This window comes from Mycobacterium timonense (assembly GCF_025821985.1).
Lineage (GTDB): Bacteria > Actinomycetota > Actinomycetes > Mycobacteriales > Mycobacteriaceae > Mycobacterium > Mycobacterium avium.
Genome location: NZ_JACKSY010000026.1, coordinates 56,695 through 170,414, shown reverse-complemented (window position 1 = coordinate 170,414; position 113,720 = coordinate 56,695). Strand labels below are relative to the sequence as shown.

105 protein-coding genes, 1 tRNA gene and 1 pseudogene (2 of these 107 only partly in view) are annotated in these 113,720 nt (G+C 70.1%); 45 read left to right on the top strand and 62 right to left on the bottom strand.

All coding sequences use genetic code 11. From position 1 onward, the window contains the following. Together H7I87_RS09030 and H7I87_RS09025 are read right to left on the bottom strand one after the other, a co-directional pair. Positions 1 to 2,773 carry the 5' portion of a thioester reductase domain-containing protein gene (locus H7I87_RS09030; RefSeq protein WP_019733353.1) on the bottom strand. The gene continues 479 nt to the left of window position 1, outside the view, so the window shows 2,773 of its 3,252 coding nt (coding positions 1–2,773); it begins with the start codon at positions 2,771 to 2,773; the stop codon falls past the left edge of the window. A 472-nt stretch (positions 2,774 to 3,245) separates the two neighbouring features. Next, the gene (locus H7I87_RS09025; RefSeq protein WP_033727230.1) at positions 3,246 to 4,277 is read right to left on the bottom strand and encodes a diacylglycerol kinase family protein; all 1,032 of its coding nucleotides are present in this window, start codon (positions 4,275 to 4,277) and stop codon (positions 3,246 to 3,248) included. Between the two features lie 186 nt (positions 4,278 to 4,463). Between H7I87_RS09025 and H7I87_RS09020 the strand changes: the two genes are divergently transcribed. Continuing rightward, positions 4,464 to 5,345 (top strand): oxidoreductase, encoded by an 882-nt coding sequence (locus H7I87_RS09020; RefSeq protein WP_003874647.1) that lies wholly within the window; start codon positions 4,464 to 4,466, stop codon positions 5,343 to 5,345. 112 nt (positions 5,346 to 5,457) lie between these two features. Further along, positions 5,458 to 6,375, top strand: coding sequence for a DMT family transporter (locus H7I87_RS09015; protein WP_003874645.1), 918 nt, complete (start codon positions 5,458 to 5,460; stop codon positions 6,373 to 6,375). Between the two features lie 4 nt (positions 6,376 to 6,379). Here H7I87_RS09015 and H7I87_RS09010 read toward each other — a convergent pair whose 3' ends face one another. Both H7I87_RS09010 and H7I87_RS09005 read right to left on the bottom strand, forming a co-directional pair. Further along, positions 6,380 to 7,684: an MCE family protein gene (locus H7I87_RS09010; protein ID WP_062891257.1), complete on the bottom strand. Its 1,305-nt coding sequence runs from the start codon at positions 7,682 to 7,684 to the stop codon at positions 6,380 to 6,382. 243 nt (positions 7,685 to 7,927) lie between these two features. Continuing rightward, on the bottom strand, positions 7,928 to 9,220 hold the full coding sequence (locus tag H7I87_RS09005) for an MCE family protein (RefSeq protein WP_063971768.1): 1,293 nt from the start codon (positions 9,218 to 9,220) through the stop codon (positions 7,928 to 7,930). A 267-nt stretch (positions 9,221 to 9,487) separates the two neighbouring features. On the opposite strand from H7I87_RS09005, the gene H7I87_RS09000 reads away from it, so the two are divergent. The 3 genes from H7I87_RS09000 to H7I87_RS08990 are packed head-to-tail and all read left to right on the top strand — an operon-like array spanning position 9,488 to position 11,535. Then, positions 9,488 to 10,435 (top strand): GGDEF domain-containing protein, encoded by a 948-nt coding sequence (locus H7I87_RS09000; protein ID WP_019732581.1) that lies wholly within the window; start codon positions 9,488 to 9,490, stop codon positions 10,433 to 10,435. Positions 10,436 to 10,486: 51 nt separating this feature from the next. Then, on the top strand, positions 10,487 to 11,023 hold the full coding sequence (locus tag H7I87_RS08995; protein WP_033727234.1) for a hypothetical protein: 537 nt from the start codon (positions 10,487 to 10,489) through the stop codon (positions 11,021 to 11,023). A gap of 23 nt (positions 11,024 to 11,046) precedes the next feature. Next, entirely contained in the window at positions 11,047 to 11,535 is a 489-nt protein-coding gene (locus H7I87_RS08990) for a glutathione peroxidase (protein WP_023881418.1), read from the top strand. 24 nt (positions 11,536 to 11,559) lie between these two features. Here H7I87_RS08990 and H7I87_RS08985 read toward each other — a convergent pair whose 3' ends face one another. From H7I87_RS08985 to H7I87_RS08970, 4 genes are all read right to left on the bottom strand, one after another. Next, positions 11,560 to 12,336, bottom strand: coding sequence for an RsiV family protein (locus tag H7I87_RS08985; protein WP_023881419.1), 777 nt, complete (start codon positions 12,334 to 12,336; stop codon positions 11,560 to 11,562). Between the two features lie 188 nt (positions 12,337 to 12,524). Beyond that, a tRNA-Met gene (locus tag H7I87_RS08980) sits at positions 12,525 to 12,601 on the bottom strand. An 84-nt stretch (positions 12,602 to 12,685) separates the two neighbouring features. Further along, complete coding sequence (locus H7I87_RS08975; protein ID WP_063967176.1) at positions 12,686 to 15,667, bottom strand: UPF0182 family protein; 2,982 nt, start codon at positions 15,665 to 15,667, stop codon at positions 12,686 to 12,688. A 68-nt stretch (positions 15,668 to 15,735) separates the two neighbouring features. Then, complete coding sequence (locus tag H7I87_RS08970; protein ID WP_011725904.1) at positions 15,736 to 16,758, bottom strand: YlbL family protein; 1,023 nt, start codon at positions 16,756 to 16,758, stop codon at positions 15,736 to 15,738. Positions 16,759 to 16,879: 121 nt separating this feature from the next. On the opposite strand from H7I87_RS08970, the gene H7I87_RS08965 reads away from it, so the two are divergent. The 3 genes from H7I87_RS08965 (at position 16,880) to H7I87_RS08955 (ending at position 20,709) form a co-directional block, all read left to right on the top strand. Beyond that, positions 16,880 to 18,244 carry a zinc-dependent metalloprotease gene (locus H7I87_RS08965; protein ID WP_009978644.1) on the top strand — a complete coding sequence of 455 codons (1,365 nt, stop codon included), beginning with the start codon at positions 16,880 to 16,882 and terminating at the stop codon, positions 18,242 to 18,244. A gap of 155 nt (positions 18,245 to 18,399) precedes the next feature. Continuing rightward, on the top strand, positions 18,400 to 19,269 hold the full coding sequence (locus H7I87_RS08960) for a cyclodehydratase (protein ID WP_011725905.1): 870 nt from the start codon (positions 18,400 to 18,402) through the stop codon (positions 19,267 to 19,269). Positions 19,270 to 19,365: 96 nt separating this feature from the next. After that, complete coding sequence (locus H7I87_RS08955) at positions 19,366 to 20,709, top strand: macrolide-binding ATPase MABP-1 (RefSeq protein ID WP_023860976.1); 1,344 nt, start codon at positions 19,366 to 19,368, stop codon at positions 20,707 to 20,709. A 12-nt stretch (positions 20,710 to 20,721) separates the two neighbouring features. Here H7I87_RS08955 and H7I87_RS08950 read toward each other — a convergent pair whose 3' ends face one another. Both H7I87_RS08950 and H7I87_RS08945 read right to left on the bottom strand, forming a co-directional pair. Continuing rightward, on the bottom strand, positions 20,722 to 20,994 hold the full coding sequence (locus H7I87_RS08950; RefSeq protein ID WP_011725907.1) for a WhiB family transcriptional regulator: 273 nt from the start codon (positions 20,992 to 20,994) through the stop codon (positions 20,722 to 20,724). 435 nt (positions 20,995 to 21,429) lie between these two features. Further along, entirely contained in the window at positions 21,430 to 23,541 is a 2,112-nt protein-coding gene (locus H7I87_RS08945) for an ATP-dependent DNA helicase UvrD2 (RefSeq protein WP_031347678.1), read from the bottom strand. Positions 23,542 to 23,728: 187 nt separating this feature from the next. Between H7I87_RS08945 and mrx1 the strand changes: the two genes are divergently transcribed. After that, positions 23,729 to 23,983, top strand: coding sequence for a mycoredoxin Mrx1 (gene mrx1 / locus H7I87_RS08940; protein ID WP_011725909.1), 255 nt, complete (start codon positions 23,729 to 23,731; stop codon positions 23,981 to 23,983). Between the two features lie 8 nt (positions 23,984 to 23,991). Here mrx1 and nudC read toward each other — a convergent pair whose 3' ends face one another. The 4 genes from nudC to H7I87_RS08920 all read right to left on the bottom strand — a co-directional run bounded on the left by nudC (position 23,992) and on the right by H7I87_RS08920 (position 32,500). Continuing rightward, positions 23,992 to 24,924 carry an NAD(+) diphosphatase gene (nudC, locus tag H7I87_RS08935; protein WP_011725910.1) on the bottom strand — a complete coding sequence of 311 codons (933 nt, stop codon included), beginning with the start codon at positions 24,922 to 24,924 and terminating at the stop codon, positions 23,992 to 23,994. Beyond that, positions 24,924 to 25,994: a potassium channel family protein gene (locus H7I87_RS08930; protein ID WP_009978654.1), complete on the bottom strand. Its 1,071-nt coding sequence runs from the start codon at positions 25,992 to 25,994 to the stop codon at positions 24,924 to 24,926. The genes nudC and H7I87_RS08930 overlap by 1 nt, the downstream gene beginning before the upstream one ends. A gap of 90 nt (positions 25,995 to 26,084) precedes the next feature. Next, complete coding sequence (locus H7I87_RS08925) at positions 26,085 to 29,375, bottom strand: ATP-dependent helicase (RefSeq protein ID WP_033727236.1); 3,291 nt, start codon at positions 29,373 to 29,375, stop codon at positions 26,085 to 26,087. Then, entirely contained in the window at positions 29,372 to 32,500 is a 3,129-nt protein-coding gene (locus tag H7I87_RS08920) for an ATP-dependent helicase (protein WP_033725887.1), read from the bottom strand. Before H7I87_RS08920 ends, H7I87_RS08925 begins: the two co-directional genes overlap by 4 nt. A 124-nt stretch (positions 32,501 to 32,624) precedes the next feature. Between H7I87_RS08920 and H7I87_RS08915 the strand changes: the two genes are divergently transcribed. Genes H7I87_RS08915 through H7I87_RS08905 form a run of 3 tightly spaced genes read left to right on the top strand, consistent with a single transcriptional unit; the run spans position 32,625 to position 33,975 of the window. Further along, a complete protein-coding gene (locus H7I87_RS08915; protein WP_003874625.1) occupies positions 32,625 to 32,825 on the top strand; it encodes an Rv3202a family protein in 201 nt (66 codons plus the stop codon). Positions 32,826 to 32,885: 60 nt separating this feature from the next. Beyond that, positions 32,886 to 33,671: an alpha/beta fold hydrolase gene (locus tag H7I87_RS08910; protein WP_011725913.1), complete on the top strand. Its 786-nt coding sequence runs from the start codon at positions 32,886 to 32,888 to the stop codon at positions 33,669 to 33,671. A gap of 1 nt (position 33,672) precedes the next feature. Beyond that, complete coding sequence (locus H7I87_RS08905) at positions 33,673 to 33,975, top strand: MGMT family protein (RefSeq protein ID WP_011725914.1); 303 nt, start codon at positions 33,673 to 33,675, stop codon at positions 33,973 to 33,975. On the opposite strand, the gene H7I87_RS08900 is transcribed toward H7I87_RS08905, so the two are convergent. The 3 genes from H7I87_RS08900 to H7I87_RS08890 all read right to left on the bottom strand — a co-directional run bounded on the left by H7I87_RS08900 (position 33,972) and on the right by H7I87_RS08890 (position 37,288). Continuing rightward, entirely contained in the window at positions 33,972 to 34,826 is an 855-nt protein-coding gene (locus H7I87_RS08900; protein ID WP_011725915.1) for a TIGR02569 family protein, read from the bottom strand. The genes H7I87_RS08905 and H7I87_RS08900 overlap by 4 nt on opposite strands. 35 nt (positions 34,827 to 34,861) lie before the next feature. Beyond that, positions 34,862 to 36,058, bottom strand: a complete 1,197-nt coding sequence (gene moeZ / locus H7I87_RS08895; RefSeq protein ID WP_011725916.1) for an adenylyltransferase/sulfurtransferase MoeZ — start codon at positions 36,056 to 36,058, stop codon at positions 34,862 to 34,864. A gap of 90 nt (positions 36,059 to 36,148) precedes the next feature. Then, entirely contained in the window at positions 36,149 to 37,288 is a 1,140-nt protein-coding gene (locus H7I87_RS08890; protein WP_011725917.1) for a DUF3152 domain-containing protein, read from the bottom strand. Between the two features lie 104 nt (positions 37,289 to 37,392). Here H7I87_RS08890 and fasR point away from each other — a divergent pair, with 104 nt between their 5' ends. Continuing rightward, positions 37,393 to 38,079 carry an HTH-type transcriptional activator FasR gene (gene fasR / locus H7I87_RS08885; protein ID WP_003874619.1) on the top strand — a complete coding sequence of 229 codons (687 nt, stop codon included), beginning with the start codon at positions 37,393 to 37,395 and terminating at the stop codon, positions 38,077 to 38,079. Between the two features lie 8 nt (positions 38,080 to 38,087). On the opposite strand, the gene H7I87_RS08880 is transcribed toward fasR, so the two are convergent. Then, positions 38,088 to 38,357, bottom strand: a complete 270-nt coding sequence (locus tag H7I87_RS08880) for a DUF3107 domain-containing protein (protein WP_003878902.1) — start codon at positions 38,355 to 38,357, stop codon at positions 38,088 to 38,090. Positions 38,358 to 38,569: 212 nt separating this feature from the next. Between H7I87_RS08880 and H7I87_RS08875 the strand changes: the two genes are divergently transcribed. Beyond that, positions 38,570 to 39,307 carry an MmpS family transport accessory protein gene (locus H7I87_RS08875; protein WP_003878903.1) on the top strand — a complete coding sequence of 246 codons (738 nt, stop codon included), beginning with the start codon at positions 38,570 to 38,572 and terminating at the stop codon, positions 39,305 to 39,307. A 21-nt stretch (positions 39,308 to 39,328) separates the two neighbouring features. Here H7I87_RS08875 and H7I87_RS08870 read toward each other — a convergent pair whose 3' ends face one another. Next, entirely contained in the window at positions 39,329 to 40,048 is a 720-nt protein-coding gene (locus H7I87_RS08870) for a ferritin-like fold-containing protein (protein ID WP_023860974.1), read from the bottom strand. A 269-nt stretch (positions 40,049 to 40,317) separates the two neighbouring features. Between H7I87_RS08870 and H7I87_RS08865 the strand changes: the two genes are divergently transcribed. Together H7I87_RS08865 and H7I87_RS08860 are read left to right on the top strand one after the other, a co-directional pair. Next, positions 40,318 to 41,835 (top strand): DEAD/DEAH box helicase, encoded by a 1,518-nt coding sequence (locus tag H7I87_RS08865; RefSeq protein WP_063967177.1) that lies wholly within the window; start codon positions 40,318 to 40,320, stop codon positions 41,833 to 41,835. A 17-nt stretch (positions 41,836 to 41,852) separates the two neighbouring features. Beyond that, entirely contained in the window at positions 41,853 to 43,079 is a 1,227-nt protein-coding gene (locus tag H7I87_RS08860; RefSeq protein ID WP_033718493.1) for an Rv3212 family protein, read from the top strand. A gap of 176 nt (positions 43,080 to 43,255) precedes the next feature. On the opposite strand, the gene H7I87_RS08855 is transcribed toward H7I87_RS08860, so the two are convergent. Next, positions 43,256 to 44,056: a ParA family protein gene (locus H7I87_RS08855; RefSeq protein ID WP_003874613.1), complete on the bottom strand. Its 801-nt coding sequence runs from the start codon at positions 44,054 to 44,056 to the stop codon at positions 43,256 to 43,258. A gap of 112 nt (positions 44,057 to 44,168) precedes the next feature. Between H7I87_RS08855 and H7I87_RS08850 the strand changes: the two genes are divergently transcribed. Genes H7I87_RS08850 through H7I87_RS08840 form a run of 3 tightly spaced genes read left to right on the top strand, consistent with a single transcriptional unit; the run spans position 44,169 to position 46,323 of the window. Continuing rightward, the gene (locus H7I87_RS08850; RefSeq protein WP_031348494.1) at positions 44,169 to 44,753 is read left to right on the top strand and encodes an acid phosphatase; all 585 of its coding nucleotides are present in this window, start codon (positions 44,169 to 44,171) and stop codon (positions 44,751 to 44,753) included. Then, positions 44,750 to 45,844: an isochorismate synthase gene (locus H7I87_RS08845; RefSeq protein WP_011725919.1), complete on the top strand. Its 1,095-nt coding sequence runs from the start codon at positions 44,750 to 44,752 to the stop codon at positions 45,842 to 45,844. The genes H7I87_RS08850 and H7I87_RS08845 overlap by 4 nt, the downstream gene beginning before the upstream one ends. Then, positions 45,841 to 46,323: a GNAT family N-acetyltransferase gene (locus H7I87_RS08840; RefSeq protein WP_019732606.1), complete on the top strand. Its 483-nt coding sequence runs from the start codon at positions 45,841 to 45,843 to the stop codon at positions 46,321 to 46,323. The genes H7I87_RS08845 and H7I87_RS08840 overlap by 4 nt, the downstream gene beginning before the upstream one ends. Here the strand turns inward: H7I87_RS08840 and H7I87_RS08835 are convergent. Continuing rightward, the gene (locus H7I87_RS08835) at positions 46,275 to 46,706 is read right to left on the bottom strand and encodes a hypothetical protein (protein ID WP_003878911.1); all 432 of its coding nucleotides are present in this window, start codon (positions 46,704 to 46,706) and stop codon (positions 46,275 to 46,277) included. The two genes, H7I87_RS08840 and H7I87_RS08835, sit on opposite strands and share 49 nt — an antisense overlap. Positions 46,707 to 46,908: 202 nt before the next feature. On the opposite strand from H7I87_RS08835, the gene H7I87_RS08830 reads away from it, so the two are divergent. Together H7I87_RS08830 and whiB1 are read left to right on the top strand one after the other, a co-directional pair. Further along, on the top strand, positions 46,909 to 47,874 hold the full coding sequence (locus H7I87_RS08830; RefSeq protein WP_003874608.1) for a diacylglycerol/lipid kinase family protein: 966 nt from the start codon (positions 46,909 to 46,911) through the stop codon (positions 47,872 to 47,874). Between the two features lie 281 nt (positions 47,875 to 48,155). Further along, positions 48,156 to 48,410, top strand: coding sequence for a transcriptional regulator WhiB1 (gene whiB1 / locus H7I87_RS08825; protein WP_003874607.1), 255 nt, complete (start codon positions 48,156 to 48,158; stop codon positions 48,408 to 48,410). A gap of 69 nt (positions 48,411 to 48,479) precedes the next feature. Here whiB1 and H7I87_RS08820 read toward each other — a convergent pair whose 3' ends face one another. Together H7I87_RS08820 and H7I87_RS08815 are read right to left on the bottom strand one after the other, a co-directional pair. Further along, positions 48,480 to 49,979: a sensor histidine kinase gene (locus H7I87_RS08820; protein ID WP_011725921.1), complete on the bottom strand. Its 1,500-nt coding sequence runs from the start codon at positions 49,977 to 49,979 to the stop codon at positions 48,480 to 48,482. A 28-nt stretch (positions 49,980 to 50,007) separates the two neighbouring features. Further along, positions 50,008 to 50,223: a biotin/lipoyl-binding carrier protein gene (locus H7I87_RS08815; RefSeq protein WP_003874604.1), complete on the bottom strand. Its 216-nt coding sequence runs from the start codon at positions 50,221 to 50,223 to the stop codon at positions 50,008 to 50,010. 276 nt (positions 50,224 to 50,499) lie between these two features. Here H7I87_RS08815 and H7I87_RS29150 point away from each other — a divergent pair, with 276 nt between their 5' ends. Then, positions 50,500 to 50,574 carry a 50S ribosomal protein bL37 gene (locus H7I87_RS29150; protein ID WP_085976515.1) on the top strand — a complete coding sequence of 25 codons (75 nt, stop codon included), beginning with the start codon at positions 50,500 to 50,502 and terminating at the stop codon, positions 50,572 to 50,574. 6 nt (positions 50,575 to 50,580) lie between these two features. Here the strand turns inward: H7I87_RS29150 and rsrA are convergent, their stop codons facing one another. Further along, positions 50,581 to 50,895, bottom strand: coding sequence for a mycothiol system anti-sigma-R factor (gene rsrA, locus H7I87_RS08810; protein WP_010949924.1), 315 nt, complete (start codon positions 50,893 to 50,895; stop codon positions 50,581 to 50,583). Beyond that, a complete protein-coding gene (locus tag H7I87_RS08805) occupies positions 50,892 to 51,698 on the bottom strand; it encodes a sigma-70 family RNA polymerase sigma factor (protein ID WP_011725922.1) in 807 nt (268 codons plus the stop codon). The genes rsrA and H7I87_RS08805 overlap by 4 nt, the downstream gene beginning before the upstream one ends. A 218-nt stretch (positions 51,699 to 51,916) precedes the next feature. On the opposite strand from H7I87_RS08805, the gene H7I87_RS08800 reads away from it, so the two are divergent. Beyond that, positions 51,917 to 52,765 (top strand): SDR family oxidoreductase, encoded by an 849-nt coding sequence (locus tag H7I87_RS08800; RefSeq protein ID WP_011725923.1) that lies wholly within the window; start codon positions 51,917 to 51,919, stop codon positions 52,763 to 52,765. Between the two features lie 21 nt (positions 52,766 to 52,786). Here H7I87_RS08800 and H7I87_RS08795 read toward each other — a convergent pair whose 3' ends face one another. From H7I87_RS08795 to H7I87_RS08780, 4 genes are read right to left on the bottom strand one after another with little or no spacing between them, the layout of a single operon-like run. Further along, the gene (locus H7I87_RS08795; protein WP_033727242.1) at positions 52,787 to 53,797 is read right to left on the bottom strand and encodes a zinc-dependent alcohol dehydrogenase; all 1,011 of its coding nucleotides are present in this window, start codon (positions 53,795 to 53,797) and stop codon (positions 52,787 to 52,789) included. Beyond that, a complete protein-coding gene (locus H7I87_RS08790; RefSeq protein WP_033727243.1) occupies positions 53,794 to 54,978 on the bottom strand; it encodes a sulfotransferase family protein in 1,185 nt (394 codons plus the stop codon). Before H7I87_RS08790 ends, H7I87_RS08795 begins: the two co-directional genes overlap by 4 nt. A gap of 4 nt (positions 54,979 to 54,982) precedes the next feature. Then, the gene (locus H7I87_RS08785) at positions 54,983 to 55,732 is read right to left on the bottom strand and encodes an SDR family NAD(P)-dependent oxidoreductase (protein ID WP_033727244.1); all 750 of its coding nucleotides are present in this window, start codon (positions 55,730 to 55,732) and stop codon (positions 54,983 to 54,985) included. Then, positions 55,729 to 57,012 (bottom strand): alkyl sulfatase dimerization domain-containing protein, encoded by a 1,284-nt coding sequence (locus H7I87_RS08780; protein WP_033727245.1) that lies wholly within the window; start codon positions 57,010 to 57,012, stop codon positions 55,729 to 55,731. Before H7I87_RS08780 ends, H7I87_RS08785 begins: the two co-directional genes overlap by 4 nt. 84 nt (positions 57,013 to 57,096) lie before the next feature. Here H7I87_RS08780 and H7I87_RS08775 point away from each other — a divergent pair, with 84 nt between their 5' ends. The 4 genes from H7I87_RS08775 to H7I87_RS08760 all read left to right on the top strand — a co-directional run bounded on the left by H7I87_RS08775 (position 57,097) and on the right by H7I87_RS08760 (position 60,379). Next, positions 57,097 to 57,867 carry an SDR family NAD(P)-dependent oxidoreductase gene (locus tag H7I87_RS08775; RefSeq protein WP_033727247.1) on the top strand — a complete coding sequence of 257 codons (771 nt, stop codon included), beginning with the start codon at positions 57,097 to 57,099 and terminating at the stop codon, positions 57,865 to 57,867. A 3-nt stretch (positions 57,868 to 57,870) separates the two neighbouring features. Further along, positions 57,871 to 58,494, top strand: coding sequence for a TetR/AcrR family transcriptional regulator (locus H7I87_RS08770; RefSeq protein ID WP_019733250.1), 624 nt, complete (start codon positions 57,871 to 57,873; stop codon positions 58,492 to 58,494). Positions 58,495 to 58,573: 79 nt separating this feature from the next. Beyond that, complete coding sequence (locus H7I87_RS08765; RefSeq protein WP_019733251.1) at positions 58,574 to 58,822, top strand: hypothetical protein; 249 nt, start codon at positions 58,574 to 58,576, stop codon at positions 58,820 to 58,822. Between the two features lie 168 nt (positions 58,823 to 58,990). Beyond that, entirely contained in the window at positions 58,991 to 60,379 is a 1,389-nt protein-coding gene (locus tag H7I87_RS08760) for an HNH endonuclease signature motif containing protein (protein ID WP_033710910.1), read from the top strand. Positions 60,380 to 60,391: 12 nt separating this feature from the next. Here the strand turns inward: H7I87_RS08760 and H7I87_RS08755 are convergent, their stop codons facing one another. Then, positions 60,392 to 61,156: an SOS response-associated peptidase gene (locus tag H7I87_RS08755; protein ID WP_033727251.1), complete on the bottom strand. Its 765-nt coding sequence runs from the start codon at positions 61,154 to 61,156 to the stop codon at positions 60,392 to 60,394. Positions 61,157 to 61,276: 120 nt separating this feature from the next. On the opposite strand from H7I87_RS08755, the gene aroA reads away from it, so the two are divergent. Beyond that, positions 61,277 to 62,584, top strand: coding sequence for a 3-phosphoshikimate 1-carboxyvinyltransferase (gene aroA, locus H7I87_RS08750; RefSeq protein ID WP_033727252.1), 1,308 nt, complete (start codon positions 61,277 to 61,279; stop codon positions 62,582 to 62,584). Beyond that, on the top strand, positions 62,581 to 63,576 hold the full coding sequence (gene rsgA / locus H7I87_RS08745; RefSeq protein WP_009978701.1) for a ribosome small subunit-dependent GTPase A: 996 nt from the start codon (positions 62,581 to 62,583) through the stop codon (positions 63,574 to 63,576). Before aroA ends, rsgA begins: the two co-directional genes overlap by 4 nt. Here the strand turns inward: rsgA and H7I87_RS08740 are convergent. Further along, entirely contained in the window at positions 63,560 to 64,036 is a 477-nt protein-coding gene (locus tag H7I87_RS08740) for a winged helix-turn-helix transcriptional regulator (RefSeq protein WP_033718543.1), read from the bottom strand. The two genes, rsgA and H7I87_RS08740, sit on opposite strands and share 17 nt — an antisense overlap. 94 nt (positions 64,037 to 64,130) lie before the next feature. On the opposite strand from H7I87_RS08740, the gene H7I87_RS08735 reads away from it, so the two are divergent. After that, positions 64,131 to 65,306: a thiolase family protein gene (locus H7I87_RS08735; protein ID WP_033718481.1), complete on the top strand. Its 1,176-nt coding sequence runs from the start codon at positions 64,131 to 64,133 to the stop codon at positions 65,304 to 65,306. 4 nt (positions 65,307 to 65,310) lie between these two features. Continuing rightward, positions 65,311 to 65,835 (top strand): DUF302 domain-containing protein, encoded by a 525-nt coding sequence (locus tag H7I87_RS08730; RefSeq protein WP_033718480.1) that lies wholly within the window; start codon positions 65,311 to 65,313, stop codon positions 65,833 to 65,835. Here the strand turns inward: H7I87_RS08730 and H7I87_RS08725 are convergent. Together H7I87_RS08725 and H7I87_RS08720 are read right to left on the bottom strand one after the other, a co-directional pair. Continuing rightward, the gene (locus H7I87_RS08725) at positions 65,821 to 66,714 is read right to left on the bottom strand and encodes a metal-dependent hydrolase (RefSeq protein WP_033718479.1); all 894 of its coding nucleotides are present in this window, start codon (positions 66,712 to 66,714) and stop codon (positions 65,821 to 65,823) included. The two genes, H7I87_RS08730 and H7I87_RS08725, sit on opposite strands and share 15 nt — an antisense overlap. Continuing rightward, positions 66,711 to 67,853 carry a hypothetical protein gene (locus H7I87_RS08720; protein ID WP_023860917.1) on the bottom strand — a complete coding sequence of 381 codons (1,143 nt, stop codon included), beginning with the start codon at positions 67,851 to 67,853 and terminating at the stop codon, positions 66,711 to 66,713. The genes H7I87_RS08725 and H7I87_RS08720 overlap by 4 nt, the downstream gene beginning before the upstream one ends. A 118-nt stretch (positions 67,854 to 67,971) precedes the next feature. On the opposite strand from H7I87_RS08720, the gene H7I87_RS08715 reads away from it, so the two are divergent. Genes H7I87_RS08715 through H7I87_RS08705 form a run of 3 tightly spaced genes read left to right on the top strand, consistent with a single transcriptional unit; the run spans position 67,972 to position 70,074 of the window. Further along, positions 67,972 to 68,598 carry a TetR/AcrR family transcriptional regulator gene (locus H7I87_RS08715; protein WP_011725938.1) on the top strand — a complete coding sequence of 209 codons (627 nt, stop codon included), beginning with the start codon at positions 67,972 to 67,974 and terminating at the stop codon, positions 68,596 to 68,598. Between the two features lie 37 nt (positions 68,599 to 68,635). After that, complete coding sequence (locus H7I87_RS08710; protein ID WP_009978709.1) at positions 68,636 to 69,253, top strand: TetR/AcrR family transcriptional regulator; 618 nt, start codon at positions 68,636 to 68,638, stop codon at positions 69,251 to 69,253. Next, positions 69,250 to 70,074, top strand: a complete 825-nt coding sequence (locus tag H7I87_RS08705; protein WP_009978711.1) for a hypothetical protein — start codon at positions 69,250 to 69,252, stop codon at positions 70,072 to 70,074. The genes H7I87_RS08710 and H7I87_RS08705 overlap by 4 nt, the downstream gene beginning before the upstream one ends. A 141-nt stretch (positions 70,075 to 70,215) precedes the next feature. On the opposite strand, the gene H7I87_RS08700 is transcribed toward H7I87_RS08705, so the two are convergent. From H7I87_RS08700 to H7I87_RS08680, 5 genes are all read right to left on the bottom strand, one after another. Then, the gene (locus H7I87_RS08700) at positions 70,216 to 71,499 is read right to left on the bottom strand and encodes a fatty acid desaturase family protein (protein WP_003874582.1); all 1,284 of its coding nucleotides are present in this window, start codon (positions 71,497 to 71,499) and stop codon (positions 70,216 to 70,218) included. 99 nt (positions 71,500 to 71,598) lie between these two features. Then, positions 71,599 to 72,741, bottom strand: coding sequence for a ferredoxin reductase (locus tag H7I87_RS08695; protein ID WP_031343632.1), 1,143 nt, complete (start codon positions 72,739 to 72,741; stop codon positions 71,599 to 71,601). Positions 72,742 to 72,862: 121 nt separating this feature from the next. After that, complete coding sequence (locus tag H7I87_RS08690; RefSeq protein ID WP_003874580.1) at positions 72,863 to 73,375, bottom strand: DUF6912 family protein; 513 nt, start codon at positions 73,373 to 73,375, stop codon at positions 72,863 to 72,865. 2 nt (positions 73,376 to 73,377) lie between these two features. Continuing rightward, a complete protein-coding gene (gene ppk2 / locus H7I87_RS08685; RefSeq protein WP_011725940.1) occupies positions 73,378 to 74,235 on the bottom strand; it encodes a polyphosphate kinase 2 in 858 nt (285 codons plus the stop codon). A gap of 51 nt (positions 74,236 to 74,286) precedes the next feature. After that, positions 74,287 to 75,708, bottom strand: coding sequence for a WS/DGAT/MGAT family O-acyltransferase (locus H7I87_RS08680; protein WP_023868156.1), 1,422 nt, complete (start codon positions 75,706 to 75,708; stop codon positions 74,287 to 74,289). Positions 75,709 to 75,919: 211 nt separating this feature from the next. Here H7I87_RS08680 and H7I87_RS08675 point away from each other — a divergent pair, with 211 nt between their 5' ends. Beyond that, positions 75,920 to 76,480, top strand: coding sequence for an Rv3235 family protein (locus tag H7I87_RS08675; RefSeq protein ID WP_033727253.1), 561 nt, complete (start codon positions 75,920 to 75,922; stop codon positions 76,478 to 76,480). A gap of 13 nt (positions 76,481 to 76,493) precedes the next feature. Here the strand turns inward: H7I87_RS08675 and H7I87_RS08670 are convergent, their stop codons facing one another. The 16 genes and pseudogenes from H7I87_RS08670 to H7I87_RS08595 all read right to left on the bottom strand — a co-directional run bounded on the left by H7I87_RS08670 (position 76,494) and on the right by H7I87_RS08595 (position 94,324). Beyond that, complete coding sequence (locus H7I87_RS08670; RefSeq protein ID WP_009978726.1) at positions 76,494 to 77,642, bottom strand: cation:proton antiporter; 1,149 nt, start codon at positions 77,640 to 77,642, stop codon at positions 76,494 to 76,496. Positions 77,643 to 77,646: 4 nt separating this feature from the next. Continuing rightward, positions 77,647 to 78,129, bottom strand: coding sequence for a cation:proton antiporter regulatory subunit (locus tag H7I87_RS08665; RefSeq protein ID WP_003874575.1), 483 nt, complete (start codon positions 78,127 to 78,129; stop codon positions 77,647 to 77,649). Between the two features lie 41 nt (positions 78,130 to 78,170). Continuing rightward, positions 78,171 to 78,933, bottom strand: a pseudogene (gene mddA / locus H7I87_RS08660) (methanethiol S-methyltransferase). A 109-nt stretch (positions 78,934 to 79,042) separates the two neighbouring features. Then, a complete protein-coding gene (gene secA, locus H7I87_RS08655) occupies positions 79,043 to 81,865 on the bottom strand; it encodes a preprotein translocase subunit SecA (protein ID WP_033727254.1) in 2,823 nt (940 codons plus the stop codon). Between the two features lie 198 nt (positions 81,866 to 82,063). Further along, positions 82,064 to 82,744 carry a ribosome hibernation-promoting factor, HPF/YfiA family gene (gene hpf, locus H7I87_RS08650; protein ID WP_009978732.1) on the bottom strand — a complete coding sequence of 227 codons (681 nt, stop codon included), beginning with the start codon at positions 82,742 to 82,744 and terminating at the stop codon, positions 82,064 to 82,066. 294 nt (positions 82,745 to 83,038) lie between these two features. After that, entirely contained in the window at positions 83,039 to 83,680 is a 642-nt protein-coding gene (locus H7I87_RS08645; RefSeq protein WP_023860905.1) for a ComF family protein, read from the bottom strand. Between the two features lie 124 nt (positions 83,681 to 83,804). Beyond that, positions 83,805 to 85,562, bottom strand: a complete 1,758-nt coding sequence (gene lpqB / locus H7I87_RS08640; protein WP_033724753.1) for an MtrAB system accessory lipoprotein LpqB — start codon at positions 85,560 to 85,562, stop codon at positions 83,805 to 83,807. Beyond that, the gene (gene mtrB / locus H7I87_RS08635) at positions 85,562 to 87,259 is read right to left on the bottom strand and encodes an MtrAB system histidine kinase MtrB (protein WP_003878943.1); all 1,698 of its coding nucleotides are present in this window, start codon (positions 87,257 to 87,259) and stop codon (positions 85,562 to 85,564) included. The genes lpqB and mtrB overlap by 1 nt, the downstream gene beginning before the upstream one ends. Positions 87,260 to 87,317: 58 nt before the next feature. Further along, the gene (mtrA, locus tag H7I87_RS08630) at positions 87,318 to 88,004 is read right to left on the bottom strand and encodes a two-component system response regulator MtrA (protein ID WP_007168097.1); all 687 of its coding nucleotides are present in this window, start codon (positions 88,002 to 88,004) and stop codon (positions 87,318 to 87,320) included. An 80-nt stretch (positions 88,005 to 88,084) separates the two neighbouring features. Continuing rightward, entirely contained in the window at positions 88,085 to 88,717 is a 633-nt protein-coding gene (locus H7I87_RS08625; protein WP_033727255.1) for a dTMP kinase, read from the bottom strand. Between the two features lie 116 nt (positions 88,718 to 88,833). Next, on the bottom strand, positions 88,834 to 90,324 hold the full coding sequence (gene ahcY / locus H7I87_RS08620) for an adenosylhomocysteinase (protein WP_003874564.1): 1,491 nt from the start codon (positions 90,322 to 90,324) through the stop codon (positions 88,834 to 88,836). A 108-nt stretch (positions 90,325 to 90,432) separates the two neighbouring features. Continuing rightward, complete coding sequence (gene alkX / locus H7I87_RS08615; RefSeq protein ID WP_003874563.1) at positions 90,433 to 91,065, bottom strand: TetR family transcriptional regulator AlkX; 633 nt, start codon at positions 91,063 to 91,065, stop codon at positions 90,433 to 90,435. A 15-nt stretch (positions 91,066 to 91,080) separates the two neighbouring features. Continuing rightward, complete coding sequence (locus H7I87_RS08610) at positions 91,081 to 91,263, bottom strand: rubredoxin (protein WP_009978741.1); 183 nt, start codon at positions 91,261 to 91,263, stop codon at positions 91,081 to 91,083. A gap of 4 nt (positions 91,264 to 91,267) precedes the next feature. Continuing rightward, positions 91,268 to 91,441, bottom strand: a complete 174-nt coding sequence (locus H7I87_RS08605) for a rubredoxin (protein WP_011725947.1) — start codon at positions 91,439 to 91,441, stop codon at positions 91,268 to 91,270. After that, positions 91,438 to 92,685 (bottom strand): alkane 1-monooxygenase, encoded by a 1,248-nt coding sequence (locus H7I87_RS08600; protein WP_011725948.1) that lies wholly within the window; start codon positions 92,683 to 92,685, stop codon positions 91,438 to 91,440. The genes H7I87_RS08605 and H7I87_RS08600 overlap by 4 nt, the downstream gene beginning before the upstream one ends. 121 nt (positions 92,686 to 92,806) lie before the next feature. Continuing rightward, positions 92,807 to 94,324, bottom strand: a complete 1,518-nt coding sequence (locus H7I87_RS08595) for an amino acid permease (protein ID WP_003874559.1) — start codon at positions 94,322 to 94,324, stop codon at positions 92,807 to 92,809. Positions 94,325 to 94,387: 63 nt separating this feature from the next. On the opposite strand from H7I87_RS08595, the gene H7I87_RS08590 reads away from it, so the two are divergent. Then, positions 94,388 to 95,797, top strand: a complete 1,410-nt coding sequence (locus tag H7I87_RS08590; RefSeq protein WP_011725949.1) for an FAD-dependent oxidoreductase — start codon at positions 94,388 to 94,390, stop codon at positions 95,795 to 95,797. On the opposite strand, the gene manA is transcribed toward H7I87_RS08590, so the two are convergent. From manA to H7I87_RS08570, 4 genes are all read right to left on the bottom strand, one after another. Then, positions 95,775 to 97,001, bottom strand: a complete 1,227-nt coding sequence (gene manA, locus H7I87_RS08585; RefSeq protein ID WP_003874557.1) for a mannose-6-phosphate isomerase, class I — start codon at positions 96,999 to 97,001, stop codon at positions 95,775 to 95,777. The two genes, H7I87_RS08590 and manA, sit on opposite strands and share 23 nt — an antisense overlap. A gap of 8 nt (positions 97,002 to 97,009) precedes the next feature. Further along, a complete protein-coding gene (locus tag H7I87_RS08580) occupies positions 97,010 to 98,110 on the bottom strand; it encodes a hypothetical protein (protein WP_033724752.1) in 1,101 nt (366 codons plus the stop codon). Further along, entirely contained in the window at positions 98,107 to 99,522 is a 1,416-nt protein-coding gene (locus tag H7I87_RS08575) for a phosphomannomutase/phosphoglucomutase (protein WP_019733651.1), read from the bottom strand. The genes H7I87_RS08580 and H7I87_RS08575 overlap by 4 nt, the downstream gene beginning before the upstream one ends. Positions 99,523 to 99,633: 111 nt before the next feature. Continuing rightward, positions 99,634 to 100,080, bottom strand: a complete 447-nt coding sequence (locus H7I87_RS08570) for a DUF3499 domain-containing protein (RefSeq protein WP_180896997.1) — start codon at positions 100,078 to 100,080, stop codon at positions 99,634 to 99,636. Positions 100,081 to 100,266: 186 nt separating this feature from the next. Here H7I87_RS08570 and H7I87_RS08565 point away from each other — a divergent pair, with 186 nt between their 5' ends. Further along, positions 100,267 to 100,689: a metallopeptidase family protein gene (locus H7I87_RS08565; protein ID WP_003874553.1), complete on the top strand. Its 423-nt coding sequence runs from the start codon at positions 100,267 to 100,269 to the stop codon at positions 100,687 to 100,689. Positions 100,690 to 100,712: 23 nt separating this feature from the next. Here H7I87_RS08565 and H7I87_RS08560 read toward each other — a convergent pair whose 3' ends face one another. Further along, entirely contained in the window at positions 100,713 to 101,051 is a 339-nt protein-coding gene (locus H7I87_RS08560; RefSeq protein ID WP_011725952.1) for a WhiB family transcriptional regulator, read from the bottom strand. Positions 101,052 to 101,448: 397 nt separating this feature from the next. On the opposite strand from H7I87_RS08560, the gene cofD reads away from it, so the two are divergent. The 4 genes from cofD to H7I87_RS08540 are packed head-to-tail and all read left to right on the top strand — an operon-like array spanning position 101,449 to position 105,938. Then, positions 101,449 to 102,462 (top strand): 2-phospho-L-lactate transferase, encoded by a 1,014-nt coding sequence (gene cofD, locus H7I87_RS08555; RefSeq protein ID WP_003878952.1) that lies wholly within the window; start codon positions 101,449 to 101,451, stop codon positions 102,460 to 102,462. After that, positions 102,459 to 103,808 carry a coenzyme F420-0:L-glutamate ligase gene (locus tag H7I87_RS08550; protein WP_011725953.1) on the top strand — a complete coding sequence of 450 codons (1,350 nt, stop codon included), beginning with the start codon at positions 102,459 to 102,461 and terminating at the stop codon, positions 103,806 to 103,808. The genes cofD and H7I87_RS08550 overlap by 4 nt, the downstream gene beginning before the upstream one ends. A 10-nt stretch (positions 103,809 to 103,818) precedes the next feature. Beyond that, entirely contained in the window at positions 103,819 to 105,399 is a 1,581-nt protein-coding gene (locus H7I87_RS08545) for an Eco57I restriction-modification methylase domain-containing protein (protein WP_011725954.1), read from the top strand. Then, complete coding sequence (locus H7I87_RS08540) at positions 105,396 to 105,938, top strand: NUDIX hydrolase (protein WP_019733955.1); 543 nt, start codon at positions 105,396 to 105,398, stop codon at positions 105,936 to 105,938. Before H7I87_RS08545 ends, H7I87_RS08540 begins: the two co-directional genes overlap by 4 nt. A 77-nt stretch (positions 105,939 to 106,015) precedes the next feature. Here the strand turns inward: H7I87_RS08540 and manB are convergent, their stop codons facing one another. The 3 genes from manB to rfbD are packed head-to-tail and all read right to left on the bottom strand — an operon-like array spanning position 106,016 to position 108,894. After that, entirely contained in the window at positions 106,016 to 107,092 is a 1,077-nt protein-coding gene (gene manB, locus H7I87_RS08535; protein ID WP_011725957.1) for a mannose-1-phosphate guanylyltransferase, read from the bottom strand. A gap of 1 nt (position 107,093) precedes the next feature. Further along, on the bottom strand, positions 107,094 to 107,960 hold the full coding sequence (locus H7I87_RS08530) for a glycosyltransferase family 2 protein (protein WP_003878954.1): 867 nt from the start codon (positions 107,958 to 107,960) through the stop codon (positions 107,094 to 107,096). A 10-nt stretch (positions 107,961 to 107,970) separates the two neighbouring features. Next, positions 107,971 to 108,894: a dTDP-4-dehydrorhamnose reductase gene (gene rfbD / locus H7I87_RS08525; RefSeq protein ID WP_023860901.1), complete on the bottom strand. Its 924-nt coding sequence runs from the start codon at positions 108,892 to 108,894 to the stop codon at positions 107,971 to 107,973. A gap of 98 nt (positions 108,895 to 108,992) precedes the next feature. Between rfbD and H7I87_RS08520 the strand changes: the two genes are divergently transcribed. The 4 genes from H7I87_RS08520 to ctpC all read left to right on the top strand — a co-directional run. Beyond that, positions 108,993 to 110,465: an LCP family protein gene (locus H7I87_RS08520; RefSeq protein ID WP_003874544.1), complete on the top strand. Its 1,473-nt coding sequence runs from the start codon at positions 108,993 to 108,995 to the stop codon at positions 110,463 to 110,465. Positions 110,466 to 110,470: 5 nt separating this feature from the next. After that, a complete protein-coding gene (locus tag H7I87_RS08515; RefSeq protein WP_196243711.1) occupies positions 110,471 to 111,184 on the top strand; it encodes a TIGR03089 family protein in 714 nt (237 codons plus the stop codon). A gap of 103 nt (positions 111,185 to 111,287) precedes the next feature. Beyond that, a complete protein-coding gene (locus H7I87_RS08510) occupies positions 111,288 to 111,569 on the top strand; it encodes a DUF1490 family protein (RefSeq protein ID WP_009978763.1) in 282 nt (93 codons plus the stop codon). Positions 111,570 to 111,578: 9 nt separating this feature from the next. Next, positions 111,579 to 113,720, top strand: the 5' portion of a protein-coding gene (gene ctpC / locus H7I87_RS08505; protein ID WP_033727258.1) for a manganese-exporting P-type ATPase CtpC. The gene runs 39 nt beyond the window's last position; 2,142 of the gene's 2,181 nt are visible here — the first part of the coding sequence; its start codon is at positions 111,579 to 111,581; its stop codon lies beyond the right edge, outside the window.

Here is a 113,720-nt window from a genome sequence, read left to right as displayed (position 1 = left end):
AGGCGGTCAGCCGCACCAGGATGTCGTCCTGGCTGCCGAAGCCGCTGCGGGTCGGCGAGATCAGCGACGGCCGGTAGATGCGGACGTCGAGTCCCTTCCGCTGCGCGGCCAGCGCCAACTGCTCGGCCACCCACTTGGTCTGCGAGTAGCCGAAGTCCAGGCCCGCCATCTTCTCGTTGGCGTCCCACTCTCCCACCACCGGCTGGGTGCTCCAGCCGTAGATGAAGGTGCTGGAGACCAGGTGGAAGGTCTTGGCGTGGTCGGTCATGGCCAGCCGCAACAACTCTCGGGTGCCCTCCACGTTGGTGGGCCGCAGCGCATCGTAGGTGCGCACGTAGTTGACCAGCGCGCCGTTGTGCACGACGGCGTCGACGTCGCGCGCCAGCCGCGCGAAGGCCGGCTCCCCGATGCCCAGCGCGGGCTCGGCGAGATCACCGCAGATCACCCGCACCCGGGCGCGCACCTCGGCTTCCAGCGCCGGTGTCCACAGCTGGGCCTTGCGCAGCGAGGCGACGATGCGGTCCAGCCCGTGCCCGGGGTCGGTGGCCCGGACCAGCGCGTGCACCGTGTAGGGCGTCCGCGCCAACAGGCTGCTCAGCAGGAACGGGCCCAGGAAACCGGTCGCCCCGGTCAGCAGGATGTCGGTGGGCGTGCCCGCGCGGGCGGGCGCCGGGTCGGGCAGCGGCAGCGCCGCGTCGGCGCGCATCTGGGCGGCCTCGTGCGCCTCGTACTCGGCGGAGATCTGATCCAGCGCCCGGCGCAACGCGTCCAGCGGCTGCCCGGAACCCTCGCCGAATTGCCTTATCAGAGAGAAGAATTCGGCCACCGTCAGGCGCTGCAGCAGGCGCGTGTTGACGTCGTCGGCCAACTCCGCCGCGCCGTGCTCGGCCAGCAGGGCCTGCATGTCGTTGCGCAGTTCGGCCAGCGCCAACGAGTCGATGCCCAGGTCGGCGAACGAGCAGTCCTCGTCGCCGGTCAGGTCGTAGCTCTCGATGAGGTTGGCGAAGCGTTCCAGCGGGCCCGCCCCGGCGGCCGTCCCGTCGTGGCCGCGGGTGGCCGCCGGGTTCACCCAGCTGGAGAACGTCGGCAGGGCGCCGTCCAGCCACAGCTGACGGGTGCTGGCCCGGCGGATCTTGCCCGACGTGGTCTTGGGGATGCTGCGCGGCGGCGCGAACACGATGGTGTGCGGATCGATGTGGCAGTGCCGGCGGATCGCGCGGGCCAACGCCCGGGCGTCCGGCAGGTTGTGCTCGTCGCGCACCTCGGCGACCACCACCAGCGCCTCCTGGTCGTCCTGCTCGACGGACAGCGCGGCGACGCAGCCGCCACGGACCTGCTTGGCCGAGCGCTCGACGACGGCCTCGATGTCGGAGGGGTAGCAGTTGACGCCGCGGACGATGATCAGGTCCTTGCTGCGGCCGCAGACGAACAGCTCGCCCTCGTAGAGGAAGCCCAGGTCGCCGGTGCGCAGATAGCTGTGCTCGTCGTCGCCGGCCAGGCGGGCTTCGAACATCTCGGCGGTGAGCTGCGGACGGTTCCAGTAGCCGCGGCCCTTGGACGGTCCGGCCAGCCACACCTCGCCGACTCGGCCCTCACCCAGCGCCTGGCGCGTCTGCGGGTCGACCACCCGGACCACGGTTTCCTCGAGGGGCTTGCCGCAGCTGACCAGCGGCACCTGGTTGCTGTTCTCCGGCAGCGCCTTTTCCACCCGCGCGACGTTCTTTTCCAGGCCGCGCTTGTTCACCGTCAGCGTCTGGCGCCCGCGGATGGACACGATCAGGGTGGATTCGGCCATGCCGTAGGCGCCCGTCAGCGCCTCGGGCCGCAGGCCGTACGGGGCGAACCGCTCACGGAACTGGTGGAAGGTGTTGGCGCGCAACGGTTCCGCACCGACGACGATGCATTCCAGACTGCTCAGGTCGATGCCGGCCAGCTCGGCCGCGGGCACCTTGTCCTCACGCAGGCAGTATTCGAGCGCGAAGTTCGGCACCGGCGTGTGGGTGGCGCGCACGTCGCTGATCAGCCGCAGCCAGGCCGACGGCCGGGCCAAAAAGTCCAGCGGCGACATGGCGTGCGTGGTCCCGCCCTGCAGCAGGATGAACATGTAGGCCGAGATCAGGCCCATGTCGTGGTGCTGCGGCAGCCAGGAGACCAGCACCTCGCTGCCGCCGGTGAAGGCGGAGACGTTGGCGATGACGTTTTCGTGGCTGACGATGACGCCCTTGGGATCGCTGGTGGAGCCCGAGGTGTACTGCAGGAACAGCACGTCGCCGGGGGTGTCGGGCACCGGGGCGCCGCCGAATTCCTGGGCGCCGTCGGTGGCGAACCAGGGCAGCTCCGGCAGGCCGGCGTCGGACCAGGGTTGCCCGCCGTGGCGCTGACCGAGCAGCATCCGGAAGTCGTACTCGAACTGCTTGGTCGACAGCACCGCCCGGGCCTGGCAGTCGCGCGCGATGAAGCCGAGCTTGGCCAGCCCGGACTCGAACGACATCGGCAGCGGCGGGCTGACCGGAACGGCGATCACGCCGATGCGGGCGCAGGCGTACAGGGCCGCCACCATCTCCAGGCCCGGCGGGTAGACCAGCAGCGCACGGTCACCGGCCCGCAGCCCGGCCTCGGTGGACAGGTAGGCGGCCAGCTCGCGGGTGCGCTCGGCGAAGCTGCGGTAGGTGTAGTGCTCGAGTTCGCGGCCGTCGACGTCGACGAACCGGAAGAGGGTTTGCTCGGGCCTGCGCTCTTCCCACAGGTGCAGGTAATCGATCAGCGTCTCCATAGTCGAGCTATCCCCTTTCCAGGCTGGGCTCAGCCGAGTACGACTTGCAATCATGAATATGAAACCAATGTAGTCCCGCCGGCCGGTGCGGAGCAAAGCAGTTGAGGGCCTTAATGGCCATTACACATTGCATTCACAGCTTGAATTGAAGCGCCCGAATCGAATACGCCGATCCTGAGCTACGCCGATACGTACTTCAGTACATACGTGGTGATTAACCAGGAGGAACGGCGCGCCCTGATCCGAGAATACTGATCTGCTGATCTACGAATTCCCGCATTTCATATTCCGGTTCCGGCGCGAATCGATTGCCATGGAGGCGGCGCTTAATAACGAAATCGCAAAGCGGGGAATTGTAAATTCCGACGTGGATTCGGCGGGTCGCCGGCGCGTCCGGGTCCCGCGGCGGGGCGACGGGTGAGCCACCCGGCGCGCCCCTGATCTACTGACCCGGGCGGGGCCGTGAACCTCGTCACGTCGGCGCCACGGCCCGTGCCCGGCCGACGGTGGCCGACCCGACCGGGGCGATGCGGATGCGCGGTCCGGCGCGGGCCACCAGTTGCACGATGCCCACGAAGCGTTCCCCGTCGATGATCGGCGACAGCGGCTCGTCGAGGGCCTCGATGATCATCTCGTGGCCGGTGACGTCGCGCAGCTCGGCACCGCGCAGCATGCCGTTGGTCAGCGCCAGCGGCAGCTGCACCACGATCTTCGACGGCCGCAGGTCTCCGGCCTGAAAGTGCAGCGCACCGGGTTGGGCCGCCTTGGGGAACAGCCGCAGTGGACCGCCGATGCGCAGGTCGATCGCCCCGGCGTGCAGCAGCCGGTGGGTGCGCGACGGCACCTCGTCGCCGTCGATGACCACCCGGGCGAGCGTCGGGGTGAACAGGATCGAGGCGTAGTTCGGGGTCCTCACCCGGCTCGGGGCGACCTTGGAGGTGATGTAGTCGCCGAAGCTGCGGGCGATCACCCGGGCGACGGCCAGGCGGCCGTGATCGGGGGCGTCGTAGTAGCGGTCGTAGAAGCGGTTGCCGACGCCCCCGGCGGCCAGCCCGAAGCAGAGCCGGTGGAACGCGGCGCCGTCGGCGGTGGCGCCGTCGAGCCGCAGGGTGTCCAGCCGAACCTCGGCCGGCGGCCGATCGGATTCGGCCGCGGCCACCAACTCGCGGATGATCGCCTCGGGGCGTCCGCGTACCCCAGCCTTGCGCGCGACGGCGTTGACGCTGCCGCCGTTGGTCGGCACGAACGCCGGCCAGCTGTCCGGGTCGGCGACGCCGCGCTCGATCTCGTTGATCAGCCAGTGCAGCGCGCCGTCGCCGCCGTCGCCGACCAGGTGGGTGACCCGGGGGCCGATCCGGCCGAGGGTGTCCCGGAGTTCCTCGACGGAGGCGGTCTCGTGCACCTCGCCCCACGGGCCGACGATGCGTCGCAACTCGGCGATGCGCGCCGGCGACGCGCCGCGATTCCTCCGCGCTTTCGGATTGACGATGACGCCTAGATACATCCGGCGATCCCCCGCGCGTACCTGACAAAACACCGCCGTTTCGGCGACCGCTCCGGTGGGATGTCGCTGGTCATCCCAGGCACGATACCCGCGCGTACCGCTGGGCGGGCAATGCGTCCGGTGCGCCGCGGGGGCGGCCATCGGCCCGTCGGCGCCCTGCGCAGGTGCGAAGTTAGGGTGTCTGTCATGCCCGATTGGACCGCAGCGCAACTGCCCTCCTTCGCCGGCCGGACCGTCATCGTCACCGGTGCCAACGCCGGGTTGGGTGAGGTCACCGCGCGCGAGTTGGCGCGGGTCGGCGGCCACGTCATCCTGGCCGTCCGCAACACCGACAAGGGCCGCGCCGCCGCCGACCGGATGGCCGGCGTGGCGACCGGCCGGGTCGAGGTGCGTGAGCTCGACCTGCAGGACCTGGCGTCGGTGCGCCGCTTCGCCGACGGCATCGACACGGTCGACGTCCTGGTCAACAACGCGGGCATCATGGCCACCAAGCACGCGGTGACCGTCGACGGTTTCGAGGGCCAGATCGGCACCAACCACCTCGGCCACTTCGCGCTGACCAACCTGCTGTTGCCCAAGCTGACCGACCGGGTGGTGACGGTGTCCTCGCTGATGCACCACTTCGGCTACATCAGCCTCAAGGACCTGAACTTCCGGTCGCGGCCGTACTCGGCATGGCTGGCCTACAGCCAGTCGAAGCTGGCCAACCTGCTGTTCACCAGCGAGTTACAGCGGCGTCTGGACGCCGTGCCGTCGTCGCTGCGCGCCCTGGCCGCTCACCCGGGCTGGTCGCACACCAACCTGCAGGGGAACTCGGGCCGCAAACTGGGCGATGCGGCCGTCCTCGCGGTCGACCGCATCGTGTCCACCGACGCCGACTTCGGTGCCCGCCAGACGTTGTACGCCGTCTCGCAGGATTTGCCGGGCGACACCTTCGTCGGCCCGCGGTTCGGGCTGTACGGGCGGACCCAGCCGACGTGGCGGAATTGGCCGGCCAAGCGGGCCGGGACCGCCGCCGCGCTGTGGGAGCTGTCCGAGGAACTGACCGGGACCAAGTTTCCGCTCTGACCCGGATTTGCGGCGTGGGCGCGCGGCCGGGCCGCCGTCGCCGCGCCGGCCGCCCGGGGCGGTGACTAAATTGGTACTGAGCGCAACCCCGCGGGGGGTAGGAGGTTATGCCATGTCGGACGCGAATCTGGCCGCCGTCCTTGCCCTGTGCGCGGCACTGGCGTCCGCGGTCGGCAACGTGGTCCGGCAGCGGTCGGCGCAGGAGGTCACCGACAAACCGGTGGGCCATCTGGCGTTGTTCGGCATGTTGCTGCGCGACACCCGTTGGTGGCTGGGCGGTTTGGGCGACATCGGCAGTTATGTGTTGCTTGCCGCGGCCCTGGACCGGGGTTCGGTGCTGCTGGTGATGTCGCTGCAGGTGACGGCGCTGCTGTTCGCGCTGCCGATCTATGCGCGGATGACGCATCACCCGATCACCGGGCGGGAGTGGGCGTGGGCGCTGTTGCTGGCCGTGGCGCTGGCGGTGCTGATCGCCGTCGGCGACCCGACCGGCGGTCAGCAGCGGGCGCCGCTGCAGACCTGGCTCGTGGTGGCGGCGGTGATCGGGCCGCTGTTGGTGCTGGGTTTGCTGGGCGCCCGCGTCTGGGCGGACCGGCCGGTGGCGGCGCTGCTGCTGGCGGCGGTGGCCGGGTCGTTGCTGGCGATGTTCGCGGTGCTGATGAAGGGTGTCGTCGACATCCTGGAGCACAATCCCGGCCAGTTGTGGCGCAGCTTCGAGTTGTATGCGCTGGTGTTCTGCGGGGTGGCCGGGATGATCTATCACCAGTCGGCCTATCGGGCCGGCGCGCTCACCGCGTCGCTGCCGACGATCATCGTGGCCAAGCCGGTGGTGGGCGGCATCCTCGGGATCATCGTGCTGCGCGAGACCCTGGTGGCCGGCGGCTGGGAGTGGGTGGTCCTGGCGGTGACGGCGGTGGTGGTGATCGTGGCGACGGTGGGCCTGGCCCGCGGTGAGGCCGCGTCCATGTCGGCCGGCGCCGGGCGGGACGTGCGGCCGACCGACCGGCCCAAGGCGGCCTCTCAGGCCTGACGGCCTACGGGTTGATGGTGTTGTCGCCGACCTGGCGGCCCCACACGTACTCGAGCGCATAGGGCGATCCGGTGTCCAGGTGGTTGTACGGCGCAAGGCTGTTGCCGGTGTCCATCACCAGCTCGGGTGCCGGCCACAGGTCGTGGGTGATCTTCTGCCAGCAGCCCGGCGCGCCGCCCGGCCCGCCGCGGGCGTTCACCCGGGGCAGGTTCTCGGGATAGATGTAGGGGTTGGGCGCGCCGCCGACCACGCCGACGATCCCGCCCACCATTGAGGCGATGACGGGCACCGCGGACACCGGGTTCGCGATGAGGCCCAGCCCGGAGAGCGCCTCGGTGTTCATGTTGAGTGAGTAGCCGTTGAAACCACCCTCGGCCGCGCCGGTGGCGGGCAGCGCGTCGTGTTCGTTGCGCATCAGGCAGTAGATCTCGGGGCTGTAGGTGTCCAGCAGTTGAGCGGTGGGGATCAGGTCTTGGGCGCCGCGCGCCAGATACGGCCCGCCCTTGGTGAACAGCTCGGCGCCGGTGTTGCCGAATCCGGCCGCCGACAACAGCGCCTGGTCCAGATCCTTCTGCTGGGCGTTGATCGTGCGAGAGGTGATCACCGCATTGTTCAGAAAATCAAACAGGTCCGGCGAGGCGTCCGCATAGGTGTCGCCCAACGCCGCCAACCCCTGAATGTCCTTGCGCGCCTGCGGCATTCGTGGGTTCACGTCATCGAGCAACGCATTCGCGTTGACCACCGACTGGCCGAACTTCTCGCCCAGACCCGACAACGACTGTGCCGCCGCGCTCAACGTCAGATTCAGCTTGACCGGATCCACCTTCTCCGCGATCGAGGTGATCGTCTGAAACAAGGTGTTGATCTCGGTGGTGACCGAACGCGCGTCAATCACCGTGTGCGAAGAGATCTTCTGCGGCGACGGGTGCGCCGGCGTCGTCAGCGACACGTACTTGCCGCCGAACACCGTCGTCGCCTTGATATCCGCGTTCACGTTCGACGGGATCAGCTTGAGATACCGCGGATACACCTCGAGGGTGAATTTCGCCGCCGGCTTTCCGTCGCGCACCGTCTCCGAGATCGTGCCCACCCGGCCGATCTCGACCCCGTTGTAGGTCACCTTCGACCCCGGGTCCATCACCAACCCCGCCCGCGACGCCAACATCGTCAACTCGGTCTTGGGGGTGAAGCCTCCGCGGAATTGGATGTACACCAGGGTGAAGATCACCGCGAGCACCACGACCGTGATGAAGGTGAGCAGCTTGTAGGGCGGGACGCGTGGGTCGTTGATCTGGACAGGTGAACCCACCGTCGCCACCACCGCCCCTCACGTCGGTGCCGCGGCCTTGCGGCGCTGCGGCAGCTCAGTCCCCCGACTCAACGCCTCTCACCAGGGGCTCTGTACACACATGCAATAACGAAGACCAGTGCAATGTACCGCGCTGGCATGGCACAGACAAAGCAACCGCGCACCGAGCCGGCGGGTCCGCGCGGATCGCCCGGAACGTGAGCGAATGCGTATCTGCGGCAAGCCTTTTCGCGCACACGTTTGTCAGGGGTTGATGGTGTTGTCGCCGACCTGGCGGCCCCACACGTACTCGTTGGCGTACGGCGATCCGGTTTCCAGGTGGTTGTACGGCGCGAGGCTGTTGCCGGTGTCCATCACCAGCTCGGGTGCCGGCCACAGGTCGTGGGTGATCGGCTGCCAGCATCCGGGCGCGCCTCCCGGCCCGCCGCGGGCGTTCACCCGGGGCAGGTTCTCGGGATAGATGTAGGGGTTGGGCGCCCCGCCGACCAGACCGGCGATCCCGCCCACCAGCGAGGCCAACACGGGAATGGTCGCGACGGGGTTGAGGAGCAGCCCCAGCCCGGAGGTGACCTCGGTGTTCATGTTCAGTGAGTAGCCGTTGAACCCGCCCTCGGAGGCACCGGTGATCGGCACGATGTCGTGGTAGTTGTGCAGGGTGCAGTAGAGCTCGGGGCTGTAGGTGTCGAGAAGTTGGGCGGTGGGCACCAGGTCGTGGGCGCCGCGGGCCAGGTACGGCCCGCCCTTGGTGAACAGGTCGGCGCCGGTGTTGCCGAATCCGGCCGCCGACAACAGCGCCTGGTCCAGATCCTTCTGCTGGGCGTTGATCGTGCGCGACGTGATCACCGCATTGTTCAGAAAATCGAACAGGTCCGGCGAGGCGTCCGCATAGGTGTCCCCCAGCGCCGCCAACCCCTGAATGTCCTTGCGCGCCTGCGGCATCCGTGGGTTCACGTCATCGAGCAACGCATTCGCGTTGACCACCGACTGGCCGAACTTCTCACCCAGACCCGACAACGACTGCGCCGCCGCGCTCAACGTCAGATTCAGCTTGACCGGATCCACCTTCTCCGCGATCGAGGTGATCGTCTGGAACAGGGTGTTGATCTCGGTGGTGACCGAGCGGGCGTCGATGATGGTGTGCGGGGTGATCTTCTGCGGTGACGGGTGCGCCGGCGTCGTCAACGACACGTACTTGCCGCCGAACACCGTCGTCGCCTTGATATCGGCGTTCACGTTCGACGGGATCAGCTTGAGATACCGCGGATACACCTCCAAGGTGAATTTCGCCGCCGGCTTTCCGTCGCGCACCGTCTCCGAGATCGTGCCCACCCGGCCGATCTCGACGCCGTTGTAGGTCACCTTCGACCCGGGATCCATCACCAACCCGGCCCGCGACGCCAACATCGTCAGGCTGGTCTTGGGGGTGAAGGCGCCGCGGAACTGGCCGTAGATCAGCGCCAGAATCAGCGCCAGCACCAGCAGCACGGCGACGGCGAGCAACTTGTACGGCGGGATGCGCTGGGAATTGATCTGCACAAGTGAATCGCTATTCGAGTCTCTCGACCTCACCGCCGCCGCCCCTTGTGCTCGCTTTGCGCGCCCATTTCCCGTGTTGTAGGCAACCTCACCTCTGGTTCAGACCTCTGAAATGTACCGCGACGGCCGCACACATGCGAACTCAGATTCGCACTGCCGGCGGGCCGTGTCGGCCGGCGGGAGGCGATGCCGACGCCGCGGCCTGTCGGGCACGGATTCTCGTCATCGCCACCACCATCGGGCACCCACTCACCTTATTCTTGGCGAATGTCCGGCCGTCTCGCGTCCCAGCCCTCGGCGGGGCGCTGGCATGCGATCGGCCTGATCGCATTCCTGTGGCTGGTCGGCATCTACTCGGTCAAGGCGCGCTTGGGCGGTGCGGGCGACCCGCGGCTGTACGGGCTGCTGGGCGGCGCGGCGCTGGCGGCGGTGGCCGCCGCATTGGTCGGCCGGCTGCGCGGCCGGCAGGAGAGCCGGGTGTTGCTGGCCGGATGGCCGGTGGCCTCGCTGCTGCTCACCACCGTGGTCGGTGCCGTCGACCCGGCGGTCACCCGCGACTTTCCCGGCACCATCACGATCACGTTTGCCTACATCGGCCTCACCTGCCCGCGCTGGCGTTCGCTGGCCTTCGTCCCCCTCGGCGTGGCGGCCTTCGTGGTGGGCGGCGCCAAGGCGCTGCCGGACGGGTCGACCAGCGTGCTGCTGGCGGCGGCAATGTGGGTCATCGTCGCCGAGGTGCCGGCCTGGCTGATCGCCCGGCTCGAAGAGCAGAGCGCGCTGCTGCGCAAGGTGGCCCACACCGACGCGCTGACTCAACTGTTGGACCGCAGCACGCTCGGGCCCCGTCTCTCGGCGCACGCCAGCGAGTCGGCCGTCGTCGTCATCGATCTCGATAACTTCAAGCGCTACAACGACACTCACGGCCACAGCGCCGGCGACGAACTTTTGGTGGCGTTCGCCGACGCGCTGCGCTGGTCGGTCGGCGCCGACGACGCCGTGTTCCGGATCGGCGGCGACGAGTTCCTCATCATGCTCGTCGACGCCGATCGCGAGCAGGCGGAGCGGGTGCTCGACCGCCTCCGCGGCCGCTGGGCTGAGCTCGGCGAGCCGGTCGGCTTCAGCGCCGGGATCGCCGCCGGCGCGCAGGATCTGATGCGCCTGGCCGACGAGCACATGTACGCCAACAAGCGTTCCCGCGATCTGTCGGCCGACTGAGCCGCGGCTAGGCTCGGTACAGGCCTCGATAAGGACCCGGAAAGGTACGCGATGCTGGCAGCGTTCGGATTCGAATCCCTGGGTGTGGTGGTCGGCGACATGTATTTCATCGACCCCGATCCGCTGGAAGGTCAGGAGACTCCGGAACGGGGCGTCAGGCTGGAACTGCGGCTGGTGGACCGCGACGAGCCGCAGGGTTCGATCTACGCCGGCGTCCCGATCAATTTCGGCCGCCCGGTGTGGCGGGTCGACCTGTTCGGCTCCACCGAGAGCCCGCCCGGGACGCTGGACCGGGCCCATCACCATCCGCGTTTCAACGGCTGGGAACCCAGCCGCCGCCACTTCGTTCCCGAGCTCTCGGCCGACCCGCTGTCGTGGCTGGCGGGGCAGCTCGCCGACCCGGCCGCGGTGCTGGCCCGGGCCGGCGTCGACCCCGACGAGGTCAGCCGGGCCGACCGGGCGGGGCTGGCGGCCGCGGCCCCCGAGATCGTCGCCGCGGTGAAACGGTTGCTGGACGGCGTGCGGGACGGGACGTTGGCGCCGGCACCGGAAAAACCGGTTGCCGCCGCCCGCACCGGCTGGCTGTAGCGCGTTGCGTTAGCGTCGTCGGCGTGACTGTGAAAAACATCCCGCTGACCACACTCGACGGCCGGCCCACCACGCTGGCCGAATTGTCCGACGGCGCAACGCTGGTCGTCAACGTCGCCTCCAAATGCGGGCTGACTCCGCAATACACGGCCCTGGAGAAACTGGCCGAGGACTACGCCGCGCGCGGCCTGACCGTCGTGGGGGTGCCGTGCAACCAGTTCATGGGTCAGGAGCCCGGCACGCCCGAGGAGATCCGGGAGTTCTGCTCGACCAACTACGGTGTGGCGTTCCCGCTGCTGGCCAAGACCGACGTCAACGGCGACGACCGGCACCCGCTGTACGCCGAGCTGACCAAGGCCGCCGACGCCGACGGCCAGGCCGGGGACATCCAGTGGAACTTCGAGAAGTTCCTCATCTCCCCCGACGGTGAGGTGGTGCGCCGCTTCCGGCCCCGCACCGAACCCGACGCGCCCGAGGTGATCAGCGCCATCGAGGCCGTGCTGCCCCGCTAGCGCGGCGTTCGGCCGGTGCGTTCGCTAGGCGAGCATCGGGTCGATCGCGGAACGCGGCACCAGGACCTGAGGAGCGCCCGCCGAGTCGGGCAGCAGACGACCCTGGTCGAAGAAGAAGATCACGCCGTCGTTGGTGATGGCGAAGCTCTGATAGTTCGCCGGGTCGTAGGCGGCGGCCGACGCGACGGTCACCGGCGGTGCCGTGGGCGTGGGGCTCGCCGGCTGGTTGGCCGGCGGTGCCGGCTGGTTCGGGTTCGCCGGGGGTGCGGTCTGCTTCTGCAGCTCGCTCTGGACGATCGGCGCGACGGTCGCCAGCGGGTCGTCGACGCGCCACAGCGGCGTGTTCTTCTTGTCGTCCGCCGCCGCGGTCCACACGATCTCCTTGCGATACGCCTGGTCCCAGTTGAACGACTTGTAGGTCGTGTGCGGGCCGGCGCCGGTGTTCTGGACGACCTTGAGCACCACCGCCTCGGTGCCGCGCGGCGGTATCGCCGACCCGTACTTCGCCGATGTGATGGTCAGCTGGTAGGGCTGATCGCGGGGTGCGGAGGATTTGGCGGCGTTGAGGAAATCGTCGCGCTGCTTGCTGATGAAGTCGGCCACCGGCTGCTCGTCGGGGTAGTTGGCCGGGAAGCTGATGTCGACGTTGTAGCCGGGGTCGGCCATCTGGATCTGGCACGTCTGGCCGGTGTTGGCGCCCTTGAGGTCGGCGCAGTAGTCCTTCGGCGCGGCGGCCGCGGCACCGGCAGGGCCGGCGAGAACGAGGGCCGCGGCGAACGCTGGCACGCTGAAACTGCGCATGTTGGATCCCTCCCCGAGAACTCACGCTACCGATGCGACGGAATTGAGCTAAAGATAAGCCATCGCGCCGCCGGCCCTGCTTGCCGGACTTCCCGCACGGGCCCGTTGGCCAACGGGCCGCAGGGCAGCACGGGTTGACAACCGGCATGGAAACGGCCCCCGAAGCTTCCTCCGGGGGCCGTTTCACCTGGTAGCGGGGACAGGATTCGAACCTGCGACCTCTGGGTTATGAGCCCAGCGAGCTACCGAGCTGCTCCACCCCGCGTTGGTGAATGCCAGGTTACCCAACCGGTGTCACGCCGACCAAATCGCGCGCTCAGCGCCGGTGCCGCCCCGGCCGTGCCCGCCGCTATTTGGTGTTGTTGTACTTGGTGATCGCGTCGTCCAACCGCTGCAGCGCCGCGCCGTAGCCGGCGAAATCGCCCTTCTTCTGGGCGTCCTTGGCCGCGCCGATCGCCGCCTGAATCTCTTGCAGCACAGCGGCTTTGGCGGGAGACAGCGTCACCGAACCGTCGGGAACCGGCGGCGCGGCCACCGGCGGTGCCGATCCCGGCGTCACGGCCGGCGCCGGCGCGTTGGCCGGCGGACTCGCCGCGGGCGCCCCGCCTTCGGTGGGCTGAATGTTGGTCGCCGCCGCACCCGCACCCGGGCCGAACAGCCCGGTCAGCGCGTCGCGCACGGTGGGGCCGTAGCCGATCTTGTCGTTGTACATCATCGCCACCCGGATCAGCCGCGGATACGACGACGCCGCGTCGCTGGCCCCCGGCGAGGCGTACACGGGTTCGACGTAGAGCAGCCCGCCCTGACCGACCGGCAGGGTGAGCAGGTTGCCCCACCGGATCCGGTTCTGGTTGTCGCGCCCGATCACGCCGAGGTCCTGCGACACCGCCGGGTCGGTGGTGATCGCGTTGTTGGCCAGCTTCGGCCCGTTGACTTGGCCCGGGATGGTCAGCACGGTGATCCGCCCGTACGTCGCCGGGTCGGAGCTGGCGCTGATGTAGGCCGCCAGGTAGTCGCGCTTGAACCGGTTCATCGCGCTGGTCAGCTGATACGACGACGAATTGTCGTTCTTCGCAATGTTTTTCGCGACGATGTAGTAGGGCGGCTGATAACTGCTGGCCGTCGGGTTGGGATCCAGCGGCACGTCCCAGAAATCCGAGGTGGAGAAGAACGTCACCGGGTCGTTGACGTGATACTTCGCCAGTAGCATCCGCTGCACCTTGAACAGGTCCTCGGGATAGCGCAGGTGCTCGGCCAGCTCCGGGCTGATGTCGCTCTTGGGTTTGACGGTGCCCGGGAAGACCTGCATCCACGCCTTGAGCACCGGGTCCTGCTCGTCTTGCTGGTACAGCGTGACGGTGCCGTCGTAGGCGTCCACCGTCGCCTTGACCGAGTTGCGGATGTAGGAGACCCGCTTGTCGGGCGCCAGCTTGTTGAACGCCACCTCGTTGGAGTCCGCGGTGGCCGACTCCAGCGAGGTCAGTTCGGAATACGGGTAGTTGTCCAGGGTGGTGTAGCCGTCGATGATCCACACCAGCCGCTTGTTGACGATGGCCGGGTACACCGAGCTGTCGGTGGTCAGCCACGGTGCCACCGCCTCCACCCGCCGCGCCGGGTCACGGTTGAACAGGATCTTGCTGTTCGAGCCGATCACGTTGGAGAACAAGAAGTTTCGCTCGGCGAACTTGGCGGCGAACACGCTCCGCGACAACCAGTCGCCGATCGGCACCCCACCCAGCCCGGTGTAGGTGTAGTTCTTGGTTTCGGTGCTGGTCTCGTAGTCGTATTCGCGATCGGCGCCGTTGCGCCCGACGATCGCGTAGTCGGCGGAGGTGTTGGAGATGACCGGGCCGAAGTAGACGCGGGGCTGGTCGAGTGGCGCGGGACCGTCGGACACCACGTTGCCGTTGGCCCCGACGACGTTCACCAGGAATTCGGGATAGCCGCCGTTTTGGTTGGGGTCGTTGGCGATTCCGCGCACCGTGTTGGCCGGCGAGGCGATGAATCCGTTGCCGTGGGTGTAGACGGTGTGCCGGTTGATCCAGTCCCGCTGGTTGTCGATCAGCCGGTCGGGGTTGAGCTCGCGGGCCGCCACCACGTAGTCACGCAACGCCCCGTTGCGGTCCAGGTAGCGGTCGATGGACAGCTGGTCGGGAAAGTAGTAGAAGTTCTTGCCCTGCTGGAACTGGGTGAAGGCCGGGCTGACGAGCGTCGGATCGAGCAGCCGGATGTTGGAGGTGGTCGCCCGGTCGTCGGCGACCTGTTGGGCGGTGGCCTGCGCGTCACCGGTGTAGTTGCGATAGGTGACCACGTCGCTGGTCAGGCCGTAGGCCTGCCGGGTGGCGGTGATGCTGCGGCTGATGTATTCGCTTTCCTTTTGCGCGGCATTGGGTTTGACGCTGATCTGCTCGACGATCAACGGCCACCCGGCGCCCACGATCAACGACGACAGCAGCAGCAGCACCAGGCCGATCGCGGGAATCCTCAAGTCCCGCATGGTGATCGCCGAGAACACCGCGGCCGCGCAGATCAGCGCGATCGCCATCAGGATCAGCTTGGCCGGCAGCACCGCGTTGATGTCGGTGTACCCGGCGCCGGTGAACGGCTTGCCGCCGCGGGTGTGCGACAACAGCTCGTAGCGGTCCAGCCAGTAGGCAACCGCCTTGAGCAGCACCAGCAAGCCGACCAGGGTGACCAGCTGGATGCGCGCCGACCGGCTCAGCGCGCCGGTGCGCCCGGACAGCCGGATGCCACCGAAGATGTAGTGGGCCAACAGGTTGGCCACGAAGGCCAGGAACACCGCGACGAACAGGTAGGACAGCAGCAGCCGGTAGAACGGCAGCTCGAACGCGTAGAAGCCGAGGTCCTTGCCGAACTGCGGATCCTTGATGCCGAAATCGCCGCCGTGCAAGAACAATTGGATGCGCACCCAATAGCTCTGCGCGATGATGCCGGCCAGCAGGCCGATCGCCACCGGGACGCCGATGCTGACCAGCCGCAGCCGGGAAAGGACCAGGGCGCGGTAGCGCGCCACCGGATCGTTGTCGTTGCTGGGCACGAACACCGGGCGGGTGCGGTAGGCCACCGCCAGGCCGGCGAACACGATGCCGCCCACCAGCAGACCGGCGATCAAAAAGACCACGAAGCGGGTGACCAGCACGGTGGAGAACACCGAGCGGTAGCCGAGCTCGCCGAACCACAGCCAGTCCACGTAGGCGTCGATCAGCCGGGGACCCGCGAGCAGCAATGCGATCACACCCAGTGCGATCAGGATCAGAATCCGGCTACGCCGGGTCAGCTTCGGCATCCTTGCGGTGGGCCGCATCCCCACTGGCTACGCTCCCTGATCGATTGCTAGACGGTGACAACTCTACGCACTGGGAAAACCGGTGATCCCGGCTAGCAGCTCGGCGGTTGCCCGCCCGCGGTGATCGCGTGCAGCGCATCCACCGCCTGGGCGAGCGTCTCCACCTTCACCAGGCGCAGCCCGGACGGATTGTCCGAGCTGGCCTCGTAACAGTTCTTCGCCGGCACCAGGAAGACGGTGGCCCCGGCCGCGTGCGCGGCGACCATCTTGTGGGTGATGCCGCCGATCTGGCCAACCTTGCCGTCGGCGGAGATCGTTCCCGTCCCGGCGACGAAATTGGAGCCGGCCAAGTCGCCGGTGGTGAGCTTGTCGACCACCGCCAGGCTGAACATCAGCCCGGCGGACGGCCCGCCCACGTTCGCGAGGTTGAAGTTCACCACGAACGGCGCCCAGGGCGCGTCGAGCACGGCGACACCCAGGAAGCCGTAATCGCGGTCCTTGTTGGCGCCCAGCGTGATCTGCGCCACACCGGCGGGCTCGTTCTTGCGCCGGTAGTCGATCGTCACGGTCTGGCCGGGCTTGGTGTTCTTCAACAGCCCGGTGAACTCCTCGACCGTGGCAACCGGGGTGCCGTTGACTGCGTCGATGGCGTCGCCGACCTTCAGCTTGCCGGCCGACGGGCCGGGCTCGGGGACCTTGGCCACCGTCACCGCCGACGGGTACTTCAGGTAGCCCAGGGCGGCGTAGGCGGCGCTGTCCTCGGATTGCTTGAAGTCGGCGTTGTTGGCCTTGTCGACATCCTCGCGCGACTTGCCGGGCGGGTAGATGAGGTCGCGCGGCACCAGCTGCTCGGTGTCCGAAAGCCACAGCGTCAGCGCCTCGCCCAGGGTCAGATCGTCGCGCTGGGACACCGTCGTCATGTTGAGGTGGCCGGTGGTCGGGTGCGTCATGGTGCCCTCGATCGCCACCACCTGCTTGCCGTCGACCTCACCGAGCGTGTCGAAGGTGGGGCCGGGCCCCAGCGACACGAACGGGACCGTCACCACCGCCAGCAACACGCCGAACGCCACGATCGGCACCAGCGCGACCATCAAGGTCAGGATGCGCCTGTTCACGCCGATTACACTAGACGGAGCCCGCCGTCTCGCTGTCAGCCACAAGGGCCCGCTACACCGTTCAGCTACAAGCTGACCCGAGGCCGCGCGTTGCGATGCCACGGTGAGTACCGTTGAGGTTATGGCTGACCTGCCTTTCGGTTTCTCCTCCGGGGAGGACCCCGACAAGCCCGGGAAGAAAGACCCGGATTCGGGCTCGAACCCGTCCGACCCGTTCGCCGCGTTCGGCATCAGCGGCGAGTTCGGCATGGGCGATCTGGGGCAGATCTTCACCCAACTGGGTCAGATGTTTTCCAGCGCCGGCAGCGCTTCGGCCGGCGGAAGCGATTCGGGGCCGGTCAATTACGAGTTGGCGCGCCGGGTGGCGTCGAACTCGATCGGCTTCGTGGCGCCGATCCCGGCCACCACCAACTCGGCGATCGCCGATGCCGTGCACCTCGCCGAGACCTGGCTGGACGGCGCGACGGCGCTGCCGGCGGGCACCGCCAAGGCGGTGGGTTGGACGCCGGCCGATTGGGTGGACAACACGCTGGGAACCTGGAAGCGGCTGTGCGATCCGATGGCCCAACAGATTTCGACGGTGTGGGCCGCCTCGCTGCCCGAAGAGGCCAAGAGCATGGCCGGGCCGCTGCTGCAGATGATGTCGCAGATGGGTGGGATGGCGTTCGGCTCGCAGCTCGGGCAGGCGCTGGGCCGCTTGTCCCGCGAGGTGCTGACCTCAACGGACATCGGTTTACCGTTGGGGCCCAAGGGAATTGCCGCGATACTGCCCGACGCCGTGGAGTCGTTCGCCTCCGGCCTGGAGCGCCCGCGCAGCGAGATCCTGACGTTCCTGGCCGCGCGGGAGGCCGCGCATCACCGGCTGTTCAGTCACGTCCCCTGGCTGGCCAGCCAGCTGCTGGGCGCCGTCGAGGCCTATGCGATGGGCATGCAGATCGACATGTCCGGCATCGAGGAGCTGGCCCGCGACTTCAACCCCGCGTCGCTGTCGGATCCCGCGGCGATCGAAAACCTGCTCGGCCAAGGCGTTTTCGAGCCCAAGGCGACACCGGCTCAGACGCAGGCGCTGGAGCGTCTGGAAACGCTGCTGGCCCTGATCGAGGGCTGGGTGCAGGTGGTGGTGGCCGCCGCGCTGGGCGACCGGATCCCGGGCGCGGCCGCGCTGGCCGAGACGCTGCGCCGGCGCCGGGCCAGCGGCGGCCCGGCCGAGCAGACGTTCGCCACGCTGGTCGGGCTGGAGCTGCGGCCCCGCAAGATGCGCGAAGCCGCCGCGTTGTGGGAGCGCCTCACCGAGGCCGCCGGGGTGGACGCCCGCGACGGCATCTGGCAACACCCCGACCTGCTGCCCGACGCCGACGACCTCGACGACCCCGCGGCGTTCATCGACCGGGTGATCGGCGGCGACACCAGCGGCATCGACGAGGCGATCGCCCGGCTCGAGCAGGAGGGCCCGGACAGCCCCGGTTCCGGCGGCGGCGATACCTGAGCACCGCGGAACGGATATCCCGGAACTGACGACACGGACCCGCCTGATTATCAGTTGGCTCGCGCCTGGCGGGCACCGGATGTTCTCAGCGTCTCGTCGGTTCGGCTGTGGATAGCTGAGCGGCGCGGTCGCGGCCGGCGTGCCACAGTGCAGCGGTGCCCGCAGCCACCGTTTCCACCCCCGCAACCACCTACGCGCTGGATCCCGCGATGCCGGTGCTGTTGCGGCCCGATGGCGCCGTGCAGGTCGGCTGGGATCCCCGCCGCGCGGTGCTGGTGCGTCCACCGCGGGGCCTGGCCGCCGCCGAATTGGCCAGGCTGCTGCGGTCCATGTGCTCGCCCACCCCGCTGTCGGAGCTGCAGCGCCGTGCGCTCGAGCACGGCCTGACCGACGCCGACGGCCTGAGGAATCTCGTCACCCAACTGGTCGGCGCCGGGGTGGCGAGCGAATGCGGGCGGTCGGGCGGGCGGGCGCCGTCGGTGCGCATCCACGGCCGCGGCCCGCTGTCGGAGCTGCTGGTGGAGTCGTTGCGCTGCTCGGGCGCCCGGATCGCGCACAGCAGCCAGCCGCACGCCGCGGTGTCGGGCGACGACGTCGACCTGGTGGTGCTCTCGGACTACCTGGTGGCCGACCCGCGCCTGGTGCGCGACCTGCACGAGCAGGGCGTCGCGCATCTGCCGGTGCGGGTGCGCGACGGCGTCGGGCTGGTGGGCCCGTTGGTGATCCCGGGCGTGACCAGCTGCCTGTCGTGCGCGGATCTGCACCGCCGGGACCGCGACGCGGCCTGGCCGGTGATCTGCGCGCAGCTGCGCGACACCGTCGGAGTCGCCGACCGGGCCACCGTGCTGGCGACCGGCGCGCTGGCGCTCAGCCAGGTGAACCGGGTGATCGCGGCGGTGCGCGGGCAGCCGGCGGCGTCCGATCCGGCCCCGCCCCAGACGCTGAACGCGACTCTGGAATTCGACCTGCAAGCCGGCGCCATCGTCGCCCGCCGGTGGGACCGGCATCCCTTGTGTTCCTGCTGATGCGGGCGCACTCGGGCCGGCCCTATCGCGCTGACGTGCGCCACCGGGGTGTGACAACCGCCGTTGTCGCCGTCTCTCCCCATCGCGCTGGCCATCATGGATGATGGTTACGTGTCGGATATCAAACGGGGACGTGCCGCGCGCAACGCGAAGCTGGCCAGCATTCCGGTCGGATTCGCCGGCCGGGCGGCGATCGGATTCGGTAAACGCCTGACCGGTAAGTCCAGGGACGAGGTCCAGGCCGAGCTCCTGGAAAAGGCCGCCAACCAGTTGTTCACCGTGCTGGGTGAGCTCAAGGGCGGCGCGATGAAGGTGGGTCAGGCGCTGTCGGTGCTCGAGGCCGCGGTTCCCGAGGAATTCGGCGAGCCCTACCGCGAGGCGCTGACCAAGCTGCAGAAGGACGCCCCGCCGCTGCCCGCGGCGAAGGTGCACCGGGTGCTCGACGCGCAGCTGGGCACCAAGTGGCGGGAGCGGTTCAGTTCGTTCGACGACACCCCGGTGGCCTCGGCCAGCATCGGCCAGGTGCACAAGGGGGTGTGGTCCGACGGCCGCGAGGTCGCCGTCAAGATCCAGTACCCGGGCGCCGACGAGGCGCTGCGGGCCGACCTCAAGACCATGCAGCGCCTGGTCGGGGTGTTCAAGCAGCTCGCGCCCGGCGCCGACGTCCAGGGCGTGGTCGACGAGCTGATCGAGCGCACCGAGATGGAGCTGGACTACCGGCTGGAGGCCGAGAACCAGCGCGCCTTCGCCAAGGCGTACCAGGACCACCCGCACTTCGCGGTGCCGCGGATCGTGGCCAGCGCGCCCAAGGTGGTGATCCAGGAGTGGATGCAGGGCATCCCGATGGCCGAGATCATCCGGCACGGCACCACCGAGCAGCGCGACCTGATGGGCACCCGGCTGCTGGAGCTCACTTTCGACGCGCCGCGGCGGCTGGGCATGCTGCACGGCGACGCGCACCCGGGCAACTTCATGCTGCTGCCCGACGGCCGGATGGGCGTGATCGACTTCGGCGCCGTCGCGCCACTGCCCGACGGCTTGCCCGTCGAACTCGGCATGACGATCCGGTTGGCCCGCGACAAGAACTACGACCTGCTGTTGCCGACGATGGAGAAGGCCGGGTTCATCCAGAAGGGCCAGCAGGTGTCCGTGCGCGACATCGACGACATGCTGCGTCAGTACGTCGAGCCGGTCGAGGTCGAGGTGTTCCACTACACCCGCAAGTGGCTGCAGAAGATGTCCGCCATCGAGATCGACCGGTCGGTGTCGCAGATCCGCACCGCCCGGCAGATGGACCTGCCGCCCAAGCTGGTGATTCCGATGCGGGTGATCATGTCGGTGGCCGCCATCCTGTGCCAGCTGGACGCCCACGTGCCGATCAAGGCGCTGTCCGAAGAGCTGGTGCCCGGCTTCGCCGAACCCGACAACGCCGTCGTCTAGAAACGCTGGCTGCTAGGCCGCGGCCCCGGCGCGCCGGCCGTCCTTGCGGGGACGCCCGCGGGGTCGTTTGAAGCCCAGCACCGCGCCGCGGTCGAGGATTTCGCCGCCCCACACGCCCCAGGGTTCGGCGCGCTCCAGCGCGGCCGCCAGGCACTGGCGGCGCACCGGGCAGCCGGCGCACAGCTGCTTGGCCCGCTCGAGATCCGCCGGCGCTTCGGCGAACCACAGATCGGGGTCGCCGACGTGGCACGGCAGGGCTTGTCTGGGGACCGTCGGTGCCGACATGTCCTATCACCTTCTTCCTGGTTCGGATTGCTCTGCTGGTAGTGATCCGGACCGGGTCGAAAGGTGGTCGACCCAACAACTATGGCCACGGATCCTGTGACTTCGGGTCCGTGGCCATCTGGGGAAAACCGGGCTGGTGCTTACCTTGCCTTCGGCGGGCCCCCGACTCGTACGGACGCGTCGGTCGCGGCGGCGGCGCGATGCTTACGCGCGGCCGCCAGGGCGGCGGCGTGCGCGGCGTGCGCGGCGGGAAGGCCGGCCGCGGACGGGGCGGGACGGGTCGCGCGAGCCACGCCTACGCCGAACGCGTTGCCGATCATCGTGGCCGCCCTCCTTTCCGTCCCGCTGAGTTTCCGTACTGCCGGGTTGCGGTATCGAGGGTAAACGGTGCCCGTCGGTCATCACAACCGATTTTGTGACCTGCGGATTCGCCGGTCAGCGACCGCGGACCAGCTCCAGCACGTCGGGGCCGTACTGCTCGAGCTTGCGCGCGCCGATGCCGGGGATCGCGATCAGCGCCTGTTCGTCGCCGGGCCGCAGCTCGGCGATGGCGATCAGGGTGTTGTCGGTGAACACGACGTAGGCGGGCACCTTCTGTTCCTTGGCGACGTCCAGCCGCCACGCCTTGAGCCGCACCAGCAGGTCCTCGTCGATGTCGGCGGCACACGTCTCGCAGCGTCGCAGCATGACGGCCGCCGGGGTGGTCAGGTTGTTGTTGCAGATCCGGCAGCGGGTGGCGGCGCTGCGGTTGCGGCGGGACCTGGTCGGCGCCGCCTCGGCCCGGGTCTGGGGTGCGATGCCGTTGAGGAATCGCGACGGCTTGCGGCTCTGCCGCCCGCCCGGGCTGCGGGCCAACGCCCAGCTGAGCGCCAAATGTGTTCTGGCCCTGGTGATTCCGACGTAGAGCAGCCGCCGCTCCTCCTCGACCGCCTCGCTGTCGGCGCCGTGCGCCAGCGCGTGCGAGATGGGTAGCGTGCCGTCGGCCAGGCCGACCAGAAACACCGCGTCCCACTCGAGTCCCTTGGCGGCGTGCAGCGACGCCAGCGCGACGCCCTGCACCACGGGTGGGTGCCGGGCGTCGGCGCGCATCCGCAGTTCGGTCAGCAGGCCGGCGAAGTCCAGCTGCGGACGCCGCGCCACCTCGTCGTCGACCAGTTCGGCCAGCGCGCGCAGCGCCTCCCAGCGCTCCCGGGCCCGGGTGCCGACCGGCTCGTCGGCCGTCAGCCCCAGCGGTTCCAGCACCGCGCGCACCACCGCGGGCAGCGGCTCTGCTCGGGCGTCTTCGCCCTCGCGCTCGGCGGCGCGCTGCAGCGCCAGCAGGGCCTGCTTGATCTCCTGGCGGTTGAAGAACCCCTCGCCGCCGCGAACCTGATAGGGGATGCCGGCCTCGGTCAGCGCCTCCTCGTAGATCTCCGACTGGGCGTTGACCCGGTAGAGCACCGCGATCTCCGAGGCGGGGGTGCCCGATTCGATCAGCCGCGCAATCGATTTGGCGACGGCGGCGGCCTCGGCCGGTTCGTCGGGATGCTCGTGGAAGGTCGGCACCGGACCCGGCGGCCGCTGCCCGACCAGGTGCAGCTTGCTGCCGGCCACCCGGCCGCGGGCGGCGGCGATCACCTGGTTGGCCAGCGACACCACCTGCGGGGTGGAGCGGTAGTCGCGTTCCAGCCGCACCACGGTCGCGTCGGGGAACCGGCGGGAGAAGTCGAGCAGGAACCTCGGGGAGGCCCCGGTGAACGAGTAGATGGTCTGGTTGGCGTCCCCCACCACGGTCAGGTCGTCGCGATCGCCCAGCCAGGCGGCCAGCACCCGCTGCTGCAACGGGGTGACGTCCTGGTATTCGTCGACCACGAAGCAGCGGTAGCGGTCGCGGAACTCCTCGGCGACCGCCGGGTCGTTTTCGATCGCCGCCGCGGTGTGCAGCAGCAGGTCGTCGAAATCGAGCAGGGTGACGTGGTCGCCGCGGGCCTTGAGGGCTTCGTAGGCGGCGTACACGCCGGCGACCCTCGCGGCGTCCAGCGGAATGTCCCGCCCGGCGGCGGCCACCGCGGCCGGGTATTCCTCCGGGCCGATCAGCGACGCCTTGGCCCACTCGATCTCGCCGGCCAGGTCGCGCACGTCGTCGGTGCTGGCGTTGATCCGGGTGCGGCTGGCCGCCCGGGCCACCACCGCGAACTTGCTGTCCAGCAGCTGCCAGCCGGTGTCGCCGACCACCCGCGGCCAGAAATAGCGCAGCTGCCGGTGGGCGGCGGCGTGAAAGGTCAGCGCCGAGACCGAGCCGACTGCCGCGTCGGTGCCCGCCGCGGCGGCGAGCGCCCGCAGCCGCGAGCGCATCTCCCCCGCCGCGCGCTGGGTGAAGGTGACCGCCAGCACCTGATTGGCGGCGACATGACCGCCCGCGACCAGTTGGGCGATCCGGTGGGTGATGGTGCGGGTCTTGCCGGTGCCGGCGCCGGCCAGCACGCAGACCGGGCCGCGCGGGGCCAGCACGGCTTCGCGTTGCTCGTCGTCCAGCCCGGCGGTCAAGGGATCGGCGAGGGTCGGCATGGCGTCCATCTTGGCTTCCCATACTGACAAGTCGGTGACGAACGCGGTGCATCGCGCCCCGGCGAGTCGGCCCGCTCCTGCGCATCCCGCTGCGCGGAATGCTTCGTCGCCGGGCACCACCCCAATCGCCCACTCCTGCGCATCCCGCTGCGCGGAATGCTTCGTCGCCGGGCTACGTTATCCGGCTATGACCTCTGCCCCGCTCACCGTTTACACCACGTCGTGGTGCGGCTACTGCCACCGGCTGATGACCGTGCTCAAGTCCAACGGCATCCCCTACGAGGCGGTCGACATCGAACACGACCCCGCCGCCGCCGAGTTCGTCAGCTCGGTCAACGGCGGCAACAAGACGGTTCCGACGGTGAAGTTCGCCGACGGTTCCACACTGACCAACCCCAGCGCCGCGCAGGTGAAGGCCAAGCTGGCCGAAGTCGGCAACTGACCACCGGGTCAGTCGAGCGCGGCCCAGGATTCGATGATCACCCGCGCGATCGAAATCGACCCGGGCAGTAGGAGTTTCGACTCCGAGTCGGACGACCAGTCCCCGGCCGCCAGCGCGGCGCGCACCTCGTCGCGGGTGAACCACGCCGCCTCGGCGATCTCGCCGTCGTTGAACGCGAAGTCCTGCGCCGGGTCGGCGACGGCGTGGAAGCCGACCATCAGCGAGCGCGGGAACGGCCACGGCTGGCTGCCCAGGTAGCGCACGTCGCGCACGGTCAGCCCGATCTCCTCGCGGACCTCGCGGGCGACACACACCTCGAACGACTCCCCGGCCTCGACGAATCCGGCCAGCAGCGAGAACATCCGCTCCGGCCACACCGCCTGACGGGCCAGCACCGCGCGGTCGCCGCCGTCGTGCACCAGGCAGATCACCGCCGGGTCGATGCGCGGGAACTCCTCGTGCCCGGTGACCGGGTTGACCCGCGACCAACCCGCCCGGGCCGGCCTGGTCGGCGAGCCGTCCACCGAGCTGAACCGCGACCGCTCGTGCCAGTTCAGCAGCGCGACGGCCGAGGACATCAGCTGGCTGCTGGTGTCGTCGAAGATCGGGCCGAGGCTGCGCAGGTTCACCACCTCGGCGCGCACCTTGGGATCATCGGGTGCCTGCAGCGCGCCGCGGATGGCCCATACGTGCCGGCCGTCCTCGAGGCGCCCCAAAAACACCGCCTCCGGCGGGGGCTTGTCACCCAGCTCGGCGGCGGCGCCCAGCACCACCCGGCCGTCGGCGACGAGCGCCTGGTTGCGCGAGTCCACCCGCAGCAGCGCCGCGTCGGCCCAGCCCGCCGCGGCGGCCTCGACATCGGTGCGCAACTGGTCGGCCCGATCGGCGCCCACCCGCGACAGCAGCGGAACGCTGCGCAGCTGAAAGTCCGCGATCGCCATCAATGCCCCGCGCTGCGGATGTAGAGCAACCGGTCGTTGGCCTCGACCGCGTCCACCTCGGGGGCGTCGATGCGCAGCAGCCGGCCGTCGCGCACCACGCCGAGCACGATGTCGCGCAGGTGCCGGGGCGAGCCGCCGATCTCGGACTGCTCGACCTCCCGCTCGGCGATCGCCAACCCGACGTCGGGCGTCAGCAGGTCCTCGATCATCTCCACCACGCTCGGGGTGGTGGTGGCCAGGCCGAGCAGCCGGCCCGCCGTCGCCGACGACACCACCACCGAGTCCGCGCCCGACTGCTGCAGCAGGTGCTGATTCTCGGCCTCCCGGATCGAGGCGACGATCTTGGCGTGCGGCGCGATCTCGCGCGCGGTCAGCGTCACCAGCACGGCGGTGTCGTCGCGGCTGGTGGCCACGATGATGGACGCCGCGTGCTGGGCCCCGGCCAGCCGCAGCACGTCGGCCTTGGTGGCGTCGCCGTGCACGGTGACCAGGTCCGCGCTCTCGGCGTGCTCGAGGGTGCTGCGATCGGTGTCGACGACGACGACCTCGGCCTGGGTGGTCTCGTCGCCCAGGATGGCGGCGACGGCGGTTTTGCCCTTGGTGCCGTAGCCGATCACGATGGTGTGGTTGCGCACTCTGCTCCTCCAACGCTGAATCTTCCACCCTTGGCGGGACCGCTCGGAGAGCACTTCCAGCGTGGTGCCGACCAACACGGCCAAAAAGGCGATCCGCAGCGCGGTGAAGATCAGGGTGTGCACCAGGCGGGCGGTCTCGGTGTAGGGCGTGATGTCGCCGTAGCCGGTGGTCGACAGGGACACCGCGGAGAAATACACGCAGTCCAGAAAGGTCAGCGACCCGCCCCTAAGATCCCGGTAGCCGGACCGGTCGGCGTAGACGATGACGGCGGCGGCGAACAGCACCACCAGCGCGATGGCCAGGCGCCGGGTGATGACGCGGATGGGGCTGGCGTGCTCCTCGGGAATGCGCACCACGCCGACCAACTGGTGGCCGCGCTGGGCGGCCAGCGTCTGATTCAGACCGCTCAGCTTTCGCGACCTACCGTTGCGCACGGCGGTCCGTCATCGCCTTGACTGCTGCGCTCGGGACACGGGTCTTATGTAACCACGGGAACCGGTCGCCCAATACTCGGGCGGCGCGGGTCACACCGGCGCGGTCGGTGCGAGCAGACCGGCCAACTGGTCGGACGTCGGCAGCGCCTCGGGAACCACCGTGGTGCGCGCCCGCACGTAATGGAAGGCGGTGCGCACCGACGACTCGGGCACCTTCGCCAGCGCCGCCCAGGCCAGGCGGTACACCGCGAGCTGGACGGCGGCCTGGCGCATCGCTTCCGGGCTGTCCGGTGGCGCCCCGGTTTTCCAGTCCACCACGGTGGCGCCGCCGTCCGATTCGGCGAACACCGCGTCGATGCGGCCGCGGACCAGCGTGTCACCGATCGGCATTTCGAACGGCACCTCGACGGCGACGGGAGTCCTTGCAGCCCAAGGTGATTCGAGGAATGCGGCCTGCAGCTCGGCCAATTCCGCGGTGTCGCCGACGTCGGAGTCCGCCGCGCCCGGCAGGTCACCGAGCTCGAACAGGCACTCGGCGCCGTAGAACTTCTGCACCCACGCGTGAAACGCGTTGCCCAGCAACGCATGCGGCTCCGGCCGGGACGGCAGCCGGTGCCTCAGCCGCTGCGCGGCCCGGGCCGGGTCGCGGGCCAGGCCGACCAGCGAGCTGACCGACAGCTGGCCCGGCAGGACCTGCGGCGGCGGCCCGGTCACGCGGGCCCGCTCGACCAGCAGCGCGTCGACGTCGGCGGCCCAGCCCTCGACGTCGGCGCCCGGATCACCCGGCTCGGCCGCCATCGCCTGCCGCACCAGCGCCGCACCGCGCTCGACCTCACCGCGCCGGGACGCCAGCGGATCGGCCGGCCATACGGCCTCGACGGCGTTGTCGCGCAGCGGGTTTCGTTCGCCGTCGGCGGGCGCCGGCGCCCACTGCTCCACCGTTCCGCAGGGGTCGCCGGCCGCGGCCGAGGCGTCGATGACGTCCTTGATCTCGCAGAGGAAGTCCGACGGGCCGCGCGGTTTGATGCCGGTGGCCGCCCAGTGGTGCCCGGATACCAGCAGGGTGTCTTCGGCCCGGGTGACCGCGACGTACAACAGGCGGCGTTCCTCGTCGACGCGCCGCTGCTCGAGCTGGCGGCGGTGCTCGGAGATCTTGTCCGACAACTGCTTGCGGTTGGTGACGTCGGAGGTGTCGAGCACCGGGATGCCCAACGCGCCCGGGCGGGCGCGGTCGCCGCGCAGCAGCGGCGGCAGCTCCGCGGCGTCGGTGAGCCAGGTGGTCTTGGCGGTGGTGGAGGGAAAGACGCCGCCCGACAGGTGCGCCACCGCCACCAGCTGCCACTCCAGCCCCTTCGCCGAGTGCACGGTCAGCACCTGGACGCGGTCACGTGCGACCGCCAATGGTGCTGCCGGCAAACCGTTTTCGACCGACTCGGCGACATCCAGGAAGGCCAGCAGACCGGCCACCGAGGCGGACGCCGACGCGTCGGTGCCACCGGTGTCGGCGCGTTCGGCGTAGCCGGCGACGACGTCGGCGAACGCGTCGAGATGCTCGGTGCCGGCCCAGCCCGCCGCGGCCGCGGCGCGGACTTCGCAATCCAGGTCCATCACCCGGCGCACCTCGGCCACCAGGTCGCCGAGCGGGTGGTCGAGGTGGGCGCGCAGGGCGCTCAGCTCGGCGGCCAGCGCGGCGATGCGCGCGTACCCCGCAGCCGAATACCCTTCGGCCGGGCCGGGATCGGCGATCGCGTCGGCCAGACACACGGCGTCGGCTTCGACGTTGCGGGGATCGGCGGCGCTGGCGATCGCCTCGGCCGTGGCCGGCCCGCCGGCCGTCCCGGCGCCACCGAGGGCGCGGGCGCGTTGCCACAGCGCGGCCAGGTCGCGGGCGCCGAGGCGCCAGCGCGGGCCGGTGAGCACCCGCATCGCGGCCGCCCCGGCGGTCGGATCGGCGACCAGCCGCAGCATGGCCACCAGCTCGGCGACCTCGGGCACGGACAGCAACCCGGCCAGCCCGACGACCTCTACCGGGATCCCGCGGGCCCGCAGCGCGTCGGCGATGGGCGCGGCGTCGGCGTTGCGGCGCACCAGCACCGCGGCCGTGGGCGGGCTGACGCCGTCCGCCCGGGCCCGGCGGTAGTGGGCGTCGATGTGGTCGGCGATCCATTCGCGTTCGGCGACCATGTCGGGCAGCAGTGCGCAGCGCACGGTGCCCGGCGGGGCCTCCGGCCGCGGGCACAGGGCATGCACGGCCACCGAACGCCGGCGCGCCTCGGCCGAGATCGCGTTGGCCACCCGCAGCGTGCGGGGCGGATTGCGCCAGCTGGTCCGCAGCTCGAGCACCGGCGCGGGGGTGCCGTCGGACCGGGGGAAGTCGGTGGTGAACCGGGGCAGGTTGGTCGCCGAGGCGCCGCGCCAGCCGTAGATCGACTGGATGGGGTCGCCGACGGCGGTCAAGGCCAGCCCGTCGTCGACACCGCCGCCGAACAGCGCCGACAGCGCGATGCGCTGGGCGTGGCCGGTGTCCTGGTATTCGTCCAGCAGCACCACCCGGTAGCGGCCGCGCAGGTCGGCGCCGACCTGCGGGAAGGCCGCGGCCAGCCGCGCCGCGGACGCCATCTGCATGCCGAAGTCCATCACCTTGACCGCGCGCATCCGCTCGTCGAGCGCCTCCAGCAGCGGGACCAGCTCGGCCCGCTCCGACTGGGTGCCCGACAGCCGCCGCAGCCATTGGCTGGGGCCGCGGTCACGCTGGTACGGGCCGGCGGGCAGGGCATGCACGAGCCGCTCCAGTTCCAGGTGGGTCTCGCGCAACTGGGAGGTGTCGACCAGGTGTTCGGCCAGCTGTCCCCACAGCCGCAGCACCATCGAGGTGACCGCGGCCGGCGTCTTGTCGGTCCGCAGCGGCCCGCGGTATCGGTTCACCACGTCAAAAGCCAGCTGCCACAACTCGGTTTCGCTGAGCAGCCGGGTGTCCGGCTCGACCGGCAGCAGCAGGCCGTAGTCGCGCAGCAGCGAGCCGGCGAAGGCGTGATAGGTGCTGACCACCGGGGCGGCTTCGGGGTCGACGGCACCGTGGTTCGGGCTCGCCGCCCCCAACCCGACGCCGGCCAACCGGGCCAGCCGGGAGCGGACCCGGCGCAACAGCTGGCCGGCGGCCTTGCGGGTGAACGTCAGCCCCAGCACCTGGCCGGGGTGGGCGTAGCCGTTGGCGATCAGCCACACCACCCGGGCGGCCATGGTCTCGGTCTTGCCGGCACCGGCTCCCGCGATGACGACCAGCGGCCCCGGCGGCGCGGCGATGACGGCGGCCTGCTCCTCGGTTGGCGGGAAAAGCCCGAGGGCGCAAGCCAATTCGCGGGGGCTGTAGCGGTCGCTCATCGGCCGGACCCGTCGGCGTGGGCGGGGCAGCAGGGCCGCAGGGGGCAGTGGGTGCAGCCGTCGTTGCGCCGCGCGATGAACTGCGGACCGGCCGTCGCGTCCGCCGCCCGCCGCAGCGCCTCGCGCCACTGGTCGGCGGCGGCCGCCGTCAGCGGATCCTGCTCGCGCTCGACCACCCCCGATGCCGCGGCCTTGCCGACGTAAACCAGCCGCGCCCCACCGGGTTCCGCGTCGCCGCCGGCGGCGCCGAGCAAGCCGTGCGCCACCGCCAGCTGATACAACGCCAGCTGCGCGTGTTGCTGGGCGTCGTCCTTGCTGACCGGGGTCTTGCCGGTTTTGACGTCGACGATCACCAGCCGACCGGCGGCGTCGCGCTCCAGCCGGTCCACCCGGCCGCGCAGCCGGACCTCGCGGCCGTCACCGGTGGACAGCGTGCCGTCGATCTCGACCTCGACGCCGACCTCGGTCAGCGCGCCGCGGGTGTTCGCCCGCCACTGCGCGAACGCCTCCAGCATCGCGCGGTGGCGGGCCAGCTCGTTGTCCGAATGCCATTGCGCGGCAAAGGGTAAGTGCCGCCAGGCGCGGTCCAGCTCGGCCACCAGTTCGGCCGGGCTGCGGTGCGGTTGGGCGATCAGGGCGTGCACCACCGAACCGATGGCCGAGCGCAGGTCGCGCGGGTCGGTGCCGCCGTGCCGTTCGGCCAGCCAGCGCAGCGGGCAGTCGGTGAGCGTCTGCATGGTCGACGGTGTCAAGGTGACGACGTCGCCACCGCCGCGCAGCGGTTCGGCGGTGCTGACCGGGATCAGGCCGTGCCAGCTGGCCGGGTCGGCGCCGGGCACCCCGGCTTGGGCCAGTCGGGCCAATTGCGTTGCCGCGCAACGACGGTCGAGCTCGTCCACGGCGCCGTCCGGCGCGCACACCACCCCGCGCAGCCGCCCCACCAGCGCGGCCGCCGACAACACCCGCGGGGCCGAAACAGGCTGCAAGGCAGCGGTTTCGACGTCTTCGCCGGCCCACTGCGCGATTTCGTAGCAGAACGGCGACGGCAGCGCGGCCTCGTGATCCGACCCGTCGGTGTCGCTGTCCACCGCCGTCACCAGCAGCCGCTGCCGGGCCCGGCCCATGGCCGCCACCAGCAACCTGCGCTCCTCGGCCAGCAGCGGCGCCCGCACGGACGCGTCGGCGCTGACCCCGTCCAGCACGTCCAGCAGCCGCTGGGTTCCCAGCACCCCGCCGCGCGGAACGGTGTTGGGCCACAACCCGTCCTGCAGCCCGGCGATCACCACGAAATCCCATTCGCGGCCCAGCGCGGCGTGCGCGCTGAGCACGCTGACCTGCTCGGCGGTGGCCACCGGCACGGGGCCGGCGCCGGGCAGCTGCAGCGCGGCGACGTGCTCGACCAGCCCGCGCAGCGACGCGCCCGAGGTGCGCGACACGTAGTCGTCGGTGATGTCGAACAGCGCGGTCACCGAGTCGAGGTCCCGGCCGGCCTGGGCGGCGGCGGGGCCGCCGCGCTCGCTGACCGACAGCCAGCGGCGCTGCAGCCCCGACCGGTGCCAGGCGGCCCACAGGATGTAGCGCGGGTCCTGACCGTCGCGGTGGCAGCGCCCGGCCGCGTCCAGCACCGCGCGAACCCGGCGCAGCGCCCGGAACAGTGCACCGGGCGGCGGCGCGGTACCGGTGAGCGCCTCGACCAACAGCTCGGCGAAATCACCGGGCGGGCGTCCGGCGTTGGCGCGCTGCAGGTTTCGCCGCAGCTGCCGCAGCGACACCGGGTCGACACGGCCGATCGGGCCGGTCAGCAACGCCAGTGCCCGCTGCCCGTCCAGGCCGTCGGCGGTGGCCAGCAGCACGGTCAGCAGCGCGCGCACCGCCGGCTGCTCGGCCAACGGCCCGCTCGCCGCCGGCGCGGTCACCGGCACCCCGGCGGCGGCCAGCGCCCGCGGCAACCGCGCGCCGGCCCGCGGCACCGAACGCACGATCACCGCCATCTGCGACCAGGGCACGCCGTCGACCAGGTGGGCGCGCCGCAGCGCGTCGGCGATGGCGGCCGCCTCGGCGTGCGCGGACGCGGCCAGCCGCACCGCGACCGAGCCCTCCCCCGGTCCGGCGCCCTCGATGCGGCGGCCGGCGCTGCTGCCGGGCAGCCGGCCCGCGACGCCGCTGACCGCGCGCGCGACGGCCGGGGCGCAGCGGTGCGACGTGGTCAGCGTCACCGCCGGCGCCGCGCCGTCGAGCAGCGAGCCGGGATCGCCACCGCGGAAGCCGAACACCGCCTGGTTGGGGTCCCCGGCGATCAGCGCCAGATCGGCGCCCGCGGCCAGCACCCGCACCAGCCGCGCGGCCTGCGGATCCAGCTGCTGGGCGTCGTCGACCAACAGCACCCGGATCCGGCCACGCTCGGCAGCCAGCAGCTCGGCGTCGACGGCGAAGGCCTCCAGCGCCGCACCCACCAGTTCGGCGGCACCCAGCGCGGGCGTCGTCGCCTCCGGGGCGGCCGTGCCCACCGCCGCGCGCAGCAACATCACCTGTTCGTACTGGCGCGCGAACTGACCGGCGGCCACCCATTCCGGCCGTCGGCAGCGCCGGCCGAGCCGCTCCAATGCCTGAGGGTCGACACCGCGTTCGGCGCAGCGCGCCAACAGGTTTCGCAGTTCGGTGGCGAATCCCGCGGTGCTCAGCGCCGGACGCAGCGCGGCCGGCCAGGCCGTCGCCGCGCGCGGGCCGTCGGCCAGATCCCCGGCCAGCAGTTCCCGGATGATCGCGTCCTGTTCGGCGCTGGTGACCAGCCGCGGCGGCGCCTCGCCGGCGCGCTCGGCGGCGCGGCGCAACACCGCGTACGCGTAACCGTGCACGGTGCGCACCAACGGTTCGCGGACGGCCGGGCCGGCGCCCGCCGACCGCAACAGCGCCGTCGTCAAGGCGCTGCGCTCGGCCATCGGGAGCCGGCCGGAACCGGTGAGCAGCAGCACCGATTCCGGGTTGACGCCGGCCTCGATCTGGGCGACCGCAGCGTCGACGAGCAGGCTGCTCTTGCCGGTGCCCGGCCCGCCGAGCACCCGGACGGTCCCGCGGGCACCGGGCGCCAGCACGGCGCCCGCCTGCGCATCCCAGGTGAATGACATGGCTGCATGCAATCACCGGGGTGTGACAAGCGAGCGTGACCTGCACCGACACCACCTCCCTACCCTGGAAGGCGGCGCAGCGCGAACAATGGTGCTTCAACAACCGAAGGAGGGGTCCAGGACCATGAAGGACGAACGCGGCTTTCCCATCGACGAGCCGCCTGAAGGCGACGTCGCCGAGCAACAGCGGCCCGTCGATACCGACGACGAGACCGGCCTGGACACCGAGTACGTGAGTGCGGGCGATCGCGAGGCCAACGAGGCCGACGTGATCGACCAGGCCTACATCGTCTCCACCGAGGACGAGTGGGATGACGACCGCTGAGCGCGGCACCGGGGCGGGCCGCCCGCGCACCGCGACCGCGGCGGCTGGCACCATCGACGGGTGACCGCGACATTGCATGTGCACCGCTACGGCCCGCCCGGTCCGGCGCGGATCCTGGCGCTGCACGGGTTGACCGGGCACGGGCAGCGCTGGCAGCACCTGGCCGGCCTGCTGCCCGAATTCGCTTGGGCCGCACCGGATCTGGTGGGCCATGGCCGGTCCAGCTGGTCGGCGCCGTGGACCATCGACGCCAACATCTCGGCGCTGGCAGACCTGCTCGACGCGCAGGCCGGCGCGCCGGTGCTGGTGGTCGGCCACTCCTTCGGGGCCGGGCTGGCGATGCACCTGGCCGCCGTGCGCCCGGACCGGGTGGCGGGGCTGCTGCTGCTGGACCCGGCGATCGGGCTGGACGGCGCCTGGATGCGCGAGATCGCCGAGGCGATGCTGGCCTCGCCGGACTATCCCGACGCCGAGGAGGCGCGGCTGGAGAAGCTGCACGGCTCGTGGTCGGATGTCGAGCCCGCGCTGTTGGACGCCGAGATCGACGAGCACCTGATCGAGCTGCCCAACGGGCGGTACGGCTGGCGGGTGTGTCTGCCGGCGATGATGTCGTACTGGAGCGAGTTGGCCCGCGACCCGGTGCTGCCGCCGGCGCAGACGGCGACGATCCTGGTGCGCGCCAAGCGAACCGCGCCGCCGTACGTCGGCGACGAACTCATCGCGGCGCTGCAGGACCGGCTGGGATCGCGGTTCCGGCTGCTGGATTTCGACTGCAACCACATGGTGCCCTACGCCAAGCCCGACGACGTCGCCGCGCTGGCTCGCGAGCTGCTCAAGGCGCGCTGACGTGGCGCCGGTGACCGACGAGCAGGTGGAGCGGGTGCGGGCGCTGGTCGCGGCCATCCCGCCCGGCAGGGTCGCCACCTACGGCGACATCGCCGCTGTCGCAGGGCTTTCCAGTGCCCGCATCGTCGGCTGGATCATGCGGACCGACTCCTCCGACCTGCCGTGGCACCGGGTGATCACCGCCTCCGGGCGCCCGGCGCGGCACCTGCGGACCCGGCAGCTGGAACTGCTGCGCGCCGAAGGCGTGCTCGCCACCGAAGGCAGGATCCCGCTGCCCGAGGTCCGGCACCGGTTCGGCGCTTAGAGCACCAGCCGGACCAGCGCCGCGGTGCGGGCCAGCCCCGGAAACGCCTCGGCGGTAGACCTGGGGTGCAGCGCGTGCACGGCCAGCCGAAACATCAACGCGCGCAACAACATCTGCGGCCACTCCGGCAGGGCGTTCCAGCGTTCGATGAGTCCGTCGTCGGCCTCCCCCCAGGACAACGCGTCGATGACCACCACTCCGGCCGCCCACGACGCGGGCCGCCAGTAGGGGGTGATGTCGGTGATCCCCGGCGCCGCCGAACCCACGAAAAGCACTGTGCCGTAAAGGTCGCCGTGCACCAGCTGGTTGGGGCTCTTGGTGGGCTTGCGCAGCGTGGCGAGCTGGTTGAGCAGGTCCACCGATCGCTGGGCGTCCGCCGTCGCGGGGGCCACCCGCGCCCCCGGCGGCACCGAGGCCAGCGGCCGTTCCTCCCAGGCGGCGCGGTCGGCGGCGATGAAGATGTCTACGTCGCCCCAGGGCGCCGTGGGCCCCTGGGTCAGGAAGCGGGGCCGCTCGAGTTTGCCCGTCGCCTCGTGCAGGCGCACCGCCGCCGAGACGACTTCGTCGTGCCGGGGCTCCGGCGTCCCCGCGACGAAGGTGTCGGCGCGCCACCCGGACACCACGTAGCGGCCGTCGGTGGAACGGACCGGGCGGGCCAGCCGCACCCCGTCGACGAACAGCGTCTCGCGGACCCGGGCGGACCAGGCCGCGCGCGCGTTGTCGGCCACCAGTGACAGGACGACTTCGCCGCACCGCCAGCCGCCCTCCCAGCTGGCACCCAGATAGACGGGTTTAACGCCGGCCAAACCGAACGCCGACAACACATGATCCGGCGGTGGCTCGACTGTCACACCGGTACTCTAAACGAGTCCAACAAGCGGGTTGGTCAGTACAGGATCATGTCGGGCTGCATCTGTTGCGCCCAGGCCACGATCCCGCCCTGCAGATGCACCGCGTCGCTGAATCCGGCCTGGCGCACCACCGCCAACGCCTGGGCCGACCGCACCCCGGTCTTGCAGTACAGCACCGGCATGCGGTCGGCCGGCAGCTTTGCCAGGCCCTCCCCGGAGTTGATCGACGACTGCGGGATCAGCTGCGCCCCGTCGAGGTGCACGATGTCGAACTCCACCGGTTCGCGCACGTCGATCAGCGCCAGCTTGGCGCCGGAGTCCAGCAGCTCGCGCAGCTGCCGCGGGGTGATGGCCGCCTCGGCCCCGCCGGTGGCGGCGTCGGTGGAGGCGGCCGGCGCGGCGCCGCACAGCTGCTCGTAGTCGACCAGCGTGGTGATGGCGGGCCGCGACGCGTCGCAGGGGTCGCGGCGGATCGCGATGGTGCGATAGCTCATCTCGAGCGCGTCGTAGATCATCAACCGGCCCAGCAGGGATTCGCCGATCCCGGTGATGAGTTTGATCACCTCGGTGCTCATCACCGAGGCGATGGCGGCGCAGACGACGCCCAGCACCCCGCCCTCGGCGCAGGACGGGACCGCGCCGGGCGGCGGGGGTTCGGGGTAGAGGTCGCGGTAGTTGAGTCCGCGGCCGTCCGGGGCGTCCTCCCAGCACACCGAGGCCTGGCCCTCGAACCGGTAGATGGACCCCCACACGTACGGCTTGCCGGCCAGCACCGCTGCGTCGTTGATGAGGTAGCGGGTGGCGAAGTTGTCGGTGCCGTCGACGATCAGGTCGTAGTGGCCGAACAGCTCGACGGCGTTGGACGCGTCCAGCCGGAACTCGTGCAGCCGCACGTCGACCAGCGGGTTGATCGCGGCGATCGAGTCGCGCGCCGAGGCGGCCTTGGACCGCCCGACGTCGGCCACCCCGTGAATGATCTGGCGCTGCAGGTTGGACTCCTCGACCGCGTCGAACTCGACGATGCCGATGGTGCCCACCCCGGCCGCGGCCAGGTAGAGCAGCGTCGGCGCGCCCAGCCCGCCGGCCCCGATCACCAGCACCCGGGCGTTCTTGAGCCGCTTCTGCCCGTCCACGCCGAGGCCGGGGATGATCAGCTGCCGGCTGTAGCGGGCCATCTCGTCGGCGGTCAGCTGGTCTGCGGGCGCCACCAGCGGCGGCAGCGGCGTGGACACGGGAAACGTCTCCTGCAGGTCGGTCGGCTCAGCGATTCGAGCCGTCTACCACCATCACAGCAGCCCGCCCACGGCGCGGCAACGAGGCCGCTAGGCGATCGGGTACGGCCAGGGATTGAAGCGGCAGGTCTTGCCGTCGGCCTTGACGACGTCGGGGTCGAACTGGGCGGCGTCGTTGTTGGACGTGGAGAACGTCTGCTGCATCATCACCGGCGCCAGCGCGCCCTGCTGTTCGCACGGCTCGTGGTGCAGGTAGCCGATGGCGTGGCCGACCTCGTGGTTGATCACGTATTGGCGGTAGGAGCCGACGTCCCCTTCGAACGGCACCGCGCCGCGCACCCAACGCGCCTCGTTGATGAAGACCCGCGCCTCCCGGTTGGCCCCGAATACCGGGTTGTAACAAGAGGTTTCGAGCCGGAATTCGTAGCCGCAGCCCTCGCGGACCGTCACCGGCGACACCAGCGAAATGCGAAAGTCCGGCTTGGCGCCGGCGGTCGCGTCGACCCGGATGAACGCGAACTGCGGGTTGTGCGTCCAGCCCTTCGGGTTGGCCAGCGTCTGGTCGACCATCTGAGCGAATGCGTCGTCGCCGCCGAACATGGTCGGGTCGATGCCGTTCTCCACCTCGACGCTGTACTTGAACACCTTGGCGGTGCCCTGACCGATCTGCGGTGTGACGCCGGGCACCACGTGCCAGGTCTTGTCGCCGGCTTCGGTGAACGGGCCGCCGTCGGGCAATGTGCCGGCCGGCAGGTTGGCGTCGAACGCGGCGAGCCCGCGCGGCGGGGCGTCGATGATCGTGGTGCCCACCGCGCCGATCGCGGTCGGGCTCTGGATCGGCTGGCTGGCGGTCGGTTTCGGCGAGCTGGTGCCCGTCACGGTCTGGTAGATGACGACGGCGGTGAGCACCACCAGCGCGGGCAGGGCGTATGCGCGCCAGCCGTAGGTGGAGACGAACCGCCCCAGCCAGGTCTGTTTGCGCCACTGCCGCGGCCGTTCCCGGTCTGCGCGGGTCCGCCCGGCTTCCCGGGCCAGCGGGTCGCGAAGCGCGCGCAACGGTTCGCGCCACTCGTCGCGCAGCACCGGCACACGACCCGTGCTGCGCGGGGGCCGCTGCGACGTCATTTTCCCAGGATTACACAGCCGCCCGGCCGCGCCGTCGGTGGCGCGCCCGAATCGGCCGCCGGACACCGCTTCTGCCAGCGACGACGACGTCGATGACGGTCGCATCAACCCCGCGGGTAGTAAGGTCTGTGCAACGAGCTGCGAGCGGCTGGCCCCGGTTTACCGACGGCCGGCCCTGGGCGATCAGGTGACGATCAGATGAGGACTCGATGAGCGAACTCGCCAAGATGCCGGCACGGCGTGCCGTCAAATCGGCTGACCGCGGTCGGCCGACGGACGGCGCCGCGGCTTCCAACCGGCGAGGCAACCGGTTGCCCCGCGACGAGCGGCGCGGCCAGCTGCTCGTCGTCGCCAGTGACGTGTTCGTCGACCGCGGCTACCACGCGGCCGGCATGGACGAGATCGCCGACCGGGCCGGGGTCAGCAAACCCGTTCTGTACCAACACTTTACGAGCAAGCTCGAGCTGTACCTCGCGGTGCTGGCCCGGCACGTGGAGAACCTGGTCTCCGGCGTGCAGCAGGCCCTGAGCACCACCAAGGACAACCGGCGGCGGTTGCACGCCGCGGTGCAAGCGTTTTTCGACTTCATCGAGCACGACAGCCAGGGCTACCGGCTGATCTTCGAGAACGACTACGTCACCGAACCCGAGGTGGCCGCCCAGGTGCGGGTGGCCACCGAATCCTGCATCGACGCGGTCTACGCGTTGATCAGTGAGGACTCCGGGCTGGACCCGCACCGGGCGCGGATGATCGCGGTCGGGCTGGTCGGCATCAGCGTCGACTGCGCCCGCTATTGGCTTGACTCCGACCGCCCGATCTCCAAGGCCGATGCCGTGGAGGGCACCGTCGCGTTCGCCTGGGGCGGGCTGTCACACGTGCCGCTCACCCGCTCGTAGGCAAGCCCTCAACGCCCCTTGCCGGCGTGCTTGCCGACCACCTCGGCGCCCACCCCGAAGCCGACCCGGCGCACGTCGGCGATGCCGATCTCGACGTAGGCGATCTTGGACGTGTGCACCAGGAAGCGGCGGCCCCGCTCGTCGCTGAGGCGCAGCAGGTCCGACCCGTCGCTCAGCGCGGCGCTGACCAGTTCTTCGACTTCGTCGGGCGTCTGGGTGCTGGTCAGGACCAGCTCGCGTGGACTATCCGTGATACCGATCTTGACCTCCACGGTCACCCCTTCCGTAGGTATTCGAAGTCTGTCGCCGACATTGCCGTCGCGCCCCGTCAGCAGCAGGCTAGTGGACGCGGCGGGACCCCACCCGAGACAGTCCCACACTTCGCGGTCAGCGAAACTGCGGTCGCGGTGCGATAACGATTCGCTTGCAGGTTGTCTCGGGCACCCGCGCGATACCCGATCCGTGTTGTCACATGGCTAACTTCGGCCCCATGGGTACCACACTGCCGCACCTCGACGACCGGATCCGGGGTTACCCGGACGACGACGCTGACGACGCCTGCGACACCGACCCCTACCTGAACGCCGACTACAACTGGACCGGCTGGCCCGCCGACTCGCGCTGGCGGCCGGCCACCGCGATCGTCGGCGCCGTGGTGGCCCTGGGCGCCATCGCCACCGCCGTCATCATCAACAGCGGGGACAGCGCGTCCACCAAGGCCACGGTGGGGGCGTCGGCCCCGCACTCGGTGACCTCGGCGCCCGCGACCACCAAGGCGTCCGTCCCGCCCAGCGCCTCCCCGAGCCCGTCGCGCCCGCTGCCGGCCGAGACGTTCACCACGGTCACCTCACCCAGCGCGGCGCCCAGCGTCGCGCCCAGCCTGACCCCCGGCGTCGCCCCGGCCCAAACCCCCACGGCCGCACCGCCTCTGGCGGCGGCGCCGACGGTCACGGTGGATCCGCGCACCGTCGTCTACAGCGTGAGCGGAAGCAAGCAGCTGCTGGATTTGGTCAACGTCGTCTACACCGACGCGCACGGGGTGCCGCAGACTGAGTTCAACGTGTCGCTGCCGTGGTCGAAGGTGGTGGTGCTGGAACCCGGCGTGCAGACCGAATCCGTGGTGGCGACCAGCTTCTACGGCCGGCTCAGCTGCTCGATCTTCAACGCCGCCGGCCAGCGGGTGGTCGCCTCGGCCAACGCCTCGAACATGGCGACCTGCGCCCGCTGAGCCTCATGGCCGCGACCCGGCTCAGCCCAGGCCCAGTTCCCGCATGCGCCGCTCGTGGGTCTGCTGCAGCCGGTCGAAGAACGCGTTGAGCTGGCCCAGCCCGCCGGCGCCGGACACCACCAGATCGACCAGCTCGTCGTGGTCGGCCAGCAGGTACTGCGCCTGGGTGATCGCCTCGCCCAACAGGCGGCGCGCCCACAGCGCCAGCCGGCTGCGCTGCTTGCTGCTGGAGGTGACGGCGGCGCGCACCTCGGCGACGACGAACTGCGAGTGCCCGGTCTCCGCCAGCGCGGCGCGCACCACGTCGGCGACCTCGTCGGGCAGCCCGTCGGCGATCTCCAGGTACAGGTCGGCGGCCAACGCGTCGCCGACGTAGGTCTTGACCAGCGCCTCCAGCCAGGTGCTGGGCATCGTCAGCCGGTGGTAGTTCTCCAGCGCCGAGACGTACTTCGACATCGCGGACACCACGTCGACGCCCCGGCTCTCCAGCGCGTCGCGCAGCTGCTCGTAGTGCTGCATCTCGGCGGCGGCCATGCTCGCCATCGAGATCCGTCCGCGCAGGTCGGGAGCCATCTTGGCCTCGTCGGTGAGCCGGTAGAACGCGGCGATCTCGCCGTAGGCCAGCACCGCGAACAGCTCGTTGACGCCCGGGTGGTCGGCCGACAGTCGGGGGGCGGGTGAATCGGCTGCTCGGTCGGCTTCTCTGGCTGCATCGGAGGACTGGCAAGAGGACCGGGTCATGGCAACACTGTAGTCGGCTGACTTAGCGCAAAATGGGAGCCAGCTGTCGACCGGCTATCATGTAGGTAGATGGCGGTTGTATTTGTCTTCTATTTCCACCATCGGGGAAATGTGCGTGCACAGTTGGCCCGCCCGGACTGGGTTCCTCCAGCCCGAGCCGGAGCCGGCGACTCGGCGACGTATTCGGAGTCGGAACTGGTGCGCGCGTGACCGCAACAGAGAAACACCGACACAATCCGATACGTCACCGAGAGGCTATCTACCCACGCATGACCACACCCTCCAGCACAACTGAACTCACTTTTGCTCAACTCGGCGTCCGCGACGAAATCGTCCGCGCGCTCGACGAAAAAGGGATTCAACACCCTTTTGCGATCCAAGAACTGACCCTGCCGCTGGCGCTGGCCGGCGACGACCTGATCGGCCAGGCCCGCACCGGCATGGGCAAGACCTTCGCCTTCGGGGTGCCGCTGCTGCAGCGCATCACGGCCGGCACCGCCCCGCGGGCGCTGAACGGCACCCCGCGCGCGCTGGTCGTGGTGCCCACCCGCGAACTGTGCCTGCAGGTGACCGATGACCTCACGCTGGCGGCCAAGCACCTGACCGCCGACGGCGGCCGCCCGTTGTCGGTGGTGCCCATCTACGGCGGCCGCCCCTACGAACCGCAGATCGACGCGCTGCGCGCCGGCGCCGACGTCGTGGTGGGCACCCCGGGCCGGCTGCTCGACCTTGCGCAGCAGGGCCACCTGCAGCTGGGCGGGCTGTCCGTGCTGGTGCTCGACGAGGCCGACGAGATGCTCGACCTGGGCTTCCTGCCCGACATCGAGCGCATCCTGCGGCAGATCCCCGACGACCGGCAGTCGATGCTGTTCTCGGCGACCATGCCGGACCCGATCATCACGCTGGCCCGCACGTTCATGAGCCAGCCCACCCACATCCGGGCCGAGGCGCCGCATTCGGCGGCCACCCACGACACCACGGTTCAGTACGTCTACCGGGCGCACGCCCTGGACAAGGTGGAGCTGGTCAGCCGGGTGCTGCAGGCCGAGAGCCGCGGCGCCACGATGATCTTCACCCGCACCAAGCGCACCGCGCAGAAGGTCGCCGACGAGCTGGCCGAACGCGGCTTCAAGGTCGGTGCGGTGCACGGGGACCTGGGGCAGGTGGCACGGGAGAAGGCGCTCAAGGCCTTTCGGACCGGCGACATCGACGTTCTGGTGGCCACCGACGTGGCGGCCCGGGGCATCGACATCGACGACGTCACGCATGTCATCAACTACCAGATTCCCGAGGACGAGCAGGCCTACGTGCACCGCATCGGCCGCACCGGCCGCGCCGGCAAGGCCGGGGTCGCGGTCACCCTGGTGGACTGGGACGAGCTGGCCCGCTGGGCGCTGATCGACAAGGCGCTGGGGCTGGACGTTCCCGAGCCCGCCGAGACCTACTCCAATTCGCCGCACCTGTACGAAGAGCTGGGCATCCCGGCCGGTGCCGGGGGCCGGGTGGGCGCCGCCCGCAAGCCGCAGGGCCCGCGCCGCAGCGCCGAGCGGGCGACCGGAAAGCCGGATCAGAAGTCGGAGACAGCCACGCGGCGCTCGGGCACCCGGCGCCGACGCACCCGCGGCGGCCAGCCGGTCAGCGGGCACCCGTCGGGCACCGGCGCCGCGAGCAGCAACGGCGAGGCGGCCGCGGACGCACCGGCCGGCTCCCCGCCGGGCAACCCCGGCTCCAGCCGGCGCCGACGCCGGCGTCGCAAGCCCGCGGACGCCACCGCGCAGAGCAACTAACGCCCCGGCGCCGACGCATGGTCAGACCCGAGCGGCGGACCAGGGGCGACATCGTGGCCGCCGCGACCATCGCCGTCGTCGTCGCCGCGACCGCCGCGCTGATCTGGTGGACCAGCGACGCCCGGGCAACCGTCAGCCGCCCGGCGGCCGTGCCGGCGCCCAACCCGAGCCCCGCCCGGCAAGTGCCGGCCAGCCTCAAACAGCTGTGGACCGCGGCCAGCCCGGCCACCACCGAGCCGGTGGTGGTGGGTGGGGTGGTCGCCACCGGTGCGGGCCGGCGGATCGACGGCCGCGACCCCGCGACCGGGCAGTCCCGCTGGAGCTATGCCCGCGACACCGACCTGTGCGGACTGTCCTGGTTGTACCGCTACGCCGTCGGGGTGTACCGCGATGACCGTGGCTGCGGCCAGGTGAGCACCCTCGACGGTTCCACCGGCCGCCGCGGGCCGGCCCGCAGCGGCTACGCCGACCCGCGGGTGCGGCTGTCCTCCGACGGCATGACCGTGCTGTCGGTCGGCGACACCCGGATGGAGCTGTGGCGCTCGGACATGGTGCGGATGCTCACCTACGGCGAGACCGACGCCCGGGTGAAACCGTCGGCGCGCGGACTGCACTCGGGCTGCCGGCTGATCTCGGCCGCGGCCAGCTCGTCGGCGGTCTCGGTGCTGGAGAGCTGTGCGAATCAGGCCGACCTGCGGCTGGTGCTGCTGCGGCCCGGCAAGGACGACGACGAGCCCCAGCAACACATCGTGGCCGAGCCGGGCATCGCACCGGATTCGGGCGCCCGGGTGCTGGCCGTCCGGGAGGCCACCACCGCGGTGTATCTGCCGGCGCCGCGGCCGCGGGTCGACGTGATCGACGAAACCGGGACGACGGTGTCGAGCACGCCGCTGCCCAGACCGCCGTCGCCGTCGGCGGCGGTCTCGCACGCGGGCAGCGTGATGACCTGGTGGACCGGCGATTCGCTGATGGTCTTCGACGTCAACACCTTGGCGCTGCGCTACACCATCGCCGCCGGGGACAAGACCGCGCCGCTGGGGCCGGGGGCGATGATGGCGGGCCGGTTGCTGGTGCCCGTCACCGGGGCGATCGGCGTCTACGACCCGATCAGCGGCGCCAGCGAACGCTACATTCCGGTGGACCGGGCGACCAGCGGCGCGCCACCCGGGGCCGCGGTGGTGCCGGCCGTGTCCGGGTCGCGGGTGTTCGAGCAGCGCGGCGACACCGTGGTCGCGCTGGGCTGATCGCGATCTGGGCCGTCGCTTCGGTTCGGGCCGTCGCTTCGGTTCGGGCCGTCGCTTCGGTTCGGGCCGTCGAGTGTGAATCGTTGGCCTTGCGTGTGTATCTGCGGCGGCGACACGCCGAGCGGGCTCGCCGTCAGCGCACACTCAAAGCCCAGCGACTCGGCCGCGCGCCGAGGCTAGACCTCGACGGTGAACGTGGGCAGCGGCTTGCCGGACTTCCAGTGCTTGAGCAGCGCCGCGGCCAGTTCGCCGTAGGCCGCCGCGCCCTTGTTCTTGCGGCCGGCCATCACCGACGACCCCGAGGCGCTGGCCTCGGCGAACCGCACGGTGCGCGGAATCGGCGGGGCCAGCACCGGCAGGCTGTAGCGGTCGGCGACGTCGACGAGCACGTCGCGGGTGTGCGTGGTGCGCGAGTCGTACAGCGTCGGCAGGGCGCCCAGCAGCCGCAGGTCCGGGTTGGTGATCTGCTGAACGTCGGCCACCGTGCGCAGGAACTGCCCCACCCCGCGATGCGCCAGCGTCTCGCACTGCAGCGGCACGATGACCTCGTCGGCGGCGGTCAGCCCGTTGAGGGTCAACACCCCCAGCGACGGCGGACAGTCGACGATCACCACGTCGAACCGGTCGGCGAGTTTGGCCAGCGCCCGCTTGAGCGCGTACTCGCGCCCGGCCCGCATCAGCAGCATCGCTTCGGCCCCGGCCAGGTCGATGTTGGCCGGCAGCAGCGTCATTCCCTCCGCGGTGTCCACCAGCGCGGCGTTGGGCTCGACCTCGCCGAGCAGCACCTCGTGCACGGACACCGGCAGCTTGTCGGGATCGTGGCCCAGCGAGAAGGTCAGGCAACCCTGCGGGTCGAGGTCGACCAGCAGCACCCGCTTGCCCTCGTCGACCATCGCCGCGCCCAGCGAGGCGACCGTCGTCGTCTTGGCTACGCCGCCCTTCTGGTTGGCCACCGCCAGTACCCGGGTCTTACTCACCAGCGCCCGCCCCTTTTCATCGCCGCGCGTTTACAGTGCCATCCTGGCATGTTCGCCCGCCAGACGCTTGGGCCCAGCGGCCCCAGCATGTCGTCCGGCAGAATCACTGCACATGGGCTTGCACAACCACCGTCTGGTGCTGCTGCGCCACGGCGAGACCGAGTGGTCGAAAACGGGTCGGCACACCGGCCGCACCGAGGTGGAGCTGACCGAGGCCGGCCGGACGCAGGCCGAGCGCGCCGGCCGGGCGCTGAGCGAGCTGAAACTCGTTGAGCCACTGGTGATCAGCAGCCCGCGGCAACGCTCGCTGGCCACCGCGGAGCTGGCCGGGCTGAACGTCGACGAGGTGTCCGAGCAGCTCGCGGAATGGGATTACGGCTCCTACGAGGGCCTGACCACTGAGCAGATCCGCCAGTCGGTGCCCGACTGGCTGGTGTGGACGCACGGCTGTCCGGGCGGCGAGAGCGTCGCGCAGGTCAGCGCGCGCGCCGATGCGGCCGTCACCGCGGCGCTGCGGCAGATGGAGTCGCGCGACGTGGTCTTCGTCAGCCACGGCCACTTCTGCAGGGCGGTGATGACACGCTGGGTGGAATTGCCGCTCGCCGAAGGCAGCCGCTTCGCCATGATCACCGCGTCGATCGCGGTCTGCGGATTCGAGCACGGGGTGCGGCAACTGCGGGCGCTCGGGTTGACGTGAACGACGAACCGACGTTCGCGCTGTGCGGGCCGACGCAAACCCTGGTCGCCGACGGCGTGCGGCGAAGCTACCGCGACGTGGCCGCCGCGCAGGCCGCGCTGCGCTCCCAAGAAGTGTCAATTGTGTTGGGCGCGTTGCCTTTCGACGTGCGCCGACCGGCCGCCCTGCTGACCCCGGATACCGTGAGCGTCAGCGACGGCCCACCGGACTGGCCGGCCCGGAAGCTGCCGTCGATGCGGGTTGCCGCCGCCCTCCCCCCGCCGATCGACTACCGGGACCGGATCTGCCGGGCCCGCGAGCAGCTCGCCGCAACCGACAACCCGCTGCACAAGGTGGTGCTGGCCCGCGCCCTGCACCTGGTCGCCGACGCCCCGCTGGATGCCCGCACCATCCTGCGCCGGCTGATCGCCGCAGACCCGGGCGCGTACGGCTATCTCGTCGACCTCAGCGCCGCCGGCCACGACCATGCGGGCGTGGCGCTGGTGGGCGCCAGCCCCGAGCTTCTGGTGGCGCGCACCGGCGACCGGGTCGAGTGCCGGCCGTTCGCCGGGTCGGCCCCGCGTGCCGCCGATCCGGACACCGACGCGGCCAACGGTGCCGCGCTGGCGTCGTCGGCCAAGAACCGCCACGAGCATCAGCTGGTGATCGAGACCATCAGGGCCGCCTTGGAGCCGCTGTGCGACGACCTGTCCATCGCGGCCCAACCGCAGCTGAGCCGCACCGCCACGGTGTGGCACCTGTGCACGCCGATCAGCGGGCGGCTGCGCGATAAGTCAACCACCGCAATCGATTTGGCGCTGGCGTTGCACCCCACACCGGCGGTCGGCGGGGTGCCGACCGACGCCGCCGTCGAGCTGATCGCCGAACTGGAGGGCGACCGCGGCTTCTACGCCGGCGCGGTGGGATGGTGTGACGCCCGCGGCGACGGCCGCTGGGTGGTGTCCATCCGCTGCGCGCAGTTGTCGGCCGACCGGCGCAGCGCGCTGGCGCGGGCCGGCGGCGGTATCGTCGCCGAATCCGATCCCGACGACGAAGTCGCGGAAACCACAACGAAATTCGCCACCATACTCAACGCCCTGGACGTCCGATGAGCCACCGAATCCGCCGCGCCGCACCGCACGACGCCGCCGCCATCACCGAAATGATCCATGCGCTGGCCGAATTCGAGCGCGCCGCCGATCAGTGCACGGTCACCGAAACACGGCTCGCCGCAGCGCTTTTCGATGCGGCCCCGACGGTGCACGGGCACGTGGCCGAGGTGGACGGCACGATCGCGGGGATGGCGCTGTGGTTCGTCAACTTCTCCACCTGGGACGGCGTGGCGGGGATCTATCTGGAAGATCTGTTCGTACGACCGGGGTTTCGCCGCCGCGGACTGGCCCGGGCATTGCTGGCTGCGCTGGCCGCCGAGTGCGTGCGACGGGGCTACACGCGGCTGAGTTGGGCGGTGTTGAACTGGAACACCGACGCCATCGCCCTCTACGACGGGATCGGCGCCCGGCCGCAGCGGGAATGGACCACCTACCGGCTGTCCGGGCCGCGGTTGGCGGAGCTGGCGGAGTCGTCCTGACCGCCGGCGGCCCAGCGCACCGCGGCCGGACTGAACAGCAAGCCCAGCACGACCAGGGCCACCGCGCCGGCCGGGATCCCGAAGCCCGGCTGATGCGACCCCACCGCCAGATACCAGGCGACCGGCAACAACAGCAGCTGGGTGATCACCGCCAGCCCGCGGCCCCACCGCTTGCCGCGGGTCAACGCGCGCCCCGCGCCGATCACCGCGGCGCCGACCAGCACGAACCAGCCCGCGGTGGCCAGGCCGTTGACCACATGCTGGTCGGCGCCGGCGATCCCGCGCACCACCAGCACCACCGCCACGACCAGCGCGGCCACCCCTTGCAGCAGGACGATCAGGCCGGCACGGCGAACGGCGGTCGGGGCGGCGGGCGTCGTCACAGCGTCAGCGTAGCCACGACACCCGTCGGACTCCTCCTCGCGCCGCGCTGCGGCGCGCATCGTCGCACCGCTCGGTTCGATCGCGGCACTCCTCCTCGCGCCGCGCTGCGGCGCGCATCGTCGCACCGCTCGGTTCGATCGCGGCACTCCTCCTCACGCCGCGCTGCGGCGCGCATCGTCGCACCGCATAAGCTCGTGGCTCATGCGGGCCGTGCTGATCGTCAACCCAACAGCGACTTCGACCACCGCGGCCGGGCGCGATCTGCTGGCCCACGCGCTGAAGAGCCGCCTGCAGCTCGCCGTCGAGCACACCAACCACCGCGGTCACGGCACCGAACTCGCGCAGAAGGCGCTCGCCGACGGCGTCGACCTGGTCGTCGTGCACGGCGGTGACGGCACGGTGAGCGGGGTGGTCAACGGCCTGCTCGGCCGTCCCGGATCGCTGCCGACCGGACCGGTGCCGGCGGTGGCGGTGGTCCCCGGCGGCTCCGCGAACGTGCTGGCGCGGTCGCTGGGCATCTCCCGCGACCCGGTCGCGGCCACCAACCAGCTCATCCAACTGCTCGACGACTACCAGCGCCACCACACCTGGCGCCGCATCGGGCTGATCGACTGCGGCGAGCGGTGGGCCGTGTTCAACACCGGCATGGGCGTCGACGCCGAGGTGGTGGCCGCCGTCGAGGCCGAACGCGACAAGGGCGGCAAGGTGACCGCGTGGCGCTACATCCGCGCGGCGGTGCCCGCCGTGTGGGGCTACACCCGCCGCGAACCGATGCTGACGCTGGAACTGCCGGGCCGCGAACCCATCACCGGCGTCAGCTTCGCGTTCGTGTCGAACTCGAGCCCGTGGACGTTCGCCAACGAGCGGCCGGTGTGGACCAACCCCGGCTGCAGCTTCGAATCCGGCCTGGGGGTGTTCGCGCCCACCACCCTCAAGCCGATTCCCACCCTGCGGATCGTCCGGCAGATGTTCGCCAAACGCCCCGCCTTCGACTTCAAGCAACTGATCACCGAAGACGACCTGCCCTGCCTGCGAGTTACCTCGACCGGCGGCCCCGTCGCCTGCCAGTTCGACGGCGATTACCTCGGCGTGCGCGAAACCATGACGTTCAAGTCCGTTCCGGACGCGCTGGCGGTCGTCGCGCCGCCGCGGCAAAAACGTCTCTGACCAGCTACAACACCTCGGCCCCAGGGCGGCCGGAAAACGGGGTTTCGGCGAAGAGGCCCGTCAGTGTAGTACAACGGAGTAAGGGTTCGGCTACGAGATGATCAAAGTGAGATAGCCCACGAGCGAACTCACACTATTGACATCTGTTGAGCCTGTGAAACGATCAAAAGGTTGCATGCAGAAATTTCGTGGGGGTACGGCCCCTTTTCTTCTGCACGCGTTAAACAGCCGAAGAAAATGGCCGTGCGCCTTGCTGCGCACTCAGTAAGGAGTAAAGACGTATGGATTGGCGCCACAAGGCGGTCTGTCGCGACGAGGACCCGGAGCTGTTTTTCCCGGTGGGGAACAGCGGCCCGGCGCTCGCGCAGATCGCTGACGCGAAACTGGTCTGTAATCGGTGCCCGGTGACCACAGAGTGCCTCGGTTGGGCCCTGAACACGGGCCAGGACTCGGGCGTCTGGGGCGGCATGAGCGAAGACGAGCGGCGCGCCCTGAAGCGTCGCAACGCCCGGACAAAGGCCCGCAGCGGGGTTTAACCCGGATAACGCAAAACGGTGCGGCCTCGACGATTGTCGGGGCCGCACTCTTGCGTGCGGGTCGCGCGGCTACAGCAACATCCTGGTCCGGCGCCCGATCGGCACCCGCAACACCACGTCGGTGCCGCGTTCGGAGGCTTCGCTCATCCCCAGCGTGCCGTCCAGCTCCGCCGACACCAGGGTGCGGACGATCTGCAGGCCGAGGCTGTCGGAGGCCTCCAGGCTGAATCCCTCCGGCAGGCCGCGGCCGTCGTCGTGCACCACGACGTCGAGCCAGCGGGCCGAGCGTTCGGCGCGGATCGTCACCGACCCCTCGGCGGCCGCCGGATCGAAGGCGTGCTCGATCGCGTTCTGCACCAGCTCGGTGATCACCATGATCAGCGCCGTGGCCCGGTCGGAGTCCAGCACGCCCAGATCGCCGACCCGGTTGATCCGGATCGGGCGGTCCACCGACGCCACGTCGTTCATGATCGGCAGGATCCGGTCGATCACCTCGTCGAGGTTGACCTGTTCGTCCACCGACATCGACAGCGCGTCGTGCACCAGCGCGATCGACGACACCCGGCGCACCGACTCGATGAGGGCTTCGCGCCCCTCGGGGTTCGTCGTGCGACGGGCCTGCAGCCGCAACAGCGCGGCCACGGTCTGCAGGTTGTTCTTGACCCGGTGGTGGATCTCGCGGATGGTGGCGTCCTTGGAGATCAGCGCGCGGTCGCGGCGCTTCACCTCGGTGACGTCGCGGATCAGCACCGCCGCGCCGGCGCTGGCGCCGTTGACCACCAGCGGCAGGGTGCGCAGCAGCACGGTCGCCCCGCCCGCGTCGACCTCCATCCGCATGCTCTTGCCGCCGGCCAGCAGGTCCTTGACGTGCTCGGCCATCTCCTGGGCCTCGAACGAATCGGAGATCAGCGGCCGGGTGATCTCGATGAGGTTGTGGCCCTCCAGCTCGGTGGTGAGCCCCATCCGGTGGTAGGCCGACAGCGCGTTGGGGCTGGCGTAGGCGACGACGCCGTTGACGTCGAGGCGGATGAAGCCGTCGCCGGCGCGCGGGGTGGAGCGCGACATGGCCACGTCCCCCACGTCGGGAAAGGTGCCCTCGGCGAGCATGTGGACGAGGTCCGCGGCGCACTCCCGGTAGGCGATCTCCAGCTGGCCCGACGCGCGGTCGGCGGCCACCGCGGTCTGATGCCGGGTCAGCACCGCCACCACATGCCCGCCGTAGCGCACCGGGGACGCCTCGACGTGAGTGCCGGGCAACCACGAATCTTGTTGGGCCGCAACGTCATCGGCTTTGGCGGCGCCGGAGGCGAAGGTCTCGGCGACCAGCGTCAGCCGCTCGGAGGCCACGACGGTGCCCACCGCGTCGGTTTGCAGCACGGTCGGCGCCGTGTTCGGCCGGCACTGCGCCACGCACACCAGCATGCCGTCGTCGCGGCACACCCACATCAGATAGTCGGCGAAGGACAGGTCGGCCAGCAGCTGCCACTCCCCGACCACCGCGTGCAGGTGGTCGACCGCGTTGCCCGGCAGCATGGTGTGCTCGGCGAGCAGATCACCGAGAGTGGACATCGAATAACTCCCGAGTGGTTCCCCGGGGCTAGCTGATCACCGCGATGAGGTCGCCCGCCTGAATGACGTCACCCACCGACACGCTGACCTTGCTGACGGTGCCACCGACTTCGGCCAGCACGGGAATCTCCATCTTCATCGACTCCAGCAGCACCAGGGTGTCGCCCTTGCCGATCTGGTCACCCTCGTTCACAACGACTTCGAGCACGCTGGCCACGATCTCGGCGCGCACATCCTCGGCCATCTTCACCCCACTCGTTTTCGGCCTCTGCGCAGGCTGGCTGCTGGTTCATCACGGTTCTATCAGGCCCCGTCAGGCTCACCTACATCGAACCACAGCACCGGCCGCGACGGCGGCACACCGGTCCCGACGGGTCCCGGCGAAGGCTCGCACCGGGGTCCGACGAGGGCTCCGACGAGGGCGAAGTCGGTGCGCGGCGGCGCTCGTGAGACACTGGGCAGCAAGCCAACCGGCGCGCGACGGCCGGTGTGACAAGCAATCGACGGAGGTTTTCGACCGATGGCCAAACGAGGCCGCAAGAAGCGCGACCGCAAGCACAGCAAGGCCAACCACGGCAAGCGGCCCAACTCCTGACGGACGCTACTGCGTGCCCCGGATGATGGTGGTGCGCCGGATTTCCAACCGCAGCCGCTCGCGCAAGCCCTCCGGGGCCTTCTCGCCCTTGCATTTCGTGGCGATCAACGCCTTGATCCGCTCCTCGAGCCCGTAGTGCTTGAAGCAGCCGGGACACGCCTCGAGGTGCCGGCGCAGTTGCTCCCGGGTGTCCGGGCCGCATTCGCCGTCGAGCAGCAGCCAGACCTGGCGGATCACCTCCGCGCAGCCGACGGCGCCGTGGGAATCGTCGTTCGGGCAGGATTCGGACAAGGCGTCGCCTTGCCCGGATGACTCACTCATGACGACACCTCCTCGTGCGTCTGCTGCCCGCGGTTGAAACCGCGCTCCTTGGCCACGTCGGCCAGCAGGCCACGCAGCTGCCGTCGGCCGCGGTGCAGCCGTGACATTACCGTCCCAATCGGCGTATCCATGATCTCGGCGATTTCCTTGTACGGGAAACCCTCGACATCGGCGTAATACACCGCCATCCGGAATTCTTCCGGCAAAGCCTGCAGCGCGTCTTTGATTTCGGAATCCGGCAGCGATTCCAGCGCCTCGACCTCGGCCGAACGCAGCCCGGTCGAGGAATGCTCCGCATTCGACGCCAGCTGCCAATCGGTGATTTCCTCGGTCGGATACTCCGCGGGCTGGCGCTGCTTCTTGCGGTAGCTGTTGATGTAGGTGTTGGTCAGGATCCGGTAGAGCCACGCCTTGAGATTGGTGCCGGCGCGAAACGAGCGGAACCCCGCGTAGGCCTTCACCATCGTTTCCTGCAGCAAATCCTCGGCGTCGGCCGGATTGCGCGTCATCCGCAGCGCACCGCCGTACAGCTGGTCCAGCAGGGGAATCGCGTCGCGCTCGAACCGCGCCGTCAATTCGGCGTCGGTCTCTTCGCGCGTCTCTTCGTGCGCCGCCGGTTCTGCGTGCGCCTCGGGGACTTCCGGGCTGGTCACGCCGTCTGGGCCATCTGGAGAATCGGCCATTTCGATAAACCCGGTCCCTTCTGCTGCGGTGTCACCGGAAAGCACCGAAAGCGCCCCCGGACTCGCAAGGAAGCCAGCCAACTGCTCCTCGCCTAACAGGCTCGTCGCCGTTGACACCACGCTGCTCCTCCCAATCTAAAGGCTGCCCCCGACAGTGTCTGCCCGGGTGTGGCCCACCGCACCAAAGACCGATCCCAATACCGATCCAAAGACCGATTGGATCAACAGTGCGCGCGACCGGGCTATTTCCCGCCGGTTTCCGGCCGCATTTCCCGCGGCTTTCCGGGCCCGATCAGACCCCGATCGGACCGGATCCGCCGTGGCGTTAGTGTGACGCCATGTCCCTGAATGGCAAGACCATGTTCATCTCCGGCGCCAGTCGCGGAATCGGCCTGGCGATCGCCAAGCGCGCCGCCCAGGACGGCGCCAACATCGCGCTGATCGCCAAGACGGCCGAGCCGCACCCGAAGCTGCCGGGGACGGTCTACACGGCGGCCAAGGAGCTGGAGGAAGCGGGCGGGCAGGCGTTGCCGATCGTGGGCGACGTCCGCGACCCGGAGTCGGTGGAGGCCGCCGTCGCCAAGACCGTCGAGCAGTTCGGCGGTATCGACATCTGCGTCAACAACGCCTCGGCGATCAACCTGGGTCCCATCACCGAGGTGCCGATGAAGCGGTTCGACCTGATGAACGGCATTCAGGTGCGCGGCACCTACGCGGTGTCGCAGGCGTGCATCCCGCACCTGAAGGGCCGCGAGAACCCGCACATCCTGACGCTGTCGCCGCCGGTGCTGCTCGGCAAGGAGTGGTTGAAGCCGACGGCCTACATGATGGCCAAATTCGGTATGACGTTGTGCGCGTTGGGCATCGCCGAGGAGATGCGCGAGGCCGGCATCGCCTCGAACACGCTGTGGCCGCGCACGCTGGTGGCGACGGCCGCGGTGCAGAACCTGCTCGGCGGGGACGAGGCGATGGGCCGGGCCCGCAAGCCCGAGGTGTATTCGGACGCCGCCTACGTCATCCTCAACAAGCCGGCCCGCGAGTTCACCGGCAACATGCTGCTGTGCGAGGACGTGCTGGTGGAATCCGGTGTCACCGACCTGTCGGTGTACAACTGCGTGCCGGGATCCCAACTAGGCGTGGACTTTTGGGTGGACGGCGTCAACCCACCGGGATACACCGGCCCCTAGCAACGCCCGTTCGTAGGCCGGTCAGCAGAAGGTGACGACGACCTTGTCGGCGGCGCCGGGAGTACGGGCCAGTTCGAGCGCCTCGCCGACGCGGTCGAACGGAATGGTGTGGCTGACGATCAGCGCGTACTTCTCCCAGTTCCTCACCAGATCGCCGGTCACTTCGAAGATTTCGTCCGGATAACCCATGCTCCCGACGATGGTGATCTCGTTGCTCATCACGTTGATCAGGTCGACGGGCACCGGTTCCTTGTGCACGCCAACGATTCCCAACGTGGCGCCCTTCTTGGCGGCGGCCAGCGCGGTGCTGACGACGGCCGGCGCGCCGGCAGCGTCGAGGTAGATGTCGGTGCCGGCCTTGCCGGGGAACATGCTCTCGCCCGGGCCGTGCAGCTCGACCAGGCGCGCCGCCACGTCTTCTTCGGCGGAGTTGACGACCGCGTCGGCGCCGATCCGCACTGCCTTGTCCAGGCGCCCGGGAATCAGATCGATGACCACGATGTGCTGCACGCCGAGGGATTTGAAGGCCAGCGTGGCGCCCAGCCCGATCGGGCCGGCGCCGAAGACGACGACCTTGTCCGTGGGTCGGGGTTGACAGCGGTTGACGCCGTGGCGCGCGACGGCCATCGGTTCGTTGAGCGCCGCCACCTCCCACGGGATGTGGTCCGGAATGACCTCGAGACTTGTTCCGCGGACGGCGTTTTCGATCAGCAGGTAGTCGGCGAGCGCCCCGCTGGCTCCGCCGTTGCCGATGATGCCGCTGGGCGCGGCCATCGGGTTGATGACGACGTGGTCACCGACGGCCAGCCCGGTCACCTCGGCGCCGACCCCGACGACCTCGCCGGCCGGTTCGTGCCCGAGCGGGGTGTGTCCCTGCCGCGGCGGGACGCCACCGATGCTGATGTAGAACGCGTCGGAACCGCAGATGCCGCAGGCACGCATCCGCACCAGGACGTCGCGCGGGCCCACACCGGGGCGCTCGACGTCGATGACCTCGGCCCGGTCCGGGCCGGTGACCACGGATGCTTTCACGGCGTGCCTTCCAGTTCAATGTCGAAGGTGTCGAGGTATTCGGCGAAGATCGGCTGGAGCGCTTCGACGGTCAGGCCGTATTCGTCGAGGCGATAGGCGTTGAGCGCGAACCGGTCCTGCGGGTGGTGAGCGAGCCAATTGCGCATGCGCGCTTCGGTTTCGGCGGTCAACGGCTCGTCGGCCCACTCGTAGATGCGCCGCATGACGTCCATCGGGTCGCGCATCATCTCGTGGTAGTACATGTGGAAGAAGCGCTCGTCGCCGATGCGCTCGCGGGCCCGCAGCGGGCGGTCGACGTGGTAGCGCATCTGCCACATCGCCAGCCGGCCCATCTCCGTCTGATCGAGAAGCTCGGTGTTCATCACCAGGCTCTGCGGCAGCCGCCACAGGTTGCACAGCGAACCGGTCGCCTTGTACGGGTCGCGGTGGGCCCAGATCAGCCGGGCGTCCGGGAACACCTTGAGCAGCGCCTCGATGTGCACCGAATGCGACGGCATCTTCAGGTTCCAGCTGCCCGGGGCGGTGGACTGCAGCACCTGCAGGTATCGCTTCTGGTACTCGTACGTGCTGCTCATGTCGGCTTCGTCGAACAGCCACCGCGCGTAGCGGTCCGTGGGCAGGAAGGAATCCCAGGACAGGCCCTTGAAGTCCTGGTTGTGGATGAACATGTCCTCGGTCGGGCCGTCGGCGTCTTCCCAGTGCGGCAGCGGCATTTTCGCCCGCGTCACGGCGTCCAGGATCTTGCGCTGCTGGTCCAGCAGGGCCAGGCAGCGCGGGTCGGTGCGCAGCGTCTCGGTGCTCGCCGGCGGGACCGGATGCACGCACTGCCAGTGCAGCAGCGACCGCCGGGCCGGGTCCTGGTCGAGCAGGTAACTGATGACCGTGGTGCCGGTGCGCGGCATGCCGAGCACGATGAGCGGCCGCTCGACCGGCGCGTCGAGCACCTCGGGGTGGTCCTGGATGTAGGCGTGCACCTGTAGGCGCCGGCCCAGCGCGTTGGTGGCGTCGTCGAGGACTCGCTGGCGCCCGAACGGCGTGAAGACCGGCGAGGTGTTGACCTCGTCGACGATCAGCGCCAGGCCCTCTCGCCAAGAGTCGGAGTCGATTTCGCTGAGGCCGGTGCGCTGCGCGGCCAGCTTGAAGACGTCGTCGGCGGTGGTGATGTTGTCGAAGTCGCTCATGGCCCTAGACCGTCAGGTATCCGCCGTCGACCGCAATCGTGCTGCCGGTGATGTACGACGCCGCCTCGGTACACAAAAACAGCGTGGCCCCGGCGCAGTCCGCGGGCGTGCCCGGCCGGCCCAGCGGGGTGTGAAAGCCGATCTCGACGTCCATCACTTCGGGAATTCCCATGGCGGGGTGGGTCATTCGGGTGTCGATCAGTCCGGGGGCGATGGCGTTGACCCGGATCCCGTCGCCGGCCCAGCGGCGGGACAGGTTCATGGTCAGGGCGACCAAGCCCATCTTCGACGACGCGTAGCCGGGGACGAAGACCGCCGAGCGGAACGCCGACATCGAGACGACGTTGACCACACTGGCGCCGCCGGCGGCCCGGCTGGACTTGAGCAGGTCATGACAGCGCATGGTCAGCCGCATCGGGCCGAACATGTTCTGCGCCACCGAGGCGACGTAGCCGTCCGGGTCGTATTCGTCGCCCGCGGGGTAGGGCCCGCCGGCGTTGTTGACCAGTATGTCCAGACTTGACAGTGAGTTCGCCAGCGCGTCAACAGATTCCGGATCCTGGATGTGGCACTGCCGGTAGCTGAACGCACCGAGGTCGATGTCAGGATAGTCGGTGGCCGCGGCGCGGGTTCCGGTCACCGTGACGGCGGCCCCGGAGCCGGCGAAGGCGGTGGCGATCGCGTTGCCGATGCCGCTGGTGCCGCCGGTCACCAGCACCCGGGCGTCGGTGAAGTCGAAGTGGACGGTGTTCATTCCGGGTCCCTCAATTCGCGGATCGATTTGGTGAGCCAGGCTTTCTCCCAGAAGTTTTCGGTGCCGGCCAGCAGCGCCTCGTGGGCGTCGGCGGCGACCGCACGCGCCCGGGCGTGCGCCGGTTCGGCGGCCAGGACGAGGTCGGTGAGATGCAGCGCCTGCACCGGCCGCCCGGCGTCCAGGTGAGCGCGGGCCGCCTCGGCCAGCGTTTCGGCGCCGGCGGCGTCGACCAGGTCGGCCGCGACGGAATCCGGTGGCACACCGTACAACTCGGTGGTGGAGCGGTGCCGGAACCATCCGGTGTACATCTCCCAGATGGCCCGCACATTCCACGAGGTCTTGCCGTACCCCTCGCCGATGTCGAACCGCTCGGGCACCCTGACCTCGCGCATGGCCGTGTACAGGTCGGCGCCGGAATTCATCAGCTCGGCGGTGCGGTCGTGCACGGCCCGCATGGCGTCGCGCATCGCGGTGACTTCCTCGGCGATGCGGTCGGCGCCCTCGATGGGGGCGAAGTGACCGGTGATCAGTCGCTGCGGCCCGAACTCCAGCACGGTGTTCAACGACTCGATGTAGAGAATGGGGTCGCGGTACCGGTCTCCGCGGATGGTCATCAGGTTCGGCACATGGCCGAACAGCGGCCCGAACAGGTTGCCGGTGAACAGGATTCGCTCCTCGGGCAGCCACACCACCAGCGCGTCGGTGGTCTCCCCGCCCGGCGTCCACGCCAGCTCGAAGGCGCGCCCGCCGACACGCAGGTTCATGCGCTGGTCGAAGGTAACGGTCGGCTCGGGGAAGGTGAAGTCGAGCGCGGCGGGCTCGATGGTCTTGAAGTGCTCGAGCATGGCGTCGGAGAACTTTTGGAAGGCGAACGACGTCTTGGGCACCCGGTAGCCCATCAGCAGCGCGTTGTCGTCGCGCCAGTACCGATAGTTGCGATGCATGACGATGTCGGTGCCACGGTCGTCGCCGTCGTCGCCGTCGTCGCCGTCGTCGGCGCCGTCGCGCAGCGCGTTCACGCCACCCCAGTGGTCGGCGTGTCCCTGGGTGACGATGATGGCCCGCGCCGGACCGGGGACGTCGGCAAATGCCTTGCGGTGCAACGGCCCTTCGAAGACCAGGCCGGTGTTGACGATCACCCGCCCGTCGTCGGTGGCCACCGCATAGGAGTTCGACACCCCGGGTGACATCCAGACGTCGTCGCCCAGCGGCGTCGCCGGGGCGCCGGTGGCGGCCGCCAGGTCGCCGGCTCCGGGTCGCTCCCGGTGAATCCCAGCCATGACTGGCGATCCTCTACAGTTCTAGAGGTAAAGTCAATATGTTGCGGCCGGTTGCGGCGGGTTGCGGCGGTGAAGGGGATTTTTATGGGTCTTCGCGGGCTGGCGGACAAGATCGCTGTCGTGGTCGGCGGGGCCACCGGCATCGGTGCGGCGACGGCCGCCCGGCTGGCCGGGGAAGGCTGCCGCGTGGTCATCGGCGACGTGGCCGTCGACGCCGCGCGGCAGACGGCCGACCGCATCGGCGCCGCCGGCGGCACGGCGACCCAGGTGGCCTTCGACCTCGCCGACCCGGCGTCGGTTGCCACCCTGATCGACTGTGCCGCAACGACTTACGGCGGCGTGGACCTGCTGTTCAACGTGGGCGCCGACATGAGCACCATCCGGGCCGACACCGACGTGGTCGATATCGACTTCGACGTCTGGGACCGGGTGATGACGGTCAGCCTGCGCGGTTATGTGGCCGCCATGAAATACGCCATCCCGCGCATGCTGGACCGCGGCGGAGGGGCCATCGTCAACATGTCATCGGCCGCGGCGTTTCAGGGTGAGCCCGCCCGGCCGGCCTATGCCACCGCGAAAGCCGGCATCGGCGCTCTCACCCGCCACGTCGCGTCGCGGTGGGGCAAGGACAACATCCGGTGCAACGCGGTCGCGCCCGGGTTCACCGCCACCGAGACCATCCGGTCGGTGCCGCAATGGCCGGAGCTGGAAGCCGCCGCGCTCAAGCGAATTCGTGGGCCGCGCGTCGGCGACCCGGCCGACGTCGCCGCGCTGGTCGCGTTTCTGCTTTCCGCCGAGGGTGATTGGATCAACGGTCAGGTCATCAACATCGACGGCGGCACCGTCCTTCGGTGACTCATGGCAGCCAACTCCCGATCCCGCAGGCGTGACGGCGACGAACGCCGCCGCCAGCTGTGTGACGCCGCGATCCGGGTGCTCGCCGAGCACGGCTCGCGCGGACTGACGCACGGGCAGGTCGACCGTTACGCCGGCGTCCCCGAGGGCACCACGTCGTACTACTACCGCACCCGTGCCGCGCTGCTGCAGGGAGTCGGCAAGCGGGTGGCCGAGATCGACGTCGCCAACCTGCAGTCGGTGATCGACGAGCCGCTCGATCCGCTGTCGCCGTTCGCGCACCTGGCGCGGCTCACCATGATGCAGGCCAGTGGGCCCGGGCTGATGTTGAACCGGGCGCGCCACGAGCTGCTGCTGGGCGCCGCCCGCGATCCCGGTCTGGCCGAAACCTCGCAGGTTTTCGCCGGCCGGATCAACTCGATGGCCCGGGATGCCATCGCCCACCTCCAGCCCGACATCCGCGACCCGGCGCTGTTGGACGCGCAGACCACCGCCGTGACGACGTTCATCGCCGGTGTCTTCACCCGGCTGGCGGCCGGTGACCGCAACGTCGGCGACGCCGAGCAACTCGCCCATCTGCTGGAGGCGGTGGCCACCGCGGTGGCACTGCGGGCGCAGCGAAGTTAGCTTGGCGGCGAAAAGCGCTCCGGGGTCCCCCGCTTCGGCATACCGTTGATGCCGATTCGCGCGCCCACAGGAGGATTCGATGGACATGAAGCGTTGTGCCAAGCGTTTTGCCGGTGCCGGCGTGCTGGCGTTAGCTGGGTTGGTGACGATCGGCGTGGGCGTCGGCACCGCCGAGACGATTCAGACCGAGGGCAACTATCCCACCCGGGAGGCATGTCAAGATGCCGGCCCGGGCGTGAAGGCGTCCACGCCGGGGAACTGGAACAACTTCTGGTGCATTCCGGACCGGAACGTCAACGGCAACTGGAAGTTGGTGCTGAGCAACTGATTCCGCGCCGGTTGGTGGCGGGCCGGCTGGCCAAACCTCAGGGCGTTGGCGCACCGGCCGGGCAGTGGGCGCACGCGTCCTGCCGCCGCCTAAATCCCTTGTGTCACTTTGGTTTCTGTGGTCACATTGCGGGATTTTTTGTCGGTGGGCTCGCCTAGTTTGCGAGGTATGAGTAGTGATCGGGAGGCGGTGTCGGCGGCGTTCGACGCCATCGATGCCGCCCTGGACGATCTGCTCGACTGCGACTACGCCGCGTTGGCCACGCGCGAGAAGTTGGCGTTGCTGAACCGCTGCGAGAAACTGCGCCGGCGGCTGCCGGCGGTCGAGCATCCGCTGATCAACGCGCTGGCCCGCGACGCCAGCCCGGCGGAGTTGGGGGGCCGGCTTTCGCATGCGATCGCCGAGGCCACCCTGATCAGCCGCGCCGAGGCCGCCCGGCGGGTGCACACCGCCGCCGACCTGGGCCCCCGCGTCGGGCTGACCGGCGAGCCGTTGCCGCCGCTGCTGGCGGCCACCGCCGCGCGGCAACGCGCCGGGTCGTTGGGCCTCGAGCAGGTGGCCGTCATTCGTAAGTTCTGCCACCAGTTGCCCGGTTGGATCGACCAGGCGACCCGGGAGCGCGCCGAAACCGACCTGGCCAGGGAAGGCACCCGGTATCGTCCCGAACACCTCGCGGCACTGGCCGGCACGCTGGCCGATTGCCTCAACCCCGACGGCCTCTACCGCGACGAAGACCGGGCCCGCCGCCGCAGCCTCACCCTGGGCAACCAACACGCCGACGGCATGTCCGAACTCCGCGGCTGGCTGACCCCCGAACTACGTGCCACCCTCGAGGCGGTGCTGGCCAAACTCGCCGCCCCCGGCATGTGCAACCCACTCGATGAAAACCCCTGCGTGGACGGCAGTCCGAGTCAAACCGCCATCGACGGTGATGCCCGCTCGGCGGCTCAACGCAACCACGATGGGCTGCTGGCCGGGCTGCGCGCCCTGCTGGCCTCAGGAAACCTCGGCCAGCACAACGGGCTCCCGGCCTCCATCATCGTCACCACCACCCTGGCCGACCTCGAAACCGCCGCCGGACGCGGCCTCACCGGCGGCGGCACCCTGCTGCCCATGTCCGATGTGATCCGGCTATCCCGGCACGCCCGCCACTACCTCGCCATCTTCGACCACGGCAAAGCCCTGGCCCTGTATCACACCAAACGCCTGGCCTCACCGGGGCAGCGCATCGTGTTATACGCCAAAGACCGCGGCTGCACCGCCCCCGGCTGCACCGTCCCCGGCTACTACGCCGAGGTGCATCACTGCACCGACTACGCCACCTGCCACACCACCGACATCAACGATCTGACCTTCGCCTGCGGACCCCACCACCGCCTCCTGCAACCCGGCGCCTGGACCACCCACAAAAACGCACGCGGGGAAACCGAATGGATCCCACCACCCCACCTAGACCGAAACCAACCCCGCACCAACACCTTCCACCACCCCGAAAAACTCCTCCGCGGGGAGAACGGGGGTGAAGACGACGACGGCGATGACGACGAGGCGGCGTAGCGCTCGACGGCGCTAGAGAAGCCGAGCCTGCTCGGGCTCCGGCTTGGCCGGCTCGAGCAACTCCGGGCCGTTGTTGCGGACGTTGTTGACCAGCGTGGAGACCTCGCGCATGCGGATGGCGTGCACGTCGGGCGGGCGGGTCAGCAGCTCCTCGTCGACCGGGGCGTCGGGATCGAGCCAGCGGTCCCAGTCCCGCTCGGGCATCACCAACGGCATCCGATCGTGGATCTGCGCGAGTTCCCCGGGCGCGTCGGTGGTGATGATCGTGCAGCTCAACAGGGGCGGTGCGTCCTTGGCCGGCTTCCAGACCGACCACAGGCCCGCCATGAACAGCGGCTCGCCGTCCTCGGAGTACATGAAGAACGGCGTCTTGCGGGGCTTTTTGCCGGCCGCGGCGTCGGAGTTGACCCGCCACTCGTAGTAGCCGTCCATCGGGATCAGGCACCGCTTGGACTTGGCGCTGGCCCGGAAGGCGGGTGAGCTGGTGACCTTGTCGGCGCGGGCGTTGATCAGCATCGGCCCGTTGGTCTCGGGCGCACCGTCCGGTCCGGCTTTGGCCCACGGCGGAACCAATCCCCAGCGCATCAGCCGCACCCGTCGCGTCGGCTCGTCCTCGGGCTCGGAATGGCGGCTGACCACCGTGGCGATGGTCGACGTCGGCGCCACGTTGTAGTTGGGAGCCGTGTCGCTCGGGGCGGCGCCGGTGGTCTCGTCGATCGCCTTGATCTTCTGGGCCAGCTGCGCCGGATCGGTGGTGACCGCAAACCGTCCGCACATGACTCCCATGGTGGCAGAGCCACCGGGTACGGGTCAGTGGCAGAGCCACCGGGTACGGGTCAGTGGCAGCGCCACGCAGTGCTATTGGGCCCGAAAACGGTGACAGGTGATGATGGACCGGTGACTACGTGGACGGCCCCCCTCGCACCGCAACCGGTGCACGCGACCGTGACCGTTCCGGGTTCGAAGTCGCAGACCAACCGGGCCCTGGTGCTGGCGGCGCTGGCCGCCGCCCAGGGCCGGGGCACCCCGACCCTCAGCGGGGCGCTGCGCAGCCGCGACACCGACCTGATGATCGGCGCGCTGCGCACCCTGGGCCTGCGCGTCGACGGGACAGGCCCGGAACTGACCGTCAGCGGCCACATCGCGCCCGGACCACACGCCCGAGTCGACTGCGGGCTGGCCGGAACGGTGCTGCGGTTCGTTCCGCCCCTGGCGGCGCTGGCCGACGCGGTGGTGGAGTTCGACGGCGACGAGCAGGCCCGGGCCCGGCCGATCGCGCCGCTGCTGGACGCGATGCGCGGGCTCGGCGTGCGGATCGAAGGCACCGCCCTGCCGTTCCGGGTGCACGGCAGCGGCGCGCTCGCCGGGGGCACGGTGGCCATCGACGCGTCGGCCTCCTCGCAGTTCGTCTCCGGGCTGTTGCTCTGCGCGGCCTCCTTCACCGAGGGCCTGACCGTGCAACACACCGGCGCGGCGCTGCCGTCGGCCCCGCACATCGCGATGACGGTGGCGATGCTGCGCCAGGCCGGCGTCGACGTCGACGACTCGGTCCCCAACCGCTGGCAGGTGCGGCCGGGGCCGGTCGCGGCCCGGCACTGGGAGGTGGAACCGGACCTGACCAACGCCGTTCCGTTCCTGGCGGCGGCCGTGGTCAGCGGCGGCACCGTGCGCATCACCGGCTGGCCGGCCGACAGCGTGCAACCCGCCGACAATATCCTGAGCGTGTTGGGCAAGCTGAATGCCGTTGTCTCCCAGACTGATTCGTCTCTGGAGGTGCGCGGCTCCGGGAGCTATGACGGTTTCGACGTCGACCTGCGCGCGGTCGGCGAGCTGACACCGTCGGTGGCCGCCCTGGCGGCGCTGGCCACGCCGGGATCGGTGTCGCGGCTGTCCGGCATCGCGCACCTGCGCGGCCACGAGACCGACCGGCTGGCCGCGCTGAGCGCCGAGATCAACCGCCTCGGCGGCGACTGCACCGAAACACCCGACGGCCTGGTGATCACCGCGACGCCGTTGCACTCCGGGGTGTGGCACGCCTACGCCGACCACCGGATGGCGATGGCCGGTGCGATCGTCGGGCTGCGGGTGGCCGGGGTCCGAGTCGACGACATCGGCGCCACCAACAAGACGCTGCCGGACTTTCCGCGGCTGTGGGCCCGCATGCTGGATACCAGCCTGCCGGACGGGGAAGAGCACGGCATGTGAGACCCGGCGACTACGACGAGTCCGACGTCAAGATCCGCTCCGGCCGCGGTTCGCGGCCGCGCACCAAGACCCGTCCCGAGCACGCCGACGCGCGGGCCGCCATGGTGGTCAGCGTCGACCGCGGCCGCTGGGGATGCGTGCTGGGCGGCGACCCGGACCGCCGGGTCACCGCGATGCGGGCGCGCGAACTCGGTCGCACGCCGATCGTGGTCGGCGATGACGTCGACGTCGTGGGCGACCTGTCCGGGCGGCCGGACACGCTGGCCCGCATCGTGCGTCGCGGCGAGCGCCGAACGGTGTTGCGGCGCACCGCCGATGACACCGATCCGACCGAGCGGGTGGTGGTCGCCAACGCCGACCAGCTGCTGATCGTGGTGGCGCTGGCCGATCCGCCGCCGCGCACCGGCCTGGTGGACCGGGCGCTGATCGCCGCCTACGCCGGCGGGCTGGTGCCGATCCTGTGCCTGACCAAGACCGACCTGGCCCCGCCGGAGCCGTTCGCGCAGCAGTTCGCCGACCTCGACCTGACCGTGGTGGCCGCGGGCCGCGACGATCCCCTGCCCGCGGTGGCCGACCTGCTCGCGGGCAAGATCACCGTGCTGCTCGGGCATTCCGGCGTCGGCAAGTCGACGTTGGTGAACCGCCTGGTGCCCGACGCGGACCGGGCCGTCGGCGCGGTGACCGAGATCGGCAAGGGGCGCCACACCTCGACGCAGTCGGTGGCGCTGCCGTTGACCGAGCGGCTGGGCACCACCGGCTGGGTGATCGACACGCCGGGCATCCGGTCCTTCGGCCTGGCCCACATCCAGCCCGACGACGTCGTGATGGCGTTCTCGGACCTGGCGGAGGCCATCGCGGACTGCCCGCGCGGCTGCGGGCACATGGGACCGCCCGCCGACCCCGAATGCGCCCTGGACACGCTGACCGGACCCGCCGCCCGCCGCGTCGCCGCCGCCCGACGGCTGCTGGACGCGCTCAACCAGACTTCTTAGCCAACCGCATACCCAGTTCGTCGGGCGGCACCAAATGCCCGTCGGCGCAACGGATTTCGACGCTGACCTCGGCGCCGCAGCCCAGGTGGGTCAGCTGCAACCGGTGACGCCCCGGCAGATGACGCCGGCCCCACTCGAACATCGCCCACACCACCGGCATGAAGTCGATTCCGGCCTGGGTGAGCACGTACTCTTCGCGGCTGCGCTGCCCGGGTTCCCGATACGGCCGCCGTTTCAGCAGCCCCAGCTCGACCAGCTCCGCCAGCCGCGCGGAAGTGGCCGCCTTGGTGATGCCCACCCGCCGGGCGAAGTCGTCGAACCGGGTGGTGCCGTAGTACGCCTCGCGCATGATCAGCATCGCGGACTTGGTGCCGACGACGGCCATCGTCTTCTCGATCGCGCACTCCCCCACCGCCGACCAGGCATCGCGGTCGGCCAGCGGCCCCTGCAGCAGTGTCATCCAAATCACCTCCTCGGCTGAGTTGCTTTAAGCATACCGAGGTGCTTATCTGAGTACAGTCGAATATATCCAGACCTGGACTCGAGGAGGAGCCATGAACCGCGACGCCGTCATCGTCGGGGCCGTCCGCACCCCGATCGGCAAGGGCAAGGCCAGTGGTGCGCTGCACGACGTGTTGCCCGCCGACCTGCTGGCCCACAGCCTGCGGGAGCTGGTGGCGCGCACCGGAGTCGATCCGGCGCAGGTCGACGACGTCATTGCCGGCGCCGTCACCCAGGTCGGCGACCAGGCGGTCAACATCGCACGAAACGCGTTGTTGGGAGCGGGTTTCCCGGAGTCGGTTCCCGGTGTCACCATCGACCGCCAGTGCGGCAGCAGCCAGCAGGCGATCAGCTTCGCGGCCCAGGGCGTCATCGCCGGCGCCTATGACGTGGTGATCGCCGCCGGGGTGGAGTCGATGGGCCGCGTCCCGATGGGCTCCCAGGTGCTGCCCGGCAGCAACCCATTCGGCGAGGCGATGAACGCCCGCTATCCCGAAGGCCTGGTGCCGCAAGGGATCAGCGCCGAACTGATCGCCGCGAAGTGGGGATTCTCGCGCACCCAGCTCGACGAGTTCTCCGCCGCCAGCCACGAGAAGGCCGCCCGCGCCACCAAGGACGGGCTGTTCGACAACGAGCTCATCCCGATCGCCGGGCTGGCCACCGACGAGTTCATCCGGCCCGGCACCACGGTACAGACGCTGGCCGGACTACGGCCCGCGTTCTACAGCGAAGCCACCGAAGCCCGCTTCCCGCAGATCAATTGGGAGATCACGGCCGGCAACTCCTCGCCGCTGTCCGACGGCAGCGCCGCGGTGCTGATCACCAGCAACGAGACCGCCGCGCGGCTGGGTCTGCGGCCGCTGGCCCGGATCCACACCACCGCCGTGGTCGGCTCCGACCCGCTCTACATGCTGACCGGCGTGATTCCGGCCACCGAGAAGGTGCTGTCGAAGGCGGGCCTGACGCTGGCCGACATCGACCTGTTCGAGGTGAACGAGGCGTTCGCCCCCGTCGTGCTGGCCTGGGCGCAGGACACCGGCGCGGATCTGGACAAGACCAACGTCAACGGCGGGGCGATCGCGATCGGACATCCGTTGGGGGCCAGCGGCGCCCGCATCATGACCACTCTCGTCAACGCGCTGGAGCAACGCGGCGGAAGGTATGGCCTGCAGACGATGTGCGAGGGCGGCGGCATGGCCAACGCCACCATCATCGAGCGGTTGAGTTAGGCCAGTGACCGAGACCCGGTACATCCCCTTTCACGGCGTGCGGGTGCACTACGACAGCGCCAAGAGCTACGACCAACTGCGTGCCGCGCTGCTCGCCGACATCGGCGAGCAACCGGTGCCGCTCAACGACATCGCCACCGACGCCGGCGACTGGGAGTCGTACCGCAAACGCATCGAATCCCACGTCGGCCCAAGCGGATTCATGCTGATAGGCCTCATCGATCATGGCGCCTGGATCACCAAGGCCGGCATCGAGCGCAGGGCGCTGCGCGTGATCCTCGGCAACCCGCTGATCGCGATCACCATGCTGCGCCACGACGTCACGGCCGGGTTGTTCGCCCCGGTCGAACTGCTGCTCGCCGAGGAGGGTTCCGGCAGCAGCCTGACCTACGTCAAGCCGTCGTCACTGATGGTTCCGGAGAGGGACCCGGCGCCCAATCCGGAATTGCTCGCCGCCGCGGAAGCGCTGGACGAGAAATTGGCCGCGCTGGCCGTCAACGTGACCGGCTCGGTATCAGAGTTCGCTTGAGTACCAGTGGCATACGTCATCCCCCTGGCTGTACCGCTGGAACCAGCGATCGGCGAACACCGGAAGTGGCTCCTTGGCGGGATCGTGCAGTGGCGCCTGGCTCATCAGCACCCGGGCGGCGGTGCCGAGCTTCTGCTTCCAGGGCACCGTGTGCAGCGCGGGCCGCACCCGCGGACCGGGACCGGCATCACGCCTCGGCGTCAGGCCGCGCCACGGGGCGAAATCCCGTGCGTCCACGCCGCGTTCCGATCGCGGCACGGCGGCGTCGATGCCGTCGAACAGCCTGGTGGCGACCTGCATCAGGTGTTTGACGACGCGGGGCAGCACCCGCAGCCGGTACCACTTGTCGCCGACGACCGCGTCGTAGACGACCAGGGCCGAGCTGCGATGCTCCACCTCCTCGACGAAGTGCCACATCAGCAGCGATGCCACGCGTTCGTCGCCGGGGCGAAACAGCGTGGCCTCGTTGTCGAGCAGCATCTTGAAGAACGGCGTGAAAGTTGCTTCCAGATCGGCGATGTAGGCCAGCCGGAAGTTCAGCGGGGTGGACTCCGTGAGGTGGTCATAGGACGCGACGGCCGCGTCGAGGATTTCCCGCAGCCCGGGGTGGCTCCGGATCAGGGCACGCAGGTGCTGGCGGTGCGCGTTGGCGTGTTGGGCCTCCTGACGCAGGAACGCCTCCGCCTCGTCGGCGACCGCGGGGTCGGTGATGCGGGGCATGGCCTCTCGCACCGCCGAGACGAGCATCTTCTCGAAGCAGATCGCCATCATCGAGACCATGTTCATGTAGGTGGAGAAGGCGGGATTGCCCGCGTTCCAATTGAACGGGACCTCGCCGTCGAGGTCGAAGCGGATGCGCCGAATCCGTAGTTCTGTCATGGCATTACCTCGCGCCGGTCGGTTCGCCGAAGGAGCGCGCTTAGACGGCCCACGGGGACCGTCACCGAAACGGTCAGCGCCACCGCGAGCACGAAGCACACCAGTGCGTAGGCCAGGCTGCCGGTCGGCGTTCCGTCACGGGTGAGCCCGTGCGCGGCGTTCAGGTAGGCGGGCATGGCCGACACCCACAGCGACCCGAGAACAAGCAAATACGCGGATCCGAAGATCGCGACGAAGGTGTTGGGCGCGCTCGGTGTGAACGCGGCATTGCGCCACTGCCGCAACAGCACCGGGATGGCCACCACGGCGAACACGCCCAGAAGAGCGAAGTACAGCGCCCGCCGCAACCCACCGTCGGGATGCTGGCCGCCGGTCAGCAGTATCGGGACGTTGGCGACGACCAGGCCGACCGGCACCAGCACGGCCACGCCGAATGTGCGGCCGGTCAAGGCAATTCGGCTCAGCCGGCGGCCCCGCTCGATCGGGCGGGTCACCAGCAGCTGGGCGAACAGCGCAACGCAGGCCGGCCCGACCGTGGCGAAGAGCAGGACGCTGCTCAGCGGCACCGACGCCAGCATCGGGCGGTTGATCGCGTTGTCGGCGTTCCACGCCCACCAGCGCAGTTGCGGACCCAGCTGGTCGAAGATCTCGTAGTAGCAGTTGTGCACGAACCCCACGCACACCGCGCCGACGATCGCGCCCCAGTCCCGGAACACGCCGAGGCTGCGGACCACTTCGTAGGCCAGGGTCAGCATCGCGGGATAGAGCCCGACGATGTAGAGCGGCAGCCGGTCGTACATGAACTGCACCGTGAAGACGTTGTGCGCGAAGACCGCACCGATGGTGCTGTCGACGCGGAAGACCGTCGGGAAGTACAGCGGCGGCTCCACGATCAGCAGGTAGATCACCGTGGCGAACCAGATCACGATGTTGACGGGATCGCGGTCGCGCCGCAGCCGGCGAATCGCCCACCACAGCGCCAGCACCGCGCCCGCGACCATCAGCAGCTCGAGCACCGGCAGCGTCCAATTCGCCAGTCCGAACGGGTTTCTCAGCGTCACCCACGGTGCGGCGTGCTCACAGCCGAACCCGAGCCGGTTGGCGATGCGCTCGATGTCGTCGCTACATTGACCGCTCATCGTCGGGCGTCCTCAGTTCCAGGCGCACGCACAAGCTGCACGCGCTTACCGAAAGCTTGACGATACATGTCTAACAAATGTGTGTCGCCACTGTCCAGCATTGACTACATTTGCAGGCATGCGGACTCACGGCTGGCAGGGCGAGCCGCCGCGCAGCGACGAGGATGCCGTCGCGCGGATCGTGGCGGCGGCCGACCGGTGCGTGCGGCGCCGCGGCGGGCAGACCACCATCGCCGACGTCGCCGCCGAGCTCGGGGTCAGCCGGAAGACCGTGTACCGATACTTCCCCAGCACCACCGCCCTGCTGCGGGCGGTGGCCACCGAGGGCACCCGAAAGTTCTTGGAAGCCATGGCCGAACGCCTGAGCGCGATCGACGACATCGCCGAGGCCGTCGTCGAGGGCGTCGTCCTGACCGTCACCGCGGTTCCCGACGAGCCCTACCTCCAGCTCCTGCTGGAGGAGCCGTCCCACGCGCTGCTGCGCAGCATCACGTCGGAGACAGCGCGCCGCGTCGGGCAACAGGTCCTGGTCGAGCACACCTCGGTCGACTGGGAGCGCACGCCGATGGCGTCGCGGACCCTCGACGAACTGGTCGAATGGTCGCTGCGCGCCGTGCACTCCTTTCTGGCCAACCCCAGCGATCCGCCGCGCGACGCGGACCAGCTTCGCGGCTACCTGCGACGCTGGCTGGCCCCGGCGATCAGGCAATGGGTGCAACAGGCGGCGGCGGGGACGATGGTGTGACATTCGCTGACACTCGTCATTGACGAGCGTCAGCGAAATGCCGTACGGTGCGTCCATGCAGTCACCAGCGACGCCGTCCGCGAGCGGCGGCGGTGTCCGTGAGGCACGCCGGCGGGAAACCCGCGCCCGGTTGTTCGACGCGGCGCTGGCCGAGATTTCACAACGGGGCCTGGCCGCCGCCGACGTCAGCGCCATCGTCGCCGACGCGGGCGTGGCCCGCGGGACCTTCTACTTCCACTTCCCGACCAAGGAGCACGTCCTCGTCGAGGTGGAGCGCGCCGAGGAAACCCGGATCGTCAGCGAACTCGGCGGCGCCACCGGCGATCTGGCGGCGGTGCTCAACCAACTCGTGCAGCACGTGCTCAGCGCGGAAAAACGTTTGGGCCCAGCGGTTTTCCGGGACATGCTCGGACTGCACTTCTGCTCGACGCGGCCGGTCGAAGACGAGTTGGCGCAGCACCCGCTCGGACAGTTCCTGGTGGGCGTCATCGGCCGGGCCCAGGACGCCGGGCAGGTCGCCTCCGACGTCGACGCGGCCGAACTCGCGACGTTCTTCCTCACCGGGCTGTTCGCGCTGCTGGCCACCGGCGCACACGACGGTGCGCTGTTAAGTCATTACGTGACAACGATTGTCAAAGGGATGGAGAAACGATGACTGCCACCGGTATCGAGGGCTACCGAGCCTTCCTGGCGCGACGTGACGGCGAGGCCGACCTGCTCAACAGGCGACTGGCCAATCGCGAGCAGTTCTTCACCCAGATCGAAGCCAACCCGGTGCGCTCGGCGCGTCCCGCCGACCGAGCCACCTTCCTGCGCAACCTGCGCCGCCGGAAACCCGAACCCGGCCTGGACGACAAGATGCTGTTTCTGCTGGCCACCGCGAAGCTCAACCAGGCCGAGCGATTCGGCGTCGGGCTCGGCGAAACCTACGGGCGCAACAGCGACGAGAGCCTGCCGCCCGAGAATGTCTATCTCGAACTCGAGGAGCACTATCACACTCGGCTGCTGGCGTACGCCCTGGACGTGTTCGACCTGACCTTTCAGGTGGTCCCGCCGCCGTTCGTGATGCGCCAGTTCGTCAAGACCGGAGTGTTTCTTCCGGAACGGCTCGGCTTCATGTTCGTCGGAGCCGCCGAGATGGCCGGCTGCATCCTGTTCGACGAACTTCGCCGGGTCGGCAGTGCACTGTTCGCCGACGAGCCGCAGGTCGCCGAGCGCATCGAACTGCTCTACAGCGAAATCCTCACCGACGAGATCGGGCACGTCGGCTACTGCGCCTCGCGCTGCAGCACCGCGGAGCGGGCGATCATGCGCCGCCTCTATCCGCTGATCGGTCGGCTGTTCGCGCGGCAGACCGCCGAGATCAGCCTGCTCGTCGACCCGAAAGCGTTGCGCGCCAGGCTCGACCGACCCTTCGACGTCGACGAACTCACCGCGGGGCTGGACAACGAAACCTACCTCGTCGCCCACCCGTGACCCCGGACTCGACGGCGGACCCCGCAAACAACGTCGCGCCGAGCGTGCACTGAGTGCGACAGATCAGCGAAATATTCGCCGTGAGAACACGTTCGGCGCGCTGCGGCGAAGGCTGGGCCGGCGCTAAAAGCCAACGGGCGGTTAGGCCGCCAGCTCGCCGCCGGTGCGGCGCGCCACGGACGCCCGCTTGCCGCGCCGCCAACCGCGCACGGCCGCGATCGCGGACTTGAGCCCGCGGCGACGGCCGGTAGCCGGATCGGTGCCCAGGAAATCGGGATCCAGCTCGGCGAACATCCGCTCGCTGCGGGTCTCCGGAGCGTTGTCGGCGTCGTCGCGCAGATACTTGTTCGGCAGCGAGAGCTTGGCCAGCGTGCGCCATGTCTTCGCGTACTGGAACAGGAAAGATCCTGTGGTGTAAGGCAAGTCGTACTTGTCACAGACCTGGCGTACCCGCACCGAGATCTCGTGCAACCGGTTGCTGGGCAGATCGGGGTACAGGTGGTGCTCGATCTGGTGACACAGGTTGCCGCTCATGAACCGCAACACCGGGCCGGCCTCGAAATTGGCGCTGCCCAGCATCTGGCGCAGGTACCACTGTCCCTTGGTCTCGCCGATCATGTCGGTCTTGGTGAATTTCTCTGCGCCGTCCGGGAAATGGCCGCAGAAGATGACAGCGTTGGCCCACACGTTGCGGATCACGTTGGCCATCGCGTTGGCCTTCAAGGTGGACAGGAAGGTCGCGCCGGGCGACAGTGACGTCAGCGCCGGGAACGCGACGTAGTCCTTGACCACCTGGCGACCCGCCTTGGCCAGGAACTCGTCGATCCGCTGCCGGGCTTCCTCGTGGTCCATCCGGCGCTTGAGGATCTTGCCGATCTCCACGTGCTGCAGGCCCACTCCCCATTCAAAAAGCAAGGCCAGCAACGTGTTCCACACCAGATTGAACAGGTTGAAGCGCTTCCAACGCTGGTCGCGGGTGACGCGCAGCATGCCGTAGCCGACGTCGTCGTCCATCCCGAGAATGTTGGTGTACTTGTGGTGCACGAAGTTGTGGGTGTATCGCCAGTGCTTGGACGACCCGCTCATGTCCCACTCCCACGTCGAGGAGTGGATCTCGGGGTCGTTCATCCAGTCCCACTGCCCGTGCATGACGTTGTGGCCGATCTCCATGTTCTCGATGATCTTGGCCACGCCCAGGGTCACCGTCCCCGCCCACCAGGCCGAGCGCCGCGAGCTGGCGGCCAGCAGCAGCCGGCCGGTCACCTCCAGCGCGCGCTGGGCCGCGATGGTGCGGCGGATGTAGCGGGCGTCCCGCTCGCCGCGCGAGTCCTCCACGTCCTGGCGGATGGCATCGAGCTCAACGGCCAGGTTTTCGATATCGGCGTCCGTCAGATGGGCGAATACGTCGACGTCTGTGATCGCCATCGTCGTCATCTCCCTGCGGTCATATTGTTCGGTCCGTTCATCCGTCCCAGACCTACGCTATCGTAACCTACGACGCCGTAGGTTACCTATGAGTAGCCTTTAAATGTCGAGCACGCAATCCCCGGATGCGGCCGACACGCAGGTCTGCACCCGGGTCCCCGGCTCGTGTTCGGCGCCGGTGCGCAGATCGCGGACGTGCCCCTCGACCAGGCCGACCACACACGACTGACAGATACCCATCCGGCAGCCGAAGGGCATCTGCACCCCGGCGGCTTCGCCCGCATCCATCAACGACGTCGCCGCGTCGGCGTCGATGCTGCGCCCGCTCCTGGCGAAGGTGACCATGCCGCCGGCGCCGGCGGGTGCGGCCTTGGACACCGCGAAGCGCTCCAGATGCAACTGCTCGCCGATGCCCGCGGCCGACCATACCCGCTCCGCGGCGTTCAGCATCCCTTCCGGACCGCAGGCCCAGGTCTGGCGCTCGCGCCAGTCGGGCACCTCGCGGTCCAGCAGGGACAGGTCGAACCGGCCGCGGGTGCGGGTCTCCCGCAACTGCAGGCGATAGCCGGGGTGCTCGTTCGCCAGGGCGGCCAGCTCGCCGCGGAACATCACGTCGGCCTCGGTGGGCGCCGAGTGCAGGTGGACGATGTCACCAATCTGGTTGCGGCGCACCAGGGTTCGCAGCATCGACATCACCGGCGTGATCCCGGAGCCGGCGGTGAGGAACAGGATCGAGGCGGGCGCCGGGTCGGGCAGCACGAAGTTGCCCTGCGGCGCCGCCAGCCGGACCACGGTGCCCGGCTCGACACCGGCCACCAGGTGACTCGACAGGAAGCCCTCGGGCATCGCCTTGACGGTGATGGTCACGGTCCGCGCCGACGCCGACGTCGCCGGGCTCGAGGTCAGCGAGTACGACCGCCACCGCCAGCGCCCGTCGATCAACAGTCCGATGCCGATGTATTGGCCGGGTTGGTAGTCGAAGTTGAAGCCCCAGCCCGGTTTGATCACCAGGGTCGCGGAATCCTCGGTCTCCCGGCGCACGTCGACCACGCGGCCGCGCAGTTCCCGCGCCGACCAGAGTGGATTGGCCAGGTGCAGGTAGTCGTCGGGCAGCAGCGGCGTGGTGATGCGCGCGGCGAGTTTGCGCAGCGCGTGCCAGCCGGGGTGCCGCTCTGCCCCCGCGACCACGGGTCGCTTGGTGTCGCCAAGGTTGGCAGTGATGGGCGATGTCGTCTTGCTCATGGTGTTGCTCATGTTGGAAGCTCCTGCCTCGCAATTGCGGCGTGCGGTCAACGCCAGAGCCAAAAGCTACGGTACCGTAACCTACGGTACCGTACCCTCGGCGTCGCGGCCAGGCGTGCGGTTACAACAGCTCCAGCAGAAACGGCAGCTCCTGGCTGGCGTACCAGGCCAGGTCATGGTCCTGGGCGTCGCCGACGATCAGGTCGGCATCCTCGTCCCCCAGGTCGGCGGCGTCGACGGCCTCGATCGCCTTGGCCACCGCCGGTTCGGCGGCGGCGTTGTCGACGTAGGCGGCGATCACGTCCTCGATCCGGACCGGCCCGGCCAACCTGACCACGGCGTCGTCCAGGTCGGGACGGTAGGTGAGGTCGTCGACGTCGGCCGCCAGCACCGCGCGGCGCGGCGGCAGGGCGCCGTGTTCGGCTTCGTGTTCGGCGCCGGCCAGCAGCCGCAGCGACGCCAGCGCCGCCTCGCGCAGCGCCACCTCGGCGAGCTCGTCGTCGTCGCCCTCGGCGTAGGCCTCGCGCAACGCCGGCGTCAGCGCGAACGCCGTCCCGTTGACCGCAGCCAACGAGCCGTCGGCGACCAGCCGCTGCAGCATGGCCAGCGTGGCGGGAATGTAGACAGTGGCCACGGCTAGATCAGCGTGGCCGCGTAGTCGTCGACATACCTCGACAGCTCACGCGGCGGGCGCTGGTAGTTGCCGGTCACGACGGGACGCCGCGGCAGCTTGACGGGGGGCGCCTCGACGGCGTGGTAGGGGATCGTGGACAACAGATGGGCCATCATGTTCAGTCGCGCGTGCTTCTTGATGTCGGATTCCACGACGTACCACGGACTCTCCGGGGTATCGGTGTGCACCATCATCTCGTCCTTCGCGCGTGAATAGTCCTCCCACCGGTATACCGATTCCAGATCGATCGGAGACAGTTTCCAGCGCCGGACCGGGTCTTTCAGCCGCGCCTTGAACCGGCGCAGCTGTTCGGCCTCGGAAACCGAGAACCAATATTTGCGCAGCAATATCCCGTCGTCGATCAGCATCTGCTCGAAGATCGGGGTCTGCCGCAAAAACAGCACGTACTCCTGCGGCGTGCAGAATCCCATGACCTTCTCGATGCCGGCCCGGTTGTACCACGATCGGTCGAACAGCACGATCTCACCCTTGCTGGGCAAGTGCGCGATGTAGCGCTGGTAATACCATTGGCCGCGTTCGCGATCGGTGGGCACCGGCAGCGCGGCGACACGGGCGACCCGCGGGCTGAGATATTCGGTGATCCGTTTGATCGCGCCGCCCTTGCCGGCAGCGTCGCGGCCCTCGAAGACCACCACCAGCCGCGCCCCGGAATGGCGCACCCACTCCTGCAGTTTCACCAATTCCGTTTGCAGCCGGAACAATTCGGCTTCATAGACGGCGTCGGGAATCTTCACCGCGGCCCGGGCCGATTTCTTCTTGCCGGCCTTGAGGGGAACGCCGTCGTTTTTCGCGCTGCTCACAGCCACGAATGATAGCCCCACGCAGGGATTTTCAGCGCCGTCTAGCGCTGCCTAAGACCGGGCGGCCTCCACCAGTTCCTCGAGCGCCTGGTTCAGCAGTCCGGGCAGCAGGTCGACGTCGCTCATCGCTTCGCGGTCGGCGTTGATGCCGTAGTAGAGCATGCCGTTGTAGGACGTCACGCCGATGGCCAGCGCCTGGTTGTGCAGCAGCGGCGGCACCGAATACGTCTCCAGCAGCTTGGTGCCGGCGACGTACATCTGCGACTGCGCCCCGGGCGCGTTGGTGATCAACAGGTTGAAGGTGCGCTTGGAGAAGCTCGGGAAGCTGGTCGCGACCCGGATGCCCATGGCGTGCAGGGTGGGCGGGGCGAAACCCGACAGCGTGACGATGGTCCTGGCGTCGACCAGATGCGCGGCCGTCGGGTTGGATTCGGTGGCGTGCGCGATCTGGGAGAGCCGCACCACCGCGTTCGGCTCCCCCACCGGCAGGTCGACCAGAAACGGCATCACCTGGCTGATCGCCTGACCGGGGCCGCTGACGTCCAGGTCACCGTCGGCGTACACCGACAGCGGCGCCATCGCCCGCACCGTCGCGGTGGGCGACACCGCCACCCCGCGGGACATCAGCCAGCTGCCCAGGGCGCCGGCGATCACCGCCAGCACCACGTCGTTGACGTCGCAGTCGTAGCGGGCCCGCACGGTGCGGTAGTCCTCCAGGCTGCCGCTGGCCACGGTGAACCGCCGGTGGCGCGACACGGTGGCGTTGAGCGGGCTGCTGGGCGCGGTGCCGCGGGCCACGTTGCGCACGAAATCGAAGACCCGCCGGCCGGCGTCGACCAGCTCGCCGTAGTTGGTCACCAGCCCGCCGATCGCCGACCCGACGGCCTGCAGCTGCGCGCTGGGGCCCACCAGCCACTCCCCGATCGCGCCGAGGACCAGCCGGGTGTTGCCCGGGTCGCGTTCCGGGACCCAGATGTCTTCGGGGAAGGCCGGCGGGCGTTTGGTCCGGTCGGCGATGACGTGGTTGATCTCCAGCGCCGTCATCCCGTTGATCAGCGCTTGATGGGATTTGGTGTAGAGCGCCAGCCGGTTCTTGGACAGGCCCTCGACCAGATACATCTCCCACAGCGGCCGCGTCTTGTCCAGCGGCCGGGCGGCCAGCCGGGCGATCAGCTCGTGCAGCTGCTCGTCACTGCCCGGCGACGGCAGCGCCGAGCGGCGCACGTGATAGGTGATGTCGAAGTCGCCGTCGTCGATCCACACCGGCCGGGCGGTGCCGACCGGCACCTCCCGCACCTTCTGCCGGTAGCGCGGTATCTGCGGCAGCCGCTGCTCGATGGTGTGCAGCAGCGTCTCGTAGCTCAGCCCGGCACGCGGGCGGCGCAGGATCGCCAGCGATCCGACGTACATGGGGGTGGCGGTGTTCTCCAGCCGGTAGAACGACGCATCCGCCGGGGACAACCGGCTAACCATGCAGCGCTGTCCTCCTGGTCAGTGGGTCGTCCGTGCGCGCAGCGACCGTATTTCTCGCCCACCGTAGTGGTCCGGCCGGCGCGCCCGTCAGCGCGGGTACGCCCGCGAGCCAGTTGTGCCATGATGACCACTGACCAACCACCGTCTGCCCTCTCTCCAGCAGGCTTGCGGTCCGCCGCAAGAGTCCGCCCCAACAGTTGGAGAGTGCGCGTTGAACACCGGTCCCGTCGCCAACCCGTCCGACGCTTTCACCGTGGTACCAGTCGTCGACTACGAGCCGCAAACCCAGGACGTGCCGCGCGTGCTGGCGCAGTGCCGGCCGTCCGCGCGTGCGCCGTTGCGCCGCGGCGGCGGCCACGCGTCGCCCCGCGCCTGCGGCGGGCCACCCGGCCGAGCGGCCGCGCCGCCATCCGGCGCGGTCATGTCCGCCCAGCTGCGCGAGGCCGCGGTGTTCGCCGACGCGGCGCTGCGCCGGGTGCTCGAGGTCATCGACCGCCGCCGCCCGGCCGCCCAGCTCAACCCGCTGCTGGCCCCCAGTCTGGTGGATTCTGTTGTGGCGGTTGGGCGTTCGCTGAACGGACCGGCGCCGGGCACCGCGGTGCTGCGCCGGATGCGGTTGCAGCCGGCGGGTCACGGCGACCCGCAGACGGCGGCCGAAGTCTTCGGTTGCTACAGCCGGGGCAATCGGATGCACGCCATCGCCTGCCGGGTCGAGCAGGTGCCCGGCGCCGGCGGGACCCGGTGGATGGTGGTGGCCCTGCACATCGGGTGAACCGGGCGCGCCCTCAGGTCGCCGGTGCGGCCGGCCGCGGGCCGGTGTAGCGGGCGAGCACCGGCCCCGCGATCGCCATGATGAAAACGTAGGACGTCGCCAGCGCCGCGACCGCGGGCAGCGAGCTGCCGGCCAATCCGATGATGATCAACGAGAATTCGCCGCGGGCGATCAGCGCGGTGCCCGCCCGCAACTGCCCGCGCCGCGCTACCCCGTCGTGCCGGGCGGCGAAGATCCCGGTGGCCACCTTGGTCGCCGCGGTCGCGGCGGCCAGGATCAGCGCCGCGGGCAGCATCGGGATCAGCTCGTGCGGATCCACCGAGTAGCCGATCGCCAGAAAGAAGATGGCGGCGAACAGATCCCGCAGCGGCGCCAGCACCTGACGGGTCCGGGTCGCGGTCTCCCCGGTCAGCGTCAGGCCCACCAGGAACGCGCCCACCGCGGCCGAGGCGTGCAGGGATTCGGCCATGGCCGCCACGATCAGGGTGATGCCGAGCACCCGCAGCATCAACTGTTCGGAGTCGGGATGTTCGACCAGCCGCTGCACGTGGTGACCCCAGCGGTAGGACGCGGCGAACGCCGCCACCAGCGCGCTCACCGCCACCACCATGCCGACGACGGCGTGCAGCCAGCCGCCGCCGGACGCCAGCACCGCGAACAGCGGCAGGTAGGCGGCCATCGCGAAGTCCTCGAGCACCAGCACCGACAGCACCGCCGGGGTCTCCCGGTTACCGAGCCGGCGCAGGTCCTCCAGCAGCCGGGCGACGACGCCCGACGAGGAGATGTAGGTGACGCCGGCCAGGCACAGGATGGCCACCCCGTCCAGTCCCAGCAGCCAGCCGGCGATCGCGCCGGGCGCGGCGTTCAGCACGACGTCGACCGCCGCGGACGGCAAGTGGTGCCGCATGCTGCTGGAGAATTCGGCGACGGAGAACTCGCAGCCCAGGGTCAGCAGCAGCAACACCACGCCGATGGGCGCGCTGGTGGTGATGAACTGCCCGCCGGTGGCCAGCGGCAGCAGCCCGCCCTTGCCCAGCGCCAGGCCCGCCAGCAGGTAGACGGGGATGGGCGACAACGCGAATCGGCGCGCGGCGGCGCCCAATACGGCCAAAGTGGCCAGGAGGGCGCCGAGTTGCAGTAGCAGCGTCCCCGAAATCTGCACTGGCTCAGCCCTTGTCGATGATCTTCTCGACGCCGGCGATACCGTCTTCGGTGCCGATCACGATCAGAACGTCGCGGGCATGCAACATCTCGGAGGGACCGGGTGAGGCCAGCACTTCGTCGTCGCGCACGATGGCGACGATGGACGCCCCGGTGCGGGTGCGGGCCCGGGTGTCGCCCAGCGGGTGGTCGACGAACGGGCTACCGGCCAGGATGTGCACCTGGCCCGTCTCGAGCCCGGGCACTTCCTTGGCCAGCTCGGTGAACCGTTCGGCGATGCGCGGCGCGCCCAGGATCTGGGCCACCGCCTCGGCCTCCTCGTTGGACAGGTGCAGCACCGGCCGGGCCTCGTCGGGATCCTCGCGGGCGTAGACGACGACGTCGAAGTCGCCGCTGCGCCGCGCGATGATGCCGACGCGGTCGCCCTTGTGGTCGGTGAACTCGTAGCGAAGGCCGACCCCGGGCAGCAGCACCTCCTTGACATCCATACGTCAATCCTGACAGGTCGCTTTCGCCAGCGCCGACCCCGCTAGGGCAGACCCGCGGGTTGGGTCGGGTGCCGGCGCGGCCGGTGCCCCAGGGGGACCAGCATCGGCACCTGGTGCCGGTAATCGCGGTACTGGTCGCCGAGCGCCTGCACCAGGTCGTGCTCCTCCAGGTGCACGGCGAGCAGGATGTAGCGGGTCATGGCGATCGAGAACAGCAGGTGCCCGGCGGTCATGCTGGGTGCCGCCCAGAAGGCGATGACGAAGCCGAGCATCGGCGGGTGGCGTACCATCCGGTAGAGCATCCGCGCGTGAAAACCTATGTGGCTGTAGGGTTTTCCGCGCCACGCGAGATACACCTGGCGGAGTCCGAACAGGTCGAAGTGGCTGACCATGAAGGTGGCGGCCAGCGCGATCGCCCAGCCGAGCCAGAACAACGTCCACAGCACCTGCCGGCCGGCTGGTGCTGTCACCTCCCAGATCACGGCCGGCATCGTCCGCCACTGCCAGTACAGCAGCACCAGCACGGCGCTGGACAGCACCACGTAGGTGCTGCGTTCGATCGTGGGCGGGACCAGCGGCGTCCACCACGCCTTGAAGCCGGGCCGGGCCATCACGCTGTGCTGGACGCCGACAGGCCGAGCAGCACCAGGTTGACCACCACCACCTCCCCGATCGGCGACGACAGTCCGTGGTCGACGGTGCGCGGCACCCAAAAGTTTCCCAGGAAGCGACAAGATACAGAAATGCGCCGAGAAAGAGCAGATAAGCGGCGGCTCCATAGCCGACGACCAGATAGCGTTTCATTAGCTGATTGTGCACCCGATCGGCCGCCGGGAACATGGGGCGATTGCCTCGACAGCGCGGCGGAGCGGCCGCGAGGGGGGCGGCGCGAAAGAGTGACGCGAGAAGGCAGCTAGCGGCGCTTCACCGATTTGGGGGGCTTGGCGCCGCGGCCCTGCTGGCGCGCGGCGGCGCGCCGCTCGCGACGGCTGGCGCCGGCGGGCACCCCGGCCGGCGTCTTGGCGTCGCCGCCGTTGCGCTGCACCTGCGCCGAGCCGTCCTCGGACGGGCCGGAGTAGGTCATCGCCGGCGCTTCGTTGTCAATTCCCTTGGCGCGCAACTGAGTTGGGGCTTCGTCGCGTGCGGCCGTCGCGGTGCCGCCCTGTTCGGCCGGCGCCCCCAGCTCGGCCAGCCCCTCGGGCGTCTGCACCGGCGCCACCTGCGGGGCGGGCACCGCCTCGACGGTGACATTGAACAGGAAGCCGACCGACTCCTCCTTCATGCCGTCGAGCATGGCCATGAACATGTCGTAGCCCTCGCGCTGGTACTCCACCAGCGGGTCGCGCTGCGCCATGGCGCGCAGGCCGATGCCCTCCTTGAGGTAGTCCATCTCGTAGAGGTGCTCGCGCCACTTGCGGTCGATGACGTTCAGCAGCACCTTGCGCTCCAGCTGGCGCATCGCGCCCTCGCCCGCGATCTCCTCCAGCTCGGCTTCCCTTGCGGCATAAGCACGTTCGGCGTCTTTGAGCAGCGCCTCCAGCAGCTCCTCGCGGGTGAGGTCGTCGAAGCCGCCGTCGGCGTCCCGGCGGGTGAGCGTGGCATGGTCGATGCCGACCGGATACAGCGTCTTCAACGCCGTCCACAACGCGTCCAGGTCCCAATCCTCGGCGTAGCCCTCGGCCGTCGCGCCGTTGACATAGGCGGTGACCACGTCGCGGACCATCTCGAGGGCCTGCTCCTTGAGGTTCTCGCCTTCCAGGATGCGGCGGCGCTCGGCGTAGATCACCTTGCGCTGCTGGTTCATCACCTCGTCGTACTTGAGGACGTTCTTTCTGACCTCGAAGTTCTGCTGCTCGACCTGGGTCTGGGCGCTCTTGATCGCCCGGGTCACCATCTTGGCCTCGATGGGGACGTCGTCGGGCAGGTTGAGCCGGTTGAGCATCGCCTCCAGCGCGGCGCCGTTGAACCGGCGCATCAGCTCGTCGCCCAGCGACAGGTAGAACCGCGACTCGCCCGGGTCGCCCTGACGCCCGGAGCGGCCGCGCAGCTGGTTGTCGATGCGGCGCGACTCGTGCCGCTCGGTGCCCAGCACGTACAGGCCGCCGGCCTCGATCACTTCCTTGGCCTCGGCGGCGGCCTCGGCCTTGACCTTGGGCAGTTCCTCGTGCCAGGCCGCCTCGTACTCGTCGGGCGTCTCGACCGGGTCCAGGCCGCGCTCGCGCAGCCGCTGGTCGGTGAGGAAGTCGACGTTGCCGCCCAGCACGATGTCGGTGCCGCGGCCGGCCATGTTGGTGGCCACCGTGACGCCGCCGCGCCGGCCGGCCACCGCGACGATGCCGGCCTCCTGCTCGTGGTACTTGGCGTTGAGGACGTTGTGCGGGATGCGCCGCTTCTGGAACTGGCGCGACAGGTACTCCGAGCGCTCGACGCTGGTGGTGCCGATCAGCACCGGCTGGCCCTTCTGGTAGCGCTCGACCACGTCGTCGACCACCGCGATGTACTTGGCTTCCTCGGTCTTGTAGATCAGGTCGGACTGGTCGGTGCGGATCATCGGCTTGTTGGTCGGGATCGGCACCACGCCGAGCTTGTAGATCTCGTGCAGCTCGGCCGCCTCGGTCTGGGCGGTGCCGGTCATGCCGGACAGCTTGTCGTAGAGCCGGAAGTAGTTCTGCAGCGTGATGGTGGCCAGCGTCTGGTTCTCGGCCTTGATCTCGACGTGCTCCTTGGCCTCGATGGCCTGGTGCATGCCCTCGTTGTAGCGGCGGCCGTACAGGACGCGACCGGTGAACTCGTCGACGATGAGCACCTCGCCGTCGCGCACGATGTAGTCCTTGTCGCGGTGGAACAGCTCCTTGGCCTTCAGCGCGTTGTTGAGGTAGCTGACCAGCGGCGAGTTGGCCGCCTCGTAGAGGTTGTCGATGCCGAGCTGGTCCTCGACGAACTCCACCCCCAGCTCGTGCACGCCGACGGTGCGCTTGCGCAGATCCACCTCGTAGTGGACGTCCTTTTCCATCAGCGGGGCCAGCCGGGCGAACTCGAGGTACCAGTTGGAGGCGCCGTCGGCGGGCCCGGAGATGATCAGCGGGGTGCGGGCCTCGTCGATCAGGATCGAGTCCACCTCGTCGACGATCGCGAAGTTGTGCCCGCGCTGCACCAGGTCGTCGAGCGAGTGCGCCATGTTATCGCGCAGGTAGTCGAAGCCGAACTCGTTGTTGGTGCCGTACGTGATGTCGGCGTTGTAGGCGACCCGGCGCTCGTCGGGCGTCATCTGGGCGAGAATCACCCCGACGTCCAGACCCAGGAAGCGGTGCACCCGGCCCATCCACTCGCTGTCGCGTTTGGCCAGGTAGTCGTTGACGGTGACGACGTGCACGCCCTTGCCGCCGATGCCGTTGAGGTAGGCGGGCAGCACCGAGGTCAGCGTCTTGCCCTCACCGGTCTTCATCTCGGCGACGTTGCCGAAGTGCAGCGCCGCCGCGCCCATCACCTGCACGTCGAACGGGCGCTGGTCGAGCACCCGCCAGGCCGCCTCCCGGGCCACCGCGAACGCCTCGGGCAGCAGGTCGTCGAGGCTCTCGCCGTCGGCGTGCCGCTTCTTGAACTCGTCGGTCTTGGCCCGCAACTCGGCGTCGGTGAGCTTTTCGACCTCGTCGGACAAGGTGTTGACGTAGTCAGCCACCCGCTTGAGACGCTTGAGCATGCGACCTTCGCCAAGGCGCAGCAACTTCGACAGCACGGTGTTGTCCTCTACGGTCTGATTGCCCGGCTCCTGCGCATCGCGCTGCGCGCTCTGCGTCGTCGTCGGGCCGGATCGGGGTCTTTGGCGACACCCATCCTAGGTGACGTCGCTCTTTGGACGCCGAACGTCGACTCGTGGTGCGGATTCGCCCGAAATCGCGCAATAAAGTCGACGTTCGGCGGACGACGGGATCAGTCAGGCCAGGCGGATCAGGCCGTAGTCGTAGGCGTGCCGGCGGTAGACCACACAGGGCCGTTCGGTCTGCTTGTCCTGGAAGAGAAAGAAGTCGTGCCCGACGAGTTCCATTTCGTAGAGCGCGTCGTCGACCGTCATCGGGATGGCCGGGTGCTCCTTGGTGCGCACGATGCGCCCGGGCTCCCGGTCGAGCTCGGTGTCGGGCTCCACGCCGTCATGGTCGGCCGCCGGCTGCGGCTCACTGGGCAGCGGCGCGCGCGGGGGCACCGCGGTGGCGGCGGCCAGCGAGACCGGGGTCTTGTCGCCGTAGTGCACCTTGCGGCGATCCTTGACCCGGCGCAGCCGGTTCTCCAGCTTGTCGACCGCGGACTCGAAGGCGGCGTAGAAGCTGTCGGCGCAGGCCTCCGCCCGGCTGACGGGGCCGCGGCCGCGGGCGGTGATCTCCACCCGTTGACAGGACTTGCGCTGCCGCCGGTTGGGCGCGTGCTTGAGTTCGACGTCGAAGAGATAGATCGAGCGGTCGAACCGCTCGAGGCGGGCGAGTTTTTGCGAGACGTACAGACGGTAGTGATCGGGGATTTCTACGTTGCGGCCCTTGAACACGACTTCGGCGGTGGCCGTCGGTTGGCCTTGCCCGTCGGTGCTGGGCGACGACTGGTCCAGAATCTGACCGGAATCCACGGATAGCCTTGACATACGTGACAACTCGTTTCTCTTTCACGTCGCACGCGCCCTGCGTGCCCGGCTGATGTGATGCGCCGACGAGGTGAGAGCGGTTCGAGACTGGCTACCGCCGCAGGCTGCCCGCCGGAGCAAGGTGTCGATTACTCACCCCTTCCGCGTGGGTCTCAACCTGGAAATATCGCGACCAGTGAGTCGAACCAGAGTCGATGATGTTGTCCTCGACGTTAGCTCGTGTTCGGCTGCCGATGCCACTAATTTCGTCGAGCTGTTGCGTGTTCTTCACATCGCGATTCACGCCGCCGCGATCGCCAGCACGGCGGCGACCCGGGCCCCCGCCGCGTGCAGGACGCGCACCGACTCGCGCGCCGTCGCCCCAGTGGTGACGACGTCGTCGACGACGAGGACGTCGGCGCCCGGCAGCGGCGCGGGCCGGCCCCGCAGCACCACCCGGCCGGCGATGTTGCGTTCCCGCTCGGCAGTGCCCAGCCCCACCGAGTCGCGGGTGAGCGCCCGGATCCGCAACACCGAGGCGACGGCGATGTCGGGATGGCGGGCCACCGCGGCGCGCGCCAGCCGGGTGACGGGATCGCCGCCGCGGCGGCGCGCGGCCGACCGTCGTGTGGGGGCGGGCACGACGATCAGCGGGGTGGCGACGATGCCCCAGCACAGCAGCCGGTGCACCGCGACGGCCAGGGCGCCCGCCAGCGGCGCGACGAGGTCGGCGCGGCCGTGTTCCTTGAGCGCCAGGAGGGCGCGCCGCCGGGTGTTGGCGTAGCGGCCGAGCGCGAACACCGGGACGCCCGGGTCGACGCGCGGGTTCACCACGTGCGGTTCGTCGGGTTTGACGACCAGCTCGGCCGCGCAGGCCGGGCACCAGCGGGTCGCCGGCGCCGCGCAGCCGCCGCATTCGGCCGGCAGGAACAGGTCGAGCATGCCGCCAGTGTGGCGGGCGGGGGTGACAGGTGGCGCCCGGCCTTGCGGCCGCCCTGGCGATCGCCGCTAGCCCGACGGCGGCGACCCGCTGCGCCCGGCCTTGCGGCCGCCCTGGCGATCGCCGCTAGCCCGGCAGCACCGGCGCGGCGCCGGGCACCGTCAGCCCGGGCACCTCCGACCAGCCCTGCTGGCCGTCCGCCGACGGCGAATACTGCAGCACCCCTTGGGGACCCGCGACATAGGCGGTGGACGGGTTGGCCACCACCGTCGTCACCGGCATCTGCACACCGTGCGGCGGGGCGTCGGAGTTGACCCCGTCGAGGTTGACGTAGGAGACCGGGTGGCTGGGGTCGGTGCGGGTCACCACGATGTCGTCGCCGGTGCGCCAGGACAGCGACACCACCGAATTGCCCAGCCCGAAACCGAGCCGGCGCGGATACGTCAGGGCGTACTGGCCGGCCTGGGTCTGCTCGACGCTGGCCAGGATCACCTGGCCGCCGATCACCATCGCGGCGCGGGTGCTGTCCCGGGACAGCTGCAGGTCGGTGATCGGCCCCGGGAACCGGGTGGCCACCGCCACCGAGTCCACCGGCAGCCGGGCGGGCTGCCCGGACGCCGGCTCCTGAATTGCCCGCAGCACGTTGTTGCCGTCGACCACCACCCAGACCACGTCGTCCAGCGACCAGGTGGGCCGCGACAGGCTGTGCCCGTCGGCGGACTGCACCGCCTCGGCGCCCAGATCACCGACCCACAACGAGGCCGCCATGTCCGGGGCGCCGCGGTGCAGCGTCACCACCGACGCCACCTGGCGGCCGTTGCGCGACAGCGCGGCGCCGGTCTGATCGCCCATCCGCCCGAACGCCCCGGGCACCACGACGGTGTGCTGCCCGTCCAGCGACACCAGTGACCCGTTCACCAGGGCATGCAGCCCGGCACCCGCTCCGTCGGCGACGCCGGGGTCGGTGGCGGCCACGTCGGAGGTGGTCCAGCCGTCGCGGAACCGGTCGTCCAGCGGCGCGCCGTCGGCGTTTATCACGTACGGGCCCCGGATGTCGGCCCGGGCCAGGGTCCAAATGATCTGTGCCGCAACCAATTGCCTGCTGTGCGGATCGGTGGTGGACAGCTTCTCCAGGTCGATGCGCGCGCCGCCGTAGCCCCGTCCGATCCCGCTCTTGCCGCCGTCGGCCCGGGTCACCGGCCCGCGCAACCGCAGCGGCGGGGCCAGCAGATTGCGCACCGTGTGCGCCATCTCGGGCCGCGGCCCGGCGATCAGCTTGGAGACCAGCTCGGTGGCCAGCTGATCGTGGTCGGGCACCGCGACGTAGCGCGGATCGGGCACCACGGTCTTGCCGGTCGGGTCGGCGAAATACAGCGTGTTGCGCTTGTAGGTGGCCTGGAACTGCTGCCAGTCCAGGAAGACCCCGTTGGGCAGGCGGTCGATCCGCCAGCCGCCGGAGGTCTTGACCAACTCGATCGGCCCCGGGTCGGGCAGCACCCCCTCGGCGGTCTCGAACACCCCCATGTCCGACAGCGAACCCAGAATGTCGGCCCGCATGGTCGCCGAAACACGTTCGGCCGCACGGGTTTCCACGAACACGACGTGGTCAATCAGCAGCGCGCTGCCGGCGTCGTCCCAGGCGTTGGACGCCGACTGGGTGAGGAACTGGCGCGCCGCCAGATGCCGGTTCGCGGGATCGGCTGTGGCCTTGAGGAATTCGCGCAGCAACACGTCGGGGTCCATGCCCGGGGTGGGCTTGGGCAGGTTCGACGGCGCCGGCCGCTCGACGGTGCCGATGGCTTGCGGCGCCGACGAACTGGGCACCCCGGCGCAGCCGGCGAGCAGCACGGCCAGCATCAGCAGGCCCAGGAGCTTACGCCCCATCACAGCGACCTTTCGGCGTGCTCGCGTTGGCGCGCACGGTCTTTCGCGTGTTGCGGGCCGGTCGACGGGGACTGCCCACCGGACGGGGACGGCTGCGGGATCGGCTTCATCGGCAGCGGGCTGGTGGTCACCTTGTGGCCGCGGACCAGCGGCAGGGTGAGCCGGAAGCACGAGCCGACGCCCGGTTCGCCCCACGCCTCCAGCCGGCCCTGGTGCAGCCGGGCGTCCTCGATGCTGATCGCCAGGCCCAGGCCGGTGCCGCCGGAGCGGCGCACCCGCGACGGGTCCGCCCGCCAGAACCGGCTGAACACCAGCTTCTCCTCGCCGGGTCGCAACCCCACCCCGTAGTCGCGGACGGTGACCGCGACGGTGTCCTCGTCGGCGGCCATCCGGATCTTGACCGGCTTGTGCTCGGCGTGGTCGATGGCGTTGGCGATCAGGTTGCGCAAGATCCGCTCCACCCGGCGGGTGTCGACCTCGGCGATGACCTCCTCGGCCGGCAGCTCCACCTGTAGTTCGATGCCGGCATCCTCGGCCAGATGCCCCACGTTGCTCAGCGCGCTCTGCACCGTGCTGCGCAGGTCGACGGCCTCGACGGACAGCTCGGCGACCCCGGCGTCATGCCGGGAGATCTCCAGCAGGTCGTTGAGCAGCGACTCGAACCGGTCCAGCTCGTTGACCATCAGCTCGGTGGAGCGCGCCAGCGTCGGATCGAGGTCGGCGCTGTGGTCGTAGATCAGGTCGGCGGCCATGCGCACCGTGGTCAGCGGGGTGCGCAGCTCGTGGCTCACGTCGGAAGTGAAGCGGCGCTGCAGGTTTCCGAACTCCTCCAGTTGGGTGATCTGCCGCGACAGGCTCTCGGCCATGTCGTTGAACGACATCGCCAGCCGGGCCATGTCGTCCTCGCCGCGCACCGGCATCCGCTCGGACAGATGCCCCTCGGCGAACCGTTCGGCGATGCGCGATGCCGAACGCACCGGCACCACCACCTGCCGCGACACCAGCAGCGCGATCCCGGCCAGCAGCACCAGCAGCACGGCGCCCCCGGTGATCATAGTGCCGCGCACCAGCTGGATGGTGGCCTGTTCGTTCTTCAGCGGGAAGATCAGGTACAGCTCCAGGTTGGCCACTTGGGAAGAGGCCGGGCTGCCGACGATCAGCGCCGGCCCGGAGAACCCGTCGGTGTGCACGGTGGCGTACTGGTAGGACGCCTGCCCGGCCTTGACGAAGCCCCGCAGCGAAGCGGGCACCTGATCGACGGGGCCGGCCGTGGTGGCCGCGCGTGGGCCGTCGCCGGGCACCATCAGCACGGCGTCGAAGGTGCCGGCCGTCCCCGCCCCCGAGGCTGAATCGGTCTTAGATGTCAGCGTGTTGCGGGCCAGCTGCAGGCTGCTGTCCAGCGAGCGCGCCTCTTCGCCGTTGACGATCCCGCCGACCGTGGTGCGGGCCCGCTCGATCTGCTCGATGGCGGCCTTCACCTTGACGTCGAGCACGCGATTGGTGACCTGGGACGTCAGCACGAAGCCCAGCGCCAGGATGACCGCCAGGGACAGCCCCAGGGTCAGCGCCACCACCCGCAGCTGCAGCGAGCGCCGCCAGGCCGTGCCCACCGCCCGGCTCACCGCGCCCATGCCGCGAGTCATCGGACCGGAGCGCCCCCAGCGGCTCCGCGTACGTCGCCGGGAGCCCCACATCATCAATGACGCCGCTCCTCAGCATCACTCCGTTCTGCATCTTCGCCGGCGCAGCCGGCGATCACGGAGGTCCGGCCTTGTAACCCACTCCTCGAACGGTCAACACCACGGTCGGGTTCTCAGGGTCTTTCTCGACCTTGGCCCGCAGACGCTGGACGTGCACGTTCACCAGGCGGGTGTCCGCCGGGTGCCGATAGCCCCACACCTGTTCGAGCAGCACATCACGAGTAAACACCTGCCGCGGTTTGCGCGCCAACGCCACCAGCAGGTCGAATTCCAGCGGGGTCAACGAGATCTGCTCGCCGTTGCGGGTGACCTTGTGCGCCGGCACGTCGATCTCCACGTCGGCGATGGACAGCATCTCGGCGGGTTCGTCGTCGTTGCGGCGCAGCCGCGCCCGCACCCGGGCCACCAGCTCCTTGGGCTTGAACGGCTTCATGATGTAGTCGTCGGCGCCCGACTCGAGGCCCAGGACCACGTCGACGGTGTCGGTCTTGGCGGTCAGCATCACGATCGGCACGCCGGAGTCGGCGCGCAGCACCCGGCACACGTCGATGCCGTTCATGCCCGGCAGCATCAGGTCCAACAGGACCAGGTCGGGGCGCAGCTCGCGCACCGCGGTCAGGGCCTGGGTGCCGTCACCGATGACCGCAGTGTCGAAACCCTCCCCACGCAGCACGATGGTGAGCATCTCGGCGAGCGAAGCGTCGTCATCGACGACGAGAATCCTTTGCCTCATGGAGTCCATGGTGTCACCAGATCGGGACAAAATTGGGGCGCCACACGGGCGTTTCTTCTCGGATACGGCCGAATCGTGACAAATCTGTGCTATTCGGCCGCCAAATCGGCGGCCAGCCGGGCCGGGTCGACGTCCGCGTCGACGACCCGCCAGGCACCGCCCCAGCCCGCGGCGGCCAGCTGCGCGTACACCGCGCCGGTGCGTTGCTGCAGCCCGTCGTCGCGTTCGTAGCTGTCCCGCGCGCGGCCCGGATCGGACTCCGCCCGGCTGCGTGCGCGCTCCGCGGCCAGCTCGGCCGAGACCGCCAGCAGCACCTGCCGGTCGGGTGCGGGCAGTTTCAGCCGCCCGTACTCCAGGGTGTGCACCCAGGCGACCGCGGGCCCGTCGACGTCCTGGTGCAGGCGCGCGGCGGTATAGGCCGCGTTGGAGGCGACGTAGCGGTCCATGATCACCACGTCGTGGTCACGGCGCAGGCCCTCGATGTCGCCGACGGCCGCGGCCCGGTCCAGCGCGAAGAGCATCGCCATCGCGTACACCGACGACGCCAGGTCGCCGTGCTCGCCGTGCAGCGCCTCGGCCGCGATGTCGGCGGTCACCGAGCGCCCGTACCGCGGGAAGGCCAGCGTGGCCACCGACTGTCCCGCCGCCTCGAAGGCCTTGCGCAGACCCTCGGCCAGTGTCCGCTTGCCGGCGCCGTCGACGCCCTCGATCGCGATCAGCACGGCGCGAGCCTATCGGGCGGCCGAACGTGAAGTTATCTTCACGCTCGGCGCCGAACGTGAACTTAAGTTCACGCTCGGGCCGCCGACGCTGTGGCCGCCGGCGCCCGGCAGCGCGCTCAGTAGCGGTAGTGGTCGGCCTTGTACGGGCCGTCGACGTCGACGCCGATGTACTCGGCCTGCTCCTTGGTGAGCTTGGTCAGCTCGCCGCCCAGGGCCTCCACGTGGATGCGGGCCACCTTCTCGTCGAGGTGCTTGGGCAGCCGGTAGACCTCGTTGTCGTATTCGTCGTTCTTGGTCCACAGCTCGATCTGGGCGATCACCTGGTTGGAGAAGCTGTTGCTCATCACGAACGACGGGTGCCCGGTGGCGTTGCCCAGGTTCAGCAGCCGGCCCTCGGAGAGCACGATGATCGACTTGCCGGTGTCCGGGAAGGTCCACAGGTCCACCTGCGGGCGGATGTTGGTCTTGATGGCGCCGGACTTCTCCAGCCGGGCGATCTGGATCTCGTTGTCGAAGTGGCCGATGTTGCCCAGGATGGCCTTGTCCTTCATCGCCTTCATGTGCTCGAGGGTGATGATGTCCTTGTTGCCGGTGGCGGTGATGACGATGTCGGCCTCGCCGATGACGTCCTCCACCCGCTTGACGTTGTAGCCCTCCATCAGCGCCTGCAGCGCGTTGATCGGGTCGATCTCGGTGACGGTCACCCGGGCGCCCTGCCCGGCCAGCGACTCCACGCTGCCCTTGCCGACGTCGCCGTAGCCGCAGACCAGCACGTTCTTGCCGCCGATCAGCACGTCGGTGCCGCGGTTGATGCCGTCGATCAGCGAGTGCCGGCAGCCGTACTTGTTGTCGAACTTGCTCTTGGTGACCGAGTCGTTGACGTTGATCGCCGGGAACGCCAGATCACCGGCCGCGGCGAACTGGTACAGCCGCAGCACCCCGGTGGTGGTCTCCTCGGTGACGCCCTTGATCGACTCGGAGATCTTGGTCCACTTGGTCTTGTCGGTCTCGAAGCGCTCGCGCAGCAGGTTGAGGAACACCCGGTGCTCGGCGGAGTCGTCCTCGTCGTCGGGCGGCACCACGCCGGCCTTCTCGTACTGGGCGCCGCGCAGCACCAGCATGGTGGCGTCGCCGCCGTCGTCGAGGATCATGTTGGCCGGCGCCTCTGTCCCGTCCGCGAGCGGAGGCCAGGTCAGCGCCTGCTCCGCGGCCCACCAGTACTCCTCGAGCGTCTCGCCCTTCCACGCGAACACCGGCACGCCCCGGGGCTCCTCGGGGGTGCCGTGTGGGCCGACGACGACCGCCGCGGCGGCGTGGTCCTGGGTGGAGAAGATGTTGCAGGACGCCCAGCGCACCTCGGCGCCCAGCGCCACCAGCGTCTCGATCAGCACCGCGGTCTGCACGGTCATGTGCAGCGAGCCGGAGATGCGCGCGCCCTTGAGCGGCTGCACGTCGTGGTACTCCCGGCGCAGCGACATCAGACCCGGCATCTCCTGCTCCGAGAGCTCGATGTCGCGGCGCCCGTAGTCGGCCAGCGACAGATCGGCGACCTTGAACTCGATGCCGTTGCGAACGTCGGGGGTGAGCGCGTTTTCGGTCGTCGTCATGGGTTCTCTTCCTGTTCCTGCCGTCCGGGGATCACTGGGTAATTAGCTTAGGTATGTTCTTGCGCCACTGTAGTCGCGGGTCGGCGCCCCGCCGCGGCCAGGGAACGCTCACCCGACGTTGACGACGCCGTGCCGCTCGGCGAACGGCGTCATCAACCGGGCCAGATCGGCGGCCACGTCGTGGTCGGCCTCCGGCGGCATCGACACGTAGCTCAGCGCCAGCCGCACGATGGCGCGGGCCAGCACCCCGGCGTCCTCGTCGGTGGTGGACACCCAGGTGTGCGTCAGCGCCGAGGCCAGCCGCGCCGACGCGCGGGTGATGATGACCGCGCTGTCGGTGGTGATCAGCTGCAACAGGTCGGGCTTGGCGACGCCGGTGCGCAGCGAGGTCACCAGCGGGTCGGCCGCCGCGTCGGCGAAGAACCTGCGGAAGGCGTCCAGGAACGACTCGTAGATGTTGCCGACGTGGGCGTCCAGGGCCTCGTGGATGGTGTCGACCAGGCGGTCGGCCAGGCGCAGCGCGTACCCCTGCGCCAGGCCTTGCCGGGAGCCGAACTCGTTGTAGATGGTCTGACGGCTGATGCCGGCGGCCCGGGCCACGTCGGACAGCGTGATGGCCGACCAGTCCCGGGTCACCAGCAGATCCCGCATCGCATCCAGCACCGAGTCACGCAGCAGGGCGCGCGACGCCTCGGCGTACGGCATCCGCTTCACAGCCGCGACAATATCGGGTTTGGGCATCGGGTTTCAGCCCGATCAGGGCCGCGCCACTTCCACCATCTCGAAGTCGCTTTTCGCCGCGCCGCAGTCCGGGCAGCTCCAGTCCTCCGGGATGTCGTCCCAGCGGGTGCCCGGGGCGATGCCGTCCTCCGGCCAGCCCTTGGCCTCGTCGTACTCGAATCCGCACTGCACGCAGACGAACAGCTTGTAGTCGCTCATCGGTTCACTCCTGTCCAATCAGGTTTTCGAAATCGACCTTCTCGCGCACCGCGCAATCGGGACAGCACCAGTCGTCGGGGATGTCGGCAAACGGAGTCCCGGCCGGAAAGCCTTCCCGCGGAGCACCTTTGGCCTCGTCGTAGATGTAGTCGCAGCCGGGGCAGCGGTAGCGGGTCATGCCGTCACCACCGGGTAGCGGGCCAGCAGCTTGGCGCGCCGCCGCGGCGACACGTTGACCCGGGTGATGTCGCCGCCGTAGTGGGCCAGCACCCGATGGTCCATCACCTTGCGCCACAGCGGCGGGAAGTAGGTGAGCGAGATCATCGACGCGTACCCGCTGGGCAGGTTGGGCGAGCCGTCCAGGCTGCGCAGCGTCTGGTAGCGCCGGGTCGGGTTGGCGTGGTGATCGCTGTGCCGCTGCAGGTGGTAGAGGAACAGGTTGGTGACGACGTGGTCGGAGTTCCAGCTGTGCTCGGGCGTGCACCGCTCGTAGCGCGCTTTCCCCGAAGGGGAGTCGATCTTGCGCCGCAGCAGCCCGTAGTGCTCCAGGTAGTTGACCGCCTCGAGCAGGCTGAAGCCGAACACCGCCTGGATGACCACGAATGGGATGAGCCCCGGGCCGAAGACCGCGATCAGCACGCCCCACAACACGATTGACATCGCCCAGGCGTTGAGCACGTCGTTGGACGGGTAGGTGAGCGGGTTCCACGGGTTCTTGCCGAGCCGGCGCAGCCGTTGGGCTTCCAGCCGCAGCGCGGAGCGCAGGCTGCCGAACACGCTGCGCGGCAAGAACTCCCAGAAGGTCTCCCCGAACCGGGCCGATGCCGGATCCTCCGGCGTGGCCACCCGCACGTGGTGGCCGCGGTTGTGCTCGATGTAGAAGTGGCCGTAGCAGGTCTGGGCCAGGGTGATCTTGGAAAGCCAGCGCTCCAGCGAGTCCTTCTTGTGGCCCATCTCGTGCGCGGTGTTGATGCCGACGCCGCCGAGCACGCCGACCGACAGCGCCAGCCCCAGCTTGCCCGCCCAGCCGAGGCCGCCGTGGAAGCCCAGCCAGCTCAGGTCGGTGGCGGTGAACAGGTAGGCGCCCAGGATCACGCTCAGGTACTGGAACGGGATGTAGACGTAGGTGCAGTAGCGGTAGTACTTGTCGTTCTCCAGCCGCTCCATCACCTCGTCGGGCGGGTTCTGGCCGTCGGGGCCGAAGCGCAGGTCGAGGATCGGCAACAGGATGTAGAGCAGGATCGGCCCGATCCACAGCGGCACCTGGGCGGCGGCGTGCCAGCCCAGCCGGTTCAGGGCCCAGACCAGCGGCAGCATCACGAACAGCGCCGTCGGCGCGATCAGCCCCATCAGCCACAGCCGGCGCTTTTTGTCCCGCCAGGCGGCCGGTTCCGAGGGTTGTTGCAGGTCAACGGTGGTCATTGGAAACCTCCTTGTGAGTCACACCACGTTGGAGGTTGACAATACCGGCGTTTGCGTCTCCTGTCTAGACAAAAGACGCCTGTTTGTAAAGCCAGGTGGCTTTAAGTGTCTTTAAGTGGCTTTACGGCACCGGGCTGTTGGGGTCGGCCGCCAGCGCGTCGCTGCGGTCGGGTTCGCCGGCGTCGCGACGGCCCTGCACCGAGTGCCAGTAGCCGTAGCCGGCGTAGATCGCCGTGCCCACCACCAGCCAGATGCCGAACCGGACCCAGGTAAGCGCGGTGAGGTTGAGCATCAGCCACACGCAGGCGCCGATCGAGGCGATCGGCAGCACCGGCACCCACGGCGCCTTGAAGCCCCGCTCCAGGTCCGGCCGGGTGCGGCGCAGCACCATCACCCCGGCGGAGACCAGGACGAAGGCGAACAGCGTTCCGACGTTGACCATCTCCTCGAGCTTGGTGATCGGGAACACCGAGGCTGTCACCGCCACCACCAGGGCGACCAGCACGGTGATGCGCACCGGCGTGCCCCGCGACCCGGTCTTGGCCAGCGCCCGCGGCAACAGCCCGTCGCGCGCCATCGCGAACAGCACCCGGCACTGACCGAGCATCAGCACCATCACGACCGTGGTCAGCCCGGCCAGTGCGCCGATGGAGATGATCTTGCTCGCCCAGTGGATGCCGTTGGCGGTGAAGGCGGTGGCCAGGTTGGCCTGCCCGCGGCCCGGCATCGTCTTGAGTTGGGTGTAGGACACCATGCCGGACAGCACGACGGCGACCGCCACGTAGAGCAGCGTGACGATGCCCAGCGACGCCAGGATGCCCCGGGGGACGTCGCGCTGCGGATGCTTGGTCTCCTCGGCCATGGTGGCCACGATGTCGAACCCGATGAACGCGAAGAACACGATGGACGCCCCGGCCAGCACGCCGTACCAGCCGTAGTGGCTGGTGTGCGCCCCGGTCAGCAGCGACAGCACCGACTGGTCGATGCCCTTGGCCTGGCCGCCGGCCTCCGGCTTGGGGATGAACGGCGAGTAGTTGGCGCGCTTGATGTAGAAGACGCCGACCACCACGACGAACACCACCACCGACACCTTGATCCCGGTGATCACCGCGGAGAACCTCGACGACAGCTTGGTGCCCAGCGCGATCAGGGTGGCCACCCCACCGACGATCACCAGCGCACCCCAGTCGAGCTGGGCGGCCCCGAATTTGACTGTGCCGCCGGAGAATCCGAACACCGTGCCCAGATAGCTGGACCAGCCCTTGGCCACCACCGCGGCGCCGATGGCCAACTCCAGCAGCAGATTCCAGCCGATGATCCAGGCCAGGAACTCCCCGAAGGTGGCGTAGGAGAAGGTGTAGGCGCTGCCGGCCACCGGCAGGGTGGAGGCGAACTCGGCGTAGCACAGCGCCGCCAGCGCGCAGGTGCCCGCCGCGATCACGAACGACACCCAGATGGCTGGGCCGGTGATGTCGCCGGTCGTCGACGCGGTGACGGTGAAGATGCCGGCGCCGATCACCACCGCGACGCCGAACACGACCAGGTCCCACCAGGTCAGGTCCTTGCGCAGCCGGGTGTCCGGCTCGTCGGTGTCGGCGATCGACTGTTCCACCGACTTCGTCCGCCATCGACTGGCCATTCAACCGCCCTTTCCCAACGCTGGGAGCCATTGGTCCGTCACAGTACTGGGTAGTCTCCGCAGATGCCGGACGGCAAAGCAAACGCGCGGGAGCACGCGCTGGTCATCGGGGGAAGCATCGCCGGCCTGTGCGCGGCGCGGGTGCTGTCGGAGTCGTATTCGGCGGTGACGGTCTGCGAGCGCGACGAGTTGCCGGCCGCGCCGGCCAGCCGGGCGACCGTCCCGCAGGACCGGCACCTGCACCTGCTGATGGCGCGCGGGGCGATCGAATTCGAGAAGCTGTTTCCCGGCCTGCTCGACGACATGACGGCCGCCGGCGTGCCCCGGCTGCACAACCGGCCCGAGTGCATCCATCTGGGCGCCGCCGGCCACGTGCTGGGCACCGGGCAAACCCTGCGCGACGAGTTCACCGCCTACGTGCCCAGCCGTCCGCAGCTGGAATGGCAGCTGCGCAAACGGGTGCACGCCATCGGCAACGTGACGGTGCTGCGCCGCTCGGTGGCCCAGCCGCGGTTCGACCCGGCGCGAGCGCGGGTGACCGGGGTGTGGCTGGACCCGGTCGCCGGCGGGTCCGCGGAGTTCGTCGCCGCCGATCTGGTGGTCGACGCGGCGGGGCGCGGCACCCGATTGCCGGTGTGGTTGTCGCAGTGGGGTTTTCAGCGCCCACCCGAAGAGGTGATCGACATCGGCATCAACTACGCCACCCAGCACTTCCGCATCCCCGACGGGCTGATCGCCCAGAAGGTGGTGGTGGCCGGCGCCTCGCACGACGAGCCGCTGGGGCTGGGCATGCTGTGCTACGAGGACCGGGTCTGGGTGTTGACCACGTTCGGGGTGGCCGACGCCAAACCGCCCCGCACGTTCCCCGAAATGCTGACGCTGGCGCGCCGCTTGCTGCCCGCCCACTTCGGCGACGCGCTGGCCCGGGCCGAGCCGCTGGGCGATCCCGCGTTTCACGCCTTTCCGGCCAGCCGGTGGCGCCGCTACGACAAGCTGGACCGCGTCCCGGCCGGCATCGTCGCCCTCGGCGACGCGGTGGCCAGCTTCAACCCCACCTTCGGCCAGGGGATGACGATGACCGCGCTGCAGGCCGGTCATCTGCGCCGCGCGCTGCGATGCCCCGACGACCGGCTGGCCGCGGCGCTGTACCGGGCCACCGCCAAGACCACCTTCCCGGTGTGGACGATGAACGCCATCGGCGACGTCACCTTCCACCACGCCACCACCAAACGACCCGCCCCGTGGTGGTGGCGACCGTCGGGCGCGCTGTTCGACCAGTTCCTGGGCGCCGCCGAGACCGAACCCGTTCTGGCGGAATGGTTTCTGCGCCGGTTCTCGCTGCTGGACAGCCTCTACCTGATCCCGCCGCCCCGCATCGTCGGGCGCGCCGTCGGGCACAACATGCGGCTGTGGCTGGGGCAGCGCCGCGGGGCGGGCCGGCCGGGGACCGCTACAGCCCGACCGTCGCCCTGAACAGCTTGGTGGGTTCGTGGGCGACCAGCCGGATCGGGGCATCGTCGGCGGCCACCCAGGCGGCCATGCCGCGCTTGAGCCGCAGCGAGCCGGATTTGCCGTGCACGGTCGTGCAGCCCTGGATGCACAGCAGGATCTGCGGGCCGTCGTGGCTGCAGGTGGCGTCCACCTCGTGGCCGACGTACTCGTCCTCCAGCTCCAACAGCGCGACGGCGAACTCGTCGGTCGGGGTCTCATAGATCCGCCCGAAGCCCTCGCGCCGCACGCGCGGGCGCAGCTGGTCCTCGGTGGTGGGCGCGAAGTCGAGCACCCGCAGCAGCTCGGGCACGTCGACGTGCTTGGGGGTCAGGCCGCCGCGTAACACGTTGTCGGAGTTGGCCATCACCTCCACGGCGAAGCCCCGCAGATAGGTGTGCAGGTTGCCGGCCGAGACGAAGATGGCCTCGCCCGGGGCGAGGCTGACCCGGTTGAGCAGCAACGCCGCCAGCACCCCGGCGTCGCCGGGATAGCGCTCGCCCAGCTCGAGCACGGTCTTGGCCTCGGCCGCGAATTCCGTTGCGCCCGAACTGAGGTAGGCGATTGCGCCGTCCAGCACGGCGGGCACCAGCACGTCGATGTCGGGCTGCGGGGCGGTGATCCAGGTGGTGAACAGCGCGCGCAGGCCGTCGGCGTCGGACTGGTCGCCCAGCAACTCGATGAAGGGATCGAGATCGGAGACGGCCAGCGCCCGCAGCAGCTCGACGGTGCGCGACGCCGGGCGGAACCCGGCCAGCGCCTCGAACGGATACAGCGCGACCAGCAACTCCGGCTTGTGCGAGGTGTCGCGGTAGTTGCGCACCGGCGAGTTCAGCGGGATGCCGAGCCGCTCCTCGCGCAGGTAGCCCTCGGCCGCCTGCTCGGCGCTCGGGTGTGCCTGCAGCGACAGCGGCTCGTCGGCGGCCAGCACCTTGACCAAAAACGGCAGCACGTCACCGAACCGGGCCCGCGACCCCGGACCGAGCTGTCCCTCCGGGTCGGCGCGCAGCGCGTCGAGCAACGTGATCTCGCCGTTGTCGGTCTCCAGCCAGGCCGGGTCGCCCGGGTGGGCGCCGAACCAGAGTTCGGCCTCCGGATGCGCCGCCGGCACCGGTCGTTCGGTGAATTCGGCGATGGCGGTACGCGAACCCCATGCGTATGTTCTCAAAGCCCCGCGAAGCAGCTCCACTGTTCTATCTATCCCCGCACCAGTCGCATGTAAACGGCGGCCATCTCCAGCCGGACGGCCAGCACCGCCAGCTGCTGCTCGGTCCGCCCGGGCCCGCCGAGTGCGGGTGACACGCCGGAGCCGGCCGAGCCGCCGGGGCCGTCGGGCACATCCTCGGCGGCCAGCAGGTACACGTCGTCGAGCCCGGCCGTGCGGGCGGCCACCACCGTCTGCTCGGCGGCCAGCACCACCGCCAGCACCCGCAGCCGGGGTGGCAGCGGCCCGTCGATCTGCTCGTCGTGGAACAGCGCGGCGTCCGGATCCTCCAGGGCGCGCGGCACCGCCGCGCGCATGGCGACCACCGCGTCGGGCAGCCCGGTGGCCGGGGTCACCTGGTTGGCCACCCGCAACAGCACGGAGCTGCCGTGCCGGGCCAGCGCCAGGGTCGCCGCGCTGTCGCCGGCCAGCGCGACCTGGCGATCGGCGATCCGCGCGGCCAGCAGCTTGGCCGGGTTGGTGAACAACTCGCGCCCGGCGCTGTTGCGCAGCGCCTCGGCGTCCAGCTCGTCGGCGAGCAGCCCCAGGTCGACGCTGGGCCGCGGGTCCACGGCGTGGACCACCGCCAGCCCGGCGGCCAAATACCGGCACAGGCCGAACTCGTCGGGCACCCACAGTCGGGGCGCCAGCACGGCGGCGCGGCCCGCGGTGGAATCGCGCAGCGGTCCCTCGTACGGCGCGACGACCACCACCCGCGCGCCGCGGCGGACCCCGGTCGCGGCGGCGGCGACGAGCGCCGGGTCGCCGGGGTCGTCGCCGGCGACGACCAGCACGTCGAGCGGGCCCACCCACGGCGGCGCCTCGCCGGCCAGCGCGAACGGCTGCGAGGCCACTCCCCCGAGCGTCGCCGACAGCATCACCCCGGCGGTCTCGGCGGTTCCGCGGCCGGCCACCCAGATCACGCTGCGCGGCCGGTCCTCGACCCGCAGCGGCTCCAGCGCGCCCTCCTCGACCGCGGTGGCGATGGCCCGCACCTGCGCGCCGGCCGACGACGCGGCCCGCAGCAGGCCGTCGCGGTCGGCGCTCAGCAGGCCCTCGGTGTCCTCCAGATCGATTGCGCGGGTGGCGTTCACGGCGCCGCCCCCGCGTCCGCCTCGGTCGTCGTTCCCGCGGTGATCGCGGCGATCTCGGCGCTGATCTGGGCGACCACCGCGGCGACGTCCTCTGCCGTGCGGCCCTCCACGTTGAGCCGCAGCAGCGGTTCGGTGTTGGAGCTGCGCAGGTTGAACCAGCTGCCGTCGCCCAGGTCCACGGTCACCCCGTCCACGTGGTCCAGGGAGTGGATCCGGGTGCCGAACGACCTCAGCACCGCTTCGGTGCACTGCCCGGCGTCGGCGACGGTGAAGTTGATCTCGCCGGACGACTCGTAGCGCTGGTAGTCCGCGGTCAGCTCGGACAGCGGGCGGTCCTGTTCGCCGAGGGCGGCCAGCACGTACAGCGCGGCCAGCATCCCGGAGTCGGCGCCCCAGAAGTCGCGGAAGTAGTAGTGCGCCGAGTGCTCGCCGCCGAAGATCGCGCCGGTGTCGGCCATCAGTGCCTTGATGTAGGAGTGCCCCACCCGCGAGCGCAGCGGGGTGCCGCCGCGCTCGCTGACCAGCTCGGGCACCGCGCGCGAGGTGATCACGTTGTGGATGATCGTCGCGCCGATCTCGCGGCCGAGTTCGCGGGCGGCCACCAGGCTGGTCACGGTCGACGGCGACACCGGGTTGCCGCGCTCGTCGACCACGAAGCAGCGATCGGCGTCGCCGTCGAAGGCCAGGCCGATGTCGGCGCCGGTCTCGCGCACGTAGGCCTGCAGGTCGACCAGGTTGGCCGGGTCCAGCGGGTTGGCCTCGTGGTGCGGGAAGGAGCCGTCGAGCTCGAAGTACAAGGGCGCCAACGTGATCGACTCGATCGGGCCGAGCACCGCGGGCGTGGTGAGGCCGGCCATGCCGTTGCCGGCGTCGACGGCGACCCGCAGCGGGCGCAGCCCGGAGGTGTCTACCAGCGAGCGCAGGAACCGCCCGTAGTCGGCCAGCACGTCGCGGTCGCCGACCGATCCCGGTGGCCCGTCGTAGTCCTCGACGCCGGCGATCACGTCGTCGGCGATGATGCGCAACCCGCTGTCGGCGCCGACCGGCCGGGCGCCGGCGCGGCACAGCTTGATCCCGTTGTAGGCCGCCGGGTTGTGGCTCGCGGTGAACATCGCGCCGGGGCAGTCCAGCAGGCCGGAGGCGAAGTAGAGCTGATCGGTGGACGCCAGCCCGATGCGCACCACGTCCAGACCCTGCCCGGTCACCCCGGCGGCGAACGCGGCGGCCAGGGTGGGTGAGCTGTCGCGCATGTCGTGGCCGATGACGACCTGGCCGGCGCCCTCGGCGCGCATCAGTTTGGCGAAGGCCGCGCCGAGGTCGGCGACCAGCGGCTGGTCGAGCTCTTCGCCGACCAGCCCACGCACGTCGTACGCCTTGACGACACGGTGGACAGTCGCGGCGGGCCGGGACATGCGGGACTCCTGACGACGTGAACTCTTGGCCGCCAGCCTATCGGGCCGGGGAGAACACCGGCCGCCGCGGTGCGCGCGGATTTGGGTGCGCCCCCATCGGGTGCGGCCGGGTCAGTCGCTGGGGTCGGGCAGCACCCGCAGATGCCCGCGGCGCCGTCCGGAACGTTGCTCGGGCGGGGCGATCAGGCTGCTGCTCGGCGCGGTGGCCTGGGCGCCGCCGGGGTGAAGGTGCGGATCGCCGAAGCCGTTTCGGGGCACCGCCGCACCGGCGTAGGGCAGCGTGCGTTCGGCCGAACCGCCTTCGCGGACCGCGTCGGCGAGGGCGACCAGGTCGTCCTCGTCGGGGTGCGTGGGCAGCGGCCCGGCGTGGCGCACCAGGTCCCATCCGCGCGGGGCGGTGATCCGGCCGGCGTGGTTGACGCACAAATCCCAGGAATGCGGTTCCCGTGCGGTCGCCAGCGGGCCGACGACTGCCGTCGAGTCCGAGTAGACGAACGTCAGGGTCGCCACGGCGTAGTGCGGGCACCCGGGCCGGCAACAGCGACGGGGAACGTTCACGCTCGAAAGGCTATCGTGCGCAAACGCCGCCGAAGCGCCGGACACGCGCAACGCCGCGGCCCCCGATGTGTAACCGTTACCATCGGCCCGATGAGTGAATCCCGTGGCGATTCGCGCAGCTCCGGCCGAAGCGGCCGGTTTTCGCGACGATCGGCTCCGCGCCGGCTCTCGCGCAGGGGCCGCGACATGCGCGGCCCGCTGCTGCCGCCTACCGTGCCGGGATGGCGCAGCCGCGCCGAACGCTTCGACATGGCGGTGCTGGAGGCCTACGAACCCATCGAGCGGGACTGGCAGGACCGGCTGGCCGACCTGGACGTGGCGGTCGACGAGATCCCGCGCATCTCGGCCAAGGATCCCGACAGTGTGCAGTGGCCGCCGGAGGTGATCGCCGACGGCCCGATTCCGCTGGCCCGGTTGATCCCCGCCGGTGTCGACATCCGCGGCAACGCCACGCGAGCGCGAATTGTGTTGTTCCGCAAGCCAATTGAGCGACGGGCCAAGGACACCGTGGAACTCGGGGAATTACTGCACGAAATCCTGGTGGCCCAGGTCGCCATCTACCTCGACGTGGAACCCTCGGTCATCGACCCGACGATCGACGACGACTGACCCCCGGTCGTTGCGGGAGCGGGTCAGATGATGCCGCGCTTGAGGCGGCGGCGTTCGCGTTCGGACAGACCGCCCCAGATGCCGAAGCGCTCGTCGTGCTCGAGTGCGTACTCCAGGCACTCGTGGCGCACCTCGCAGCCCAGGCAGATCTTCTTGGCCTCGCGGGTGGAGCCGCCCTTCTCCGGGAAGAAGGCCTCCGGGTCGGTTTGCGCGCACAGCGCCCGGTCCTGCCACTGGTCGGCGACGGGCGCCGGCAGCGGCTCGGGCTCGAATGCGACTGGCGCATCAGGAACCACGGTCAAGTGCGGCCGGACGGGACGGGCCGGCGCCGAGTCGATCGGGGTGTGCGGCGTGCCCGCCATGGCGCCTCGAAGATTTTCGTAAGACATACGGTCGTCCGCCTCCTCAGCTTGATTGGAGTGTGATTGGTTCCCACTGTTCTGATGTACAGACAATTCGAACAAGTGATCGAATCTCGGTCTGCGACACCGGAGTCGGCCGGCCAACCGGGAAATGACACTGATGTGATTAGACACGGGTTGACCTGCCGGGTCAAGCACTTTGGCGCATTTCCATACCATCTCGTGATCGAATTTCGGCGTTTCTGTTGTTTTGCGCCTTCGGCGTGTCGATCACACCGTTCACAATTTCCCCACCAGCTTCCCGACAAGCCGTGTGCAACCTCAACTTTGAGGCGCCCGCGACGGGCCCGACACCGCAGCGTCGCCGGGCAGTACTGTCGTGCTCTGTGAGGCTCAAGTGAAGGTCACCGTTCTGGTCGGTGGGGTTGGCGGCGCCCGCTTCCTGCTGGGTGTTCAACAGTTGTTCGGGCTGGGTCAGTTTCGTGCGCAACGGCATACGCACGGGCGCCCGGACACGGCGGCGGGCAGCCACGAGCTGACGGCGATCGTCAACATTGGCGATGACGCCTGGATCCACGGACTGCGCGTCTGCCCCGATTTGGACACCTGCATGTACACCTTAGGTGGAGGTGTGGACCCGGAGCGAGGGTGGGGGCACCGCGACGAAACCTGGCACGCCAAAGAGGAATTGGCGCGCTACGGGGTGCAGCCGGACTGGTTCGGTCTGGGCGACCGCGACATCGGCACCCACCTGGTGCGCACCCAGATGCTCAACGCCGGCTACCCGCTGACACAGATCACCGCCGCGCTGTGCGACCGCTGGCAACCCGGCGCGCGGCTGCTTCCGGTCAGCGACGACCGGTGCGAGACACACGTGGTGATAACCGATCCCGACGACGGCAGCCGGCGGGCCATCCACTTCCAGGAGTGGTGGGTGCGCTACCGCGCCCAGGTGCCCACCCACAGCTTCGCGTTCGTCGGCGCCGAAAAGGCAGCCGCGACAACGGAAACCATCGCCGCCATCGCCGATGCCGACGTCATCCTGATCGCCCCGTCCAACCCGGTGGTGAGCGTCGGGGCCATCCTGGCCGTACCCGGCGTCCGCGGCGCGTTGCGGGCGGCCGGCGCGCCGATCGTCGGCTACTCCCCGATCATCGGCGGAAAGCCGTTGCGCGGCATGGCCGATGCCTGCCTGTCGGTGATCGGGGTGGAATCCACCGCCGAGGCCGTCGGCCGCCACTACGGCGCGCGGCGGGGCACCGGGATCCTGGATTGCTGGCTGGTGAGCCAGGACGACCACGCCGACATCGAGGGGGTGGCGGTGCGCGCGGTGCCGCTGATGATGACCGACCCCGCGGCGACCGCCGAGATGGTCAGCGCGGGGCTGCAGCTGGCGGGCGTGACGCCGTGAGTCCCGCCGGCGAGCACGGCACCGCCGCCCCGATCGAGATCCTGCCGGTGGCCGGGCTGCCCGAATTCCGCCCCGGCGACGATCTGGGGGCGGCCGTCGCCAAGGCCGCGCCGTGGCTGCGCGACGGCGACGTCGTCGTCGTCACCAGCAAGGCCGTCTCCAAGTGCGAGGGCCGGCTGGTGCCGGCGCCGGCCGATCCCGAGGAACGCGATCGGCTGCGGCGCAAGCTGGTCGACGAGGAAGCCGTCCGGGTGCTGGCCCGCAAGGGCCGCACCCTGATCACCGAGAACCGGCACGGGCTGGTGCAGGCCGCCGCCGGGGTGGACGGATCCAACGTCGGCCGCGACGAGCTGGCGCTGCTGCCGCTGGACCCCGACGCCAGCGCCGCGGCGCTGCGCGCGCGGCTGCGCGAGCTGCTGGGCGTCGAGGTCGCCGTGCTGGTCACCGACACCATGGGCCGCGCCTGGCGCAACGGCCAGACCGACGCCGCGGTGGGGGCGGCGGGACTGGCTGTGCTGCACGGCTATTCGGGTGCGGTGGATCAGCACGGCAACGAGCTGCTGGTCACCGAGGTGGCGATCGCCGACGAGATCGCCGCGGCCGCCGATCTGGTGAAGGGCAAACTGACCGCGATGCCGGTGGCGGTGGTGCGTGGGCTGTCGGTGACCGACGACGGGTCGACCGCCCGGCAGTTGTTGCGGCCGGGCACCGAGGACCTGTTCTGGCTGGGCACCGCCGAGGCCATCGAGTTGGGCCGCCGCCAGGCGCAGCTGCTGCGCCGTTCGGTGCGCCGGTTCAGCGCCGAGCCGGTGCCCGCGGAGCTGGTGCGCGAGGCCGTCGCCGAGGCCCTGACCGCGCCGGCCCCGCACCACACCCGCCCGGTGCGGTTCGTCTGGCTGCAGACCCCGGCGGTGCGGACCCGGCTGCTGGACGCGATGAAGGACAAGTGGCGCGCCGACCTGGCCGGCGACGGCCGGCCCGCCGAGTCGATCGAACGCCGGGTGGCGCGCGGCCAGATCCTCTACGACGCGCCCGAAGTCGTCATCCCGATGCTGGTCCCCGACGGCGCGCACAGCTATCCCGACGCCGCCCGCACCGACGCCGAGCACACCATGTTCACCGTGGCGGTCGGCGCGGCCGTGCAGGCCCTGCTGGTCGGGTTGGCGGTGCGCGGCCTGGGCAGCTGCTGGATCGGCTCCACGATCTTCGCCGCCGACCTGGTGCGCGCCGTGCTCGGGTTGCCCGCCGACTGGGAGCCGTTGGGGGCCATCGCCATCGGCTATGCCGCCGAACCCGCCGGGCCGCGGGATCCGGCGGACCCTGGGGATCTGCTGATCCGCAAGTGATACTGAGCGCGTGACGACGTTCGCGGGCAAGGCGGCGGCCTCGGCCGACAAGGTCCGCGGCGGCTACTACACGCCGGCGCCGGTGGCGCGGTTCCTGTCCCGCTGGGTGCGCCGGGCCGGGCCGAGGATCGTCGAACCCTCCTGCGGCGACGGCGCGATCCTGCGCGAGCTGGCCCGGCTCAGCGACCGGGTGCACGGCGTCGAGCTGATCCCGCACGAGGCGGCCAAGGCCCGGCGATTCGCACCCGTGTCCGCCGAGAGCCTGTTCAGCTGGCTCGCCACCGCCGAGGACGGCGGCTGGGACGGCGTCGCCGGCAATCCGCCCTACATCCGGTTCGGCAATTGGGCGTCGCCGCAACGCGATCCGGCGCTGGCGTTGCTGCGGCGCGAGGGTTTGCGGCCGACCCGGCTGACCAACGCCTGGGTGCCGTTCGTGGTGGCCGGCACCGTGCTGGTGCGTGACGGCGGCCGGGTGGGGCTGGTGCTTCCGGCCGAGCTGCTGCAGGTCGGCTACGCCGCGCAGCTGCGCGAGTTCCTGCTGAGCCGATTCCGCGACATCACGCTGCTGACCTTCGAGCGGCTGGTGTTCGACGGCGTCCTGCAGGAGGTGGTGTTGTTCTGCGGCGTGGTCGGGACGGGTCCGGCGCGCATCCGCACCGTGACCCTGGCCGGCGCGGACGCCCTGGCGGACATCGACGTCGAGCGCCTGGCGTCCGCACCCGCGCTGCTGCACGAGCACGAGAAGTGGACCAAGTACTTTCTGGACCCGGCCGCGATCGAGCTGCTGCGCGCGCTCAAGGCCTCGGCGACGCTGACCCGGCTGGGCGCGCTCGCCGAGGTGGACGTGGGCATCGTGACCGGCCGCAACGCCTTTTTCACCTTCACCGACGAGCAGGTGACCGCGTTGGGGCTGCGCCGGCACTGCGTGCCCCTCGTCTCGCGCAGCGCCCAGCTGTCCGGGCTGATCTACGACACCGATTGCCGGGCAAGCGATCTCGCCGCCGGGCAGCGCGGCTGGCTGCTCAACGCGCCGCGCAAGCCGGCCGATCCCGCGTTGACCGCGCACATCCGCGCCGGGGAGGCGGCCGGGGTGCACCGCGGCTACAAGTGCTCGATCCGCACGCCGTGGTGGAGCACGCCGTCGCTGTGGCAGCCCGACCTGTTCCTGCTGCGCCAGATCCACGCCGCGCCCCGGCTGACGGTCAACGCCGCGGGGGCCACCAGCACCGACACCGTGCACCGGGTGCGGGTTGGGCCGGGCGTCGACCCGGCGGCGCTGGCCGCGGTGTTCCACAACAGCGTCACGTTCGCGTTCGCCGAGATCATGGGCCGCAGCTACGGCGGGGGCGTGCTGGAGCTGGAGCCGCGCGAGGCCGAGCAGCTGCCGCTCCCCCGGCCGGAGTGCGCGGACGCCGATCTGGTCGGCGATGTCGACCTGTTGCTGAAGGCCGGCGAGCTGGACAAGGCGCTGGACGTCGTGGACCGCCGGGTGCTGATCGACGCGCTGGGCGTCCCGCCCCGGGCGGTGGCGGACTGCCGCGCGGCCTGGGCGTGTCTGCGGGATCGCCGGAAACGGCGGGCATCCCGGTGAGCGTGCGCGACTCGGTGCTGGCGCTGCTGACGCAGTGGGATCCGCCCGATGCGGCCCAGGATTCGTTGCGGCACGCGGTGTTGGCGTTCGTGCACGCCCGCCCCGACGCGTGCCGGCGGGAGTGCGAGCCCGGGCATGTCACCGCGTCGACGCTGGTGCTCGACCACACCGGCGACCGGGTGCTGCTGACCCTGCACCGCCGGCTGGGCCGGTGGGTGCAGTTGGGCGGGCACTGCGACGACGACGACGCCGGCATCGTCGCGGCGGCGTTGCGCGAGGCCACCGAGGAGTCCGGGATCGACGGGCTGCGGATGGCGCCCGGGTTGGCCGCGCTGCACGTGCATCCGGTGACCTGCTCGCTGGGGCTGCCCACCCGGCATCTGGATCTGCAATTCGTCGCGCACGCGCCGGCCGGCGCCCGGATCGCGATCAGCGACGAGTCCGAGGACCTGCGCTGGTGGCCCGTCGACGCGCTACCCGCGGGCACCGATCACGCGCTGGCCTATCTGGTCGCCCAGGCCACGCGAGCGTCACGCTAGCGTGGCCGCCGGCGGCGGGCGTCACGCTGGCGTGACGCCCGGCGAAACGAATGCGAAAGCGAAAGCGAACGCGAGCCTCAGACGTCGGAGGAGTAGCGAATCCCGCCGTCGGGAATCGACACGCCGGGCCACACCCGGGCGCCGCGCAGCAGCTCGCAGCGCGCCCCGATGTCGGCGCCGTCGCCGATCACCCCGTCGCGGATCAGCGCCCGCGGGCCGATGCGCGCGCCGAACCCGACGATCGAGCGCTCGATCACGCTGCCGGCCTCCACCTTGACGCCGTCGAAGATCACCGCGCCGTCCAGCCGGACGCCGGGGCCGATCTCGGCGCCCCGGCCGACGACGGTGCCGCCGATCAGCACGGCGCCCGGCGACACCGCCGCGCCGTCGTGCACCAGCTGCTCGCCGCGGTGGCCGTGCAGGGCCGGCGACGGCGCGATGCCGCGCACCAGATCCGCCGAGCCGCGCACGAAGTCCTCGGGGGTGCCCATGTCGCGCCAATAGGTGGCGTCGACGTAGCCGCACACCGTGACGTCGGGATCGGACAGCAGCGCGGGGAACACCTCGCGCTCCACCGACACCTCGCGGCCGCGCGGGATCCGGTCGATGACGCGGCGGGCAAAGACATAGCAGCCGGCGTTGATCTGGTCGGTCGGCGGGTCCTGGGTCTTCTCCAGGAACGCGGTGACCCGGCCGTCCTCGGTGGTCACGCAGCCGAACGCGCGCGGATCGCTCACCCGGACCAGGTGCAAGGTGACGTCGGCCTGCTGCGCGGCGTGGAAGTCGAGCATCTGGCCCAGGTCGGCACCGGAGAGCACGTCGCCGTTGAACACCATCACGGTGTCGTGCCGCAGCTGGCCGGCGACGTTGGCGATGCCGCCGCCGGTGCCCAGCGGCCGCTCCTCGGTCACGTACTCGATCTGCAGACCCAGCTTGGAGCCGTCGCCGAACTCCGCCTCGAACACCGCGGCCTGATACGACGTGCTCAGGATGACGTGCTCGATGCCGGCCGCGGCGATCCGGGACAGCAGATGGGTGAGGAACGGCAGCCCGGCGGTGGGCAGCATCGGCTTGGGCGCCGACAGGGTCAGCGGCCGCAGCCGGGTGCCCTTGCCGCCCACCAGGATCACCACGTCGACTTCGGGAGTTCCCACCTCAGTGCCGCCCTTCTACCCGCCGCCCGGACTCGCGCAGCGCGCTGCGCACCATCAGCCGGGCGCGCACCGCCAGCGACGCGCGCAGCGCCCAGCGCAGCGGCGCGCGCATCCAACCGGAATACCGGTCGGCCAGAAACATATAGGTGCTGCGGTGGTGGGCGGCCAGGTGGCTGGCCGGGTCGGCCCCGGTGGAGTGGCCCTTGTGGTGCAGCACCTCGGCCGACGGCACGTAGACCGACAGCCAGCCGGCCTTGCCCAGCCGGTCGCCGAGGTCGACGTCCTCCATGTACATGAAGTAGCGCTCGTCGAACCCGCCGACCCGCTCGAATGCCGAGCGGCGCACCAGCAGGCACGAACCCGACAGCCAGCCCACCGGCCGCTCGCTGGGCTCCAGCCGCTCCTGGCGGTAGGCCGTCGACCACGGGTTGTTCTTCCAGAACGGCCCGACGACCGCGTGCATGCCGCCGCGCACCAGGCTGGGCAGGTGCCGCGCCGACGGGTACACCGACCCGTCGGGGTCGCGCACCAGCGGGCCCAGCGCGCCGGCCCGCGGCCAGCGCGCCGCGGCGTCCAGCAGCGCGTCGATGCTGCCGGGCCCCCACTGCACGTCCGGGTTGGCGACGATCACCCACTCGCCGCCGCGATCCAGCTGTGCCACAGCACGATTCACCGCGGTGCCGTAGCCGAGGTTGGCGCCGGTGTGAAACAGCCGCACGTTGGGGTAGCGCTCGACGGCGGCCTGCGGCGTCCCGTCGGTGGAGCCGTTGTCGGCCAGCAGCACGCACACCTCGCGTTCGGTGGCCAGCGACAGCGACGCCAGGAAGCGCTCCAGGTGCGGGCCCGGTGAATAGGTCACCGTCACCACCGGCAGCACGTCAGTCACGCGTAGAGGGTAACGGTCGATCCGCCGCGGCCGGGCTACCAGCGTTGGTGAGCGCGGCGACAAGCGCAGGGCGCCAGGGCCGTAGCGGCCGCAGCCCGGCCGCGGCGGACTCGCGGCTGCCCAGCGCCGAGTAGGTCGGCCGCGGCGCCGGCCGGGGAAAGTGCTCGGTGCCCACCGGCCGCACCCGCGCCGGGTCGGCGCCGCATTCCTCGAAGACCGCGCGGGCCTGCTCGAAGCGGGACACCGCGCCCTCGTTGGCGGCGTGCAGGACCGGCCCGGGCACCCGGTCGTCGACGATCTGCAGCAGCGCGGCCGCCAGGTCGCCGACGTAGGTCGGCGACCCGATCTGGTCGTCGACCACCTGCACCGGGCCCTCCCCCGCGGCCAGCCGGCGCATGACCGCGACAAAGTCCTTGCCGGTGCCGCCGGTGTAGACCCAGGCGGTGCGCACCACGACGCCCTGCGCGGGATCCGGCAGCGCCGCCAGCACGGCCCGCTCGCCCGCGGCCTTGCTGCGGGCGTACACGCCCTGCGGGGCGACGGGGTCGCCGGGCTCGTAGGGGCGCGGCCGGTCCGGGGCGCCGGCCGGGGACTCGCCGCCGAACACGTAGTCGGTGGAAACGTGGAGCAGCCGGGCGCCGGCGCGCGCGCAGGCCCGCGCGATATGCCCGGGGCCGGCCTCGTTGACCGCGAAGGCGCCCGCCTCATCGCTCTCGGCGCCGTCGACGTCGGTGTAGGCCGCGCAATTGATCACCACGTCGCCGGGCCGCACGATGCGTTCGGCCGCCGCCGGGTCGGTGATGTCCCACTGCGCGGACGTCAGCGCCACCACGTCACGGCCCTGACCAGCCGCCAGCGCGCTCACATAGCCGCCCAGCTGCCCACCGGCGCCGGCGATCACGATCCTGCCTGACATGGTTCGAGTTTGGCATGAGGCCTCGGGCCGCCGGGACGGCCGGGGCACGCGGGCGCCGGCTACCCGTGAAGCCAGTGTGTCGCAAGTAATGTAGTGGGATGCCTGTGCAACGTGTGGTTCGTGTGATTGCCACCGCGCTGACGCTCGCGGTCGTGCTCGGCACCGGGATCGCGTGGAGCAACGTCCGGTCCTTCGAAGACGGCATCTTTCACATGTCGGCGCCGTCGCTGGGCAAGGGCGGCGACGACGGCGCGATCGACATCCTGCTGGTGGGCCTGGACAGCCGGACCGACGCGCACGGCAACCCGCTGTCGCAGCAGGAGCTGGAGACGCTGCGGGCCGGCGACGAGGAGGCCACCAACACCGACACCATCATCCTGATCCGCATCCCCAACAACGGGAAGTCGGCGACCGCGATCTCGATCCCGCGCGACTCCTACGTCGCCGCCCCGGGGCTGGGCAAGACCAAGATCAACGGTGTCTACGGTCAGACCCGGGAGGCCAAGCGCGCCAGCCTGGTCAAGGCCGGCGACTCGGCCGAGGACGCCGCGGCCCAGGGCACCGAGGCCGGTCGTGAGGCGCTGATCAAGACCGTCGCCGACCTCACCGGCGTCACCGTCGACCACTACGCCGAGATCGGCCTGCTCGGCTTCGCGCTGATCACCGACGCGCTCGGCGGCGTCGACGTGTGCCTCAAAGAGCCGGTGTTCGAACCGCTTTCGGGTGCCGACTTCCCGGCCGGCCCGCAGCGGCTCAGCGGCCCGGAGGCGCTGAGCTTCGTGCGCCAGCGCCACGAACTGCCGCGCGGCGACCTGGACCGGGTGGTGCGCCAGCAGGTGGTGATGGCCTCGCTGGCGCACCGGGTCATCTCCGGGCAGACGCTGTCCAGCCCCGCCACGGTCAAGCGGCTGGAGGCCGCCGTGCAGCGCTCGGTGGTGATCTCCGCGGGCTGGGACGTGATGGACTTCGTGCAGCAGATGCAGAAGCTGGCCGGCGGCAACGTCGCGTTCGCCACCATCCCGGTGCTGGACGGCGCCGGCTGGAGCGACGACGGCATGCAGAGCGTGGTGCGGGTGGACCCGCACCAGGTCGCCGACTGGGTGGGCAGCCTGCTGCACGACCAGGAGCAGGGCAAGACCGAGGAGATCGCCTACACCCCGGCCAAGACCACCGCCAGCGTCGTCAACGACACCGACATCAACGGTCTGGCCGCGGCCGTCTCGGATGTGTTGAGCGCCAAGGGCTTTGCCACCGGCACGGTGGGCAACAACGACGGGGGGCACGTCAAGACCAGCCAGGTGCGCGCCGCCAAGAGCGACGACCTGGGCGCCAAAGAGGTGTCCAAGGAACTGGGCGGGTTGCCGGTGGTGGCCGACAGCTCGCTGGCGCCGGGCGCGGTGCGGGTGGTGCTGGCCAACGACTACAGCGGTCCCGGCTCGGGCCTGTCGGGCACCGAATCGATCATGCCCGCCAAGGTGTCCACCGCCGGCGCGGTGAGCACCAACGACAAGGCGCCCGCGCCGTCGCCGATCCTGACCGCCGGCTCCGATAAGCCGGAGTGCATAAACTAGCGCCGGTGCGTCAATCGAGCACGCTGTCCGCGGCGATCCTGGATCCCATGCTGCGGGCCGATCCGGTCGGTCCGCGCATCACCTACTACGACGACGCGACCGGCGAGCGCATCGAGCTCTCCGCTGTGACGCTGGCCAACTGGGCCGCCAAGACCGGCAACCTGCTGCGCGACGAACTCGGCGCCGGGCCGGCCAGCCGGGTCGCGATCCTGTTGCCCGCGCACTGGCAGACGGCGGCGGTGCTGTTCGGGGTGTGGTGGATCGGCGCCGAGGCGGTGCTCGCCGGCCCGGCCGATCTGGCCCTGTGCACGCCGCCGCGGCTGGACGAGGCCGACGCCACCGGCGCCGGCGAGGTGGCGGTGCTGTCGCTGGATCCGTTCGGCCGCCCGGTGAGCGACCTGCCGATCGGGGTGACCGACTACGCCACCGCGGTGCGGGTGCACGGCGACCAGATCGTGCCCGAGCCGCGACCGGGCCCAGCGCTAAACGGCCGCTCGGTCGACCAGGTGCTGCAGCAGTGCCGAAGTTCCGCGGCGGCACGGGGTTTGACGGCGGCCGACCGGGTGCTCTCCAGCGCGTCGTGGCCGGATCCCGACGCGCTGGTGGACGGGCTGCTGGCGATCCTGGCCGTCGGCGGCTCGCTGGTTCAGGTCGCCAATGCCAACCCGGCGGTGCGGCAGCGCCGGATCGAATCCGAGAAGGTCACCCGGGTGCTGTGAGCGCCCGCCTTCGGGCGCCCGATACATATTGATATCGCTATATTTCGATGTTAACGTCGTGCGAGCATGGGCTGAACGCGCACACGACAGGAAGGTTGCGGCAATGGCGGTCTACGGGCTGTTGGCGAAGGCGGCAGGGACGGTGGTCACCGGGTTGGTCGGCGTGACGGCCTACGAGGTGGTGCGCAAGGCCGTGGCCAAGGCGCCCCTGCACGAGACGGCCGTCAAGGGGGCCGAACTGGGACTGCGCGGCACCCGCAAGGCCGAGGAGGCCGCCGAGTCGGCGCGGCTCAAGCTGGCCGACGTGATGGCCGAGGCCCGCGAGCGCATCGGCGAGGAGGCGCCCACACCCTCGATCGCCGACACCCACGACCACGAGCACTGACCGCGCGTGATGAATCTCGCCTCGGTCCGCGCCATCGGCGACGAGGGCCTGACTAAAGACCCTGCGCTGCAAGTCATTTCGGATGCAGCCGGACGGATGCGGGTGTCGGTCGGGTGGGTGCGCGCCGACTCGCGGCGCGCCGTGGCGGTCGAAGAGGCGGTGGCCAAGTGCGACGGCGTGCGGGTGGTGCACGCCTACCCGCGCACCGGCTCGGTGGTCATCTGGTATTCACCGCGGCGCTGCGACCGGTCCGCGGTGCTGGCCGCCATCGGCGAGGCGGCCCACGTCGCCGCCGAGCTGATCCCGGCCCGCGCGCCGCACTCCTCGGAGATCCGCAACGCCGACGTGCTGCGCATGGTGATCGGCGGCGCGGCGCTGGCCCTGCTCGGCGTGCGCCGCTACGTGTTCGCCCGCCCGCCGCTGCTGGGCCCCAGCGGCCGGCTGTTCGCCACCGGCGTCACCGTGTTCACCGGCTACCCCTTCCTGCGCGGCGCGCTGCGCTCGCTGCGGTCGGGGCGGGCCGGCACCGACGCGCTGGTCTCGGCGGCGACCGTGGCCAGCCTGGTGTTGCGCGAGAACGTGGTCGCGCTGACCGTGCTGTGGCTGCTCAACATCGGCGAGTACCTGCAGGACCTGACGCTGCGCCGGACCCGGCGCGCCATCTCCGAGCTGCTGCGCGGCAGCCAGGATACGGCGTGGATTCGCCTGGAGCACAACGAGATTCAGGTGGCCACCGACACCCTGCAGATCGGTGACGAGGTGGTGGTGCACGACCACGTCGCCATCCCGGTGGACGGCGAGGTGATCGACGGCGAGGCGATCGTCGACCAGTCCGCGATCACCGGGGAGAACCTGCCGGTCAGCGTGGTGGTCGGAATGCCGGTGCATGCCGGCTCGGTGGTGGTGCGCGGCCGCCTGGTGGTGCGCGCCCGCGCCGTCGGCAACCAGACCACCATCGGGCGCATCATCACCCGGGTCGAAGAGGCGCAGCACGACCGGGCGCCGATCCAGACCGTCGGCGAAAACTTCTCGCGCCGTTTCGTTCCCACCTCGTTCATCGTGTCGGCCATCACCCTGGCGGTCACCGGCGACGTCCGCCGGGCCATGACGATGCTGCTGATCGCCTGCCCGTGCGCGGTCGGGCTGGCCACCCCGACGGCGATCAGCGCGGCGATCGGCAACGGCGCCCGGCGCGGCATTCTGATCAAGGGCGGCTCACACCTCGAGCAGGCCGGCCAGGTCGACGCGATCGTCTTCGACAAAACCGGCACGCTCACCGTCGGCCGGCCGGTGGTCACCAATATCGTTGCCATGCACAAGGATTGGGAGCCTGAGCAGGTGCTGGCGTATGCCGCCAGCTCCGAGATCCACTCCCGGCACCCGCTGGCCGAGGCGGTGATCCGCTCCACCGAGGAACGCCACATCACCATTCCTCCGCACGAGGAGTGCGAGGTACTGGTCGGGCTGGGCATGCGCACCTGGGCCGACGGCCGGACCCTGCTGCTGGGCAGCCCGTCGCTGCTGCAGGCCGAGAAGGTCAAGGTGTCCAAGAAGGCCAAGGAGTGGGTGGACAAGCTGCGCCGCCAGGCCGAGACCCCGCTGCTGCTCGCCGTGGACGGCACCCTGGTCGGGCTGATCAGCCTGCGCGACGAGGTCCGTCCCGAGGCCGCCGGTGTGTTGAAGAAGTTGCGCGCCAACGGTATTCGCCGAATCGTGATGCTCACCGGCGATCACCCCGACATCGCCGCGGTGGTGGCCGACGAGCTCGGCATCGACGAGTGGCGCGCCGAGGTGATGCCGGAGGACAAGCTCGCCGCGGTGCGCGATCTGCAGGAGGAGGGCTTCGTCGTCGGCATGGTGGGCGACGGCATCAACGACGCGCCGGCGCTGGCCGCCGCCGACATCGGCATCGCGATGGGCCTGGCCGGCACCGACGTCGCCGTGGAGACCGCCGACGTGGCGCTGTCCAACGACGACCTGCACCGGCTGCTCGACGTGCGGGACCTGGGCTCGCGCGCCGTCGACGTCATCCGGGAGAACTACGGCATGTCTATCGCCGTCAACGCCGCGGGGCTGATCATCGGCGCCGGCGGCGCGCTGTCCCCGGTGCTGGCCGCCATCCTGCACAACGCGTCGTCGGTGGCGGTGGTG

Coding starts and splice junctions, on each gene's coding strand:
- ahcY (WP_003874564.1), bottom strand. CDS start 90,324: ATGACGACGACCGAAAACGCGCTCACCCCCGACGTTCGCAACGGCATC.
- H7I87_RS08740 (WP_033718543.1), bottom strand. CDS start 64,036: ATGACACTGCTGCAGGGGCCGCTGGCCGACCGCGATGCCTGGTCGGCG.
- H7I87_RS08915 (WP_003874625.1), top strand. CDS start 32,625: ATGAAGGACGAACGCGGCTTTCCCATCGACGAGCCGCCTGAAGGCGAC.
- H7I87_RS08600 (WP_011725948.1), bottom strand. CDS start 92,685: ATGACCACCGTTGACCTGCAACAACCCTCGGAACCGGCCGCCTGGCGG.
- H7I87_RS08790 (WP_033727243.1), bottom strand. CDS start 54,978: ATGAGCGACTTCGACAACATCACCACCGCCGACGACGTCTTCAAGCTG.
- fasR (WP_003874619.1), top strand. CDS start 37,393: ATGAGCGAACTCGCCAAGATGCCGGCACGGCGTGCCGTCAAATCGGCT.
- H7I87_RS08725 (WP_033718479.1), bottom strand. CDS start 66,714: ATGACAGAACTACGGATTCGGCGCATCCGCTTCGACCTCGACGGCGAG.
- H7I87_RS08890 (WP_011725917.1), bottom strand. CDS start 37,288: ATGCGACCGTCATCGACGTCGTCGTCGCTGGCAGAAGCGGTGTCCGGC.
- H7I87_RS08700 (WP_003874582.1), bottom strand. CDS start 71,499: ATGGCGATCACAGACGTCGACGTATTCGCCCATCTGACGGACGCCGAT.
- H7I87_RS08695 (WP_031343632.1), bottom strand. CDS start 72,741: ATGAGCAAGACGACATCGCCCATCACTGCCAACCTTGGCGACACCAAG.
- H7I87_RS08830 (WP_003874608.1), top strand. CDS start 46,909: ATGCGGGCCGTGCTGATCGTCAACCCAACAGCGACTTCGACCACCGCG.
- H7I87_RS08955 (WP_023860976.1), top strand. CDS start 19,366: ATGGATGATGGTTACGTGTCGGATATCAAACGGGGACGTGCCGCGCGC.
- H7I87_RS08800 (WP_011725923.1), top strand. CDS start 51,917: ATGTCCCTGAATGGCAAGACCATGTTCATCTCCGGCGCCAGTCGCGGA.
- H7I87_RS08870 (WP_023860974.1), bottom strand. CDS start 40,048: ATGACCCGGTCCTCTTGCCAGTCCTCCGATGCAGCCAGAGAAGCCGAC.
- H7I87_RS08775 (WP_033727247.1), top strand. CDS start 57,097: ATGGGTCTTCGCGGGCTGGCGGACAAGATCGCTGTCGTGGTCGGCGGG.
- H7I87_RS08780 (WP_033727245.1), bottom strand. CDS start 57,012: ATGGCTGGGATTCACCGGGAGCGACCCGGAGCCGGCGACCTGGCGGCC.
- H7I87_RS08925 (WP_033727236.1), bottom strand. CDS start 29,375: ATGAGCGACCGCTACAGCCCCCGCGAATTGGCTTGCGCCCTCGGGCTT.
- nudC (WP_011725910.1), bottom strand. CDS start 24,924: ATGGCGATCGCGGACTTTCAGCTGCGCAGCGTTCCGCTGCTGTCGCGG.
- H7I87_RS09025 (WP_033727230.1), bottom strand. CDS start 4,277: ATGTATCTAGGCGTCATCGTCAATCCGAAAGCGCGGAGGAATCGCGGC.
- rfbD (WP_023860901.1), bottom strand. CDS start 108,894: ATGTCAGGCAGGATCGTGATCGCCGGCGCCGGTGGGCAGCTGGGCGGC.
- H7I87_RS09015 (WP_003874645.1), top strand. CDS start 5,458: ATGTCGGACGCGAATCTGGCCGCCGTCCTTGCCCTGTGCGCGGCACTG.
- H7I87_RS08710 (WP_009978709.1), top strand. CDS start 68,636: ATGCCGTACGGTGCGTCCATGCAGTCACCAGCGACGCCGTCCGCGAGC.
- H7I87_RS08770 (WP_019733250.1), top strand. CDS start 57,871: ATGGCAGCCAACTCCCGATCCCGCAGGCGTGACGGCGACGAACGCCGC.
- H7I87_RS08950 (WP_011725907.1), bottom strand. CDS start 20,994: ATGTCGGCACCGACGGTCCCCAGACAAGCCCTGCCGTGCCACGTCGGC.
- H7I87_RS08510 (WP_009978763.1), top strand. CDS start 111,288: ATGGCGGTCTACGGGCTGTTGGCGAAGGCGGCAGGGACGGTGGTCACC.
- lpqB (WP_033724753.1), bottom strand. CDS start 85,562: ATGGGGCGTAAGCTCCTGGGCCTGCTGATGCTGGCCGTGCTGCTCGCC.
- H7I87_RS08820 (WP_011725921.1), bottom strand. CDS start 49,979: ATGTCCACTCTCGGTGATCTGCTCGCCGAGCACACCATGCTGCCGGGC.
- H7I87_RS08850 (WP_031348494.1), top strand. CDS start 44,169: ATGGGCTTGCACAACCACCGTCTGGTGCTGCTGCGCCACGGCGAGACC.
- H7I87_RS08985 (WP_023881419.1), bottom strand. CDS start 12,336: ATGCGCAGTTTCAGCGTGCCAGCGTTCGCCGCGGCCCTCGTTCTCGCC.
- H7I87_RS08610 (WP_009978741.1), bottom strand. CDS start 91,263: ATGAGCGACTACAAGCTGTTCGTCTGCGTGCAGTGCGGATTCGAGTAC.
- H7I87_RS08560 (WP_011725952.1), bottom strand. CDS start 101,051: ATGGCGGGCACGCCGCACACCCCGATCGACTCGGCGCCGGCCCGTCCC.
- H7I87_RS08575 (WP_019733651.1), bottom strand. CDS start 99,522: ATGTCCCGGCCCGCCGCGACTGTCCACCGTGTCGTCAAGGCGTACGAC.
- H7I87_RS08595 (WP_003874559.1), bottom strand. CDS start 94,324: ATGGCCAGTCGATGGCGGACGAAGTCGGTGGAACAGTCGATCGCCGAC.
- H7I87_RS08520 (WP_003874544.1), top strand. CDS start 108,993: ATGCCTGTGCAACGTGTGGTTCGTGTGATTGCCACCGCGCTGACGCTC.
- rsrA (WP_010949924.1), bottom strand. CDS start 50,895: ATGAGTGAGTCATCCGGGCAAGGCGACGCCTTGTCCGAATCCTGCCCG.
- H7I87_RS08815 (WP_003874604.1), bottom strand. CDS start 50,223: ATGGCCGAGGATGTGCGCGCCGAGATCGTGGCCAGCGTGCTCGAAGTC.
- whiB1 (WP_003874607.1), top strand. CDS start 48,156: ATGGATTGGCGCCACAAGGCGGTCTGTCGCGACGAGGACCCGGAGCTG.
- H7I87_RS08665 (WP_003874575.1), bottom strand. CDS start 78,129: ATGGATGTCAAGGAGGTGCTGCTGCCCGGGGTCGGCCTTCGCTACGAG.
- H7I87_RS08875 (WP_003878903.1), top strand. CDS start 38,570: ATGGGTACCACACTGCCGCACCTCGACGACCGGATCCGGGGTTACCCG.
- H7I87_RS08590 (WP_011725949.1), top strand. CDS start 94,388: ATGCCGGACGGCAAAGCAAACGCGCGGGAGCACGCGCTGGTCATCGGG.
- H7I87_RS08920 (WP_033725887.1), bottom strand. CDS start 32,500: ATGTCATTCACCTGGGATGCGCAGGCGGGCGCCGTGCTGGCGCCCGGT.
- H7I87_RS08735 (WP_033718481.1), top strand. CDS start 64,131: ATGAACCGCGACGCCGTCATCGTCGGGGCCGTCCGCACCCCGATCGGC.
- H7I87_RS08565 (WP_003874553.1), top strand. CDS start 100,267: ATGCGCGGCCCGCTGCTGCCGCCTACCGTGCCGGGATGGCGCAGCCGC.
- H7I87_RS08715 (WP_011725938.1), top strand. CDS start 67,972: ATGCGGACTCACGGCTGGCAGGGCGAGCCGCCGCGCAGCGACGAGGAT.
- H7I87_RS08860 (WP_033718493.1), top strand. CDS start 41,853: ATGGTCAGACCCGAGCGGCGGACCAGGGGCGACATCGTGGCCGCCGCG.
- mrx1 (WP_011725909.1), top strand. CDS start 23,729: ATGACCTCTGCCCCGCTCACCGTTTACACCACGTCGTGGTGCGGCTAC.
- H7I87_RS09020 (WP_003874647.1), top strand. CDS start 4,464: ATGCCCGATTGGACCGCAGCGCAACTGCCCTCCTTCGCCGGCCGGACC.
- H7I87_RS08840 (WP_019732606.1), top strand. CDS start 45,841: ATGAGCCACCGAATCCGCCGCGCCGCACCGCACGACGCCGCCGCCATC.
- H7I87_RS08865 (WP_063967177.1), top strand. CDS start 40,318: ATGACCACACCCTCCAGCACAACTGAACTCACTTTTGCTCAACTCGGC.
- H7I87_RS08705 (WP_009978711.1), top strand. CDS start 69,250: ATGACTGCCACCGGTATCGAGGGCTACCGAGCCTTCCTGGCGCGACGT.
- H7I87_RS08605 (WP_011725947.1), bottom strand. CDS start 91,441: ATGACCCGCTACCGCTGCCCCGGCTGCGACTACATCTACGACGAGGCC.
- alkX (WP_003874563.1), bottom strand. CDS start 91,065: ATGCCCAAACCCGATATTGTCGCGGCTGTGAAGCGGATGCCGTACGCC.
- H7I87_RS08755 (WP_033727251.1), bottom strand. CDS start 61,156: ATGTGCGGACGGTTTGCGGTCACCACCGATCCGGCGCAGCTGGCCCAG.
- H7I87_RS08765 (WP_019733251.1), top strand. CDS start 58,574: ATGGACATGAAGCGTTGTGCCAAGCGTTTTGCCGGTGCCGGCGTGCTG.
- H7I87_RS08785 (WP_033727244.1), bottom strand. CDS start 55,732: ATGAACACCGTCCACTTCGACTTCACCGACGCCCGGGTGCTGGTGACC.
- mtrA (WP_007168097.1), bottom strand. CDS start 88,004: ATGGACTCCATGAGGCAAAGGATTCTCGTCGTCGATGACGACGCTTCG.
- H7I87_RS09000 (WP_019732581.1), top strand. CDS start 9,488: ATGTCCGGCCGTCTCGCGTCCCAGCCCTCGGCGGGGCGCTGGCATGCG.
- H7I87_RS08680 (WP_023868156.1), bottom strand. CDS start 75,708: ATGGTTAGCCGGTTGTCCCCGGCGGATGCGTCGTTCTACCGGCTGGAG.
- H7I87_RS08945 (WP_031347678.1), bottom strand. CDS start 23,541: ATGCCGACCCTCGCCGATCCCTTGACCGCCGGGCTGGACGACGAGCAA.
- H7I87_RS08720 (WP_023860917.1), bottom strand. CDS start 67,853: ATGAGCGGTCAATGTAGCGACGACATCGAGCGCATCGCCAACCGGCTC.
- H7I87_RS08645 (WP_023860905.1), bottom strand. CDS start 83,680: ATGCTCGACCTGTTCCTGCCGGCCGAATGCGGCGGCTGCGCGGCGCCG.
- H7I87_RS08760 (WP_033710910.1), top strand. CDS start 58,991: ATGAGTAGTGATCGGGAGGCGGTGTCGGCGGCGTTCGACGCCATCGAT.
- H7I87_RS08965 (WP_009978644.1), top strand. CDS start 16,880: ATGGCTGACCTGCCTTTCGGTTTCTCCTCCGGGGAGGACCCCGACAAG.
- H7I87_RS08995 (WP_033727234.1), top strand. CDS start 10,487: ATGCTGGCAGCGTTCGGATTCGAATCCCTGGGTGTGGTGGTCGGCGAC.
- mtrB (WP_003878943.1), bottom strand. CDS start 87,259: ATGATGTGGGGCTCCCGGCGACGTACGCGGAGCCGCTGGGGGCGCTCC.